Consider the following 82307-nt stretch of genomic DNA (forward strand, 5'->3'; position numbering starts at 1 on the left):
TTCCTCCCGCTGCCGCCCGACTTGCATGTGTTAGGCCTGCCGCCAGCGTTCAATCTGAGCCATGATCAAACTCTTCAATTAAAAGTTTGCTGCTCAAAGAATTAAACTGTCTGCTGTTAGTTCATAATGAATTAACTGTTCAGTCACTCTTCAAGACTTTAATCTTTTTTGCCTTGCGGCTTTTCGATAGTGTCCTGCGAGTGCCCACACAGATTGTCTGATTAACTTGTTAAAGAGCGGTGCAACCGAACATTCGTTCCGGGTTGCGAGGCTGCATATCTTACGCTTTCCTCTCAGAGTGTCAAGCCTTTATTTTCGCGGCTTTTAACTCCTGTCACGCTGATTCATTTGTGTGTTCATCGTGACAACGGAGGCGCATTATAGAGAATTTTGTGATACTGGCAATAGTTATTTTAAAAAAATAGCTCGACCGACTATTTATCACTCAAATCAAGCTGGTTAGATGTATTTTTGACCTATCAAATAAAAAAGAGGTGGTTTTTTCACCTCTTTTTTATCTTTGTAAGATTTTTTTATGTTGCTTAACAACATTACTACCCAATAATTGTCTATAAAAATAACTAAATATAGAACACCACAAAGTGAATTGAGTAAAAAATATTATTGTCTTGCAATAATATGGTCATTTTCCAGATCTAATGTGACCAATTTACCTGGCATCAATTTCCCTGAAAGGATCTGCTGAGCCAGCGGATTTTCAATCTCTTGTTGGATAGCCCGTTTTAATGGGCGAGCTCCATATACAGGATCAAAACCAGCGTCACTCAGTTTTTCCAAAGCTGATGGGGTCATTGTGACTTGATAGCCACGCTCTTCCAAACGTTTATACAAACGCTGCAATTGGATATTCACAATAGACTTCAAATGTTCTTTTCCTAGTGGATGGAACACAACAACTTCATCAATTCGGTTAATGAACTCAGGTCTGAAATGGCGACCAACTATCTCCATCACCATATCTTTCATTCCTATATAATCCAGTGCACCAAAATGCTCCTGAATCATGTCTGAACCTAAGTTAGAGGTCATAATTACAACGGTATTACGAAAATCTACTGTTCTGCCTTGACCATCAGTCAAGCGACCATCATCCAAGAGTTGTAGCAAGATATTGAAAACATCCGGATGAGCTTTTTCAACTTCATCTAATAAAATGACAGAGTAAGGGCGACGTCGCACCGCTTCTGTCAGATATCCCCCTTCTTCATACCCAACATATCCGGGAGGAGCACCTACCAGTCTTGAAACGGTGTGTTTTTCCATAAATTCAGACATGTCGATGCGTACCATTGCATCGTCACTATCAAACAGGAAATTAGCCAACTCCTTACACAGCTCAGTTTTACCAACCCCTGTTGGCCCTAAGAACATGAAGGAACCTATTGGACGATTTGGATCAGATAAACCAGCACGGCTACGGCGAATTGCATTCGACACAGCATCAACAGCCTCATTTTGCCCAATTACACGCTTATGTAATTCATGTTCCATACGTAATAATTTATCTTTTTCGCTTTCTAACATTCTGGATACAGGGATTCCTGTCCAGCGAGCAAGAATTTCAGCAATTTCAGCATCAGTAACTTTATTACGCAGCAGTCTCATTGGATGACTTTCTGCTGTTGTCGCAGCAGCAAGCTGTTTTTCCAATTCGGGTATTTTTCCATACTGAATTTCCGACATTTTTGCCAAGTCACCGCTACGACGGGCTTTTTCTAACTCAATACGTGCATTTTCTAACTCAGCCTTAATGTTTTGAGTGCCAGTAAGCTCGGCTTTTTCTGCTTTCCACTCTTCTTCCAGCTCATAATATTCCCGTTCTTTTTCCACCAGCTCTTCATTCAACATATTCAAACGCTTTTTACTGGCATCATCCGATTCTTTTTTTAAAGCCTGCTGCTCAAGTTTTAACTGAATAATTCGACGCTCCAGACGATCTAATGCCTCTGGCTTAGAATCCATCTGCATACGTAGACTGGCTCCAGCTTCATCAATTAAGTCAATCGCTTTGTCAGGTAACATTCGATCAGAAATATAACGATGGGATAATGTCGCCGCAGCAACAATTGCCGGATCAGTTATTTGAACATGGTGATGCAGCTCATAACGCTCTTTAAGGCCACGTAAAATAGCAATGGTGTCCTCAACAGTAGGCTCCGCAACATAAACTTTCTGAAAGCGGCGCTCTAAAGCTGCATCTTTTTCAATGTACTGACGATATTCATCTAATGTTGTCGCACCAACACAGTGCAATTCACCACGGGCCAGTGCGGGTTTCAGCATGTTGCCAGCGTCCATAGCGCCATCAGCTTTACCTGCACCTACCATCGTATGTAATTCATCGATGAACAGAATAACCGAACCTTCCTGTTTAGCGAGGTCATTCAAAACACCTTTCAGGCGTTCTTCAAATTCGCCACGGTATTTAGCCCCCGCCAACAATGCTCCCATATCAAGAGACAGCACACGTTTGTTTTTCAGTCCTTCAGGAACTTCACCATTAACAATACGTTGTGCCAGCCCTTCAACGATAGCTGTTTTCCCAACCCCAGGTTCACCGATCAGCACAGGGTTATTCTTGGTTCGACGTTGTAATACCTGAATTGTTCGACGAATCTCTTCGTCACGTCCAATCACGGGGTCTAATTTACCTTGTTCAGCCCGTTCAGTTAGATCAATTGTGTATTTTTTCAGTGCCTGACGTTGATCTTCGGCACCTTGATCATTTACTTTTTCACCACCACGCATCTTTTCTATGGCCTTAGTGATTTTATCTTTAGTTGCTCCCGCAGCTTTCAATATGTCACCTAATGTGCCACGTTCTTCCAGCGCTGCCAGAACAAAGAGTTCAGAAGAAATGAAATTATCACCTGCTTTTTGAGCAAGCTTGTCGCACAGGTTTAAATAACGCCCTAACTCATTGGATACCTGTACATCACCGCCACTACCCTCCACTTTCGGAAATCTATCCAAAGCCAGGTTAAGCCGATCATTCAAGTTACCCGTATCAATCCCTGCGGACATCAATAAAGGACGAATTGAGCCTCCCTCCTGATTAAGCAATGCGCTCATCAAGTGGACAGGTTCGATGAATTGATTATCACGCCCTAATGCGAGAGACTGGGCATCAGCGAGAGCAAGCTGGAATTTATTGGTAAGACGATCCAGACGCATAACACCTCCAATACTGGTCAGAATTTGCTACTGGAGATTAGATAAGGTCATTCCTTAAATATTCAAGGTATTCTGAAAAGTTAATTGGAGACTTTTTGCTATGCACCAAAGATCGTCCTGTGGGATAGGTTATCTCAACCAGATTAAAGTTGCCATACGTCCGGTGATACCATCACGACGATAGGAAAAAAAGTTCTTCTCCTCCGAAACCGTACAAACAGTGCCCCCAAAAACTTTATTTATCCCAATAGACTGCAACTTTAATCTAGCCAGTAAATAGATATTTGCCAAAAATTTAACACCATAAGGTGTAAAGGCTTGTTCCAGATTTGGATCGGTTGCTATAAAGGCGTCCATTACATCGCGCCCGACTTCAAATTTTTCAGGGCCAATAGCTGGCCCCATCCATGCACAGATCATGTCAGGTTTTGCACTGAATTGAGCTACTGTATTTTCCAGCACTCCGGCAAATAATCCACGCCAGCCTGCATGAGCTGCCGCAACCTCATCTCCATTACTGGAACAAAAAAGCACAGGCAAACAATCCGCTGTCATTACAGCACAAACCTGCCCAACTCTATTTGTATAAACAGCATCAGCCTGATTATCTTCCACTAATTGATCATTCAATCTGATGACACGCGTTCCGTGTACCTGCTCCAACCAAATAGGTTGCTGCGGCAGATGAGCATATTCAACCAAGAGTTCTCTGTTCTTCTCCACACATTCAGGGTCATCCCCAACGTGGCCACCTAAATTCAGACTATCATAAGGAGGCAGGCTGATACCTCCCGGCCGGGTTGTACTACATGCACCAACGCTTTCAGGTTGTGCCCAGTCAGGAAAAATTAGTGGTGTCATTACCTACCAATCCATCTCGTCTTTGAAAGTTTCAGCATCTGCCTTCATTACATCAATAAGTTTAACCATGTCATCCGGTAACGCTGCGTGCCATTCCATTTCAATACCTGTTATCGGATGATAAAGACGTAACATAGTGGCATGCAATGCTTGGCGATCAAAGTTGCGCATCACTTCGCGAAATTCTTCAGAAGCCCCTTTCAAAGGACGAGGCCGACCGCCATATAACGGATCACCAACCAGTGGATGTTTAATATGGGACATATGCACACGGATTTGGTGTGTTCTGCCTGTCTCCAGACGCAAACGCAAACGGGTATGTGCCCGGAAATGCTCCATGATTCGGTAGTGAGTCACTGCTGGTTTTCCCATTGGATGAACAGCCATATGCGTCCGTTTTGTTGGGTGACGGGATATCGGCTCCTCCACTGTTCCCCCCGCAGTCATATGTCCCAAAGCGATAGCTTCGTATTCACGGGTAATTTCACGCAGTTGCAGGGATTCCACCAAACGAGTCTGTGCTGGTACTGTTTTTGCGACAACCATCAGACCCGTAGTGTCTTTATCAAGACGATGCACGATGCCTGCACGGGGAACATCTGCAATTTCAGGATAACGATATAGCAGAGCATTCAATATCGTACCATCAGGATTCCCAGCACCAGGATGTACAACCAAGTCACGTGGTTTATTAATGACCAGAATATCGTCATCTTCATAAACAACATTCAATTCAATATCTTGTGGCTCCCAACGAGTATCCTCTTCAATAATAGCATCAATGGAAATTTCTTCGCCGCCCAGTACTTTTTCTTTTGGCTTATTAATCAATTTGCCGTTAACCTGAACTCTTTCATGCAAAATCCACTCTTTTATACGTGATCTTGAATAATCAGGGAACAATTCAGCCAGAGCTTGATCTAAACGTTGACCAAGCTGAGATTCAGCGACTGTTGCATTAAGTCGTATTTGTTGTGCCATATATAATTTCTATATTTTACGTTGAGTTTTGACGGCGAGGCCGTTTCATTTAAAATAGTATGCTATTGTAACTCTATCTTTTGCCGGGAGCTTCACGGGTATTCCTTTCACGGATAGTCTCCCAGAAAACAATCAGAGGGTAATCAACACGTGATGATTCGCATGAAATATCTGGTGGCATCGGCCACATTGAGCCTAATTTTATCTGGGTGCTCCAGCAACAAAGATGCTGTTCCTGATATCCCGCCATCTCAAATTTATTCAAATGGGCAGGAAAAACTACAAAACGGTAACTATAAATTGGCTATTAAGCAATTGGAATCTCTTGATAACCGCTATCCTTTCGGGCCGTATTCTCAACAGGCTCAGCTTGACTTGATCTATTCTTATTATAAATCAGCAGAATTTCCTCTTGCGCTTGCATCTGCTGAACGTTTCATGCGTCTGAATCCAACCCATCCTAATATAGACTACGTACTGTATATGCGGGCTTTGGTGTTACAAGCGATGGATGATAATCTCTTGCAGGATTTTTTAGGGATTGACCGTTCAGACCGTGATCCTGAAAATGCCCGGGCGGCTTTTCGCGATTTCAAACAGTTAGTGCGCTATTATCCTAACAGTCAATATTCTGCAGATGCTTATAAACGTTTAGTTTTCCTCAAAGAGCGTTTAGCCAAACATGAGCTTGCAGTTGTGCAATATTATACTAAACGCGGTGCTTATGTGGCAGTTGTCAATCGTGCAGAACAAATGTTACGTGATTATCCCGATACTCATTCAACCAGAGAATCTCTACCTTATATGGAGAAAGCATATAAGGCATTAGGGCTTAAAGCCGAAGCAGATAAAGTCGCAGCATTAATTGCAGCTAATCCGGTATAGAGTTTCAAAAAAGCATCAAACACAAAAACAGCAGTTGTATGTATGTCTGCTGTTTTTTGTTTTTTAGTATCATCACCCAATGAAACCAATTTAAATTTTGGAATTGTTAACTGAGTTGATAATACCATAACTGATCGATAATGACGCATAATGCCTCTCTTAGCAACAAGTATTACCCATATCTTCATTGTGAATCACAGTTTCACCAATCCACTTCTAAATCTCCTAATAAAAGTGATTTAGATCATTCTTTTTCCACAAAAGAGCGTTATGCTGAAACCATCGAAGACGGAGTAACATAAAGAGGTAACTATATGTTAGTAAACATTACCAGCAAACAAATGGAAATTACCCCCGCAATTCGTAGCCATGTAGAAGACCGTCTAAACAAGTTGAATAAATGGCAAGTTAATCTAATCAATCCACATATCGTACTTTCAAAAGAACCCCAAGGATTCTTGGTTGATGCCACAATCGGCACACCAAATGGTACATTAGTTGCCAGTGCTAAACATGAAGATATGTATAAAGCTATCAATGAGTTGCTGACAAAATTAGAACGTCAACTCAATAAAGTTCAGCATAAAGGAGAAGCTCGCCGAGCAGATCATAGTGTGAAAGAGTCGAATCTTAATTTAGAGATATAGCTACCACTTTTATTTTTTTAACGCGCTCAATGAGCGCGTTTTTACTGACTCTAACACCCTTCCATACCCAATAGATTTAAGATATGGCCAATGAAAGCTGCAACTTGAAAAACAACGGTTATGTTGACATACCTCACCAAATAGGTTAATTAAAGAACACTATTCACTCTGCAAAAATAAGATACAAACAGACGATATGATTGCTAACTTGTTTTTCTCCTTTTTCTTTTTTGCCTTCCCATGAGGAGGTTTTTCGTTTTAAAAATAAAAAGAAGACGAACAGAAAAACCTCCCTACCAATGGGAGGTTTTTTGTTTTATAGGCCACAGCTTATATACCTAATAGACTTAAAACTGTAATTTAAAAGATAAAAGTTATTTCTATAATAAAAATGTCAGGAATACACTATGGAACGAGATTTAATTAACCTTCGTCAAGAAATTAGCGATATTGATGCGGATTTACTGGATCTACTCGCAAAACGCCGACAATTGGCCGGTGACATTGCACAAACCAAACTTCTCGATCATCGCCCGATACGAGATAAAAACCGAGAACGGGAATTACTGGATGCGTTAATTAATAAAGGTAAATCTCGTGGGTTAGACGGGTTTTATATTACCCGCTTGTTCCAAATGATCATTGAAGATTCTGTATTGACACAACAAGCATTGTTACAACAGTATCTGAACCAAACACCTTATGATACCGCCCGGATTACCTTTCTTGGCCCCAAAGGCTCTTATTCTCACCTTGCCGCTCGCCAATTTTCAGCACGCCATTTCAATCAATTAATTGAATGTAGCTGTCACAAATTTGCAGATATCTTTTCATTAGTGGAACTTGGTCAAGCGGATTACGGTATCCTGCCTCTCGAAAATACCAGTTCCGGAGCAATCAATGATGTTTATGACCTATTACAGCACACCCCACTGTCTTTGGTCGGGGAGATCACTCTTCCTATCAACCACTGTTTACTGGTTGCCAAAAAAAGTGATACTTCAAAAATAAAGACGGTATACAGCCATTCCCAGCCTTTCCAACAATGCAGCCAATACCTCAATCAATTTCCACACTGGAATATTGTCTATTGTGAAAGTACAGCTGCTGCCATGCAGAAAGTAACCGAATTAGATTCTCCAGAAGTGGCAGCATTGGGAAGTGAAGCTGGAGGAGCGCTTTATGGGCTACAAGTTTTAAAAAATAATCTGGCAAACCAACAAAATAACAGCACTCGGTTTATTGTTGTCGCCCAAAAATCTATTGAAGTATCAGATCAGGTTCCCGCTAAAACAACTTTTATTATGTACACAGGGCAACAGGCAGGAGCTCTGGTCGATACACTCATTATCTTGAAAAAAAACGATATTATTATGAGTAAATTGGAGTCACGCCCAATAAACGGTAAGCCGTGGGAAGAGATGTTTTATATTGATGTTCAAGCCAATTTGCGCTCGATGAAAATGCAACAAGCACTAAAAGAACTATCTGAAATTACTCGCTTCTTGAAAGTATTGGGATGCTATCCTTCAGAAAATGTGATCCCAATCGATCCATACTAAGATAAAAAACCGGATGGCAACATCCGGTCTCTTTTCTCCATATTCAAGCTATTATACTCGGCTATCATTGGCTTGCCGTAAAAGCGTTCTACTTTCTTTCATAAATCGAATAGCCTCATCACCAAACCATTCACTCACCTGATTAAAACTCGCAATAAATGCTGTTTTGTCCTGATTTTCCAGTAATTCCAAGGCTTGTCCGAAGCTCTGGTGATAACGACGGATCACCTCAATATTTTCAGGACTGGACATAATAATGTCAGCATATAACTGCGGATCTTGTGCAAATAACCGTCCAACCATGGCAAGTTCCAACCGATAAATAGGTGAAGACAGTGATAACAATTGCTGCAAATCGATATTTTCTTGCGTAAGATGTCGGCCATAAGAAAACGTCGTGAAATGACGTAATGCCTGAATAAAACTCATATTTTTATCGTGCTGTTCCGCACTGATTTTATGTAATCGTGCACCCCACACCAACATTTGCTCCAAAAACCATTGATATGACTCCGGTTGGCTCCCATCACAATAAACAACAACCTGTTTAGCAAAACTTCCCACATCAGGCCCAAACATAGGGTGTAATCCCAAAACTGGCCCTTTATGTACGTCAAGCATAGCCTGAAGTGGCTTCTGCTTAATAGAAGACAAATCTACCAAGATGCATTGTTCTGGCAAAGGTGGTAAACGATGGATAATCGCTTCAGTTAAATGAATAGGTACGCTGACAATGACCATACCAGCATTAGCTAATATGTGTTCAGCCTGATCCCAATCATCTGCCTCAAGGATCCGGACTTCATAACCGGACAAGGTCAGTAAGCGATTAAATAACCTTCCCATCTTCCCAGAACCACCAACAATGACGATAGGCCCCATTTGAGGATTGAGCTTTTTAAACCCCTTATCATTCTCACTGGCATAGGATTCCCGCATAATACGGCGCAGAATATCTTCAATTAAGTCTGGAGAGATCCCTAATGTTTCTGCCTCTTGACGGCGAGAAGCCAACATACAGGCCTCCCGCTCAGGTACATAAATCGGTAAGCCAAGTTGACTCTTAATTTCCCCCACTTCCGCTACCAGAGCTATGCGCTTAGCTAGTAAGCTCAGTAGAGCCTTATCTACCTCATCAATTTGCTCCCGCAATTGCGATAATTCTGCTGCCATATCGATTATCCTGCCTGTTGCATCATTATGTTACGTTTTGACAAGTAAGGTTTGATTTGCCAATGTAATTTTCTTAATAGCTGTTCAGTCGTTTGCCAACTGATACAAGCATCAGTTACTGAAACTCCATATTGCATTTCAGAACGAGGTAATTCTGAAGACTGATTCCCTTCATTAATATGGCTTTCCAACATAATACCAATAATGGATTGATTTCCGGCTATAATCTGTTCAGCAACAGAATCCACTACGACGCTTTGGCGGCGAAAATCTTTATTAGAATTCCCATGACTACAATCAATCATCAGTGATGGCACCAAACCCGCCTGAATCATTTGATTTTCGCAGTCACACACATGTTCAGGGCTGTAATTAGGCTCTACCCCACCACGCAAGATTACATGACCATTCGGATTCCCCTGAGTTTGCAACAGACAAACTTGACCTGACTGATTTATTCCCATAAAGCGATGTGACATAGCAGCGGCTTTCATGGCATTAATGGCGGTATTTAAATTACCATCAGTGCCATTTTTAAAACCTACTGATACAGATAAGCCCGATGCCATCTCACGATGAGTCTGGGATTCTGTTGTTCTTGCTCCGATTGCTGACCAGCTGAAAAGATCGCCCAAATACTGAGGGTTATTAGGATCAAGCGCTTCATTTGCCAATGGCAATCCCATTTCTACTAAGTTCAATAATAAACGGCGGGCGATATGTAACCCGGCATCCATATCAAATGATCCATCCATATAAGGATCACTAATTAAACCTTTCCAACCAACTGTAGTGCGGGGTTTTTCAAAATAGACACGCATAACAATATACAGACAATCACTTAGTTCGGCAGAAAGTGATTTCAAGCGACGAGCATAATCAAAGGCAGCATCTACATCATGGATGGAACACGGGCCGCATACTACCAACAAACGAGGATCATTGTGATGAATGATATTAGCAATAGTATTACGCGCGTTTGTGACGGCATGCAGATCGCTGCTACTCAATGGATATTTTTGCTTCAGCTCTTCTGGTGTAATAAGAATCTGTTCATCAAGAATATGAATGTTATTAAGCGCATCTTTTTGCATGATCATTTTTCATACCTGTTTTGTTTGTCTGTTTAACGTTGTTTTTAGTGTCTGGCAGATAACATACCATGCTTCGTAAAGATTACAATCCAATTGTTTATATTTTATTACGATAATGTAAACTTATTTTTACACAATATTGATTTCGTGATTAAATTTAATAAATATATTAATAATTTCAATGTATTTTAATTTTCACAATAAATATATTAGACACTATTAATATTAACAATGAGAGCATGTAATTTTACAATACCACTCACAATAGAAATATTTTATTTACCATTCATGATTTATTTATAATAAAGATAAATTACTTTAAAAATAATGTGATAAAAATAAGATCTCAATCCTATTTTTATATTTGGATTTTCATAATATTAATATGTGTTTTTTGTGTTGGATTGAAACTATGAAACAACACTTATAAAGAATAGTTGAATAACACTGCTTAAAGCGGCTGAGTTATCAACTTTTATTTCTTACTCATTTATTAAGGACAGATATGATAACGCTGCAATTTGCCATAATAATTATATGCTTATTGATAGGTACGCGTTATGCGGGCATGGGATTGGGGCTGATCAGTGGTATCGGACTTTTTATACTGACATTTGTTTTTGGATTAGAACCAGGTAAGCCCCCAGTTGATGTAATGCTCACTATTCTTGCAGTTATCGGTTGTGCATCCGTGTTGCAAACTGCCGGCGGGCTAAACGTCATGATGCAATGCGCTGAACGCCTTCTACGCCGCCATCCTCAACATATTACTATCCTGGCTCCATTGACGACATGGATGTTAACTTTCCTCTGTGGTACTGGTCATGTAGTCTATACTATGTTCCCAATCATCGGTGATATCGCCTTAAAAAAAGGGATACGTCCTGAACGCCCAATGGCTGTTGCTTCTGTTGCCTCTCAGATGGCAATCACAGCTTCTCCCGTTTCTGTTGCCGTTGTTTCTTTAGTGTCAATTATTGCTGCCAGTCATGGTATTGGACGTGCTTACGGAATTTTAGAAATTCTGGCCGTTTCAATCCCTGCATCACTGGCAGGAGTAATACTTGCTGCATTATGGAGTTTGCATCGTGGCAAAAATTTGGATAACGATGAAGAATTCCAAGAGAAAATTAAAGATCCCAAGCAACGTGAGTCTATCTATGGCAGTTCAGAAACCTTATTAGATCAGGTATTTCCTAAACAAGCTTACAGAGCAACTTGGATCTTCTTCGCCGCAATTGCAGTGGTAGTATTGTTTGGCGCATTTACAGAATTACGCCCTTCTTTTGAAATCAAAGGAGAATTAAAACCGCTTTCCATGAATCTGGTTATCCAGATGATGATGCTAATTGCTGGTTCCATTATTTTGATGACATGTAAAGTCAAAACCAATGAAATCGCCAATAGTGCCGTGTTTAAAGCAGGAATGGTTGCGATCTTCTCAGTCTTTGGTGTGGCATGGATGAGTGATACGTTTTTCCACTCCCATTTAGGCGAACTGAAGCTGATATTAGAAGAAGTCGTACAAGCAAGACCCTGGACTTATGCGTTAGTATTGTTCCTGGTATCAAAGTTGGTTAACAGCCAAGCCGCAGCTTTAACTGCAATCGCGCCAATGGGATTACAACTTGGTGTTGATCCTAAACTTTTAATCGCATTCTTCCCGGCAGCCTATGGTTATTTTGTTTTACCTACCTACCCAAGTGATCTGGCATGTATTGGGTTTGACCGCACCGGGACAACAAAGATCGGAAAATTTATCATCAACCACAGTTTCCTTGTTCCGGGCCTGATTGGTGTCAGCAGTGCTTGTGCTGTAGGGTATATTTTAGTGAGTACCTTTATGTAAGCTGCTCTGTATGCTCATAACATAAAAAAGCTCGCTGATTGCAGGCTATTTATTTTTCTGCAAAAACCAGATAGTAAAAAGGCCGGAAAATTCCGGCCTTCAACGATAACTTTCGGATGTAGCAAAAGCGTATTATTTAGCGTTCAGACGCTCTTTAATACGAGCCGCCTTACCAGAACGCTCACGCAGGTAGTACAGTTTAGCTCTGCGAACAGCACCACGACGTTTAACGTTAATGCTGTCTACGACTGGGGAGTGAGTCTGGAATACACGCTCAACACCTTCGCCGTTAGAAATCTTACGAACAGTAAATGCAGAGTGCAGACCGCGGTTACGAATCGCGATAACCACGCCCTCGAATGTCTGCAGACGCTTTTTAGAACCTTCAACGACCCATACCTTAACTTCCACGGTGTCACCCGGACGGAATGAAGGTACGTCTTGCTTCAGCTGCTCTTGTTCAAGTTGTTTAATAATATTGCTCATAATAACTCTCTTACCCTAGGTAAACTGATATATCAAAGACATTCCTTCATAGGATATGTCTGGATTAATTCGTCGCCTGATCCTGATATTCCTGTTGGAATTCAGTCAGCAACATCCTTTGCTCGTCAGTCAGAGCTAGGCTTTCTAGAAGTTCGGGCCTTCTTAACCAAGTGCGGCCAAGCGATTGTTTCATACGCCAGCGATTAATTTCAGCATGGTTTCCTGATAGCAAAACAGGCGGAACTCCTATCCCATCCAACACTTCAGGGCGGGTATAATGCGGACAATCCAACAGCCCGTCAGCAAATGAGTCTTCCTCTGCCGATGACTGACGACCCAATACTCCGGGAATAAACCGGGATATAGAATCAATCATTGCCATAGCCGGGATTTCTCCCCCACTGAGAACGTAATCACCGATAGACCACTCTTCGTCAATTTCGGTTTGGATGACACGCTCATCAATACCTTCATAACGGCCGCAAACCAGAATTAATTTCTCGTTTGCCGCCAGTTCACAAACTCCCTGTTGATCAAGTTTGCGCCCTTGAGGTGATAGATAAATCACTTTTGCATCAACACCAGCCGCAGCTTTGGCTGCATGGATGGCTTCCCTTAATGGTTGCACCATCATCAGCATGCCTGGACCACCACCATAGGGGCGATCATCTACAGTACGATGCCTGTCGTAGGTAAAATCCCTAGGACTCCAACAATCGATACTAAGCAGGCCATTTTTCACTGCCCGACCAGTTACCCCGTAATCGGTTATTGCGCGGAACATTTCAGGAAACAGGCTAATCACCCCAATCCACATACAGCGTCCCACTCCTAAACCGTTTTACCGGAGATTAAAAACCAGGATCCCAATCTACTTCAATGGTTTTAGTAGCGAGATCGACTTTCTTGATAACCTGCCCATCAAGAAACGGAACTAACCGCTCCTTGATACCGAATGCATCTTTCAGGTTTGCCTTTATTACCATGACATCGTTAGACCCTGTTTCCATCATATCTTGGACGGTTCCAAGGTTATAACCTGCCGTATTGATTACCTGACATCCCATAAGGTCTTTCCAGTAATAATCACCGACTTCCAGTTCTGGTAATTTAGATGAATCCACCACTAATTCGCAGCTAGTGAGTAAATTCGCAGCATCCCGATCATCAATATCTTTGATTTTGATGATAATATCCTGATTGTGGTATTTCCACGTTTCCAGCTCAATGTGTTGCCATTGACCAGCACGCTGGATAAACCACGGTTGATATTCAAAAATGTCTTCGGCTTGTTCGGTGGAAGAAAAAACTCTGAGCCAACCACGTATGCCATACGCTGACCCCAGTTTCCCCAACACGATTGGATCAACAGGGTGCTCCAGGCCAGATTGTTTGCTCATTGTTACCACCGCGACAGATTAAGCTGCTTTTTTAGCGTTTTTGATCAGTGCAGCAACACGATCAGACACAGATGCACCCAGACCAATCCAGTGTTCGATACGGTCCAGATCTAAACGCAGAGCTTCAGCATTCCCTGATGCGATAGGGTTGAAGAAGCCAACGCGCTCAATAAAGCGACCATCACGCGCATTGCGGCTATCGGTCACTACTACTTGATAAAACGGACGCTTTTTAGCGCCGCCACGAGCTAAACGAATTGTTACCATAACATCCTCATTAGTTAGCAAAACAACCAGACGCCATCGAGGAATGGAGTCCGGCTGTCCATTAAAAAGCCCGAAAATTTTACTCACTTTGGCGCAAAAAGCAATCCAAAGAGCATTTTCTTTCGAAATTTTGTTGATTATCGCCCCATAAATCCAGGAGGCAACATACCTTTCATGCCACGCATCATTTTCGCCAGACCACCTTTCTTCATCTTTTTCATCATGCGCTGCATTTCATCAAACTGTTTCAGTAAACGGTTGACATCCTGTACCTGTGTACCAGAACCCATTGCGATACGACGTTTACGTGAACCTTTGATAATTTCTGGTTTTTCACGCTCTTTGCGGGTCATTGAGTTGATGATGGCTTCCATCTTAACCAGAATTTTGTCATCCATTTGGGATTTAACAGCATCAGGGATCTGGGACATGCCTGGCATTTTGCTCAACATGCTTGTCATACCACCCATATTGCGCATTTGCTTAAGCTGTTCGAGAAAATCGTTTAAATCAAAACCATCCCCTTTTTTCAGTTTTGATGCCAACTTTTCCGCTTGAGTGCGGTCAACCTTACTTTCAATCTCTTCAATCAGTGAAAGCACATCCCCCATTCCCAAGATCCGGGATGCGATACGATCGGGATGGAAAGGCTCCAAGGCATCAGTCTTTTCACCGACACCAAGGAATTTAATTGGCTTACCTGTGATATGTCGAATAGAAAGAGCGGCACCACCACGAGCGTCACCATCTACTTTGGTCAGAACAACCCCTGTTAGTGGCAGCGCTTCATTAAATGCTTTTGCCGTATTAGCAGCATCCTGCCCTGTCATTGCATCGACAACAAACAACGTTTCGATAGGATTAACCGCAGCGTGAACTTCTTTAATTTCATCCATCATAGCTTCATCGACATGCAGACGTCCTGCGGTATCGATCAAAAGCACATCGTAAAATTTCAGCTTAGCGTGTTGGATTGCTTTGTTGACAATATCAACCGGTTTTTCTTGTGGGTCTGATGGGAAAAAATCAATTCCAACGGTTTCAGATAACATTTCAAGCTGTTTGATCGCTGCCGGACGGTATACGTCAGCAGAAACCACCAGGACTTTTTTCTTATTTTTTTCTTTTAGCAGTTTACCCAATTTTGCAACGCTAGTTGTTTTACCAGCACCTTGCAAACCTGCCATCAGAACCACTGCGGGAGGTTGTACAGCAAGATTTAGCTCACTGTTTACCTCTCCCATCGCCTTCACCAGTTCATTTTGAACAATTTTGACGAATTCTTGTCCAGGAGTTAGACTTTTGTTAACTTCGTGCCCTACCGCGTTTTCTTTGACTCTTGAAATGAAATCACGCACTACAGGCAATGCAACATCTGCTTCAAGTAAAGCCATGCGAACTTCACGCAGCGTATCTTTAATATTATCCTCAGTCAGCCGTCCACGACCGCTGATATTGCGCAATGTGCGCGATAGTCTGTCAGTTAAATTATCAAACATTGTCTCAGCTCAGATATCTACAAGTGGGTCTACCTGTAAGGCAAATTTAGCGGATTATAACATGATGATGATGTAATCTCTGCAAAGAGATTCCCAAGTATGGCTAACAACGGTTGGAGGCTATCTCTGCTGACAGTATACTTGAATTTTGAGTTAACTTTAGCACTATTAACTCTAACACTTTTTTCTAACACTATTGCGAAAACGAAAAACTTTATGCAGGTATTTTCAATCATTGCCTTACTTGCTTATCTCATTAGCCTGACGCTTATCGTGCCGGGTTTATTGCGGCAACAAAACAGCTATCAAAAACTGGCTCTATTTTTCGCAGCTGTTGCACTGATCAACCATGCGATAACCTTAAAGTATCAGGTTTTTCATGTCAGCAGTGGCCAAAACCTGACTCTGTTAAATTTAGGCTCTATTGTCAGTTTGCTCGTCTGTATCATTATGACTATTGTTGCCTTTCGTGGTCATGCATGGTTTTTACTGCCCATTATTTACAGTTTTGCCATGATAAATTTGATTCTGACCAGTATGGTGCCCGGTGAATTCATTACACATCTTGAGAAGAGTATCGGGCTATTCATACATATTGGGCTGGCATTACTTGGGTATGCCACTTTACTTATTGCCGCACTTTATGCATTGCAAGTTGGCTGGCTGGATTATCGGCTGAAAAAGAAAAAACTTACTTTTTCTTCTGGCATGCCTCCATTAATGACCATTGAACGCAAAATGTTTCGCATTACCCAAGTTGGCGTAATCTTACTAACATTGACGTTATGTACAGGCATCATGTATATGGATGATATTTTCAATAAGGAAAATATCCATAAATCGGTTTTGTCTATCATTGCATGGTTTATCTACGTCATCCTACTCTGGGGGCATTATCATGAAGGATGGCGCGGCAAACGTGTCATTTGGTTCAATCTGATTGGTGCACTTATCCTGACGCTCTCTTTTTTCGGCAATCGGTTATTACAGGAATTTTTGATTTATTAAGCAGTAAACAATCGCTGTAGCCAGTTTATATAAACATTAGGAAGGAATTCTGCTTTGGAGCATGTCTCAACAGGCACATTAATTATTATTCTTGTCATCATGGTTATCATTTCTGCCTACTTTTCTGCCTCAGAAACTGGCATGATGACAATAAACCGTTATCGCTTACGCCATTTGGCAAAACAAGGTAGCAGTTCCGCGCAGAGAGTCGAATCACTACTCAACCATCCTGACAGGCTAATCAGCCTGATTCTGATCGGTAATAACCTTGTCAATATTTTGGCATCTTCATTGGCTACCATTGTTGGCATGCGCCTTTATGGTGACGCAGGAGTTGCGATTGCAACTGGTATACTGACCTTCGTGATTCTGGTTTTTGCTGAAGTTATGCCCAAGACGATTGCAGCTCTCTACCCGGAAAAAATTGCATTCCCAAGCAGCTTTCTGCTGCGACCTTTACAAAAGATCATGCTGCCTCTTGTTTGGGCATTTAACAAGATCACTTTGCTGTTTATACGTTGTCTGGGGATCAAAGTTTCCGACACTCGCAATGACGCGGTTAGTAAAGATGAGCTTCGGACGATTGTGAACGAATCAAACACCAATCTCTCACGCCGCAATCAGGATATGCTTATCTCAATACTGGATCTTGAAAAAGTCACCGTTGGCGACATCATGGTGCCCCGCAATGAGATTGTTGGTATTGATATTAACGGTGACTGGAAATCCGTTATACGACAGTTGACTCATTCACCACACGGCAGAATAGTGTTGTACCGGAATTTTCTGGATGATGCCATTGGTATGTTACGAGTGCGTGAAGCCTATCGTCTTATGATGGAGAAAAAGGAATTCACGAAAAAGAACCTGATAAGAGCAGCAGATAAAATTTACTTCATTCCCGTCAGTACGCCATTGAACACCCAGTTAGTTAACTTCCAACGTAATAAACAAAAAGCAGGCTTAATCGTTGATGAGTATGGAGATATTCAGGGATTAGTCACTGTAGAAGATATTCTGGAAGAAATTGTCGGAGAGTTTACCACTTCTATGTCTCCTACTCTGTCAGAAGAAGTCTTACCACAAAGTGATGGCACTGTTTTAGTTGATGGCACCGCCAATATCCGTGAGTTAAACAAAGCATTTGGCTGGACATTACCTGCTGACGGGCCAAGAACAATGAATGGTATGATCCTGGAAGAGTTAGGCGAAATCCCCGAGTTGAATGTTCAGGTACAAATTAATGAGTATAATTTTGAAATTCTTTCTGTGAATGACAATGTTATTAAAAAAGTACGTGTAATTCCGATGAAACAGGAAAAGAGAAAAGTATTAAAATCCAGTGAAAAATAACTCAAAATTGCAAATCTGGCCGTAAAAAAGATTTTTACGACCAGTATAGCGTATGCAATATCAGTTATAGTTTCTCAAAAAAATGCTTTTCAAAAAACAACATTACAACAAATTAGCACCATTTTACTACACTTGTAGCTCAACCAGTTTTTCTTCCGGCAAAGCCAGTTCATCGTTTTGGTTAATACGAACATCTGCATCAAGAATGTGGCGAGCAATATCCTGTGCTTCTTGCAGAGAGTGCATCTGATACGTACCACATTGATAAATGTTCAACTCCGGGATTTGCTTCTGATCTTGAACTTTCAGTACATCAGCCATAGCAGCTTTCCAAGCTTCCGCTACTCTTAGTTCAGCTGGCGCACCAATCAAGCTCATGTAAAAACCAGTACGGCATCCCATTGGAGAGATGTCAATAATTTCAACACTATCACCATTCAGATGGTTACGCATAAAACCGGCAAACAAATGTTCAAGTGTATGAATTCCTCTTTCCGGCATGACCTCTTTGTTAGGAATGCAAAAGCGTAAGTCAAATACCGTGATAGTATCACCATGGGGTGTTTTCATCGTCTTGGCAACTCTAACGGCAGGTGCAGACATACGGGTATGGTCAACTGTAAAACTGTCCAATAAAGGCATGATCCTACCTCCTCAGGCATCAGATTTTTTGCAAAAATTTTTTCAAATAGATGAAACCTTTTTATTTGCGGCTGGTCTTAATATATGAAGACGCGCAAAATTGTTATCATCCTTATTTTTCTAAGAGACTTTATTTAGTTTCGGCCACCAAATGGTGGCCATTTTTCTTTTTTAAAACTCGGCATGTAATTTTAGATAATCTTCAAAACTCATGCTGTCTTGTTGTTCCAGATCATGTTGCCGTTCTACCGAAACTTTACGTTCCGCAGAAAAACGCTCATCATTCAATATACTATACGGCTCTTTAACCAGTTCCAGAAAATACTTGTTCGCCAGTTCTAGTCCAAAGCCAACAATCCCTTGAGTTTTCATTCGATCTAATACACGGGCTGAAAACGTTAATGATGGATCCTCAAACATACCAACCAACTCTCTACAAACTGACTGATACTGCGTTCCAGAGCAGCTATCCAAAACCTCAGCGACACGCTCTAAATTTGCAAATAACTCTTGTCCAACTATCTTCAGTGGCTGCTGTTTCGCTCCACAGCCAATACCAATATCCAAGTTTGGTCTGCGTCCTTCCAAAATCACCTTATTCCAGTTTTTACGACAACAGTCCAATTCTTCATCGCTCATTTCAGGTGAATCCGCTACAGCACACCATATCAAGAATAGATCGAGAAAACGGAGCTGTGTTTCATCAACACCAATCGCTGTGAACGGGTTTATGTCTAGAGAACGAACTTCTATATATTCTACACCACCACGAAGTAAAGCATCGGAAGGTGATTCCCCTTCTCTAGTTACCCGTTTAGGACGTATCGGTGCATATAGTTCATTTTCTATTTGAAGAACATTGGTATTGAGCTGTAGGTATTTACCCTCTTTTTTAAGCCCCAGAGCTGCAAATTCTGCTGATGGCTTATGAATTGCTTTCTTCAAACCCGCAACATACGTATGAAGACTGTTGAAAGTAATATTCAGATCACTCTGTGATTTGTTGGTATACCCTAAATCACTCATCCTCAAAGAAGTCGCATAAGGTAAGTAACAAGTTCCTTTTTCGGTCTGTTCAAAGGATAGCGCAGTATCTCTTCCACGTAAAAATGAGGAGCAAATAGCCGGGGATGCACCAAACAAATAAGGGATTACCCAACCAAATCGGTAATAATTACGGATCAGTTTAAAATACCCGTCCGAAATTTGTTCTCTTCCACTTTCAGCATCTTTTACACCTAACCACGCCTGCCAGAAATTTATCGGCAATGAAAAATTATAGTGCACGCCAGAGATAGTTTGCATTAATGCACCATAACGATTTTTCAAGCCCTCCCTATACAGGGTTTTAAAGCGCCCTATATTGGACTTGCCATATTGCGCCAGAGTGATGTCTTCTTCCTTATCAATGAAGCATGGCATACTCAGAGGCCAGGTTTTCTCATTTATCAGATTTTTCGCAGTATATCGATGTAAATCTTTAAGAAAATCAATGGTTCTTTTTATATCACTATCAACAGGAGTAATAAACTCCAATAAAGATTCAGCAAAATCGGTTGTAATCCATTTATGTGTTAAAGAAGCACCAAGTGGTTCTGGATGCTTTGTCATAGCTAAATGACCATCTGGAGTAACACGCAAAGTTTCACGTTCAACACCGCGACAAATACCATCTAAAACGGTAGGGTTTGCCTCTAACCATGACAATGCTTTTGATACATCCGGGATCAATTTGACCTCCCGTGGAGTTTTAAGAAGATTATTACTGAGCGTTTACTTTATATCAAACAAGTCAAGTTGTCGCTGATTACATAGCCCTGATGATATGTTATTGAACAAACTATAAACGTTGAATGGTAAAAAAAATATAATGTATAACAGAGTAAAAATGAAAAACCCCTGTCTTATTAAGACAGGGGTTTACTTAAAGTGGCGCATCCGGGAGGATTCGAACCTCCGACCGCTCGGTTCGTAGCCGAGTACTCTATCCAGCTGAGCTACGGATGCGTTGTCGGTTTTCCATATTCTGTTCAGGCGCCATCGACTGCCTGACTTTTCAGAATTGAGATACCTAGTAAATCACGGTGTTTAAAGTGGCGCATCCGGGAGGATTCGAACCTCCGACCGCTCGGTTCGTAGCCGAGTACTCTATCCAGCTGAGCTACGGATGCGTTGTCGGTTTTCCATATTCTGTTCAGGCGCCATCGACTGCCTGACTTTTCAGAATTAAGATACCTAGTAAATCGCGGTGTTTAAAGTGGCGCATCCGGGAGGATTCGAACCTCCGACCGCTCGGTTCGTAGCCGAGTACTCTATCCAGCTGAGCTACGGATGCGTTGTCGGTTTTCTATGTTCTGTTCAGGCGCTATCGACTGCCTGATTTTTCAGAATTGAGATACCTAGTAAATCGCGGTGTTTAAAATGGCGCATCCGGGAGGATTCGAACCTCCGACCGCTCGGTTCGTAGCCGAGTACTCTATCCAGCTGAGCTACGGATGCGTAACAAAATGGCGGTGAGGGAGGGATTCGAACCCTCGATGCAGCTCTTAACCACATACTCCCTTAGCAGGGGAGCGCCTTCAGCCTCTCGGCCACCTCACCATACGCTTTAAAACTCTTGACTTAAGCTCTAGACCTGAAGCTTCCACCTCAGTACTTTTTGAACCTTTGCTTCTGGAACTTACTCAGAAGCTTTTCTTAAAGCTCGTCGTCGTTGCGATGGCGCACATATTACTTCCCCAGCCTGATAAGTCAAACAATTTTTCGCAACTTTTTTTCCGTTTGAATACTTTGCGCACATAACGACGAGTTTAACATCTAAAAGTCTGTTTTATCGACAGTGAAACTCCCTAAAATGTGTAAAAATTGATGGAAAAAATTATTCACTGTTATGACATCATGAATGATGTCTTTTCAACAGATAGAAAATAAAAAGATGTGAGAAAATAGAATTAAGGTAACAAAAAAGGATAAACCATGTGGTTCAAAAAAAGGGACGAAGTAGAGTAGCGCCCAAGTTTTAAAAAAAGCATGGACGCCATTCTTGAATTAAAAAGTTGTAGGCTGAGACTTCTCTGCCTGAATCCGTTGATAAATTTCTTCACGGTGAACAGAAACTTCCTTGGGTGCATTCACACCAATTCGAACTTGGTTGCCTTTAACCCCCAGTACTGTAACTGTTACCTCATCGCCTATCATGAGCGTTTCACCAACTCGACGAGTCAGAATAAGCATTCTTTGCTCCTTGAAAATTTAAAAGAGTCGGGTCTCTAGGTTTCCCCGCTATTATCCATCAAACACCGTGAAAACGTAAAGCTATGATATCTACTTAAAGTATAAGCAGTTTTGAACACATTTCCTATATCTATAGGATAGCTAAAATATAAGTATGTGCCCAACGTTTCAACAATTTCACAACAAAAAACATTTGGCACCATAAAAAGATAGTTTCATGGTGCCACTACTATCACGGCAATATTAACTACAACCGCAATGTTACCCACTCTTCTACACTAGCTAATGCGGAAGGAAGAGCTGCTACATCTGTCCCACCAGCCTGAGCCAGATCAGGACGTCCTCCTCCTTTACCTCCAACTTGCTGGGCAACAAAAGAGATTAAATCACCCGCTTTTATTCTAGCAGTCAAATCCTTTGTTATACCAACAATTAGGGAGACTTTATCACCAGTCACAGTAGAAAGCACAATAATTGCTGGTCCTAATTGATTTTTCAGATCATCAACCATCGTTCTGAGCATTTTGGGTTCAACATCACCCAACTGTGTCACCAGTAGGCGAATACCTTGGATATCTTTCGCTTGGTTAGCCAAAGCAGAACTTTCTTGAGCTGCCTGCTGAGATTTCAACTGTTGCAACTCTTTTTCCAATTGTTTCGTTCTATCCAGCGTCGTTTTCACCTTCTCACTCAGACTGCTAATATCCCCCTTCACCAAATGAGCTATATCTTGCAATAATTCAGTCTGTTGATATATAGAATTCAGTGCAGTTTGCCCTGTAACGGCTTCGATACGGCGGATACCGGCGGCTGTGCCTGATTCACTGATAATACGGAACAGCCCGATATCACCGGTACGACTTGCATGAGTTCCACCACACAACTCAGTAGAAAAATCTCCCATGCTCAATACACGCACTTGCTCATCATACTTTTCACCAAATAGTGCCATAGCACCCTTGGCTTTTGCTGCTTCCAAGTCCATTAATTCTGTAACAATTGGTAAATTTTTGCGAATTTCTCCATTTACCAGATTTTCTACTTGGCGAATTTGTTCTGGCTGCATAGCTTCAAAATGGGAGAAGTCAAAACGCAGATACTTATCATTTACCAAAGAACCTTTCTGAGAAACATGCTCTCCCAGAATTTGACGCAATGCTGCATGTAATAAGTGAGTAGCAGAGTGGTTCAAACGAATTGTATCTCTGCGCACTACATCAACTTCGGCATCAACTATACCATTAACGTTCAGACTACCATTTGTCAATTTACCAATATGACCAATTGCCTGACCATATTTTTGGGTATCAACAACTTCAAATGTGCTTTCACCGCAGGAGAGCTTACCTGTATCCCCGACTTGTCCGCCAGATTCAGCATAGAAAGCCGTCTTATCAAGTATGATGATCGCTTCTTCACCAGCATGAAGTTGCTCAATTGGCTCCCCATGGCGGTAAATCGCGTTTACAGCCGCTTTCTGAGAGTTATGTTCATAACCAGAAAAATCGCTGTGGCTATCAACTTTGATCATTTCATTGTAATCAGTACCAAAACCACTGGATTCACGAGCACGACGACGCTGACTATCCATTGCAATCTCAAAGCCCGCTTCATCAACCTTAATATTGCGTTCACGACAAACATCCGCAGTCAAGTCAAGAGGAAAGCCATAGGTGTCATATAAGCGGAAAACAGTTTCACCATCTAAGGTATCACCAGACAGTTGCGCCAGTTCTTCATCCAGTAATTGCAGGCCACGTTCCAAAGTACGGGCAAATTGCTCTTCTTCTGTTTTTAATACCTGCTCAACCAATGACTGTTGACGTTGCAGTTCTTCACCTGCTGCCCCCATAATTTTGATCAATGGAGCAACCAACTTGTAGAAGAACGTCTCTTTAGCTTCCAACATATTGCCATGACGAATAGCACGACGAATGATACGACGAAGCACATAAGCCCGGTTCTCATTTGATGGAATAACACCATCGCAAATCAGGAATGAACATGATCGGATATGGTCAGCAATAACACGTAGGGATTTGTTGGTGAGATCGGTTGCACCAGTCACTTCTGCTACAGCAGCGATCAAATCACGGAACGCATCAATTTCATAGTTGGAATTCACATGCTGCAATACCGCAGCCAGACGCTCCAAGCCCATGCCAGTATCAACGGAAGGTTTTGGCAGAGATTCCATTGTACCGTCTACATGACGGTTAAACTGCATGAAAACGATATTCCAGATTTCAATATATCTGTCACCGTCTTCTTCCGGGCTACCTGGAGGCCCACCCCAAATATGTTCACCGTGATCGTAAAAAATTTCTGTACAAGGACCACAAGGACCTGTATCCCCCATTTGCCAGAAGTTATCTGACGCATAAGGAGCACCTTTATTATCACCAATGCGAATAATCCTTTCTGCTGGAACACCGACTTCTTTGCTCCAGATATCGTAGGCTTCATCGTCTGTTTCATAAACAGTCACCCACAATTTCTCTTTTGGCAGATTGAACCACTCTGCTCCCGTCAGCAATTCCCAAGCATATTTAATCGCATCTTGTTTGAAGTAATCGCCAAAACTGAAATTACCCAACATTTCAAAGAAAGTGTGATGACGAGCGGTATAACCAACATTTTCTAAATCGTTGTGCTTTCCACCAGCACGAACACAGCGCTGAGCCGTTGTTGCTCGAGTATAAGGCCTTTTATCCAACCCAAGAAAAACATCTTTGAATTGGTTCATTCCCGCGTTGGTGAACAACAATGTTGGATCATTGGTTGGCACCAACGAACTACTTGGTACTATTTGGTGCCCTTTAGTGTGAAAAAAGTCAAGAAACGCTTGACGGATCTCAGCGGTGCTTTTGCTCATAATTGTCCCGAAATCAAGCTGAAAAAACAGAATTATGGATGGTTGAGGTGGTATATCTCATCACCATTTCAACTCACGAACATATTAAAATAGGGTTAAAATAGAGTGTCTTCCATAAGAAGTAAAATCCCATATAAATCCATTCGCTTTTCAGCATTGTAATTCGTCTGGGCATTTTCTGAAAGTCTGTTTGTCAGACCAGTTTCGATGCAATCGTTTCCAATCGTATTTATTCCTACATAAAAGCAAAAACCACACCCAAATTGGGTGTGGTTTTTGACGGAAACAATTTGTGATCACAAAGTGAAAAGTGATTAGAACTCTTCGTTATTCACTTCTTCGACGTTGTCTTCATAATCAGTAGTATAATCAGAAGCAGCGCTACTGAATCCACCTGCATTATTCAACAGCAATTCACGCAGTTTTTTATCCAGTTCAGACGCAACTTCTAGATGCTCTTTCAGGTAAATTGTGGCATTAGCTTTACCCTGACCAATTTTGTCGCCGTTATAGCTGTACCATGCACCCGCTTTTTCCACCATTTTGTGTTTAACACCCAGGTCGATAAGTTCACCATAAGTATTAATGCCTTCACCATACAGGATTTGGAATTCAGCTTGTTTAAAAGGCGCTGCAACTTTGTTCTTGACTACCTTCACACGAGTTTCGCTACCGACAACCTCATCGCTGTTTTTCACAGAGCCAGTACGACGGATGTCCAGACGAACAGATGCATAGAATTTGAGTGCGTTACCACCGGTTGTGGTTTCTGGATTACCAAACATCACACCAATTTTCATACGGATCTGGTTAATAAAGATCAACAATGTATTGGAGTTTTTCAGGTTTCCTGCCAGCTTACGCATAGCTTGGCTCATCATACGAGCCGCCAGCCCCATATGTGAATCACCGATTTCACCTTCGATTTCTGCTTTTGGTGTCAACGCAGCAACAGAGTCAACCACAATAACATCAACGGCACCAGAACGTGACAAAGCATCACAGATTTCTAACGCTTGTTCACCAGTATCAGGCTGAGAACACAGTAAGTTATCAATATCCACACCCAATTTTTTGGCATAAACCGGATCAAGGGCATGCTCGGCATCAATAAAAGCACATGTTCTGCCTTCACGCTGAGCTGCGGCAATAACCTGAAGGGTTAGCGTTGTTTTACCAGAAGATTCAGGCCCGTATATTTCAACAATACGCCCCATTGGCAAACCGCCTGCACCTAAAGCAATATCCAGTGACAGTGAACCAGTAGAAATGGTTTCAACATCCATTGAGCGATTTTCGCCCAAACGCATGATAGAACCTTTGCCAAATTGTTTTTCAATTTGACCCAGTGCCGCTGCTAGTGCTTTTTGTTTGTTTTCATCGTTAGCCATGTTTACTCCTTCGTAAGCAATGAAGTGTAGGGGCTGCCCCACTGCTGATAAACTGTTTCTGATACCACATTTATATAATCAAAGTGCTGAAACCAATTATACTGTATAATCATACAGCATCAAGTTAATTTTTTATGATTTCTTCCAGCAATGTTTTTAAAGAAAAAATAGCTGACTGGAGCCGTACAAAGTAACGATCACCAGTAAAAAGCCGACGATATGACTTCGTGTATATATTTTCACCATCACGGGTAGCAAACCCAAAATAAACTGTACCTATTGGTTTCTCTTCGCTGCCACCTTCTGGCCCTGCTATGCCACTGACTGAAATAGCAAAATCCGCTTTAGCGACTTCCAACGCTCCTGAAGCCATTTCTTTAACAACCTGCTCACTGACTGCGCCAAACTGAGTCAGCGACATCTGCGATACTCCCAGCATTTCATGCTTGGCATCATTACTATAAGTCACGAAACCACGATTAAAATAGGCTGAACTGCCAGCAATATCTGTGATCGTCTTAGTGATCCATCCCCCTGTGCAGGATTCTGCACAGGTTATGGATAACTGCTTCTGGCGTAACCTTTTCCCAAGTTCAATACTAAGCTGATTCAGGATTTTTTCACCCATAGTACGCCTTTAACGCTATAAGAAATTAATTTTTCCGAAGCAGATCCCAAATCCACAACCCACCGATTGCCAAAGAAAGTAAGATACCAAAACCAATACCTATAGCAATGACGGACATTCCTGACATGATGGAAATTAAGTACAGCCCTAGCATAATCAGCATTGCGCTGTTTTCGCCAAAATTCTGTACCGCAACAGCTTTACCGGCTCCCATCTCATGCTTCCCATGTTCCTGCAACAACGCATTCAATGGCACGACGAAAAGACCACCAAGCACCCCAAGCGTAATCAGGATTAAGTATGAATTCCATATCGATTGTTGAATGGCAAAAATGATAACAATAACACCGATCAGAATTCCGGCAGGCATACAGCGACGCACAGTTTTCAATGTAATAAACCTTGCAGCCAAACCTGCTCCCACAATAATACCAATTGCAACGACTGCATTCATCAAGGTTGGCGTTGTATTACCTTCAATTCCCAGAACGATAGGGACCCATGCAACCAACAAAAAGCGAAGAGTAACACCAGCCCCCCAGAACAGACTAGTTCCAACTAAAGAGAAACGGGTTTCTGGATTTCGCCAAAGGGCAGAAGTAACAGCGATAAAATCCACCAGCATTGCTTTGGGATCCCAACCTTTCCCCTGACGGGCTGCCGCCAAGCGAGGAATATAGAAATTGGCTACCACAGCCGCACCATACATAAAGGCGCATAGCCCTAATGCAAGAAACAGACTGAAATCAGAGAGAAAGCCACCTGCTACAGAACCAATCAGAATCGCTGCAATTGTTGATGCTTCCATCATGCCATTAGCTTTGACCAAACGCCCGCCATCAGTCAATTCGCCCAAGATCCCATATTTGGCAGGTGAATAAGCTGCTGCTCCAATTCCCACAAGGGTATATCCCCAAAAAGGGTTCATATCAATGCAGATACTGACAGCACCCAGTAATTTGATGCCATTGGAAAAGAGCATAACCCGGCCTTTCGGAAACCGATCAGCAATTTGCCCCACAAAGGGGGCAAGCACAATATAAGTCAACACGAAAACAATTTGTAGGGCTGGCAGACTCCATCCCGGATAAGACTCAGCCTTCAATTGAGCTAATATAGCGAAGAATAGTGCATTATCAGCAAAAGCAGACAGAAACTGGGATAATAAAACTGCCTTCATTCCTCGACTTAACAATGGTTGTGTCTCCATAGTCCCATTCATTTCCTTACTCCTGCTCTGCCATTTCTCTTAATGTGACAAAATCAGGTTTGCCACTAACAAATAAAGGTAATTGCTGCACATAGCGAATATCGCGTGGAACTGCCAGTTCAGGCATTCCAATTTCGCGTGCAACAACTAACATCGCATTTCTGTTCAGAACCGTATCTGTCGTGAACAGCACCAGAGCTTCACCTTTACTGTGATCACTTCTTGCCGTTGCTGCATGCAGAGCATCCGGTGAGATCCTTGAAGCAATTTGCTCCACAGCTTCAAGAGAAATCATTTCACCTGCCAATTTAGCAAAACGCTTCACTCGCCCTTTAATCGTACAAAAACTCTCTTCATCAATAGAGACAATATCACCTGTATCATACCAACCAAGCTGTAGATCCCCTTCAATATCTTCTGCGGCAGGTGGCTCAAGACGATCTGGAGCCTCAACCCGCAGATAACCTTTCATGATATTCGGGCCACGTAATTGCAAACGGCCGCCATATTCAATGCCCGGTACAGGCAGTAAGCGCGCTTCCATACCCGGCAAAATCCGTCCAACTGTACCTACTTTGGCAGCCATCGGGACATTAATTGACACAACGGGAGCGCATTCTGTCACGCCGTAACCTTCCAGAATACGGATACCAAATTTATCCTGCCAAACACGTTTGGTGTTTTCTGACAATTTTTCTGCACCTGCAACCACATAACGCAAGCGGGTAAAATCATAAGGGTGGGCAAAACGGGCATAGTTACCCAGAAAAGTTGAGGTTCCAAACAAGACAGTACAGTTTTGGTCATAGACTACTTCAGGAACAACACGATAATGCAGTGGATTTGGGTAAAGGAATACACGGCTTCCCGTCATCAAAGGGGTAAATAACCCGACTGTCAGCCCAAAGGCATGAAACAGGGGCAAAGATGACATGAAACGATCCTGTGGAGTAAAGTCTGCAATTGTTTTAATTTGCTCAACGTTAGCCAATAAACTGGCATGACTATGCACAACCCCTTTTGGCACACCTTCAGAACCTGAAGTAAACAGGATCAGCGCATCATCTTCTGGTTTCTGTGAAGGCAGAATAGCTTTAGTCGGGAAAATTAAATGCCAAAATATCCACAACTTATCGTCCCGTGTAATGGTATCTTTCAGATCTTCAATATAGACCCAATTCGCTTCTGTTACCTGCTCAGGCAAATAGGTTAACTGCCCTTTTTCCAGAAATTGGCGAGAAGTCACAATGGTTTTGATTGTCGCCGCTTGTATGGCATTTTTAATACCACTACTTCCCGCCGTATAGTTCAACAAGGCAGGAACCCGCCCTCTCAGCGATGCACCGTATATAACAGCCACCATAACAGTGACATTAGGCAGCAAAAATCCTATTCTTTCATTTTCCTGAGTAAAACGTTCTAAGATCCGACTGACTCCCAATATTTTTTTCAATAATGTGTGATAACTATCTTCTTTCAGTGCAGCATCTTCAATACAGGGTTTAAAACGACCAAAACGCTTTTGAGCTGTAAGATAAGCACTGAATAACGTCTCTTTCGGACGTGTCTGCATTCTCACATCCATCATGACAGCATGCAGTTTTTCTCCCGCCAAACGACGACGCGTTGACGAATCCGGTGCATCAGGCATCGGAAAATCCATGGCAGGTAAAATCTTGATGGTAATTTTAGGAAACCAATGAAGTTTCATAACGCCTTTCAGACGCCCGAAGATACTTTGTTCTGCACCATCAATACGGATAGGCACAATTTTGGCATCTGACTTGGCTGCAATGAACGCTGCACCATCATAAACTTTCATCAAAGAGCCCGTTACTGTGATCCGGCCTTCAGGGAAAATCACGATAGGCCGCCCATTATCGATCTCTTTAACTAGTGTCCTGATTGCCATTGAGTTCGTTGGATCCAGAGGCACAACATCCGCATAGGGTTTAATAAATTTGAGAAAGCTCCGTGTCGCAATATTAGAATAAATGGCAAATACGGGTTTCACTGGCAGAAAAAGCCCAACCAAAAGACCATCCAAAAAGGAAATATGATTGGGAGTAATAATACATTTGGGGTGTTTGAGATGCTTGTCATCACCTTCTACTGTAACTCTAAAGAGCACACGCACAAGTAATCGCAGAAACTTTAAGAGCATATCCATATCTCAATATAATTAAATAAAATTAAAGTGAGTAATAAATAGAGCGATACTATAAGAGGTATAAATGATCTGAGATATAGAATTTATTACTCATATAAAAAATAAACGTAAAAATAAAAAAATATATCAAATTATCTGTTTCTATTGCCTCAAAATATAACTTTTTATATCAAGAACGGTATTTTCTATTGATAGGGTAGCATCGACGATAAAATGTGCACATTCACGATATAATGGTTCTCTTTCTGCCAACACTCCGGCTATTTCTTCTGTTATAGACTTCCCGGTCAGACTGGGGCGCTGTGAATTTTCTGGATTATGAGACAACCGCTCTATCAGAACTTCTGCCGGGGCTTGCAGATAAATCACAATGCCATTTTGCCGCATATATTGCCGATTTTCGGCTGCCAATACCATTCCACCGCCTGTAGAAATGACCCGGTTTTTCTGGCTAACAGCTTTCAATGTTTGGCTTTCCAACTTCCTAAAATAGTCCCAACCACGTTGCTCAACGAGGTCAGCAATAGTCATCCCGCATGAAATCTGAATATTTTCATCGGTGTCAACAAATTTATACGCTAACACTTCAGCCAACAAATTACCTATTGTCGTCTTCCCTGCACCACGTGCACCTACGATAAATAGAGTTTGCTTCATTGTATTGTTTTTCCTGAAGGTCTGAGCCATTAAAGTTGAATACAAAGTATAGTAACCAAATATTTACACTGATGTAAAAAATATATTTTTACCGCACTATTTTTATCACACTAAAAGCCACACTTAATGGTAAGTGTGGCTTGTTCTGATTTAAAAATTACTAAAACAGAATATTGCCATTAACGACGGGTAAGGTAATCTCCGTAACCAATCCATTTATAAGTCGTCAATGCATCCAGTCCCATTGGACCTCTGGAGTGTAGTTTCTGGGTACTGACAGCAACCTCTGCCCCTAAACCAAACTGACCGCCATCAGTAAAACGTGTACTGGCATTTACATATACAGCCGAAGAGTCTACATGACGAATAAAATAGTCTGCATGCTGTAAAGATTCTGTCAAAATAGCATCCGAATGGGCTGTACCATGAGTACGGATATGTTCAATAGCTTTATCAATATCGCTGACAATTTCTACATTCATATCCAATGACAGCCATTCATCGCAATAGTCTTCTTCTGTCACTTCAACAACTTTTGCCGGGCCATCTTTCAGTAACGCCATAGCCGACGTCCCTGCATGCAGTGTTACTCCCTGCTCTTTCATTCTGACACTTAATGCCGGCAGAAAGTCAGCAGCTATCTTCTCATGCACCAGCAGAGTTTCCAAAGCATTACAGGCACTTGGGCGTTGAACTTTTGCATTGGTGATAACGCCCAATGCTTTTTCGAAATTCACATGTTCATCGACAAACGTGTGACAAACACCTATTCCTCCAGTGATAACCGGAATAGTGGATTGTTCTCGGCAAAGTTTATGCAACCCAGCACCACCTCGCGGGATCAGCATGTCAATATAGCGATCCATTTTCAATAATTCGGCAACCAGTTCACGATCAGGTTTATTAATCACCTGTACAGCAGTGGCAGTTAAACCACTTTGTTCCAATGCTTGTTGGATCACTTTAACCATTGCCTGATTGGTATGATGGGTTTCCTTACCACCACGTAGTATCACTGCATTCCCTGTTTTCAGGCATAATGATGCCACATCAATAGTGACATTGGGACGAGCTTCATAAATTACGCCAATTACGCCAAGAGGGACACGGCAGCGGCTCAGTTGCAACCCATTATCCAGCAGTTGTCCATCCATCACCTGCCCCACAGGATCAGCCAAGCGACAAACCTGACGCACATCATTAGCAATTGCTTTCAACCGTTCAGGAGTCAGCAATAACCGATCAAGTAATGCCTCATTCATACCCTGTTGACGGGCTTGTTCCATATCCTGCTGATTAGCAGCAAGGATCTCTTCTGTTTCCTGTTCAAGTAAATCAGCAATATGACTCAACGCCTGATTTTTCTGACTGGTGCTCAATTGAGCCAGTTGCCATGATGCTGATTTGGCTGCTTTTCCCATCTGCTCTAGCATGGTGGAATCCTTAACTTACGATCATATCATCACGGTGCACAGCAACTGCACCATATTCATAACCCAATATCTGGCAGATTTTCTGTGAATGGTGACCTGCAATCAGGCGTAAAGCGTCACTGTTGTAACGGCATACACCATGGGCTAACTTCTTGCCGGATAAGCTACAGATGCGGACAACTTCACCACGGGAAAAATCACCTGCAACACGTCTGATCCCTTTCGGCAGTAAAGAGCTGCCTTTCTCAAGAATGGCAGATTCTGCGCCATCATCAACGATGATTTCTCCCGCAGAAGGTGCACCGAAGATCCAGCGCTTACGATTTTCCATCGGACTGGTCAAGCCATGGAAACGTGTACCAACCGATTTGTCCTCAATCACATCAGCAACGACATTAGCTCTATTACCCGCAGCAATAATCACATCAATTCCGGCACGCCCTGCAACACCTGCGGCCTGAAGTTTTGTTGCCATACCACCGGTTCCAAGACCTGAAACGCTGTCCCCGGCCATCATTTTGAGTTCATCACTGATATCATGCACTTCACGAATGAGTTCCGCGTCAGGATTATTACGGGGATCGGCAGTATATAACCCTTCCATGTCTGTCAGAAGCAACAATTTATCCGCACTGCCCAGAATTGCCGCCAAAGCAGAAAGGTTATCATTATCACCCACTTTTATCTCTGCTGTTGCAACTGCATCATTCTCATTAATAATAGGGATAATCTGGTTATCAAGTAGTGCATGAAGTGTATCCCTTGCATTCAGGAAACGTTCACGATCTTCCAGATCTGCCCGTGTTAACAACATTTGGCCGACATGAATACCATAAATGGAGAAAAGCTGCTCCCATAATTGGATCAACCGGCTTTGCCCTACAGCAGCAAACAACTGTTTTGAAGCAATTGTCGCCGGCAGCTCCGGATAACCAAGATGTTCCCGACCCGCTGCAATTGCACCGGAAGTCACAATAATGATACGGTGACCTTTTTCATGTTGCTGCGCGCATTGCCGAACCAACTCCACCATATGAGCACGATTTAAACGACGGGAACCACCAGTCAGTACACTCGTCCCCAGTTTCACAACCAATGTTTGACTGTCATTCATCATATTCCTGCCATTACCATTCATTTGAAAAATAAATAAGACACAGTAAATTTAAAAAAACAGAGCTCAGTTTTAGCAGGAGAGAAGCGTCATGCCAACTGGCATAACGCAAAATTCAAAAAAAATTCATGCCAAAATTTAAACCTGAGGAGTGACAGTGTTGCCGGATGGGATCAGCGTCAGTTTGAAGGTATCAAGAGAATTGGACAGACGTTTGTGAAACGCCTGCAATGTTGATTCAAGATGCTTAAGATCAACTTCTTTTTTGATACTCATTGGTTGCCACTCACCATGTTTATCAAACAGACCTATCTGATAGTTATAAACAAACCCTTTTTCCTGTAATTCCAATTCTAACCACCATCCCCAAAACTCTCGTTTTTCTGGGGCTGCTTTTGCACTCACGCAAACAGCCAGACAATCAAAAAAGAAGTAGTGATTTTGGCATTTTAATTCGCGTAAGTAGGGCCCTAATGCAGAAAAACTCTTTAACAACTTATTTCTGGAATAACTTGCGGGTACAGTCATACAAAGGTCTCCTTTATAAACAGAAGCACATTTGTATCAAATGATTAAAAAATTTCAACTATTAAATTTAAGTTTAGTCAACTTTATCTTTCAACCATACACTTGATTCGTGTAATGCCCTACTGAAACCACTGTAGACAGGCGTTGACGGAATTGCCAATAAGGAGCCATCCATTGATGATCTAGCAATAAGTTTTGAGTCTTCTCTTGGGCTGAAAATATCATCTTTCCAATATACCGAAAACATTGGCACAGAACAGCGACGCCCCAGTAGTCCTTGATTTTTCAAAGAATAACAGCTCAGTTCTGAACGCAGAGCAGCCTCATCAACATGGTAAATGCCCAGACGACTGGCAATTACATCTTTGTACATTGACGGAATTTTCTGCTGCAACTTCTCACCATGCAGTAGTTCATGAACAACCGGGCTGACCACAGCCACTCCCTTAATAAGATGAGGTTCCAGATATGCAAGACGAACAGCAATATTGGCACCAAAACGAAAACCAAAAATACCCACTCTTGTATGGTCAATCCACGGAACAGTTTTTAATTGTTGCAATACTTGTTGATGAAGAGCGCAGGTATCCTGTGTCAATGTAAACTTGGCTGAATAACCTACAGAAGGCATATCTACCGTCAACATTGCAAAACCTAACGGTGAGAAATGTTCCCGAAACAATCGCCAACAATCACTTTGCAGACTATCAAGACTGGCACAAACGAGTATTGTCGGACACGGCCCCTGAACACCTGAAGGAATATGCAGTAAACCAGTAACAGTTTTACCTTCTTCTAACCGAAATTTCAGTTTTTTCAATTGATAATCGGAGAAATGTGCTGCATTTTCATAAGCTTTATTAGCTAGGGAAACAGCCTGATCTGCCAACTCGTCACCACGCAGATGGGGATAAGCGGCAATGCTGTATAACATTGAGGCTTTTAACCAACATTCACTGGTTTTGGATCCCTGTTCAGCATGCTGTGCTTTCTGCTGCCAGAACATTGCCTGTTGTGACCATTCAAATGCCCAATTCCCTTTACGATAGCCAACCACTGTGTCCAATAAATGGTCATGACTGCGTTCAGCATTTGTCACTGCAATCCTGCTGAGAACATCTTGAATTTCCAGCGGATTTATCCCCCTCCAGATCCAAGCGAGCCAATTAATCATGCGATACCAGCGTTCCTGGCGCTCTCCACTGAGCATTTTATTACTGATGTTAGTCGCTTGTGGACAAACGTATTTTACCAGTGTGGAAGTTTCCGGATGTTTAACCTGAGGTTTAAACAGCGATTCTGAGAGGTTCTGTTTAGTCATGGCAAAAGAAATTTATCACTGCTTATTATAAAAGTACCCAATAGATTTCGAATTGCATTGCAGTAGCAAGAGAAAAATCCCCAGATGCATAGACAACTATATGACTGGGGTAGCTATGAAGAGTAGCGCAACCAATTAAAGGGCAACTTGAAAGACGAGGGGTATAGTATAATTATTATTCACAAATAGGTGGAATAAACATCACGCCCATATCCCACGGCTGTTCAATCCATATGTTTTGAGGAACATCAACTACATAATCATCCACTAACGGACGGCCAGCAGGTTTAGCAAAAATCGTCACAAAGTGCGCTTTTGGATACATCTCACGGAGTACCTGAGCAGTGCCTCCGGTATCAACCAAATCATCAACGATGATAAAGCCTTCCCCATTCCCTTCAGCTTTTTTCAATACCTTTAACTCACACTGATTATCATGGTCATAGCTGGAAATACAAACTGTATCCACATGACGGATCCCCAGTTCACGAGCCAATAATGCTCCAGGTACAAGCCCGCCACGACTTACAGCAATAATGCCTTTCCACTGCTCTACGGGAAGTAAACGTTGTGCCAGTTTACGGGCATGTATTTGCAACATATCCCACGTTACGACATATTTTTCGCTCATAAAATTTGATCCTGGAAACTAAGAAAATCTCAGAAAAGAGTTTGTTGCGGAATAAAGGTTGCGCGAGATTATAGTGATTTAGGCGAGCAAAAACCAGCAAAAACAAGGGAACATCCTGATCCTGATTGCGCATTATTTACAAGAAAATGGTATTCTCAGGCAAGAGCATAGACACTGGGCAGCTCAAGATGATAAAAGCCCCCGATATGTCAAACATTATATACTTCCCATTTCATCAAGATGCAGTTATAGGAGATCTGACGTGTCCGAATTATCAACACTATCCCCTCAGCCATTATGGGATATTTTTGCTAAAATTTGCTCCATCCCACACCCATCCTATCATGAAGAAGAACTGGCCACTCACATCGTTGAATGGGCCAAAAACAGAAATTTCCATGTTGAGCGCGATGAAGTCGGTAATATCCTGATCAGAAAACCGGCCACAAAAGGCATGGAAAACCGCAAGACGGTTGTACTTCAAGCTCATCTTGATATGGTTCCTCAAAAAAATAATGATACACAACACAATTTTACGAAAGATCCTATCCGTCCTTACATTGACGGTGACTGGATAACGGCTGAAGGTACAACATTAGGGGCAGATAATGGTATTGGTATGGCTTCCGCCTTGGCAGTGCTAGCAGATGAATCTGTCAAACACGGCCCGCTGGAAGTTTTACTGACCATGACTGAAGAAGCAGGTATGGATGGTGCATTCGGCCTTCAACCCGGCTGGTTACAAGCTGATATTCTGATAAATACTGATTCAGAAGAAGAAGGCGAAATCTATATGGGTTGTGCGGGTGGTATTGATTTTGTCTCAACGATAACACTCTCCCGCGAGTCTCTGCCAGCAAACTATCAAACTCTGCAACTAACGCTGAAAGGCTTAAAAGGCGGTCATTCCGGTGGTGATATCCACTTAGGATTAGGTAACGCTAACAAATTACTGGCTCGTTTCCTCGCTACATATACAGAAGAACTTGACCTGAAATTGATTCATTTTCAGGGAGGGACACTGCGCAATGCTATTCCTCGTGAAGGCTCTACTATCATTGCCGTGCCAGTAGAACAGTGCCAAAAGCTACATCAGTTAAAAAATAATTATCTGGAAACATTGAAAAATGAATATGCGGTTGCTGAAGCGAATTTGACTCTCTTATTAGACGAAATTGAAACTTCATCACCAGCATTGACAGCAGATTGCCAGTCTCGTTTTATCTCTATGTTAAACACCATGCCTAACGGTGTTATCCGTATGAGCGATGTCGCTAAAGGTGTCGTAGAAACATCCCTGAACGTAGGTGTTGTTAATATGGAAGCAGACAAAGTGGAAATTATCTGTCTGATCCGTTCATTAATTGAAAGTGGTAAAGCTTATGTTGTCGGAATGCTGAATTCTCTGGCAAAACTGTCCGGCGCAGAAACAACAGCAAGTGGTGGTTATCCGGGCTGGCAGCCGGATGCTAATTCTCCGGTTATGCATTTAGTCCGCGAAACTTATCACCAACTGTTCGACAACACTCCGAATATTATGGTGATCCACGCAGGTCTGGAATGTGGGTTGTTTAAAAAACCATATCCAGATATGGATATGGTCTCCATTGGCCCAACCATTCGTGGCGCGCATTCACCTGATGAAAGAGTTCACATTAAGAGTGTTGGTCAGTATTGGCAATTGCTGACTGCCATTCTGAAATCAATTCCGGTAAAAGAGTAATATCGGCACATTCCCCTGCTCATAAGCAGGGGAATATTCTTTCTTACACGCTTTCCCCATAACAGACAACATTACCATTCCAACAATAACTGCCGTTCCAGTTGTGGATTCTGTAATGTCACATGCAGGCCAACTAACCGAACACCCCGGCCTTCTCTGCGAATTTCCCAAGCCTGTCTGGCTATCCGAAGCAGATCCTGTTTATCTAATAGAGGATGAACATATTCCTGTGTCGTCAGTTGAAAATCATCAAATTTTAATTTAATGCCCTGACGAGCAATACGGAGATCGGGCTTGACCTTTCCCAACCGCTTTTCCAGTTCAGGGTAAAGATATTCAACCAATTCGGCACAATCACGCCAATCATGAATATCCTGCGCCAGTGTTTTTTCTACACCAACAGACTTACGTAAGCGCTCAGGCTTGATTAAACGCTCATCAATACCATGACAACGCTGCCAAAGTGCCAAGCCAAATTTCCCCAATTTTTTTATTAACTCTAACTTGTCATAGCGTTGCACATCCACACAGGTTTCCAAACCCATATCTGATAATCGATTAGCAGTTACTTTCCCCACGCCAGGAATTTTGTGTAATGGTAAAGATTGTACAAACTCTTCAACTTGTTCAGGAGCAATCACATATTGACCATTGGGTTTATTAATATCTGATGCAATTTTGGCCAGAAATTTAACGGGTGCAACACCTGCCGAAGCAGTTAGTTGCAACTCCTTAAAAATTACCTGACGAATCTCTTTAGCAATTAACGTAGCGGAGCCATGACAATATTGGCAATCCGTTACATCCAGATAAGCCTCATCCAGAGAAAGTGGTTCAATCAGTTCGGTATAACGGGAAAAAATTTGGCGGATATGTTGAGAAACTTCTTTATAGAACACCATTCGTCCTGAAATCACTTTCAATTGAGGACAAAGTTTCAATGCCATTGAGGTAGACATAGCGCTGTGTACGCCGAAACGGCGGGCAGGATAATTGGCTGTACTGATAACACCTCGCCTGTCAGCGCTGCCACCAACAGCAATAGGAATATCGCGAAGTGATGGATTATCCCGCATTTCAATAGCAGCAAAAAAGCAGTCCATATCAATATGAATAATCTTGCGCATCTGATCTCTCCACGACAAAGAAACTGTATAAAAATACAGTTAAAAATCATAACGCGCTACTTTTTTTAACCATTTTTATCATACAGGCAAATATCAACCTGCATTTCACTCTTATTATCTCTCTTCCAGAGGTCTTTTATTCTAAAAATTAACTAATCAGGAATTAGATTATTTTTCCAACAAGGACGGTCTGCAATGACATATTACAGACCGTTTCCGGTTTATACCCCACTTGGGAAAATCAAAGTCTGTCCTGGAGCTTCACGGTTCAAATGAATAAAATTCAGATGTTTTTCATAGTGATCAAGAATATCGCTGATTATTTGTTCTTTTGTGTAGCCCATTAAATCATTACCCTGCGTACCTTCCATCAGAAAGGTTTCCAACCGGAAGTAATAAGACTTACCCAATCTCGCACGATAAGTAAATCCGGGCACGGAATAGCGTTGCGGCCATACCTGATAAATAAAATTCTGTTCTTCCCCCAAATCAACAATCAGTTCAAGCGGGCTAAGGCGCTTATCCTCCTCCGAAGGCAGTGTGCTAAATTGCACTTTCGCACCGCGTAATTCCAACTCTTTTGCAACTTCCTGCATCGCAGGACGACATACCATATCCAACATACGTTGGGTACTTTTCGTTCCCGGAAAATGCATCATACGACTCAGGCGCTGCTTCCAGTTCAAAGAACCATTGTCATGCACCAATGTTGGGGATGTATTCTGCAATGCACTGGCCTTACGGAAGTCTTCCACTCGCAATGATTTATACAATCCCGCCATAATAAAGAAGATCACAAAACTAAACGGTAATCCCATAATTACTGTGGTGTTTTGTAAAGCAGAGATACCATCCGTCATCAATATGCCCAATGTCAGTACACCAATTGCCACAGACCAGAATATCCGCAGCCAGTTTGGTGCGTCATTATTAATATCACTGAGGTTAGATGTGAAATTGCCTAAAACCAACGATCCCGAATCGGCCGATGTGACATAAAATAACAGCCCGGTGATAGTGGCAACGGAAGCACTAAAAGTAAAAGCCGGATAAAGTGCCAGAAGGTTATAAAAACCTTGCTCCGGATGGAGCAATACTGTTTCAGCTAATTGCCGATTACCGTGAAGAATTTCATATAACGCACTGTTACCAAAAATCGATAACCAAAGCAGCGTAAAAACAAATGGAATAACCAGGGTTCCCATTACAAACTGGCGGATCGTTCGGCCACGGGAAATACGCGCAAGGAATAATCCAACAAACGGTGACCAGGCAACCCACCATGCCCAGAAAAATAGTGTCCAGTTATTCATCCATTCGGTCGGACGTTCAAATGCGAAACTATTGAGTGTCATGCTCATAAAACGGCTGATGTAATCACCAACATTCTGCACCAGTCCATTAAGCAAAAATTCTGTATCCCCTACAAACAAGATAAATAGAATCAACCCTAATGCCAGTAACACATTCAATTCGGACAAAAATCGAATGCCTTTGTTCACACCAGAGGTGACAGATACCGTTGCTACTATCACCGACAGCAGTATTAATCCCCCCTGAACGCCCAAGCCCTGTGGCAGCCCGAAAAGCACTTTCAAACCGTAATTTAGCTGCACCACACCGATTCCCAATGTAGTTGCGATACCGAAAATCGTGCCTATTACCGCAGCGATATCCACGGTATGACCGATAGGCCCTTTGATACGATTGCCAAAAATAGGATAGAGCGCTGAACGGATAGTTAATGGCAAGTTGTAACGATAACTGAAATAGCCCAGAGCAATCCCCATCAGAGCATACATAGACCAGCCCGTCAGGCCATAGTGGAACAATGTCCACACCATCGCCTGACGAGCTGCTTCAATCGTTTCTCCTTCCCCCGTAGGTGGACGCATATATTGCGTAACCGGTTCAGCTACTGAGAAAAACATCAAATCAATACCTATCCCGGCAGCAAACAACATTGCCGCCCAACTGAGCAAACTGAACTCAGGCTTAGATTGTTCCGGCCCTAGTTTGATAGAACCAAAACGGGAAGATGCAACAAATATGACAAAGACAATATAAAGCGTTGCAGCCAGCAGGTAGTACCAGCCAAAAGTTTTAGATACCCAGTTCAGCGTACTTTTTATCCAGATACTCGTTGCATCCGTAAAGAAAAACGTGAAAAGAGAAAAGACAATAATTAACACTGCTGAGATAAAAAAAACGACAGAGTTCAGTGTATCCTTCTGAATGTTTTTTGGACTGTCTTGTGTGTTCATAGGCAGTTCCTGAAATTAATGAAAAGAAAAAACGAAAAAGAATAATGACAATAACCATATGAATAATAAATAAAAAATAAACTAACTCTCAATAGTTCCAATTCCATTTTGTAAAAATATTGTAATAAAACATATTTAATTTTGATTGAACATTCAATTAAAAAAAAGTTTAATAGCGCCGGATCATTGATTTTCTGAGCGTAAGGTCATGCCCAAAATTGGAATACAGTCGATAAGAAAACAACAACTCATTGATGCAACATTAGCGGTCATCAATGAAGTTGGAATGCAGGAAGCAAGTATTGCGCAGATAGCCAGAAAAGCCGGGGTTTCTAACGGTATTATCAGTCACTATTTCAAAGATAAGAACAGATTACTTGAAGCAGCTATGCGGCATCTATTGTATCAACTCAAAATGGCTGTAGCACGACGGTTAAGGCTACTCAACAATGCTACTCCGGCTCAAAGGCTAACAGCCATCGTTGAAGGAAATTTTGACGCCAGTCAAATCAATAATGCAGCCATGAAAACCTGGCTGGCTTTTTGGGCCAGCAGCATGCACCAGCCCAATTTGTACCGATTACAACAAGTGAACGAACGTCGCTTATATTCCAATATCTGTGTTGAATTCAGAAGGACTCTACCCAAAAGAGAAGCGCAACTGGCAGCACAAGGGCTGGCAGCTCTGATTGACGGTATCTGGCTGAGAAGTGCCTTGAGCAGCAAGCCCTTTGATATAGAAAGTGCCTTCACTATCACCATCGATTATATCGAGCAGAAACTCAGATAACCTGTGTACCCTGAATTCTGATCTAAGGAGACTCTATGACCCGTTTTGGTTTACAGAAGCTTTATATCCACGGTGCTTATGTTGATAGTGCCAACCCTGATAGAAACACTTTTGATGCAATCAATCCAGCCAATGGTGAAGTCATTGCTCAATTGCAGGCTGCAACTGAACAAGATGTTGAGCTGGCTGTGGAAAGTGCCCAAAAAGGACAAAAAATCTGGGCAGCAATGACTGCGGTAGAGCGTTCACGGATCTTACTTAAAGCAGCAGATATTCTCCGTGAGCGCAATGATGAATTGTCCGAACTGGAAACACTGGATACCGGCAAACCGCTCTCCGAAACTCAACTAATTGATATCCTTACCGGTGCCGACGTTATGGAATATTATGCCGGTCTGATCCCTGCGATTGAAGGCCAGCAAATTCCATTGCGTGAATCCTCTTTCATCTATACGCGTCGTGAACCACTAGGCGTCGTGGCAGGCATTGGGGCATGGAACTATCCAATCCAAATTGCCTTGTGGAAATCAGCACCAGCGCTGGCGGCTGGTAATGCCATGATTTTCAAACCCAGTGAAGTGACTTCCCTCACCGCCCTGAAGCTCGCTGAAATTTATACTGAAGCGGGTTTACCTGATGGCGTATTTAACGTCCTGACAGGCATGGGGCATGAAGTGGGCCATTATCTGGCTGTCCATCCGAAAATCGCCAAAATGTCTTTTACCGGCGGTATTGTCACCGGCAAGAAAGTGATGGCTAACGCATCCGGCTCAACATTGAAAGAAGTCACAATGGAACTGGGTGGTAAATCTCCGTTGATCATTTTCGATGATGCCAATCTGGATCGGGCTGCCGATATCGCCATGATGGCAAACTTTTTCAGTTCAGGTCAGGTCTGTACCAACGGTACACGCGTTTTTATCCCGAAGGCACTGGCTCCCCATTTTGAAAATAAAATCATGGAGCGTATCAAACGGATCCGCATTGGCTCACCGCTTGATCCGAATACCAATTTTGGCCCATTGGTAAGCTTCCAGCATATGGAATCTGTCTTACGCTACATAGAAAGCGGCAAAAATTCAGGTGCCCGTTTGCTATATGGTGGTAAACGCTTAATGGACGGTGATCTGGCGAAAGGGGCATTTATTGCACCAACCGTATTTACCGACTGTACCGATGACATGCTGATTACCCAGGAAGAAATTTTCGGCCCGGTAATGTGTATTCTGACCTACGAAACAGAAGATGAGGTCATTGCTCGCGCTAATAACACAGATTATGGCCTTGCCGCAGGAGTAGTGACGAAAGATTTATCCCGTGCTCACCGTGTTATCCACCAATTAGAAGCCGGGATTTGTTGGATCAACACATGGGGAGAATCACCGGCAGTTATGCCAGTCGGTGGCTACAAACATTCTGGTGTCGGACGCGAAAATGGGCTGGTTACTCTACAACACTATACACAGATTAAATCAATACAGGTTGAACTAGGAAATTTCGAATCCCTATTTTAACCCACGACTGAAACAGAGGAGATAACAATGGCATTTGACTACATTATTATCGGTGCTGGTTCAGCGGGTAATGTGCTTGCAACTCGTTTAACGGAAGATCCGAATGTTACTGTCCTGTTGCTGGAAGCAGGTGGGCCAGATTACCGATTCGACTTTCGTACTCAAATGCCAGCAGCGCTGGCATATCCCTTGCAGGGAACCCGTTACAACTGGGCGTATGAAACCGATCCCGAACCCTACATGAATAACCGTCGTATGGAATGTGGACGGGGTAAGGGAGTAGGGGGATCGTCATTGATCAATGGCATGTGCTATATCCGTGGCAATGCGATGGACTTTGATAATTGGGCAAAACAACCCGGTCTGGAAGATTGGGGGTATCTCGATTGCCTGCCTTATTTCCGTAAAGCAGAGTCACGGGATATTGGCCCGAATGACTACCATGGCGGCGATGGCCCTGTCAGTGTTACCACACCCAAGGCCGATAATAATGAGCTTTTTCATGCGATGGTAGAAGCCGGTATTCAGGCTGGCTATCCAAGTACTGACGACCTGAATGGCTACCAGCAAGAAGGCTTTGGCCCGATGGATCGTACTGTCACACCAAAAGGCCGTCGCTCCAGCACTGCTCGCGGTTATCTGGATCAAGCCAAATCTAGATCTAACCTAGCCATTATGACTCATGCACTAACAGACACCATCAAATTTAAGGGTAAAACTGCCGTTGGTGTCGATTTCTACCAAGGTAATAGTTCAACACTGACGCAGGCCAAAGCACGCAAAGAAGTTTTGCTCTGTGCCGGAGCCATCGCTTCCCCGCAGATTTTGCAGCGTTCAGGCATTGGCCCTGAAGATGTATTGCATGAATTTGGTATTCCTGCGATACATATTTTGCCCGGTGTAGGGCAAAATCTTCAGGATCATCTTGAAATGTACCTGCAATATGAGTGCCTCGAACCTGTTTCTCTCTATCCTTCTTTGAAATGGTATAACCAACCAATGATTGGGGCTGAATGGTTATTTAAAGGCACTGGTATTGGTGCCAGTAATCATTTTGAAGCCGGTGGTTTTATCCGCACCAGTGAAAAATTTGCCTGGCCCAATATTCAGTATCACTTCTTACCCGTTGCCATTAACTACAATGGTAGTAATGCAGTCAATAAACACGGCTTTCAGGCTCACGTCGGTTCGATGCGTTCCCCAAGTCGGGGGCGTGTGAAAATCAAGTCACGTGACCCACACCAGCATCCAAGCATTTTGTTCAACTATATGTCTACAGAACAGGACTGGCAGGAATTCCGCGATGCCATTCGCATTACACGGGAAATTATGGCACAACCCGCACTTGCTCCTTATTGTGGCCAGGAAATAAGCCCCGGATCTGGTATCCAGACAGATGAGCAGTTGGATGCCTTTATTCGGGAGCGTGCCGAAACAGCGTTTCATCCATCCTGTAGTTGTAAAATGGGATTTGATGAAATGGCTGTTGTTGATAGTCAAGGGCGAGTGCATGGTGTTGAAAACCTGCGTGTCATTGATGCGTCTATAATGCCGGAAATTATTACCGGTAATTTGAATGCCACCACTATCATGATGGCAGAGAAAATTGCCGATAAAATCCGGGGACATCCCCCTCTGCCCCGCAGTCAGGCAAAATATTATGTCGCCAATGGTGCCCCGGTACGCAAATCGCCAGTAAACACATCATCAGAGAGTTCCTGAAAAAAAGGGTGATCATGTTCAGATCACCCTTCCTATATGAATAAATTATCAGAATGATAAATTCTGATACGTTGAATTAACCTTCCTCTTTTTTGCTATTATCACCTTTAAGACTGTTGATTAAATCATCCGTCTTTTTATCGGCATCCGATTTTATTTCTTTCGTCTTCGACTTTACTGCATCTGCAAACTGATTAATTTTATCCGTGGCCTGTTGTTGTATCTCCCCCGCTTTGGCTGTCATCTTATCCGCTGCGTCATTTAGAGATTTTGTAACATCACCCGTATTGGAAGACTGCGTTTGACTTACCGCATCATGAGTGGAATGGTTCATATTACCCTGTTTTTCCTTGGATTTATCTACCGATTCACGCTCTCCACCCGCAGCATTGTCTTTCATGTCCTGTGATTTTTCTTTTTCATTGTCCGTCATTTCTGAGTTTTTCTGCTCAGTATCCGTTTTCATTTGAGATGCACTATCTTCGGTTTGATGGGTTGAATCCTCCGCTTTTTTGGAAGCATCATCACAGCCTGCAATAAATGCCACAATTCCTACCAAGAACAGCGTACTAAGAATCTTCTTCATTGACTAACCCCTTGCACTTACGGAAATGACCTTGCGAATGAGTGTTTTGGTTTTTATACCACAACATCCCATAAGCACTTTGCAGCAAACCATACCTATAAAAGCTATGTCTATAAAAAGCTATGCCGATAAAAAAACTGTACTGATAAAAAACTGTGCCGATAAAAAACATGCAGATAAAAATAATTCTCATTTTTATCTGCCCGACTTGCTTTCTTAGATGACTTATAACAATGCAATATTTCACACAAACACATTTTAGGAAATTTATGGCAAATAATAGTCAAAATTTAGAAAAACGCCCAATCACAACTTTTATTCGAAAAATCTTAAACGGAACATTTTCGGGAACACTGGTATTAGGTATTGTATTTTCCAATGCCGTTTTAGCGGCAGAAAATCCTGCTGAGAAGGGTGCCGAAAAGAAAAATAAGGTTATACAACTATCAACGCTTTCGGTAATAGGAAGTGTCCACAACAGCACCAGCGCAGGTAGTTCTTCGCTCAAAAAGGAAGATATCGACCGGACTCAGGCTGATAACGTTGCCCAATTACTCGAACAGCTTCCCGGTGTTTCTATGTCCGGCTCGCCGCGCTCCGGTGGGCAAACCTTAAATATCTGGGGAATGGGAGAATCAGAAGACATCAAAATCACACTGGATGATGCACCCAAAGGATTCGAGAAATATCGTCAGGGTTCCATTTTTATAGAACCAGAATTAATCAAACGTATTGATGTTGATAAAGGGCCACACAATTTATTGAATGGCAACGGTGGATTTGGCGGTTCTGTCAAAATTGTGACAAAAGATACCAGCGACTTGTTACGTCCGGATGAAGATTGGGGCGGCTTTATCAAACAAAGCTACCACACCAATGACAGGCAATGGATCAACAGTATTGCGTTATACGGCAGAGATCCTAATGGCTATGCTGATGGATTGCTGTATACCAACAAACGTGATGGTCATAATATCAAGCGCCCTGATGGTACACGTTTTGAATATTCACAAAACAACCAAACGTCTTATTTATTGAAAGCCAATTTCTACCCCAATGACACGCATACTATAAGTTTGTCCGCTATGCGCTCTGAATCAGATGGTTGGCAGCCGTGGGCAGCTAAACGGGATGGAATGGTAGTTCCATCTGATGCTGACATCAAAAGATATGGCTGGGATGGTGCCTGGAAAAGAAAATTGGTCTTCCGTGATCAAATCGATCAAAACTATTCTGCCAAATGGAGTATCGCACCGGAAGATAATCCATGGATAAATTTAACACTTACCTATGCCTATTCCAAAACCAAGCAAAACGATAGTCGCCCTGAGAATGCTGCATCTTCTTTCAGTGGGTTAATGGGTAATAAAAGCTGGGTTGATTACACTGACAATTTGGTTGATATCAATAATAACAGCGTGTTCTCAACAGGTATAATCGAACATGAATTAATAGCAGGCGCCCGTTGGCATAAGAACCAACGCAACGTTTTAATGTTCGATAAAGGCAATAAAAATAATGCTGAATATAATTACGGCTATTACCAGCCTCACTATATGCCAGCGGGCGATCAGCATACTTACAGCGTATATATGCAAGATTCTTTGAAACTAGGGAATATTACAATCACGCCAGGGATTCGCTATGACCATGTTAAAAACATTGGTGAAGAAAATAAGGCACCTCGCTTTAACAACAAATCACCTGAAATCAACCATGATTATAGCAGTGTGACTTATACTGGTTGGACACCTCATTTGGGAGTAGTGTGGAAAACCAACCAACATCTTTCACTATTTGCAGATATCAGCCGCACATGGAGAGCACCACTGGTAGATGAACAGTATGAAGTTCAGTCAGCAAAAACCAATCTTCCCGGCTCCAGCCGTAATCTTAAGGTTGAAAGAATGACAGGGATACGACTTGGTGCCATTCTCGATTTCGATGATCTGATGCTTGAAAATGACAGCTTGCAAATTCGTACAACCTTATTCCGTAACCGTGGTAAGGATGAAATCTTCAAAAGACGTGGAATTTATTGTACAGAACAAATTGAAAGTGGTTCGAGTAGCTCATGTGAAAAGCCATTAGCGAATTATCGCAACCTGCCGAGTTATACTATAGAAGGCTTGGAAATAGAGACCTTCTATGACAGCAGAACACTATTCGGAAAATTTTCTTTCTCTACCATTCGCGGCCAGCGTGATGCTTCGATGCGCGATCCGTGGATAGGACATAAGACCTGGATTGCTGAAATTCCGCCAAGATCTGCACATGCTATGCTTGGGTTCAAAATCCCACGCTGGCAGATGGCGATGGGCTGGAAAGGTGATTTTATCCGCAAACAAGATCGTTCATCTGTAGATGGCGATCCAGAAGCATGGCATTGGTCATTACCAAAAACCAGAGGCTATGCCCTGCATGGTCTGTTTGCAAGCTGGCGCCCGCCTCTTATGAAAGGCTTTGAAGCACGGATCACTGTAGATAACCTGTTCAACCGTGATTACTATCCATATTTAGGAGAAGCCGTTTCAGGTATTGGTCGTAATTACAAATTCAGTATTTCACAGCAATTCTAACTGACACTTAACCACTCAACTGATAATCCTTTTAATATCCTGTAAGAAGCCGATAAAAACCCGCTGTTTTGTCTCACAGCGGGCTATCCTTCCAACGTTATTTTTTTAACTGGTGATAGATTTTCTCACAAGAAAAACATCATCAAAGAATGCGGTTTTTCTCCAGTTGCGCATAACGAGCGGCTTCCCTTGCCATACGTTTTTTACGCGCATCACAAGGTTCAGGACAATCGCAGACTTTTTCAACACCTATACTTCCCAAGCCTCCACAACTTCCCTGAATACTTTTGCGCTTAAAGATATAGCCTAATGCCATCCCCACAAAAGCCAGCAGGAAAAAGATAAAGGCTGCGATAAAAACTTCCATAACCTTTCCCTCTTATTTTTTCTGTTGTAAATATTGCTTAAAGGCCGGGCTATAACGTTCTTCAAAACCATCTTTAGTTTTGACTATCATAAAAACCGGAATGTTCAGTTTTTCAGCTAATTCCATTCCCTTAACTGGCCCTAACACATCTATCCCGGTAGAAAAACCATCTGCGCTCATGCAGGTCGGTGCAATAACCGTAATCGAAACCAGATTATGTCTGATGGGGTTCCCTGTTTTGGGATCAATGGTGTGAGAATAACGCACGCCATTCTGTTCAAAATAGTTGCGGTAATCACCCGATGTCGCGACAGCCATCTCACCCGGTTCAATAATTTCCTGAGCACTTTGCGTCATTCCACTATCGGATGGCTTTTCAATCGCAATTCGCCATGGAGTACCCTTACCGTTGTTTCCTGATGTGCGAACTTCACCACCAATATCAACCATGTAATTCCTGATATTCTGAGAAGCCAGGTATTCCGCGACCACATCAACACCGTAGCCTTTAGCAATAGAGGAAAGATCAACATATAATTCAGGAATGGACTTAATCAGATTATTACCTTCAACAGATAATTTATCGATCCCAATCCACGCACGGCGTGTTGCCAATTCTTCATCTGTTGGCGCTTTAGTCACTCGTCCTTCCGGCCCAAATCCCCACAAATTCACTAATGGCCCAACAGTCACATCTAAAGCACCATCCGTCAATTGATTAATACGGGTAGCTTCCTTAACCACTTTCGCTGTAGCTGTGGATACCGGAAAGGGTTTATTCACTTCACGACTTTGATTAAAACGACTCAATTCAGAATTTGGCCGATAAGTGGACATCTGGTCGTTTACTTCTTCTAATAAACGATCAATCTCTTTTTGCAGTTTTTCCGGGGAAGGTCCTGATAAATCAGTGATATACTTGATGGAGTAATAAGTTCCCATCGTTTGCCCACTCAGGTTCTGTTGTTCTGGACCACCACATGCTGATAACAGCACGGCCATGAACATCAATACACCCCAGTTGATAATTTTTTTACTCAACATAACTTACTCTTTCTGAATCATCAGCGCCCACGAAATGTGGGCGCTTATCGTTAAATCAAAGTGTTATATACCCGGCGTTTTTCAATCTTAAAATCCATAGGGTATAGATCATGATCTGATTCAGATCATCAGCCACCGAAATCATCCAGCATGATGTTTTCATCTTCTACACCAAGGTCTTTCAGCATCTTAATGACCGCAGCATTCATGACCGGAGGCCCACACATGTAGAATTCACAATCTTCTGGTGCCGGATGGTCTTTCAGATAATTTTCATACAGGACGTTGTGAATAAAGCCTGTATAGCCATCCCAGTTATCTTCCGGCAAGGCATCAGACAGCGCAACATGCCAGGTAAAGTTTTCATTTTCTGCCGCCAGCTGATCGAAATCTTCGGTATAGAACATTTCACGCTTGGAACGGGCACCATACCAGAAAGAGATCTTACGATTGGAACTCAAACGATTGAGCTGATCGAAAATGTGAGAACGCATTGGTGCCATACCTGCACCACCGCCGATGAATACCATTTCAGCATCAGTATCCTTCGCGAAGAATTCACCGAATGGGCCGGAAATCGTCACTTTATCACCGGCTTTTAATGACCAGATGTAAGAAGACATGATACCCGGTGTCACATCAGGGTTTCTTGGCGGAGGTGTGGCAATACGCACGTTCAGCATAATGATGCCATGCTCTTCCGGATAGTTCGCCATTGAGTATGCACGAACTGTCGGCTCATTGACTTCAGAAACATAGCGGAACAAATTAAATTTATCCCAATCTTCGCGGTATTCCTGCGGTACATCAAAATCAACATAACGGGCAATATGTGGAGGACATTCAATCTGAATGTAACCACCTGCACGGAATGGTACGACTTCCCCATCAGGTACTTTCAGTTTCAATTCTTTAATGAAAGTTGCTTTGTTATCGTTAGAGATAACTTCACATTCCCATTTCTTAACGCCGAAGATCTCTTCCGGCAATTCAATTTTCAGGTCTTGCTTAACATTAACCTGACATGCCAGACGGCAGCCTTCTTTTGCTTCACGCTTGTTAATGTGAGACAGCTCTGTAGGCAGGATATCACCACCGCCTTCTCTGATCTTCACACGACACTGACCACAAGAGCCGCCACCACCACATGCTGAAGAAACGAAAATACCCTGATTGGCAAGCATACCCAACAACTTATCACCAGCGGGAGCAGTAAAACTTTTCTCCTCATCGCCGTTGACTTCAACTTTAATATCCCCGGTGTTCACTAACTTCGATTTTGCGAACAAAATCATTGCCGTCAGCGCCAACACAATCAGGGTAAACATTACTACGCCTAGAATGATTATATCCATGAATTCTTCTCTCCTTTAGAGCTGCACGCCGGAGAAGGACATAAAACCCAATGCCATCAATCCGGTGGTAATAAAGGTGATCCCCAATCCTTTCAAACCTGCCGGAACATCCGCATATTTCATTTTTTCACGAATAGCGGCCATCAGGACAATTGCCAGCATCCAGCCCATACCTGAACCAAAACCATATACGATGGATTCACCAAAGTTATAGTCACGCTGTGCCATGAAAGAAACACCACCGAAAATCGCACAGTTCACCGTAATCAACGGCAGGAAAATCCCCAACGCGTTGTAAAGTGCAGGAACGTAACGATCAAGGATCATTTCCAGAATCTGCACCAGTGCAGCGATCACACCGATAAAGGTAATGAAGTTCAGGAAACTCAGATCAACCCCATCAATCAAGGCTCCATCACGGAGTACCAGATTGTAAACAAGGTTATTGGCAGGAACAGAAATTCCCAAAACAACCGTTACGGCAACGCCCAGACCAAAAGCAGTTTTGACGTTTTTAGACACCGCCAGAAAAGTACACATACCGAGAAAGAAGGATAACGCCATATTCTCGATAAAGACGGCACGGACAAATAAACTGATATAATGTTCCATGTTGTCTGTTACTCCTTATCAACCTGCTCAGGTTTCAGAGTCCGCAGACCCCAAATCAGCATACCAATGATGAAAAATGCACTTGGTGCCAGCAGGAACAGACCGTTAGGCTGATACCAACCACCATTTTTGATGGATTCCATCACAGTAATACCCAACAGCTTTCCTGAGCCAAACAGTTCGCGCAAAAAGCCCACCAGTAACAAAATGACACCATAGCCTAAACCGTTACCGATACCATCCATGAAACTTTCTACTGGAGGAGATTTCATGGCATAGGCTTCTGCACGTCCCATTACGATACAGTTAGTGATGATAAGGCCAACAAACACAGATAGCTGTTTTGAGATTTCATAGGCATATGCCCGCAAAATCTGGTCTACCACAATAACCAACGAGGCAATAATTGCCATCTGCACAATGATTCGCACACTGCCCGGAATGTAATTACGAATCAACGAAATGAAAAAGTTAGAAAATGCTGTTACCAGTGTCACAGCAAGCGTCATCACCAATGCAGTTTCTAGTTTGGTTGTTACCGCTAATGCTGAACACACACCCAAAACCTGCAATGCAATTGGGTTATTATCAAACAGCGGCCCAAGAAGGACGCGTTTTATCTCTTTACTATCAGCCATCTTTCAAGACTCCCTCGCGTACTTTTTTCAGGAACGGGCCAAAACCATTATCACCCAACCAGAAATCAAACATATGCTGAACACCGTTGGAAGTCAGAGTCGCGCCAGACAAACCATCTACACCATAAGGATTATCACCCGCGCCACCACGAACGATTTTGAGCACCGGAGCACCTTCCGGGTTATAAAGTTTTTTGCCAACCCATTGCTTACGCCATTGTGGGTTATCAACTTCACCACCCAATCCCGGTGTTTCGCCGTGAGAGTAGTAAGTAATGCCGCGAGATGTTACGCCATCCACGTCAATGGAAATAAAGGCATACATCATTGACCACAGACCTGAACCATATATCGGCAATACCAGCTCAGTAGTTTTGCCGTGTTCATCTTTAACCAGATAGATTTCTGTCATATCAGCCCGACGACGGATTTTCGCCAGATCCTGTTCTGGGGATAAAGCTATGCTGGTTTCATCACGGCGCAGGGCATTATTCAGGTCAAAATTGCCATCACTTTTTTCGAGTATTGCTGTTTTCAAATCAAGCAATCTTGGCTGGATATGGCTGTCATAAGCTGCTTTGATTTCTGCTGTTGTCATGTCTGGTTTCAGCAAACCAGCAACATCCAGAATATTACGCTGTTTATCCAACAGTTTTTGTTCTTGTTGCTGTGCCCTCAAACCTACGGCTGAACCAGCAACGACAATCGAACATACAAGGCACAACACAAAAACAACAAGAAACGTTCTGCCGATGCTGTCATTATTTTTTGGTTTATCATTAGCCACGGGCTTTTCTCCGCTTAATATTGGCCTGTACGACCAAATAATCGAACAGTGGCGCGAACAGGTTAGCGAATAGAATCGCCAACATCATCCCTTCTGGGTAAGCTGGGTTTACAACACGGATCAGGATACACATCACCCCAATCAGAATGCCGTATGCCCATTTCCCTTTATCCGTAAATGCAGCAGATACGGGATCTGTTGCCATAAAGATCATACCGAAAGCAAAGCCCCCCAGAACCATGTGCCAATACCATGGCATGGTGAACATTGGGTTAGTGTCTGAACCAATCGCATTAAACAGATAGGACATTGCAATCATACCGATCATGACACCAGCAACAATGCGCCATGAAGCGATGCGGGCAAACAGAATGATGGCACCACCGATGAAAATCATCAGAGTGGAAACTTCACCAACTGAACCTGGGATGTTACCAAGGAAAGCATCCATCCATGTTACAGGCTGACCTGTGATGGTGTTCATCAAAGCATGCTGGCCCGCATTCGCCCATTGAGACAGTGGGGTTGCCCCGGAAAAACCGTCAGCCGCAGTCCAGACTAAATCACCTGAAATTTGGGCAGGATAAGCAAAAAACAAGAAAGCACGACCCGCCAGAGCCGGGTTAAGGAAGTTACGACCTGTACCACCAAAGATTTCTTTTGCAACTACGACACCAAAAGTAATCCCCAGTGCCGCCTGCCACAATGGCAGTGTTGGCGGAACAATCAGTGCGAACAGAATAGAACTGACAAAGAAGCCTTCGTTGATTTCATGTTTGCGGATAATGGCAAATAAGATTTCCCAAAAGCCACCAACCACAAAAACGACAGCATAAATTGGCAGGAAGTAGGTTGCCCCCAGCAGCATTTTGCTGCCCCACCCTGCATCTGGTGTCAGTGACGCACCAAGATACTGGGCCAATATATAATGCCAGTCAGAAGCCAGAACCTGCTGTAGTGCTTCTCCACTGTATAGATGGGTTAATGCAGGTATCGCCTGATTCCCTACATTATACATTCCCCAGAACATGGCCGGAAAAACAGACATCCATACCAGAATCATCATACGCTTGAGGTCGATGGCATCACGGACGTGGGCGGTTCCCTTTGTCACTGTTCCCGGAGTGTAAAAAACGGTGCTTACTGCCTCATAGAGAGGATAATATTTTTCCAGCTTGCCACCGGCCTCAAAATGGTGTTCTACTTTCTCAAATAAATTTTTCAGGCCCATGAATTACCCTTCCTGCTCAATCTTATTTAGCACTTCACGCAGTACCAGACCATACTCATATTTACCCGGGCAAACATAAGTACACAGTGCCAAATCTTCTTCATCCAACTCCAGACAACCCAGTGTCTGAGCGCTGTCAGTGTCTCCCGCCAGCAAGTCACGCAGCAGATGAGTAGCCATAATGTCCAACGGCATCACCCGCTCATAGTTACCAATTGGCACCATAGAGCGCTCTCCGCCATTTGTAGTGGTTGAGAAAGCAAAACGTTTCTTTTTCAGGAAGTGACCGATGGTAGTACGGGTAATGGAGAATTTATTAATTCCCGGAGCAATCCAGCCAAACAGCTCTTTTTCACGCCCTTCAGCCAGAACAGAGACCAAAGTGTGGAAACGTCCCAGATAATGATGAACTTCATCTGATTTCATACCACACAATACAGAACCGGAAATGATACGGTTCTCACCTGCTTTCAACTGACCTTGCGTCAACTCCAGCAAATCAACGCCCAGACGGGAACGAACTAAACGTGGTGATTTAACCTGCGGCCCTGCCAAAGAGATTATGCGATCAGTATACAGTTCACCGGTTGTGAATAACTTACCGATAGCGATAACATCCTGATATCCCAAGTGCCATACTGTTTTTTGGGCACTGACTGATTCAATGAAATGAATATGCGTTCCAACCAGCCCTGCCGGATGTGGACCGACAAATTGGTTGTACGTAATTTGAGAATTGTTCCCTGCATTTGGAATATTTCCAACGCCATGGCAGACGTGGATTTTTCCTACTGTCAGCTTTGACAGAATATTCAGACCATCAACAAAGGCCTCTTCCTGTGTCGCAATAACGACAGATGGATCAGCAGCCAGTGGCTGTGTATCTATTGCCGTGACAAAGATTGCCTTTGGTGTGGAACCGGGGACAGGTGAACGACTGAAAGGACGTGTACGCAACGCCGTCCACAGCCCTGATGCAAGCAGGTTTTTTTCTACCTGTTCACGAGTCAGACCAGCAAGCTCGGCACGATCATAACGATCAAATGTGATTTGTTCATCACCACTAACTTCAATCACAACAGATTGCAGTACACGACGTTCTCCGCGTCCAATGGTAACGACTTTCCCACTTGCGGGACTGGTAAAAACTACCCCTGGATTCTTTTTATCTTCAAAAAGAATTTGCCCTTTTTTAACATGCTCACCTTCCTTAACCAGCATAGAAGGACGCATTCCAACATATTCCTCGCCCAATAAGGCGACATAGCGAATTGTCGGACCATCTTCTATAACTTGGGCAGGCGCTCCTGCTATCGGGAGGTCGAGTCCTTTTTTAATTTTAATCATAAGATTTGCACAAGTTTATCAGTTAAATCATATGCTACAGATCATCCTGCGGAATTCCCCTGGGATAATGCAGCGACTTCAGTAATAAAAAACACGTTGAGTGGCATATGTCTCAAATTATTCATGCCGATAATCGTTACAATATTTTCTTAAGTTTCGCCGACAGCAATTCTAACATTTCCCCCAAACGCTGTCTGATTAATCAAGTGATTTAGCTCAAGCAAATAAAAATAATTTCTCTGCTGAACTGTAAACTACTCGATAAAGCCGAACCTAAGCCTCATTTTTCCCGACAAAGGAGTGCTTTTTGCGCAAGCGATTATTTTATGGGAACCAAATATTGCGGTTATATTTACTCAGCATATTGCCATGACCTGATAACCTTAAACTCAGTATTTCATTAATTTATTAACTTTTAGGTAGCAATGTTATGAAAGAAAAATTTATTTATTTCTCACTTATCTTACTTCTTACCAATATGCCAATTTTTACTCTGGCTAAAGGCGCATTATCAAGGAATAATTCATTAAGTGGACACTTACCATTAAAACAGCTCGGCTCTGAGATCTTCATTCAAATATTCAAAGAAGACAAAGTTCTTGAACTCTATACCAAAAGCAACACCGGACAATATCAATTAACCCAACGATATCCTGTTTGCAATTACTCCGGTGGTCTTGGCCCCAAGACATTGACCGGTGATTTCAAAAGCCCGGAAGGTTTTTACCTCGTCAACCTTAAACAGTTAAAGCCGGATAGCAGCTATTATCGGGCCATTAATTTGGGCTTTCCTAACAAATTTGATAAATACCGAGGTTATTCTGGTAAGAATTTAATGATCCATGGTGAATGTAAATCCATTGGCTGCTATGCCATGACTAATCGTTATATGGATGAGATATATCGATATGCGGAAAGTGCACTCCATCATGGGCAACGTGAAATCAAGATTAATATTTACCCTTTCAGGATGACGCCATCAAATATGAGACGTCATCACAATAACGCTAATTACTCATTTTGGGAACAGTTACAGCCTGCCTATGAATATTTTGTCAAAAACAGCACACCCGCTACAGTCAATATCATCAGAGGACAATATATTGTTAGCGTGGCACCTCCACCTGCTCGGCAAAATCAATCAGAATATGCGTTCACCAAGGTGAAATAAAACATAGCTCCCCGACTCAATTTTATTCCAGGTTTCGTTATGCGTTAAAGGCTGAGTTGCGATCACTGATACCACATCATCAGGGTGGGTATGTTGCTGAAAATCAATTTCAATATCCTGATCAAGTAATGTCGCCTTACCGAAAGGTGACCGACGGGTAATCCAATGCAATTGTGTCGAACAATAGGCCATCATAAATTTCCCGTCAGATAACAGCATATTGAACACCCCCTTTTCCCTGAGTGCATCTGCCAATGATGCAATAAAACGGAACACCGCAGACCAGTTAGCAGGTCGCTTAGGATATTTGATTGATAATTGGTGCAATATCCAACAAAATGCCCGCTCACTGTCAGTTTCACCAACCGGACGATAATTTCCCGTTTTCAGGTTACGGTATCCTTTCAATTGACCATTGTGAGCGTAAGTCCAGTGTCTGCCCCACAACTCACGTGTAAACGGATGGGTATTGACCAGAGATACATTGCCGCGGTTGGCCTGACGAATATGGGCAATAATGGCCTCTGATTTGATCGGATAACCCTGAATAAAGCGGGCAACAGGTGAATGACAACAGGGTTGATGATCTTTGAAAGTTCGGTAGCCCAACCCTTGATAGAAAGTAATTCCCCAACCGTCCCTATGAGGGCCGGTATTCCCGCCACGCTGGATCAGGCCACTCAAACTGAAAACAATATCCGTTGGTACATTGGCATTCATGCCAAGTAATTCACACATTGCCTACCTCTAACCTGCTCCTGACAATCTGTAATCAGACTCTTATCATTTCTTTCTCAATTAACTGAATCAAAATATGGATCACTTTGATGTGAATTTCCTGGATGCGATCTGCATAACCGAAATGCGGTACACGAATTTCAACATCTGCGGTTCCTGCCATTTTGCCGCCATCTTTACCAGTCAGCGTAATGACTTTCATCCCTTTTACGCGGGCAGCTTCAATTGCCTTAATAATATTACCGGAATTGCCTGAAGTCGAAATTCCGAGCAAAACGTCACCCTTCTGACCAACGGCCTCAATATAACGGGAAAACACATAATCATAGCCAAAATCATTGCTAACACAGGATAAATGACTGGGATCAGAAATAGCGATACCAGGATATCCCGGACGATTTTCGCGATAACGGCCTGTCAATTCTTCCGCAAAATGCATAGCATCACAATGTGAACCGCCATTACCGCACGAAAGCACTTTTCCTCCCGCCTTAAATGAATCAGCCAACAAAACGGCTGCTTTTTGAATGGCCTCAATATTTGTATTATCGTTGAGGAAATTAGCCAGCGTCTCTGCGGCTTCGGATAGCTCACTGCGGATCAGATCTTGATACATGGGACTCATACTCCTGAAAGGAAAGGTCTTCGGGATTAATAACAACAGTTACCCAGTGTAACGGATTCCCCCCCCTGAAAGAAGATACCATCACATCTCTAAAAAATTCCCCTACCAAAAACTTCAATGACTTTGTGAGCTAGATTGTAATTAAGATGTAAATGTATTGATAAATGTCTTTTCCTCAACTAAAAAAGAAGGACATCACAACAGGTCAGACCTCTGACGACTCAACCTGAGATTTACAGGAGTTTTACTATGACCCTCCTCAGCATTATTTTGTTTTTAGTCTTGATTGGTGGGCTTTGTTACCGCAAAGTCAGCCTGACTGTCAGCAGCTTACTGCTTATTGCCTATACATTCATCATGGGTGTTACGGGTCTTTGGAGCTACTGGTTGCTGTTACCACTCGCTATTATCCTGTTCCCTCTTGTCTTCACTCCAACTCGTATCTCTCTATTCTCTGCTCTTGGTTTGAAAGCATTCCGCAAAGTTATGCCAAGTATGTCCAGTACAGAGAAAGAAGCAATTGATGCTGGTACAACATGGTGGGAAGGTGATCTGTTCCGCGGTAACCCTGACTGGAATAAATTGCATAACTATCCAAAACCACAGTTAACCGCTGAAGAACAAGCATTCATTGATGGCCCTGTGGAAGAAGCCTGCCGTATGGCAAATGATTTCCAAATCAGCCATGAATTAGCTGATTTACCTCCAGAGCTTTGGGCCTATCTGAAAGAACACCGTTTCTTTGCCATGATCATCAAAAAAGAATACGGCGGTCTGGAATTCTCAGCTTATGCTCAATCACAAGTGCTGCAAAAACTGGCAGGTGTCTCCGGTATTCTGGCGATAACTGTTGGTGTGCCTAATTCATTGGGGCCTGGTGAATTGTTGCAACACTATGGTACAGATGAGCAGAAAAAACATTACCTTCCCGGCCTCGCCCGTGGTGAAGAGATCCCTTGTTTTGCTTTGACCAGCCCGGAAGCAGGCTCAGATGCAGGGGCAATTCCTGATACTGGTGTCGTCTGTATGGGCGAATGGCAAGGCGAACAAGTGCTCGGTATGCGCCTGAACTGGAACAAGCGTTATATTACCCTTGCTCCTATCGCAACTGTATTGGGCCTGGCATTCAAACTGTATGACCCGGATCACTTATTGGGTGAGACTGAATCATTGGGTATAACCTGTGCCCTGATCCCAACAAACACCCCTGGTGTTGAAATCGGTCATCGTCATTTCCCTCTGAATATTCCATTCCAGAATGGGCCAACCCGCGGTAAAGATATTTTCGTTCCTATCGATTACATCATTGGTGGGCCGAAAATGGCAGGACAAGGCTGGCGTATGCTGGTTGAATGTCTGTCTGTTGGTCGTGGTATTACCCTGCCATCCAATGCAACCGGCGGACTGAAAAGCGCAGCTATGGCTATCGGTGCTTACTCTTATATTCGCCGTCAATTCAAACTGCCTATCGGCAAAATGGAAGGTATTGAAGAGCCACTGGCCCGCATCGCAGGTAACTCTTACCTGATGGATGCTGCGGCAACAATGATCACAAGCGGCATTATGCTGGGCGAAAAACCTGCCGTTCTGTCTGCTATCGTGAAATATCACTGTACCCACAGAGGCCAGCGTTCCATTATTGATGCAATGGATATTGCTGGTGGTAAAGGTATCTGCCTCGGCCCATCCAACTTCCTGGCTCGTGGTTATCAGGGTGCACCTATCGCCATTACCGTAGAAGGTGCAAACATTCTGACCCGCAGCATGATTATCTTTGGTCAAGGTGCAATCCGCTGCCATCCTTATGTTCTGGCTGAAATAGCCGCAGCAGAAAACAATGATGTTAAAGCGTTTGATAAAGCATTGTTCGGTCACTTAGGACACGTTGCCAGCAATACATTGCGCAGCCTGTGGTTAGGTATTACCAATGGCAGAACCAGCAATACCCCAGTCAATGATGCAACGCGTCGTTACTATCAGCACATCAATCGACTGAGTGCAAACCTTGCCTTAATGTCTGATGTTGCCATGGGGGTATTGGGCGGGAGTTTGAAACGCCGTGAACGTATCTCTGCCCGTTTAGGAGATATTCTGAGTCAACTTTTCCTGGCAACAGCGACCTTAAAACGTTACGAAGATGAAGGTCGCCAAAAAGAAGATTTACCACTGGTTCAATGGGCTGTAGAAGATGCCTTGTATCAGGCAGAACAAGCCCTGAACGATTTGCTGCGTAACTTCCCAAATCGCCTGGTTGCCGGTTTAATGCGAGTTATCATCTTCCCGTTTGGTCGCTCACATACTGCACCATCCGATAAATTGGATCACAAACTGGCACAGATATTACAAACACCTTCCGCAACTCGTGACCGGGTTGGTCGTGGGCAATATCTGACACCAAGTGAGCATAATCCTCATGGATTACTGGAAGAAGCACTGCATGACATTATTGCCTCAGAGCCTATTCACACTCGCCTGAGCCGTGAAGCAGGTAAAAATCTGAGTTTCACACGTCTGGATCAGTTGGCTGAAAAAGCATTAGCGGATAATAAGATCACTAAGGAAGAAGCTGATATCCTGAAACGTGCAGAAGTCAGCAGACTGCGTTCAATCAATGTTGATGAATTTGAAGCAGATGCATTTGCTGTCCCCAATGCAACAAAAAAGTCTAAAAATCAGCAACAGACTAAAGCAGCCTGATGCTGGAATGGTACAGATAATAAATAAGTAATGAGAAAAATATGGGGGCTTTATGCCCCCGTATTTTTACATTTATTCCAATGACAACAATTCTTGTATTGTCTGCCGACGTCGAATTAAACGAGGTTCACCATCAACAAACAATACTTCAGGGATCAGAGGCCGACTATTATAATTTGAGGACATAGATGCACCGTAAGCACCTGTATCATGGAAAATCAGATAATCACCGACAGCAACATTAGGCAACATACGGGGAATAACCTCCCCTCCTTCCAACTGAGTAAAGACATCTCCCGATTCGCATAATGGCCCTGCCACCAACGTCTCCTGTAAGTTTGTCCTCTCGCTGCTCTTACCTTCACTATTTTGCCCATTTCCAGATAACTCATTTTCAGACAACACAGAAATATGGTGATAACTGCCATACATTGCTGGACGCATCAAATCATTGAAACCTGCATCTGCCAGCACATAATGGCGACTTCCCATCGACTTTACCGCCCGTACTTCTGCCATCAAAATCCCTGCTTCGGCGACCAAAAAACGGCCGGGTTCAATTTCCAGCTCAATATGATGCCCCAAATGCTGCTCAATACGTTGGCGTGCTTCATGCCATAAACTGTAATAATGGCCAGTATTTACAACTTCTTCACCGATTTTATAGGGGATGGATAACCCTCCTCCTGCTGAAATGGCCTGAATATCCACCTCGCACAATACAACCTGCTCCACCATAGCATTACAGACATTAGCGAGATGTTGATAATCAACTCCTGAACCAATATGCATATGCAAACCTATCAGGTTCAGTTTATATTGACGAACTTTCTCAAGTGCTAAAGGTAGATCCTGAAACCAGATCCCATGCTTACTATTTTCACCGCCGGTATTCGTTTTCTGGCTATGACCATGACCGAATCCCGGATTGATGCGCAGCCAAACCGAATGGCCTGACTGACGCTGACCAATCTGCTCCAGCATATCGATAGAGCCTGCATTAACGGGTATATCTAACTCAATTACACGATCCAACGTCTCTTCATTAATCAGATCAGCAGTGAATACGATTTCAGATTTATCACGTCCTGGCTGAAATCCGGCATGAAGCGCACGTTCAATTTCTCCTAATGACACCGAATCCACTTTGACGCCTTGCTTCCTCATCAAACGCAGAATATGGGTATTGGAACAGGCTTTTTGTGCAAAACGAATAACATCAAACTTATTTAATTGATTGATTTTATTGATAATGATAGCGCTGTCATAGATCCACAGTGGTGTTCCATAAACAGTGGACAAGCTAAGGAGGTTCTCTGGTGTAAAATTATTGCCGAAAGAAACGGTAAGAGTTGGTTTTGTCATTGGGGTTTTCTCATATCAGCAGATGCTTCATTATTGACACCAATAAGACAGGAATAAAAATATCCTTTTTACTATCACCTATTCATCTACGATATCGTTTTGCTTTCTTTTTAAACGCATTATTATATGGTATCCAATTTATATGACTCCCAATATAGATAATTACCTGACGTGAGACAGCAAACCAAATAAAAAGGGGGAAGATTATGCACGCCTGTTCATGGCGACATATAGAGATTTTTCATGCAGTCATGACCACCAAGAATCTGACTGATGCAGCGGTTTTATTGAAAACCTCACAACCAACGGTGAGCCGTGAACTAGCACGCTTTGAACAATTGCTGAAATTTAAGTTGTTTGATCGGATAAAAGGGCGTTTATTCCCAACGACACAAGGAATAAGACTATTTGAAGAGGTACAGCGCTCCTATTACGGACTGGAAAGAATACTCAATACGGCAGATTGTATCCGCCAGTTTGAATATGCCCAACTATCCATTACCTGTTTGCCAGTATTCTCCCAATCCTTATTGCCTAAAGCCTGTCATAGCTTTATCCAATCCTACCCTGATGCGCAACTAACAATCATTCCACAAGAATCTCCACTACTGGAAGAATGGCTTTCAGCACAACGCCACGATCTCGGTTTGACTGAACATATGCAGACACCCGCAGGAACTGAACGTGAAACTTTGATGACATTGAACGAAGTTTGTGTTTTGCCTGCCAACCATCCACTCACGCAAAAATCGCGACTAGAACCAGAAGATTTTCATGGACAGCCGTTTATCAGCCTTTCTATTACAGATAGCTACAGGCAACTGATTGATGCGATATTTAATAAGCATCAGGTTTCACGCAAGATGATTATGGAAACCCACAGTGCGGCATCAGTATGTGCCATGATCAGTGAAGGTATTGGTGTATCGATTATTAACCCGCTGACGGCACTGGATTATCTGGATAAAAATGCCGGGTTCTGCATACGACCATTCAGTATCGAAATTCCGTTCACAGTCAGCTTAATTAAACCTATTCACCGCCCATCTTCAGAACCCGTCGAAATATTCATTGCTCATCTAAAACAGCAGGCTGAGCTATTTCCACAAAAATTAGCATTTGCTTTTCAACATTAATTGTTGCCAGTCGGGAGAAGATGCAAACCACTCAACCAGAAAATCCAACAATGCCCGCAAAGTAGCGGGCATATTTTGACGACTAACATAAATACCGTAAATTCCCATTGCCTGAGGTTGGTAATCAGGTAATAGATCAATCAACTGGCCGGATTTTAAGTAAGATGAAACGGAATAATAAGGTTGCATAGTGATACCAGCTCCTTGCAATGTGGCTTCCATAAGTACCGTTGATTCATTGGCACTTAACGTACCACTGACAGGAACTGAATACTGCTGATGCTGTTTTTCGAACAGCCATAAGCTTTTACCAAAAAAGTTATATGTCAAACAATTATGTTCTGCCAGATCGGCGGGTTTTTGCGGGATTATTTTCCCATCTAAATAAGAAGGAGCGGCACAAACAACAGAATGGCAAGTCGATAGCGGGCGAGCAATCAAATTTGGCTCCAGATTATTGGTAATGCGGATTGCTAAATCAATACGTTCTTCGACTAGTTTAATGACTTTATTATTGATTTGCAGATTAACAGCGACATGAGGATACTTCCGCATAAATTCAGGAATCGCCACAGACAGAGCGCTGATTCCCAACGATTGAGAACAACCTACCCTTAATAATCCTTTCAGGGTATGAGCCTCTGCCGATTGCTGAGCCGGCATCGCTTCCGCTAACTTCATTAATTTAAGGCTACGCTGATAAGCCTGCTCTCCCGCTGAAGTCAGACTTATTTTGCGCGTTGTGCGATGCAGAAGACGAACTTCTGCCCAGCTTTCCATTTCAGATAGATAACGTGACACCATTGCCCGTGACATATCAAGTCGTTCTGCTGCTGCACTCAAACTGCCTTGTTCAACAATTGTGACAAAAACCTGTGCTGCGGTGATCCTGTCCATCTTGTCTCTGTATCTCCATGTTGATTAGCTCGATATATGCAACAAATAGTTGCCAGTTATGGGATTTTTAAATCGAAATATGCAATTTATGATACGAGTGATTCAAGCAAATAAGCATTTTTGTATATAGGAATTCGATTATGGCTCATAAAACAATACGAAATACCGTTCTGGCTGCAACACTCTCTCTGGGAATGGGGACATTCGCTCAAGCTGCCGATCTTAAGTTAGATGTCTACAATCCGGGCGAAGCCGGCATCTTCCCAGTCTCTTCTGAAATCATCAGTGGCAAACATGAAGTTGTACTGATCGATGCACAATTCAAAAAAAGCGACGCTCAAGAACTGGTCAAAATGATCCAACAGACCGGTAAAAAACTAACAACGATCTACATCAGCCAGTCTGATCCTGATTTTTATTTCGGCCTTGATGTGATCACTGAAGCTTTCCCTGATGCCAAAGTGATCGCCTCACCTGAAACGATTAAAGCTATCAAAGAAACCAAAGATGGTAAACTGGCCTATTGGGGTGGCATCTTACAAGATCAAGCACCCGAAAAAATTATTGTTCCTAAACCATTGAAAGAAAAAACCTTTACTGTAGATGGTGAAAAACTGATTGTTGAAGGTTTAAATGGCCCTGCCGCAGACCGCACTTTCGTATGGATCCCGAAATTAAAAGCAGTTGTTGGTGGTGTAACTGTTTCTGACAACATCCATGTATGGATTGCTGATACTCAGACTAAATTATCGCGCCAGCACTGGATGCAGACATTAGAGCGAATCAAAAGCTTAAAACCTGAAACTGTGGTTCCCGGTCATTATTTGGGGAATTCATCAATGACATTGGAATCAGTAAATTTTACCCAAAATTATCTGACAACACTGGAAAAAGAATTACCAAAAGCAAAAGATTCAGAAGCATTAATTTCAGCCATGAAAAAACATTACCCAAACCTTGCTGATGAATCCAGTCTTGAGTTAAGTGCCAAAGTATTGAAAGGCGAAATGAAATGGCCTCAATAAATTAAAAATATGGGTGTTACGAAAAGTAGCACCCATATTTTATTAGAACAGAAAGCCCTAAAATAAGTACTTTCATCCAACATAAAACTCAAAATATCTCACACTACAATTATAAAACTTAAAAGACTAACGAATAAAATAAACGCTCTCAACCATTCTGCCCAACCACTCTAACAAAAAATAAAGTATCAGAACAAATTAGTGATAACATTTATTTAAAAACTTCCTTTAATGCTTTATATTTATCACTATACAAAACTTAACAAGATAATAGGAAAAACAACAAAAAAACCTATTAGATGAACATAAAATAGCCTTAATTAATATGACATTTATCTCCCTTTTAAGTTCTAAAATAATTAATTAATTTAAGTTGTGATCAATAGGCCATAATTAAATAAATCCGCTTGAATAAAAATCTCACTTTTTTTAAATTTGGTGTCGGCGGAGAGATAAGCAAACAACCTAAGATAATTAGATGCTTTTAACATCTAGATTATGCAAAGTGACCTGCTTAAAGCCAACTAGATGCTTCTAACGTCTAGCGCATGCAAGATGAGCTGCCTACACCCACTAGATGCTTCCAACGTCTAGCGTATGCAGGATAGCTGCCCAAGCCTACTGGATGCTTTTAACATCCATTGTATGCAAAAAGCAGTTGAGTACATTAGATGCTTTTAACATCTACCATGTGCGTAATGTGTACACTAGGTTCAAATCTTGCTCTCTCCGCCACTTTTTATTTCCCCACAGCCTGTCATTGCCATCAATCAAGTTCAATAGGCTGTCCGGCAGAAATATTCTTTGCATTCGGCAACCATAACCTTCCCCACATACCACTACAGTGACAAGCATAAACATGTTGTATCTTTTCTTTTTTTGATGTACTCCCTGATGTTTAAAAGGGGAAGCATCATGTTTAGATTTGCTGTGATAATTATCTAAAATTACTAAAGCTAAATCACGTTAGCTCCATGAAAATTAAAAACCATCAAAAGTATGGCAGAAAAACAGAGATAAGGCCCAAAAGCGATAAATTCAGGGTAGCTTTTTCTTTTCAGCCAAATCATAACAAACCCTAATAGACCAGATAATGAAGCCAGCAACATCAACACGGGTATCATATCTACACCAATCCATGCACCAATTGCGGCAGTCAACTTTAAATCGCCGTAACCTATCCCCTCTTTCTTCAATGTATACCGACAAAGCCAATATAATATCCATAAAAATAAATACCCTGATATGGCGCCATATATCGCACTCTTTATTGGAACTACTTCATTATTACTATTAAGTACCAATCCAAGCCATAATAAAGGTTGAGTGAGCATATCTGGTAGCTGATAAGTTTTTATATCGATAACTGCTAATAAAAACAAAACGATGCAGAAAAATAAAATTATTATTTCATTCATACTGACTAAATTATTGGACCATTCATTTTTCTCATCCATGAAAATGTTCAATATAGTTTCCATAAAATAACATCCCTGTTATTCCCGACGTCTTTCAAGTTGCAGCTTTTTGACTACATCTTGAAATCCACAGGGCATACCGATATCCCTTATTTATTCTCTGATATTAATCAGAACACGGTGAATACTAAATTCCCGTTCAGCTCATTGGCAATAGGAAATCCATTAAAACAGTCATAATGAAATAAATATGCGAGCCAACTCGCAACTATACATCGGGTTTCTTTTAGTCTGAGAGATAGCTTGATCATGCAATCAGCGCTCATTTATCATGGCGATAAATCAACTTTATGATATAGCGTTAGGCTATATCTGAACTATCTGGAAAGGAACTATCCGGAAAAAAGAAGGAAAGAAAAAATATGCGAATTCCCCGCATCTATCATCCTGAGTCACTCATTGTAGGAACCGTAATCAACCTGAGTGATGATGCTACCAATCATGTTGGCCGTGTGCTCAGAATGAATAGTGGACAACAATTGCAACTCTTTGATGGTAGCAATCAGATTTTTGATACAGAAATTACTGAAGCCAGTAAAAAAGCAGTCAAAGTGCGCATCCTTGCAGGCAAATTGTCTAACTGCGAATCACCATTGGATCTGCATCTGGGGCAAGTCATGTCCCGTGGTGAAAAAATGGAATTCACAATTCAAAAATCCGTTGAATTAGGCGTTAATACTATTACGCCATTACTTTCTGAACGCTGTGGTGTGAAACTGGATGCAGAAAGGCTGGAAAAAAAATTACAGCAATGGAGAAAAATCGTAATTTCTGCCTGTGAGCAATGCGGACGCAATCAGATCCCTGAGATCCGTCCGGTTATGTCACTCGAAGCATGGTGTACAGAAAACGATAGCAGCCTAAAATTAAATTTACATCCCCGTGCCAGCCAAAGTATCAATACACTGCCATTACCAGTGAAAAAAGTTCGTCTGTTGATTGGCCCAGAAGGGGGATTATCCGCCGAAGAAATAGAAATGACGGCAAATCACCAATTTACTGATATCCTGTTAGGCCCTCGCGTCCTGCGGACAGAGACGACGGCACTCACTGCAATTACAGCATTACAAGTGCGTTTTGGTGATCTGGGTTAAGGAGAAAGAATGATCAAGCTCGGTATAGTGATGGATCCAATCTCATCCATCAAAATTAAGAAAGACACTAGTTTTGCCATGCTGCTGGAAGCACAGAAACGCGGATGGGAAATCCATTACATGGAGATGAATGACCTCTATCTGCATCAGGGAGAAGGTCGTGCACGAACCCGTTTACTTACAGTGGAGGAGAACCCTCAACAGTGGTATCAGTTTGGCAGCGAACAGGATATTGCCCTTGATACACTGCATGTTATCCTGATGCGCAAAGACCCTCCTTTTGATACTGAATATATTTACGCTACTTATATTCTGGAAAGAGCTGAAGCCAAAGGCAGCCTGATCGTCAACAAACCACAGAGCCTGCGTGACTGTAATGAAAAACTGTTTACCGCATGGTTCCCCGAATTGACACCAGATACTCTGGTAACACGCAACGCAAAAACTCTGCGTGAATTTCACCAAAAACATGGTGATGTTATCTTTAAACCACTAGATGGTATGGGCGGCGCTTCCATTTTCCGCCTGAAGCAAGATGATCCGAATATCGGTGTGATTATTGAAACCCTGACCGAACATGGTAGTCGCTTCTGTATGGCACAAAATTTTCTGCCAGCCATTAAGGATGGAGATAAACGTGTACTGGTTGTTGATGGCGAGCCAGTGCCTTACTGCTTGGCTCGTATCCCAGCCCAGGGTGAAACCCGTGGTAACCTTGCAGCAGGCGGGCGTGGAGAAGCTCGTCCACTGTCAGAAAGTGACTGGGCTATCGCACGCGCAGTCGCTCCTGTCTTAAAAGCGAAAGGTTTAATTTTCGTTGGGCTTGATATCATTGGTGACCGTTTAACTGAAATCAACGTTACCAGCCCAACTTGTGTACGTGAAATAGAAGCCGCTTTTCCTGAAATCTCCATTACAGGCATGTTAATGGATTCGATTGAAAAACGATTGGAAAAACAGACAGTATAATAGGTTAGACAGCTTCCATTGCCTGACAGCATTTGCCATTTATCATGTGAGCCCACATACTGTGTGGGCCAACCCATTCGTACATTGTAAAAATAACTATCAGAAAGCACATGAATCTACAGCATCATTTTCTCATCGCTATGCCTTCGCTCACAGATCCTTATTTCAATCGTTCTGTAGTTTATATCTGCGAACATGATCAAAACGGGGCAATGGGGTTAATTATTAATAAACCGATAGCTCAGATTTCTATTCAAGGGATCTTGAAGAAGTTGGGTATCGCCCCCGAAGACAGAGACGATAATATCAATCTGAATAAGCCTGTAATGGCTGGCGGCCCACTGTCTGAAGAGCATGGTTTTATTTTACACACACCACAACCCGGCTTCAGTTCCAGCATCCAAATCTCTAATGAAACGATGGTTACCACTTCCAAAGATATGTTGGAAGCACTAGGTACACCACGCCAACCGAAAAATGTTTTAATGACTCTTGGATACTCAAGTTGGGAAAAAGGCCAACTGGAAAAAGAAATTATGGAAAATAGCTGGCTTACCGTCAGTGCAGAAGCCTCCATTATTTTCAATACCCCTGTTACCGACCGCTGGCGTGAAGCCGCATCCTTATTGGGAATTAAGATCCACAATCTCGCATTACAAGCAGGACATGCCTGATGAAAAATCGCACAGTGATTGCATTCGATTTTGGTACTCGTAGTATTGGTGCAGCTATCGGGCAGGAAATAACCAGCACAGCCAGAGCATTAGATTCTTTCAAAGCAAAAGAAGGTTCTCCCAATTGGGATATGATTGAAAAGCTCCTCAAAGAGTGGCAACCCGATTTGGTCATTGTTGGCCTGCCACTCAATATGGATGGTACAGAGCAACTGGTTACAGCACAGGCACGCAAATTTGCTAACCGTTTACACGGTCGTTTTGGCATCCAGGTTGAGCTACACGATGAACGCCTAACCACGGTAGAAGCACGATCTCACCTGTTTGATCATGGTGGATATCGCGCTCTTGATAAAGGCAAAGTTGATTCCGCTTCTGCTGTCGTCATTCTGGAAAGCTGGTTTGAGCGACAGTATTCATAGCCAAAAACAGCGATCACTGTGAATTCTGGTCATGATGAATTTTCCATCATGCCATTATTCCACTAGCAACCCCGACGATTTGCGCTGTTGGCGGCTTTGCTCGTAAGTTTGCATACCGCAGGCAGATCCTGTCTGCATTAATGTTGCTATCTGGTGATTTTTTCCTTCCCTGATCAAATGGCTGACTGCCTGGTTGACGACTAGAACTTCATAAATAGCCACCCTGCCTCCGTTTTTAGCAGGAAGCAATTGTTGGGCAATGACCGCCTTTAAACTACCCGCCAGTTGACTGCATATCCATCCCTTTTCGTCAGCAGAAAAAACATCCACCAGACGATCTATGGCCTGAATTGCCCCACGAGTATGTAGTGTTGACAGAACCAAGTGTCCGGTTTCAGCGGCTGTCAATGCTAATCGGATCGTTTCCTTATCGCGCAATTCCCCTAGCAAGATCACATCAGGATCTTGCCGTAATGCCCCTTTTAATGCAGTTTGATAATCCGGCACATCTTTCCCGATTTGCCTTTGCTGTATTAAACAGTTTCGGCTGCGGTGTACAAATTCTATCGGATCTTCCAACGTGACAATGTGTTTTCTGACGTGATTGTTGAGAGCATTAATCATCGCTGACAATGTCGTCGATTTACCGCTTCCGGTTGCTCCTGTCACTAATATCAAGCCATTTTCTGTCAGATTGTTTTCTTCCTGTATAATAAGGCGTTGGATAACCTCTGGAGCATATAGTTGTTCCAACGTCGGGCACTTATCAGGAATTAACCGTAGCACCAATGAAATATGATCTTGTTGATAGAATAGATTTCCCCTTAGCCGCCGTTTATCCGACATTTCTAAGACAAGATCGACATGCCCGACTATCTGTAACTGTTGCTGCTGTTCTTCGGACAATACTGCTTTGCTCCATGCCATGATGAAGTTACCATCAATTTCTGATAGTTGTGTTTGTGGATACAACATATCATTGATGCGCAAAATTGGTACTTGCCCGACACAAAGATGCAGATCGGAAGCATTATGCTTTACACTAAGGGCCACTAATTTTTCCATATTCATTTTTTAATCTCCTGAGTTTCTTATGCACAATATCGAACAAAATCTTCACGATGTCAGGAACCACATCATCCTTGCGGCTCAAAAATGCGGACGCTCTCCAGAAGAAATTACGTTACTTGCAGTCAGTAAAACCAAACCTGTGGAAGCTATCGCAAAAGCTATAGCTACAGGCCAACGGGAATTTGGTGAGAATTACGTTCAGGAAGGTATTGAAAAAATTCAACAGCTTGCTAACCACGACGATTTAGTGTGGCACTTTATCGGCCCTTTGCAGTCTAATAAAAGCCGTCTGGTAGCCGAACATTTTGACTGGTGTCATACCATTGACCGTTTGAAAATCGCCCAGCGCTTGAGCGAACAACGACCTAAAAGCATGGCCCCACTGAATGTCCTGATCCAAATTAATATCAGTGGGGAAAGCAGTAAATCAGGTATTCTTTTGGAAGAACTGGAGGAACTGGCAGCAATTATCAACTCCCTGCCTAATCTGGTATTGCGTGGTTTGATGGCTATCCCTGCACCAGAAAGTGATTCTGAACGACAAACAGACGTTTTTCGCCAAATGGAACAAGCGTTTATTAAATTAAAGGCACAATATCCACAAATAGATACACTTTCTATGGGAATGACTGATGATATGGCAGCAGCTATAGCTTGTGGCTCAACTTTAGTACGCATTGGAACAGCAATTTTCGGTGCCCGCCAATATAGCTCTGCCAAATTAACTGAACAAAATTAACCAGATAATATTCGAGGCAATTTCTTCATGGAAAATAAAAAAATCACCTTTATCGGCGCTGGAAATATGGCTCATGCCATCATCGCCAGATTGGTCAAAAAAGGTTATCCTGCCGAACTTATCACTGTCTGCTCACCAAGTACGACTCGCCGTGATGTTTTGGTTGAAAAGTATGGCATTAACAGCCAAAGTGATAATATTCGCTATGCCCAAGAGGCAGATGTTATTGTGTTAGCAGTTAAGCCTCAAATGATGAAAGAAGTTTGTGGCCCCTTGCGTTCACAGGTAAATCTCGACCAAAAACTCGTTCTTTCCATTGCTGCCGGTATTCCTGTTTCCCGCTTTTACTCATTTCTGCAAGATAATCTCAATATTATCCGTATTATGCCAAATACCCCTGCTCTGATTGGACAAGGGATCAGCGGAATGTTCGCTCCTGAACAGGTCAGCGAGTCTGATCGCCAATTTGCTGAATCATTGATGAATAGTGTCGGTAAAGTCTGCTGGGTGGAGGATGAGGATCGTATCAACAGTATTATTGCGGTTGCAGGAAGTGCCCCGGCTTATTTCTTCCTGTTTATGGAATCGATGCAACAGGAAGCTGAACGTCTGGGCTTCGACAGCCAGACAGCCAGAGAACTTGTCCTGCAAACGGCCATTGGTTCAGCTAAACTTGCTGAATCACAAGCAGAACTTCCTTTTTCTCTCCTGCGCGAACAGGTAACATCTAAAGGGGGAACAACCGCCGAAGCATTACGTATTTTTTACGAAGGCGATCTGCCGGAAATTGTATCCCAAGCCATGCAGGGAGCAATCCGCCGGGCACAAAAAATGGAAAAATTATTTTAAATCAATCAAATATAATTTAATCAGGGCTGTTACATGCAATTCTTAAACTTTCTCCTTTTTACGGTTCTGGACTTATATATCGCAGTTTTACTGCTTCGGGTCTGGATGCAATGGGCGCGTTGCGATTTTTATAATCCATTCTCACAATTTATCGTCAAAATCACCCAATTTGTGGTACGCCCATTGCGTAGAGTCATCCCCGCTATTGGTCCCATTGATACAGCATCAGTTGTTTTAGCTTACTTGCTTGTCCTTATCAAAATGTTACTACCTTTCTGGTTAGCAGCAGGACAATTCTTACTGCCTTCTGCCATGATATTCCTGATCGGGCTAATCGAACTGCTTACCGCTGCCGGAAAATTGGTATTTTGGCTTGTCATCGTCCGTGCATTATTGAGTTGGATCAGCCAGGGACGTAATCCTGTTGATTATGTTCTGTTCCAACTGACAGAACCACTGATGGCGCCGATCCGTCGAATTATCCCTGCAATGGGAGGGATCGATTTCTCAGCCATGATTGTTATATTGATCCTGTATGCGCTAAATGCTCTCCGATATGATGTTTTGGCGTGGTTAGTTCCGACCTTAATTGGTTAATAAATAATAAGTTAATTGGATAATAACAATGCAGAAAGTTGTTCTCGCAACGGGAAATGCTGGCAAAGTACGTGAACTGGCCGATTTGCTGGCTGACTTTGGTTTAGCTATCGTAGCCCAAACTGAATTGGACGTGGACTCGGCGGATGAAACAGGTCTGACCTTTATTGAAAATGCTATCATCAAAGCTCGCCATGCCGCGGCTGTCACAGGTTTACCCGCTATTGCTGACGATTCAGGGCTATCAGTCAATGCGTTAGATGGTGCTCCGGGCATCTACTCGGCCCGTTATGCGGGAACAGATGCTTCCGATCAAGATAATCTGGAAAAATTGCTAGAAGCTATGCGCGATGTTCCTGATGAACAACGCCAAGCACAATTTAATTGTGTTCTGGTCTATTTACGTCATGCAGAAGATCCAACACCCCTGGTTTTCCACGGTCGCTGGTCTGGTGTTATCACCCAGGAGCCTGCTGGAAGTGGTGGTTTTGGTTATGATCCCATTTTTTATGTACCAGAATTTGGCTGTACAGCAGCAGAGCTGAGTCGTGAGCAAAAAAATGCTGTTTCACATCGTGGGCAAGCCTTAAAAATGCTGTTGGAAGCTATGCGTAATGCTTAAATTACCACCACTTAGTCTCTATATTCATATTCCCTGGTGTGTACAGAAGTGCCCTTATTGTGATTTCAATTCACATGCGTTAAAGGGGGATGTACCACATCAGGAATATGTCGAACATCTACTGGCTGATTTACGTAATGACCTGCCGATGGTTGATGGTCGTGAGATATCGACGATATTTATCGGCGGTGGTACACCCAGCTTACTAAGCGCTGTAGGGATGCAACGATTGCTTGATGGAGTCAGAGATTCACTGCCACTTTCCCCACAAGCAGAAATTACAATGGAAGCTAATCCGGGAACCGTTGAAGCTGATCGTTTCAGTGCCTATCAACAAGCGGGTATTAACCGGATTTCAATAGGGGTACAGAGCTTTGGCTCTGATAAACTGATCCGTTTAGGACGTATCCACGGCCCGGAAGAAGCTAAACGGGCGGCACGATTAGCGGATGGGCTTGGATTACGTAGTTTCAATCTGGACTTGATGCACGGTTTGCCTAACCAGACATTGGATGAAGCGCTGAACGATTTGTGCCAGGCCATTGAACTTTCTCCCCCCCATCTGTCCTGGTATCAGTTGACGATTGAACCCAATACCAGTTTCGGTTCCCGCCCACCAATTTTGCCAGATGATGATGCACTATGGGATATCTTCTCTCAAGGTCACCAATTATTAACATCGGCAGGCTATCAGCAGTATGAAACATCAGCATATGCCAAACCCGGCTATCAATGTCAGCATAATCTCAATTACTGGCGTTTTGGCGATTACTTGGGAATTGGCTGTGGTGCGCATGGAAAGATCTCGTTTGCTGATGGGCATATCTTGCGTACAGTGAAAACCAAACATCCGCGCGGCTATATGCAGGGGCGTTATTTGGATCAACAAAATCAGGTGGATAATGAAGATCGTCCATTTGAATTTTTCATGAACCGTTTTCGTCTGCTGGAAGCAATGCCACGGCAAGATTTCAGCCATTTTACTGGATTACCAGAAAACGCTATCCGTCCACAAATTGATAAGGCGCTGGCGAAAAGCTATATCACTGAAAGCGATACACACTGGCAAATTACTAAACACGGCAAATTATTCCTAAATTCACTGTTGGAATTGTTCCTGTAGAAAACTGTTCTTGCAGAAAACCATTCTGGTAAAAATAAGGCTGCACCTGAAACCAAAGGAGCAGCCTTATTTGATCATGTAAGAGAAAATAGATTAGTGTGTATAATTACAACGCATCAGCAACAGCATTAACCTGACGTGTCAAACTATCTAACCCACCACCAGACAGATACCATAAATCAGATTGCAGATAGACTATTTTGCTATTTTTATAAGCATTCGTTGATTTCACCTGTTCAGTTTCAAACTGAGATTTTGTCAGTTCCCCTGCCCCAATCGCTTTACTGCGATCGATAATAAAAATCACATCAGGATTTGCCTGCGCAATCATTTCTGGTGTAACAACTCGGCTCTTATCGTTATCTGATTTAGGCGGCAATTCTGCACGTTGTGTTTTTATCACATTGTAAACAATTGCTTGATTATTCGGATATAATTCACCAGCATTGTGCAATAAAACCAGTGCCTTACTATTTGACGATTTTGCTTTTTTCTGCGCTACCGCAATGGTTTTCTCCAAATCAGCCAAATGAGTTTTCACGGCATCCTGTTTATTAAATAATTCACCTAATAATTTAATGTTACTTTCCACGGATGGCAGGTAGTTTTTACTGTCCGTACTTAAATCTACAGTCGGTGCAATTTTTGATAAACGATCATAAAAAGATCTCTGACGCCCAGTTATAACAATCAAATCCGGTTTGATTTCAGCCATTCTTTCCAAATCCGGTGATTTCATTCCTCCGGCATCATACATATTTTCAGATATGCTACTGCGCACATACTCAGGCAAGCTTTCCTCAGGCAATGCAATAACACGTTCAGCTAACCCTAACTTTGCCATGGAATCGTAAGTACCAAAATCAAATAAGACCACTCTTTCAGGGCTTTTTTTGACCTTAGTTTCACCGGAAAGATGTTTTATTGTGACATACTCACCAGACTGAGCTATTACTGAATTTGGCGTAAATGTTTCGGATTGCTGGCTAAATGCGGAATGACTAGTGACAGAGAACAATGAGGCTAAAACAATTGGCAGGATCTTTTTCATTGTGGCACCTGAATTAATCATGTGAATAAAGAAGTGATTTGCATTCTAGGGGCCAAACATAGGATGTCAATCAAATAAGAATCAATTTCATATTGATTCTTATTTGATATAGAGCGTATTGTGATTTAGTTAATGTAATTCAAAAGGTTGGTACGTAACTGTTCCAGCTTATCAGCTTTATTACACACCTCTCCTCTAAAGCGTTTCAGCTCTTTTTCCTGTTTTTTCCATTCTGCGTCAAAGTCATTTTGTGCACCTCCCAATCCACCAAGGAGAGACATTAACATCTGTTTGCCGTCACCATTCTGATTACTCGTCTTACGGCTCATTTCATTAATACTGTCCTGCAAAATACCGCCTAAACTCTGTTGGATAAGGTTCTGCCCTTCCGTTTCTACCTGTTTGACTGCCTGATAATTAAAGGTAATACCATTGGGGCGGGTTTCCAGTACCTTATCAATTTGCTTATTCAGGCCAGATTCCAATTGGCTCAAGCGGACACGAATATTGCTATCCTTTCCCATTGTTTCAGCAACAACTTGATCCAGTGCCTGACGCGCGCCTGCCAAATGACTTAAAGCCGCCTTCTTCACCCAGGGTAAATCCTGACGGACAAGCTGCTGATACTGTTTCGCTTTGCTACGTTGATCAGCATTCAGCGACAATGCCTTATCATTGCGAAACACAGAGCCATCAGGCAGAATTTTCAGGTTGCCATTTTCACCAATCATCTGGACAGATTCTGGTGTAACAATAATGTCATCTTTAAGTGTTGTCCGGCATTCTGAACCCGCTTGTACCTGAGCAACAAATAACAGCGATGCAGCCATCACAATTTTTCGTAACATATATTCTCCTGGTATCCTCGGCTTTGCGATCCCTTACTCATCATCATGGGGCTTCCGCAATTATCTGCTAAGGTTTCAAATTAAAAAATAGAACGCCCGATACGTCCGGCTAATTTTTCCAGCGCTGCGCAACCTGCCAAAGAGTTGCCCGAACGATCCAGTTCAGGAGCCCACACCGTGACAGTGAATTCCCCCGGAACCACACAGACAATTCCTCCGCCAACACCCGATTTTCCGGGCATACCGATCCTGAAAGCAAATTCACCTGAACCATCATACATACCGCACGTCAACATAAGGGCATTAATCTGTCTAGTTTGTCGGAGACTTAAAATTTGCTGACCGGAATCTATCATTCGCCCTTGGTTAGCCAAGTAAATAAAACACTGAGATAACTCAACACAATTCATTTTCAGGGCGCAGTACTGAAAATAAGTTTTCAGAACAGTGAGCACATCATTTTCAAAATTACTGAATGACTTCATCAAGTAAGCAATTGCGGCATTACGGCTGGAGTGTTCCATCTCTGAGCGGGCAACAATATCATCATAGCCAATAACTTTTTGCCCTGTGAGGCTGCGTACAAACTCCAGCATTCTACGCTTAGGCGCACTCAAACGTGATTGCAGCATGTCACAGATAACTAATGCTCCTGCATTAATAAAAGGATTACGGGGAATACCTTTTTCCAATTCCAACTGCACTAATGAGTTAAATGGTTGTCCCGAAGGCTCTGTACCTACCCGTTGCCAGATGTCTTCTTCCTTATAACGTGTCATTGCCAATGTCAGACTTAACACCTTGGAAATGGATTGGATGGAGAAACGTTTTTCTGCATCTCCTGCTTTAAAAACCTGCCCATCAACCGTACAAATAGCCATCCCAAAATTATTTACCGGAACTTCTGCCAGAGCGGGAATGTAATCTGCTACTTTTCCTTGGCCAATCAAAGGGCGTACTTCATCTAAGATATCTGCCAATAACGAATTAGAGAACCTTACCTTCACCACTTTTTCTCCAGACAAAAAAGGGCTCACAAGGAGCCCCTGCATACAGCGTTGTTAATTGTGTAAAACGCGATTTTTAATGCAACAGCAAATCAATCCCACCACACATCAAATAGTTCTGATGTAACAACCCCTTCCATACCACAATCTTTCAACCAGTTAGCAACCAGCTGACGATGTTCTTCCGTACATTTACCGATTTTCTGCAAGCAGATCATTCCTTCCCACTGCAAATAACCGCTGGCATCCAGAGCAAGGCCATTTGGCTCGATTAGCTCTTCAATCAAAGCAGCAACTGTGCTATCTACAACCTCAACTGAGGTATTGGCTGGGAAGTTCCACTTTACTGAAAAACCCAATTCCTGAAACTCATCAATACGCAGTTTTTTACGCAGACGACGACTACGATTTTTAGCCATTATTTTACCCTCTCGAACATTAGATCCCATACACCATGCCCTAAACGATGACCACGCACCTCGAATTTAGTAACAGGGCGTGAATCAGGGCGTGGTACAAAATCACCACTTTCCGATATGTTGCGATACCCTTCAGCTTCGCTCATAACTTCTAACATATGTTCAGCATATGGCTGCCAGTCCGTCGTCATATGGAATACACCGCCAATTTTCAGTTTTCTTCTGATCAGTTGAGCAAAACCAGGCTGCACAATTCGACGTTTGTTATGACGGGCTTTATGCCATGGATCAGGGAAGAACAACTGAACCATTTCCAGACTTTGTTCCGGGATCATATTTTCCAGCACTTCAATAGCATCGTGACACATCACACGCAGATTGCTAAGATTTTCATCTTGTGCGGAAGCCAGACACGCACCGACTCCCGGAGCATGAACCTCGATCCCGAAAAAATTTTTCTCTGGGTTCTGATTTGCCATCATGACCAGAGAAGCCCCCATACCAAAACCAATTTCCAACACAATAGGGGCAGCACGACCAAACAGTTCTGCCATATCATGCAATTCTGGCTGATAATCTACTCCCATCTTCGGCCACACATTATCAAGTGCTTGCTGCTGACGACTCGTTAACCGTCCCTGCCGACGCACAAAACTGCGGACACGGCGCAAAGCCCTGCCATCTTCATCATATTCCGGTGAAATTACGTTATTTATCATGGTACTGTCTATTGGTACTTTCTATCAGTTTTAAAGGTATTTGCTCAGGCGTCTGAGGCGTTATGTACCGCAGGATTGCCCAAAGAGAGCGCAATTATGCAAAGATGGCTGAGTTTATCAAGTTCGATGCCTGTAAGCACAACTTTAATGTTAAATTGTGTGGCGCTTCGAAACAAAGTTCGGGTTTACACTGAGGTTACACTATGTTGCAATCCTGTTCACGAAACTATTATCAGATATAAAGACAATTATTCTAATGATGGAAGCAGAGCAATTTTCACAAGCAGTACTTGAATGGTATCACCGTTATGGTCGCAAGACATTACCGTGGCAGTTAGAAAAAACATCCTATCACGTCTGGCTCTCAGAAGTGATGCTGCAACAAACACAGGTCGCGACAGTTATACCCTATTTCCAGAAGTTTATTTCACGTTTCCCTGATGTGGCATCACTGGCAGCAGCACCATTGGATGAAGTTCTGCATTTATGGACTGGCTTGGGGTACTACGCACGAGCCCGTAATTTGCACAAAGCGGCTCAACAAATTGTTGAACGGCATCATGGAAAACTCCCGACTACTTTTGATGACGTCGTTGCTCTGCCCGGTGTCGGCCGCTCTACCGCAGGTGCCATCCTTTCGCTTTCTCAAGGAAAACACTTTCCTATCCTTGATGGCAATGTTAAGCGCGTTCTGGCTCGCTGCTATGCCGTTGATGGTTGGCCGGGAAAAAAAGAGGTGGAAAACCAATTATGGGATATCAGTACCCGCGTTACTCCCAACCTGAATGTTGAATATTTTAATCAGGCGATGATGGATTTGGGAGCGATGGTATGCACCCGTAGTAAACCCAAATGTGAAATTTGCCCTCTCAATGCAGGCTGCATCGCTTATGCCAACCACAGCTGGGCAAACTATCCGGGGAAAAAACCGAAACAGAGTATTCCTGAAAAAACAGCTTACTTTTTATTGATGCAGCATGGCGATACAGTTTGGTTAGAACAACGCCCACTATCCGGCATCTGGGGCGGACTATTTGCATTCCCGCAATTTACTGATGCAACTTCACTGGAACTGTGGCTGAAAGCATCGGGTATTTCTCATAACAAGCCTGAACAGTTAACAGCATTTCGCCACACATTCAGCCATTTTCATCTGGATATCGTCCCCATTAAAATTGATATTTTATCTTTTGATTCCTGCATGGATGAAAGTAAAGGACTTTGGTATAACTTACGCCAGCCAGCAACGATTGGATTAGCTGCACCCGTTGAGTACCTTTTGCAGCAGTTGGGCTAAACTTTGCCCCACTATTTTTTGCTCCATTCCATTATTTTGAGGATTAAGAGGATTTAGCATGAGCAGAACTATTTTTTGTACTTTTTTGCAACGAGAAGCAGAAAGCCAAGATTTTCAGTTATATCCAGGGGAACTGGGAAAACGTATTTTCAATGAAATTTCTAAAGAGGCATGGCAACAATGGATGAGCAAACAAACCATGCTGATTAATGAAAAGAAATTAAACACTATGAACCCAGAAGATCGCAAATTACTTGAACAAGAAATGGTGAAATTTCTGTTTGAAGGGAAAGATATTCAAATTGACGGTTACACTCCGCCAGAAAGATAATCTTTAACATCTATTATTTATTGGGTGAAACTAGGATCTAAAAATCACCCAATAAATGAGAATTTACCCTATATACCCAACGGCATCATAAAATGAAAAGACTGCTGGCACTACTTCTGCTCACCCCACTTCTAATTTCCTGTTCTAGTAAACAAGATATTGAATACAAAGAAGAGTATATAAAAGATACTAATGGCTTTGATATCTTAATGGGGCAATTCGCTCATGACATTGAAAATATCTGGGGATTACAAGAAGTTTTAATCGCTGGCCCTAAAGATTACGTAAAATATACAGATCAATATAAAACCCGCAGCCATATTAATTTTGAAGCGGGGACGATCACTATTGAAACAATATCTCCTATTGATCCTACTGAATATTTACGCAGGGCGATTGTAACAACATTGTTGATGGGGGATGATCCAGGTTCTATCGATCTTTATTCTGATTCTAATGATATCGAGATTAGCAAAGAACCATTTCTATATGGACAAGTTTTGGATAACACGGGTGAACCAATTCGTTGGGAATGGAGAGCAAACCATTTTGCCAATTACCTGCTCCAGAATAAATTACAGAAACGTCAATCAGGGCTACATGTAATTTGGTCTGTCACCATGCAGTTAGTTCCTAACCATCTGGACAAACGAGCTCATAAATATCTGTCAATGGTTCGCAAAGCATCTATTAAATATGGTGTTGATGAATCGCTAATCCTTGCCATTATGCAAACAGAATCCAGTTTTAACCCTTACGCCGTCAGCCATGCCGATGCACTGGGATTAATGCAGGTCGTTCAACATACTGCCGGAAAGGATGTATTCAAGATGCAGGGTAAATCTGGTCAACCAAGCCGCAATTATCTTTTTGATCCTGCAAATAACATTGATGCGGGCACCGCCTATCTGGCGATATTACAGAGTATCTATTTAGGTGAAATCCAAAATGCAACCTCTCGTCGCTATGCGGTTATCACAGCATATAACGGTGGTGCGGGCAGTGTATTAAGGGTATTTTCCAGTGATAAGAAGAAAGCTGCTCAAATAATCAACTCAATGGCTTCGGGCGATGTTTATGAGACACTGACAAATAAACATCCATCGGCTGAATCACGCCGTTATTTGATGAAAGTAAATAATGCACAGAAAAGCTATCGTCGATAATTAATCACCACAAACAAAGGGTGGAAAGGAATTTGTCTTTCCGCCCTTTGTTTATATTTATAACTAATTGAGCAAATTGGAAGCACTTAAATAAATTTATGCAGAAAGTCATTGACGAATTGGGCTTAATACGGTTTAATGCGTCCCCGTTAGCCCGGATAGCTCAGTCGGTAGAGCAGGGGATTGAAAATCCCCGTGTCGGTGGTTCGATTCCGCCTCCGGGCACCAAGATTTTAAAGCTAATTTGTTGAATCTTATCAGATAATTAACAAATAAGTTAAAATTTAGGGCTGTTAATTCAATGTTAAACAATTGATCGCACTAGTCTGCATACTCAATGTTAAAAAAGCCGTAAATAAAGAATACAGGGTGCCTGCATTTGCAAGCACTCTTTTCT

The 82307-nt window shown here is 42.6% G+C and carries 74 protein-coding genes, 6 tRNA genes and 1 other annotated feature; of the genes, 29 read left to right on the forward strand and 51 right to left on the reverse strand.

Annotated features, from left to right (window positions below):
- Positions 1-621: 621 nt before the first annotated feature.
- The 3 genes from clpB to rluD all read right to left on the reverse strand — a co-directional run bounded on the left by clpB (position 622) and on the right by rluD (position 5037).
- Positions 622-3195, reverse strand: coding sequence for an ATP-dependent chaperone ClpB (gene clpB / locus Xbud_RS01305; RefSeq protein WP_099134364.1), 2574 nt, complete (start codon positions 3193-3195; stop codon positions 622-624).
- A gap of 129 nt (positions 3196-3324) precedes the next feature.
- Positions 3325-4056: a purine nucleoside phosphorylase YfiH gene (gene yfiH, locus Xbud_RS01310; protein ID WP_099134365.1), complete on the reverse strand. Its 732-nt coding sequence runs from the start codon at positions 4054-4056 to the stop codon at positions 3325-3327.
- A 3-nt stretch (positions 4057-4059) separates the two neighbouring features.
- Entirely contained in the window at positions 4060-5037 is a 978-nt protein-coding gene (rluD, locus tag Xbud_RS01315; protein WP_099134366.1) for a 23S rRNA pseudouridine(1911/1915/1917) synthase RluD, read from the reverse strand.
- A gap of 162 nt (positions 5038-5199) precedes the next feature.
- On the opposite strand from rluD, the gene bamD reads away from it, so the two are divergent.
- The 3 genes from bamD to pheA all read left to right on the forward strand — a co-directional run bounded on the left by bamD (position 5200) and on the right by pheA (position 8131).
- Entirely contained in the window at positions 5200-5922 is a 723-nt protein-coding gene (gene bamD / locus Xbud_RS01320; protein WP_169923016.1) for an outer membrane protein assembly factor BamD, read from the forward strand.
- A 314-nt stretch (positions 5923-6236) separates the two neighbouring features.
- Complete coding sequence (gene raiA, locus Xbud_RS01325; protein ID WP_099134368.1) at positions 6237-6569, forward strand: ribosome-associated translation inhibitor RaiA; 333 nt, start codon at positions 6237-6239, stop codon at positions 6567-6569.
- Positions 6570-6764: 195 nt separating this feature from the next.
- Positions 6765-6886: a sequence feature (Phe leader region), on the forward strand.
- A 90-nt stretch (positions 6887-6976) separates the two neighbouring features.
- A complete protein-coding gene (pheA, locus tag Xbud_RS01330) occupies positions 6977-8131 on the forward strand; it encodes a bifunctional chorismate mutase/prephenate dehydratase (protein ID WP_099134369.1) in 1155 nt (384 codons plus the stop codon).
- A gap of 51 nt (positions 8132-8182) precedes the next feature.
- Here the strand turns inward: pheA and tyrA are convergent, their stop codons facing one another.
- Both tyrA and Xbud_RS01340 read right to left on the reverse strand, forming a co-directional pair.
- Positions 8183-9304 (reverse strand): bifunctional chorismate mutase/prephenate dehydrogenase, encoded by a 1122-nt coding sequence (gene tyrA, locus Xbud_RS01335; protein WP_099134370.1) that lies wholly within the window; start codon positions 9302-9304, stop codon positions 8183-8185.
- 5 nt (positions 9305-9309) lie between these two features.
- Positions 9310-10404 (reverse strand): 3-deoxy-7-phosphoheptulonate synthase, encoded by a 1095-nt coding sequence (locus Xbud_RS01340; RefSeq protein WP_099134371.1) that lies wholly within the window; start codon positions 10402-10404, stop codon positions 9310-9312.
- 499 nt (positions 10405-10903) lie between these two features.
- On the opposite strand from Xbud_RS01340, the gene Xbud_RS01345 reads away from it, so the two are divergent.
- Entirely contained in the window at positions 10904-12247 is a 1344-nt protein-coding gene (locus Xbud_RS01345; RefSeq protein ID WP_099134372.1) for an anaerobic C4-dicarboxylate transporter, read from the forward strand.
- A gap of 132 nt (positions 12248-12379) precedes the next feature.
- Here Xbud_RS01345 and rplS read toward each other — a convergent pair whose 3' ends face one another.
- The 5 genes from rplS to ffh form a co-directional block, all read right to left on the reverse strand.
- Positions 12380-12733, reverse strand: coding sequence for a 50S ribosomal protein L19 (gene rplS, locus Xbud_RS01350; RefSeq protein WP_099134373.1), 354 nt, complete (start codon positions 12731-12733; stop codon positions 12380-12382).
- A 64-nt stretch (positions 12734-12797) separates the two neighbouring features.
- A complete protein-coding gene (gene trmD / locus Xbud_RS01355) occupies positions 12798-13550 on the reverse strand; it encodes a tRNA (guanosine(37)-N1)-methyltransferase TrmD (protein ID WP_099134374.1) in 753 nt (250 codons plus the stop codon).
- A 34-nt stretch (positions 13551-13584) separates the two neighbouring features.
- The gene (gene rimM, locus Xbud_RS01360) at positions 13585-14133 is read right to left on the reverse strand and encodes a ribosome maturation factor RimM (protein WP_099134375.1); all 549 of its coding nucleotides are present in this window, start codon (positions 14131-14133) and stop codon (positions 13585-13587) included.
- Between the two features lie 18 nt (positions 14134-14151).
- A complete protein-coding gene (rpsP, locus tag Xbud_RS01365; protein WP_099134605.1) occupies positions 14152-14400 on the reverse strand; it encodes a 30S ribosomal protein S16 in 249 nt (82 codons plus the stop codon).
- 137 nt (positions 14401-14537) lie between these two features.
- On the reverse strand, positions 14538-15899 hold the full coding sequence (gene ffh, locus Xbud_RS01370; protein ID WP_099134376.1) for a signal recognition particle protein: 1362 nt from the start codon (positions 15897-15899) through the stop codon (positions 14538-14540).
- A 216-nt stretch (positions 15900-16115) separates the two neighbouring features.
- Here ffh and Xbud_RS01375 point away from each other — a divergent pair, with 216 nt between their 5' ends.
- Both Xbud_RS01375 and Xbud_RS01380 read left to right on the forward strand, forming a co-directional pair.
- A complete protein-coding gene (locus Xbud_RS01375) occupies positions 16116-16907 on the forward strand; it encodes a cytochrome C assembly family protein (protein ID WP_099134377.1) in 792 nt (263 codons plus the stop codon).
- A gap of 54 nt (positions 16908-16961) precedes the next feature.
- A complete protein-coding gene (locus Xbud_RS01380) occupies positions 16962-18260 on the forward strand; it encodes an HlyC/CorC family transporter (protein WP_099134378.1) in 1299 nt (432 codons plus the stop codon).
- A gap of 126 nt (positions 18261-18386) precedes the next feature.
- On the opposite strand, the gene luxS is transcribed toward Xbud_RS01380, so the two are convergent.
- The 19 genes from luxS to gpt form a co-directional block, all read right to left on the reverse strand.
- Positions 18387-18902 carry an S-ribosylhomocysteine lyase gene (luxS, locus tag Xbud_RS01385; RefSeq protein ID WP_099134379.1) on the reverse strand — a complete coding sequence of 172 codons (516 nt, stop codon included), beginning with the start codon at positions 18900-18902 and terminating at the stop codon, positions 18387-18389.
- Between the two features lie 171 nt (positions 18903-19073).
- Complete coding sequence (gshA, locus tag Xbud_RS01390; protein ID WP_099134380.1) at positions 19074-20633, reverse strand: glutamate--cysteine ligase; 1560 nt, start codon at positions 20631-20633, stop codon at positions 19074-19076.
- 199 nt (positions 20634-20832) lie between these two features.
- A tRNA-Arg gene (locus tag Xbud_RS01395) sits at positions 20833-20909 on the reverse strand.
- Positions 20910-20996: 87 nt separating this feature from the next.
- Positions 20997-21073 (reverse strand) — tRNA-Arg (locus tag Xbud_RS01400).
- Positions 21074-21160: 87 nt separating this feature from the next.
- Positions 21161-21237: transfer RNA gene (locus Xbud_RS01405), tRNA-Arg, on the reverse strand.
- 87 nt (positions 21238-21324) lie between these two features.
- Positions 21325-21401, reverse strand: a tRNA-Arg gene (locus Xbud_RS01410).
- A 9-nt stretch (positions 21402-21410) separates the two neighbouring features.
- A tRNA-Ser gene (locus tag Xbud_RS01415) sits at positions 21411-21503 on the reverse strand.
- Positions 21504-21950: 447 nt separating this feature from the next.
- A complete protein-coding gene (csrA, locus tag Xbud_RS01420; RefSeq protein ID WP_010845367.1) occupies positions 21951-22136 on the reverse strand; it encodes a carbon storage regulator CsrA in 186 nt (61 codons plus the stop codon).
- 247 nt (positions 22137-22383) lie between these two features.
- Entirely contained in the window at positions 22384-25011 is a 2628-nt protein-coding gene (alaS, locus tag Xbud_RS01425) for an alanine--tRNA ligase (RefSeq protein ID WP_099134381.1), read from the reverse strand.
- A 314-nt stretch (positions 25012-25325) separates the two neighbouring features.
- On the reverse strand, positions 25326-26402 hold the full coding sequence (gene recA / locus Xbud_RS01430; RefSeq protein WP_099134382.1) for a recombinase RecA: 1077 nt from the start codon (positions 26400-26402) through the stop codon (positions 25326-25328).
- A 124-nt stretch (positions 26403-26526) separates the two neighbouring features.
- Positions 26527-27030, reverse strand: coding sequence for a nicotinamide-nucleotide amidase (pncC, locus tag Xbud_RS01435; RefSeq protein ID WP_099134383.1), 504 nt, complete (start codon positions 27028-27030; stop codon positions 26527-26529).
- A gap of 25 nt (positions 27031-27055) precedes the next feature.
- The gene (gene lplT, locus Xbud_RS01440) at positions 27056-28252 is read right to left on the reverse strand and encodes a lysophospholipid transporter LplT (protein ID WP_099134384.1); all 1197 of its coding nucleotides are present in this window, start codon (positions 28250-28252) and stop codon (positions 27056-27058) included.
- Positions 28253-28256: 4 nt separating this feature from the next.
- Positions 28257-30404: a bifunctional acyl-ACP--phospholipid O-acyltransferase/long-chain-fatty-acid--ACP ligase gene (gene aas / locus Xbud_RS01445; RefSeq protein ID WP_099134385.1), complete on the reverse strand. Its 2148-nt coding sequence runs from the start codon at positions 30402-30404 to the stop codon at positions 28257-28259.
- Positions 30405-30551: 147 nt separating this feature from the next.
- Complete coding sequence (aroL, locus tag Xbud_RS01450; RefSeq protein ID WP_099134386.1) at positions 30552-31067, reverse strand: shikimate kinase AroL; 516 nt, start codon at positions 31065-31067, stop codon at positions 30552-30554.
- Positions 31068-31246: 179 nt separating this feature from the next.
- On the reverse strand, positions 31247-32500 hold the full coding sequence (proA, locus tag Xbud_RS01455) for a glutamate-5-semialdehyde dehydrogenase (RefSeq protein ID WP_099134387.1): 1254 nt from the start codon (positions 32498-32500) through the stop codon (positions 31247-31249).
- A gap of 10 nt (positions 32501-32510) precedes the next feature.
- Positions 32511-33614: a glutamate 5-kinase gene (gene proB, locus Xbud_RS01460; protein ID WP_099134388.1), complete on the reverse strand. Its 1104-nt coding sequence runs from the start codon at positions 33612-33614 to the stop codon at positions 32511-32513.
- Positions 33615-33752: 138 nt separating this feature from the next.
- Entirely contained in the window at positions 33753-34142 is a 390-nt protein-coding gene (crl, locus tag Xbud_RS01465) for a sigma factor-binding protein Crl (RefSeq protein WP_099134389.1), read from the reverse strand.
- A gap of 73 nt (positions 34143-34215) precedes the next feature.
- On the reverse strand, positions 34216-35463 hold the full coding sequence (gene frsA, locus Xbud_RS01470; RefSeq protein ID WP_099134390.1) for an esterase FrsA: 1248 nt from the start codon (positions 35461-35463) through the stop codon (positions 34216-34218).
- Positions 35464-35638: 175 nt separating this feature from the next.
- Entirely contained in the window at positions 35639-36094 is a 456-nt protein-coding gene (gpt, locus tag Xbud_RS01475; protein ID WP_099134391.1) for a xanthine phosphoribosyltransferase, read from the reverse strand.
- 262 nt (positions 36095-36356) lie between these two features.
- Between gpt and pepD the strand changes: the two genes are divergently transcribed.
- On the forward strand, positions 36357-37817 hold the full coding sequence (gene pepD, locus Xbud_RS01480) for a beta-Ala-His dipeptidase (RefSeq protein WP_099134392.1): 1461 nt from the start codon (positions 36357-36359) through the stop codon (positions 37815-37817).
- A gap of 71 nt (positions 37818-37888) precedes the next feature.
- Here pepD and dinB read toward each other — a convergent pair whose 3' ends face one another.
- Both dinB and Xbud_RS01490 read right to left on the reverse strand, forming a co-directional pair.
- Positions 37889-38944 carry a DNA polymerase IV gene (gene dinB / locus Xbud_RS01485; protein WP_099134393.1) on the reverse strand — a complete coding sequence of 352 codons (1056 nt, stop codon included), beginning with the start codon at positions 38942-38944 and terminating at the stop codon, positions 37889-37891.
- A 221-nt stretch (positions 38945-39165) separates the two neighbouring features.
- Positions 39166-41208, reverse strand: a complete 2043-nt coding sequence (locus Xbud_RS01490) for a choline transporter (protein WP_099134394.1) — start codon at positions 41206-41208, stop codon at positions 39166-39168.
- 208 nt (positions 41209-41416) lie between these two features.
- On the opposite strand from Xbud_RS01490, the gene betI reads away from it, so the two are divergent.
- Genes betI through betA form a run of 3 tightly spaced genes read left to right on the forward strand, consistent with a single transcriptional unit; the run spans position 41417 to position 45234 of the window.
- Complete coding sequence (betI, locus tag Xbud_RS01495) at positions 41417-41998, forward strand: transcriptional regulator BetI (protein WP_099134395.1); 582 nt, start codon at positions 41417-41419, stop codon at positions 41996-41998.
- Positions 41999-42033: 35 nt separating this feature from the next.
- A complete protein-coding gene (betB, locus tag Xbud_RS01500) occupies positions 42034-43512 on the forward strand; it encodes a betaine-aldehyde dehydrogenase (protein WP_099134396.1) in 1479 nt (492 codons plus the stop codon).
- Between the two features lie 27 nt (positions 43513-43539).
- Positions 43540-45234: a choline dehydrogenase gene (gene betA / locus Xbud_RS01505; protein ID WP_099134397.1), complete on the forward strand. Its 1695-nt coding sequence runs from the start codon at positions 43540-43542 to the stop codon at positions 45232-45234.
- 76 nt (positions 45235-45310) lie between these two features.
- Here the strand turns inward: betA and Xbud_RS01510 are convergent, their stop codons facing one another.
- Positions 45311-45820, reverse strand: a complete 510-nt coding sequence (locus tag Xbud_RS01510; RefSeq protein WP_099134398.1) for a hypothetical protein — start codon at positions 45818-45820, stop codon at positions 45311-45313.
- Between the two features lie 37 nt (positions 45821-45857).
- Here Xbud_RS01510 and Xbud_RS01515 point away from each other — a divergent pair, with 37 nt between their 5' ends.
- Positions 45858-46040 carry a hypothetical protein gene (locus tag Xbud_RS01515; protein ID WP_099134399.1) on the forward strand — a complete coding sequence of 61 codons (183 nt, stop codon included), beginning with the start codon at positions 45858-45860 and terminating at the stop codon, positions 46038-46040.
- A gap of 49 nt (positions 46041-46089) precedes the next feature.
- A complete protein-coding gene (locus Xbud_RS01520; RefSeq protein ID WP_244589831.1) occupies positions 46090-48399 on the forward strand; it encodes a TonB-dependent hemoglobin/transferrin/lactoferrin family receptor in 2310 nt (769 codons plus the stop codon).
- Between the two features lie 142 nt (positions 48400-48541).
- Here Xbud_RS01520 and nqrM read toward each other — a convergent pair whose 3' ends face one another.
- The 8 genes from nqrM to Xbud_RS01560 all read right to left on the reverse strand — a co-directional run bounded on the left by nqrM (position 48542) and on the right by Xbud_RS01560 (position 55780).
- The gene (gene nqrM / locus Xbud_RS01525) at positions 48542-48766 is read right to left on the reverse strand and encodes a (Na+)-NQR maturation NqrM (protein WP_099134401.1); all 225 of its coding nucleotides are present in this window, start codon (positions 48764-48766) and stop codon (positions 48542-48544) included.
- A gap of 12 nt (positions 48767-48778) precedes the next feature.
- Entirely contained in the window at positions 48779-49810 is a 1032-nt protein-coding gene (locus tag Xbud_RS01530) for an FAD:protein FMN transferase (RefSeq protein WP_099134402.1), read from the reverse strand.
- A gap of 128 nt (positions 49811-49938) precedes the next feature.
- Complete coding sequence (gene nqrF, locus Xbud_RS01535; RefSeq protein WP_099134403.1) at positions 49939-51165, reverse strand: NADH:ubiquinone reductase (Na(+)-transporting) subunit F; 1227 nt, start codon at positions 51163-51165, stop codon at positions 49939-49941.
- A gap of 15 nt (positions 51166-51180) precedes the next feature.
- Entirely contained in the window at positions 51181-51777 is a 597-nt protein-coding gene (nqrE, locus tag Xbud_RS01540) for an NADH:ubiquinone reductase (Na(+)-transporting) subunit E (RefSeq protein WP_038263259.1), read from the reverse strand.
- An 8-nt stretch (positions 51778-51785) separates the two neighbouring features.
- Positions 51786-52415 (reverse strand): NADH:ubiquinone reductase (Na(+)-transporting) subunit D, encoded by a 630-nt coding sequence (locus Xbud_RS01545; RefSeq protein ID WP_047685294.1) that lies wholly within the window; start codon positions 52413-52415, stop codon positions 51786-51788.
- Positions 52408-53202, reverse strand: a complete 795-nt coding sequence (locus Xbud_RS01550) for a Na(+)-translocating NADH-quinone reductase subunit C (RefSeq protein ID WP_099134404.1) — start codon at positions 53200-53202, stop codon at positions 52408-52410. The genes Xbud_RS01545 and Xbud_RS01550 overlap by 8 nt, the downstream gene beginning before the upstream one ends.
- A complete protein-coding gene (locus Xbud_RS01555) occupies positions 53195-54433 on the reverse strand; it encodes an NADH:ubiquinone reductase (Na(+)-transporting) subunit B (protein ID WP_099134405.1) in 1239 nt (412 codons plus the stop codon). The genes Xbud_RS01550 and Xbud_RS01555 overlap by 8 nt, the downstream gene beginning before the upstream one ends.
- 3 nt (positions 54434-54436) lie before the next feature.
- Positions 54437-55780, reverse strand: a complete 1344-nt coding sequence (locus Xbud_RS01560; protein ID WP_099134406.1) for a Na(+)-translocating NADH-quinone reductase subunit A — start codon at positions 55778-55780, stop codon at positions 54437-54439.
- Positions 55781-56210: 430 nt separating this feature from the next.
- Here Xbud_RS01560 and Xbud_RS01565 point away from each other — a divergent pair, with 430 nt between their 5' ends.
- Entirely contained in the window at positions 56211-56951 is a 741-nt protein-coding gene (locus Xbud_RS01565; protein ID WP_099134407.1) for a L,D-transpeptidase family protein, read from the forward strand.
- Here the strand turns inward: Xbud_RS01565 and Xbud_RS01570 are convergent.
- Both Xbud_RS01570 and lpcA read right to left on the reverse strand, forming a co-directional pair.
- Positions 56922-57689 (reverse strand): class II glutamine amidotransferase, encoded by a 768-nt coding sequence (locus tag Xbud_RS01570; RefSeq protein ID WP_099134408.1) that lies wholly within the window; start codon positions 57687-57689, stop codon positions 56922-56924. The genes Xbud_RS01565 and Xbud_RS01570 overlap by 30 nt on opposite strands.
- A gap of 34 nt (positions 57690-57723) precedes the next feature.
- Positions 57724-58305: a D-sedoheptulose 7-phosphate isomerase gene (gene lpcA / locus Xbud_RS01575; protein WP_099134409.1), complete on the reverse strand. Its 582-nt coding sequence runs from the start codon at positions 58303-58305 to the stop codon at positions 57724-57726.
- 258 nt (positions 58306-58563) lie between these two features.
- On the opposite strand from lpcA, the gene fadE reads away from it, so the two are divergent.
- The gene (fadE, locus tag Xbud_RS01580; RefSeq protein ID WP_099134410.1) at positions 58564-61011 is read left to right on the forward strand and encodes an acyl-CoA dehydrogenase FadE; all 2448 of its coding nucleotides are present in this window, start codon (positions 58564-58566) and stop codon (positions 61009-61011) included.
- 72 nt (positions 61012-61083) lie between these two features.
- On the opposite strand, the gene lysA is transcribed toward fadE, so the two are convergent.
- Positions 61084-62376 (reverse strand): diaminopimelate decarboxylase, encoded by a 1293-nt coding sequence (gene lysA, locus Xbud_RS01585; RefSeq protein ID WP_099134411.1) that lies wholly within the window; start codon positions 62374-62376, stop codon positions 61084-61086.
- Positions 62377-62582: 206 nt separating this feature from the next.
- Here lysA and Xbud_RS01590 point away from each other — a divergent pair, with 206 nt between their 5' ends.
- Positions 62583-63512: a LysR family transcriptional regulator gene (locus tag Xbud_RS01590; protein WP_099134412.1), complete on the forward strand. Its 930-nt coding sequence runs from the start codon at positions 62583-62585 to the stop codon at positions 63510-63512.
- Here Xbud_RS01590 and Xbud_RS01595 read toward each other — a convergent pair.
- Complete coding sequence (locus Xbud_RS01595) at positions 63489-64409, reverse strand: LysR family transcriptional regulator (protein ID WP_099134413.1); 921 nt, start codon at positions 64407-64409, stop codon at positions 63489-63491. The two genes, Xbud_RS01590 and Xbud_RS01595, sit on opposite strands and share 24 nt — an antisense overlap.
- A gap of 194 nt (positions 64410-64603) precedes the next feature.
- Between Xbud_RS01595 and Xbud_RS01600 the strand changes: the two genes are divergently transcribed.
- The gene (locus Xbud_RS01600; RefSeq protein ID WP_422645742.1) at positions 64604-65434 is read left to right on the forward strand and encodes an MBL fold metallo-hydrolase; all 831 of its coding nucleotides are present in this window, start codon (positions 64604-64606) and stop codon (positions 65432-65434) included.
- Between the two features lie 956 nt (positions 65435-66390).
- Here the strand turns inward: Xbud_RS01600 and Xbud_RS01605 are convergent.
- Positions 66391-66915: a prepilin peptidase gene (locus Xbud_RS01605; protein ID WP_244589832.1), complete on the reverse strand. Its 525-nt coding sequence runs from the start codon at positions 66913-66915 to the stop codon at positions 66391-66393.
- A 359-nt stretch (positions 66916-67274) separates the two neighbouring features.
- On the opposite strand from Xbud_RS01605, the gene rsmE reads away from it, so the two are divergent.
- The 4 genes from rsmE (at position 67275) to ruvX (ending at position 70071) form a co-directional block, all read left to right on the forward strand.
- The gene (gene rsmE / locus Xbud_RS01610) at positions 67275-68006 is read left to right on the forward strand and encodes a 16S rRNA (uracil(1498)-N(3))-methyltransferase (RefSeq protein WP_099134415.1); all 732 of its coding nucleotides are present in this window, start codon (positions 67275-67277) and stop codon (positions 68004-68006) included.
- A 9-nt stretch (positions 68007-68015) separates the two neighbouring features.
- Positions 68016-68975, forward strand: a complete 960-nt coding sequence (gshB, locus tag Xbud_RS01615) for a glutathione synthase (RefSeq protein WP_099134416.1) — start codon at positions 68016-68018, stop codon at positions 68973-68975.
- Positions 68976-69085: 110 nt separating this feature from the next.
- A complete protein-coding gene (locus Xbud_RS01620; protein ID WP_099134417.1) occupies positions 69086-69649 on the forward strand; it encodes a YqgE/AlgH family protein in 564 nt (187 codons plus the stop codon).
- A complete protein-coding gene (gene ruvX, locus Xbud_RS01625; protein ID WP_099134418.1) occupies positions 69649-70071 on the forward strand; it encodes a Holliday junction resolvase RuvX in 423 nt (140 codons plus the stop codon). The genes Xbud_RS01620 and ruvX overlap by 1 nt, the downstream gene beginning before the upstream one ends.
- Before the next feature lie 54 nt (positions 70072-70125).
- Here the strand turns inward: ruvX and Xbud_RS01630 are convergent, their stop codons facing one another.
- Positions 70126-71142 (reverse strand): type IV pilus twitching motility protein PilT, encoded by a 1017-nt coding sequence (locus tag Xbud_RS01630; RefSeq protein ID WP_099134419.1) that lies wholly within the window; start codon positions 71140-71142, stop codon positions 70126-70128.
- A gap of 22 nt (positions 71143-71164) precedes the next feature.
- On the opposite strand from Xbud_RS01630, the gene Xbud_RS01635 reads away from it, so the two are divergent.
- From Xbud_RS01635 to hemW, 5 genes are read left to right on the forward strand one after another with little or no spacing between them, the layout of a single operon-like run.
- A complete protein-coding gene (locus Xbud_RS01635) occupies positions 71165-71881 on the forward strand; it encodes a YggS family pyridoxal phosphate-dependent enzyme (RefSeq protein ID WP_099134420.1) in 717 nt (238 codons plus the stop codon).
- A 27-nt stretch (positions 71882-71908) separates the two neighbouring features.
- The gene (proC, locus tag Xbud_RS01640; RefSeq protein ID WP_099134421.1) at positions 71909-72730 is read left to right on the forward strand and encodes a pyrroline-5-carboxylate reductase; all 822 of its coding nucleotides are present in this window, start codon (positions 71909-71911) and stop codon (positions 72728-72730) included.
- A 33-nt stretch (positions 72731-72763) separates the two neighbouring features.
- Positions 72764-73327: a YggT family protein gene (locus Xbud_RS01645; protein WP_099134422.1), complete on the forward strand. Its 564-nt coding sequence runs from the start codon at positions 72764-72766 to the stop codon at positions 73325-73327.
- Positions 73328-73355: 28 nt separating this feature from the next.
- Positions 73356-73949 carry an XTP/dITP diphosphatase gene (locus Xbud_RS01650; protein ID WP_099134423.1) on the forward strand — a complete coding sequence of 198 codons (594 nt, stop codon included), beginning with the start codon at positions 73356-73358 and terminating at the stop codon, positions 73947-73949.
- On the forward strand, positions 73942-75072 hold the full coding sequence (gene hemW, locus Xbud_RS01655; RefSeq protein ID WP_099134424.1) for a radical SAM family heme chaperone HemW: 1131 nt from the start codon (positions 73942-73944) through the stop codon (positions 75070-75072). Before Xbud_RS01650 ends, hemW begins: the two co-directional genes overlap by 8 nt.
- A 106-nt stretch (positions 75073-75178) precedes the next feature.
- Here hemW and Xbud_RS01660 read toward each other — a convergent pair whose 3' ends face one another.
- The 5 genes from Xbud_RS01660 to trmB all read right to left on the reverse strand — a co-directional run bounded on the left by Xbud_RS01660 (position 75179) and on the right by trmB (position 79116).
- Positions 75179-76123 carry a siderophore ABC transporter substrate-binding protein gene (locus tag Xbud_RS01660; RefSeq protein ID WP_099134425.1) on the reverse strand — a complete coding sequence of 315 codons (945 nt, stop codon included), beginning with the start codon at positions 76121-76123 and terminating at the stop codon, positions 75179-75181.
- 125 nt (positions 76124-76248) lie between these two features.
- Positions 76249-76971 carry a DUF2884 family protein gene (locus tag Xbud_RS01665; protein ID WP_099134426.1) on the reverse strand — a complete coding sequence of 241 codons (723 nt, stop codon included), beginning with the start codon at positions 76969-76971 and terminating at the stop codon, positions 76249-76251.
- Positions 76972-77051: 80 nt separating this feature from the next.
- Positions 77052-78023, reverse strand: a complete 972-nt coding sequence (gene glsB / locus Xbud_RS01670) for a glutaminase B (RefSeq protein WP_099134427.1) — start codon at positions 78021-78023, stop codon at positions 77052-77054.
- Between the two features lie 47 nt (positions 78024-78070).
- On the reverse strand, positions 78071-78397 hold the full coding sequence (locus Xbud_RS01675) for a YggL family protein (protein ID WP_099134428.1): 327 nt from the start codon (positions 78395-78397) through the stop codon (positions 78071-78073).
- Positions 78397-79116 (reverse strand): tRNA (guanosine(46)-N7)-methyltransferase TrmB, encoded by a 720-nt coding sequence (gene trmB / locus Xbud_RS01680; RefSeq protein ID WP_099134429.1) that lies wholly within the window; start codon positions 79114-79116, stop codon positions 78397-78399. The genes Xbud_RS01675 and trmB overlap by 1 nt, the downstream gene beginning before the upstream one ends.
- Before the next feature lie 256 nt (positions 79117-79372).
- Between trmB and mutY the strand changes: the two genes are divergently transcribed.
- The 4 genes from mutY to Xbud_RS01700 all read left to right on the forward strand — a co-directional run bounded on the left by mutY (position 79373) and on the right by Xbud_RS01700 (position 82138).
- Positions 79373-80413, forward strand: coding sequence for an A/G-specific adenine glycosylase (mutY, locus tag Xbud_RS01685; RefSeq protein ID WP_099134430.1), 1041 nt, complete (start codon positions 79373-79375; stop codon positions 80411-80413).
- Between the two features lie 58 nt (positions 80414-80471).
- On the forward strand, positions 80472-80744 hold the full coding sequence (locus Xbud_RS01690) for an oxidative damage protection protein (protein ID WP_099134431.1): 273 nt from the start codon (positions 80472-80474) through the stop codon (positions 80742-80744).
- A 92-nt stretch (positions 80745-80836) separates the two neighbouring features.
- Positions 80837-81910 carry a membrane-bound lytic murein transglycosylase MltC gene (mltC, locus tag Xbud_RS01695; protein WP_099134432.1) on the forward strand — a complete coding sequence of 358 codons (1074 nt, stop codon included), beginning with the start codon at positions 80837-80839 and terminating at the stop codon, positions 81908-81910.
- 152 nt (positions 81911-82062) lie between these two features.
- Positions 82063-82138, forward strand: a tRNA-Phe gene (locus tag Xbud_RS01700).
- Positions 82139-82307 lie beyond the last annotated feature (169 nt).

Origin of the sequence: Xenorhabdus budapestensis (genome assembly GCF_002632465.1) — a bacterium.
GTDB lineage: Bacteria > Pseudomonadota > Gammaproteobacteria > Enterobacterales > Enterobacteriaceae > Xenorhabdus > Xenorhabdus budapestensis.

Bases quoted from the DNA above. Each gene is read 5' to 3' on its own strand.
- betA (WP_099134397.1), top strand. From the start codon at position 43,540: ATGGCATTTGACTACATTATTATCGGTGCTGGTTCAGCGGGTAATGTG.
- Xbud_RS01560 (WP_099134406.1), bottom strand. From the start codon at position 55,780: ATGATTAAAATTAAAAAAGGACTCGACCTCCCGATAGCAGGAGCGCCT.
- raiA (WP_099134368.1), top strand. From the start codon at position 6,237: ATGTTAGTAAACATTACCAGCAAACAAATGGAAATTACCCCCGCAATT.
- rluD (WP_099134366.1), bottom strand. From the start codon at position 5,037: ATGGCACAACAAATACGACTTAATGCAACAGTCGCTGAATCTCAGCTT.
- frsA (WP_099134390.1), bottom strand. From the start codon at position 35,463: ATGACTAAACAGAACCTCTCAGAATCGCTGTTTAAACCTCAGGTTAAA.
- pncC (WP_099134383.1), bottom strand. From the start codon at position 27,030: ATGGGTGAAAAAATCCTGAATCAGCTTAGTATTGAACTTGGGAAAAGG.
- Xbud_RS01545 (WP_047685294.1), bottom strand. From the start codon at position 52,415: ATGGCTGATAGTAAAGAGATAAAACGCGTCCTTCTTGGGCCGCTGTTT.
- Xbud_RS01570 (WP_099134408.1), bottom strand. From the start codon at position 57,689: ATGTGTGAATTACTTGGCATGAATGCCAATGTACCAACGGATATTGTT.
- Xbud_RS01600 (WP_422645742.1), top strand. From the start codon at position 64,604: ATGGGGACATTCGCTCAAGCTGCCGATCTTAAGTTAGATGTCTACAAT.
- fadE (WP_099134410.1), top strand. From the start codon at position 58,564: ATGACCCTCCTCAGCATTATTTTGTTTTTAGTCTTGATTGGTGGGCTT.
- Xbud_RS01660 (WP_099134425.1), bottom strand. From the start codon at position 76,123: ATGAAAAAGATCCTGCCAATTGTTTTAGCCTCATTGTTCTCTGTCACT.
- trmB (WP_099134429.1), bottom strand. From the start codon at position 79,116: ATGATAAATAACGTAATTTCACCGGAATATGATGAAGATGGCAGGGCT.
- Xbud_RS01650 (WP_099134423.1), top strand. From the start codon at position 73,356: ATGCAGAAAGTTGTTCTCGCAACGGGAAATGCTGGCAAAGTACGTGAA.
- csrA (WP_010845367.1), bottom strand. From the start codon at position 22,136: ATGCTTATTCTGACTCGTCGAGTTGGTGAAACGCTCATGATAGGCGAT.
- hemW (WP_099134424.1), top strand. From the start codon at position 73,942: ATGCTTAAATTACCACCACTTAGTCTCTATATTCATATTCCCTGGTGT.
- proC (WP_099134421.1), top strand. From the start codon at position 71,909: ATGGAAAATAAAAAAATCACCTTTATCGGCGCTGGAAATATGGCTCAT.
- mltC (WP_099134432.1), top strand. From the start codon at position 80,837: ATGAAAAGACTGCTGGCACTACTTCTGCTCACCCCACTTCTAATTTCC.
- Xbud_RS01490 (WP_099134394.1), bottom strand. From the start codon at position 41,208: ATGAACACACAAGACAGTCCAAAAAACATTCAGAAGGATACACTGAAC.
- ruvX (WP_099134418.1), top strand. From the start codon at position 69,649: ATGAAAAATCGCACAGTGATTGCATTCGATTTTGGTACTCGTAGTATT.
- Xbud_RS01555 (WP_099134405.1), bottom strand. From the start codon at position 54,433: ATGGGCCTGAAAAATTTATTTGAGAAAGTAGAACACCATTTTGAGGCC.
- Xbud_RS01635 (WP_099134420.1), top strand. From the start codon at position 71,165: ATGCACAATATCGAACAAAATCTTCACGATGTCAGGAACCACATCATC.
- Xbud_RS01520 (WP_244589831.1), top strand. From the start codon at position 46,090: ATGGCAAATAATAGTCAAAATTTAGAAAAACGCCCAATCACAACTTTT.
- Xbud_RS01675 (WP_099134428.1), bottom strand. From the start codon at position 78,397: ATGGCTAAAAATCGTAGTCGTCGTCTGCGTAAAAAACTGCGTATTGAT.
- bamD (WP_169923016.1), top strand. From the start codon at position 5,200: ATGAAATATCTGGTGGCATCGGCCACATTGAGCCTAATTTTATCTGGG.
- Xbud_RS01565 (WP_099134407.1), top strand. From the start codon at position 56,211: ATGAAAGAAAAATTTATTTATTTCTCACTTATCTTACTTCTTACCAAT.
- nqrE (WP_038263259.1), bottom strand. From the start codon at position 51,777: ATGGAACATTATATCAGTTTATTTGTCCGTGCCGTCTTTATCGAGAAT.
- Xbud_RS01665 (WP_099134426.1), bottom strand. From the start codon at position 76,971: ATGTTACGAAAAATTGTGATGGCTGCATCGCTGTTATTTGTTGCTCAG.
- trmD (WP_099134374.1), bottom strand. From the start codon at position 13,550: ATGTGGATTGGGGTGATTAGCCTGTTTCCTGAAATGTTCCGCGCAATA.
- Xbud_RS01645 (WP_099134422.1), top strand. From the start codon at position 72,764: ATGCAATTCTTAAACTTTCTCCTTTTTACGGTTCTGGACTTATATATC.
- recA (WP_099134382.1), bottom strand. From the start codon at position 26,402: ATGGCTAACGATGAAAACAAACAAAAAGCACTAGCAGCGGCACTGGGT.
- glsB (WP_099134427.1), bottom strand. From the start codon at position 78,023: ATGCAGGGGCTCCTTGTGAGCCCTTTTTTGTCTGGAGAAAAAGTGGTG.
- nqrF (WP_099134403.1), bottom strand. From the start codon at position 51,165: ATGGATATAATCATTCTAGGCGTAGTAATGTTTACCCTGATTGTGTTG.
- dinB (WP_099134393.1), bottom strand. From the start codon at position 38,944: ATGCGCAAGATTATTCATATTGATATGGACTGCTTTTTTGCTGCTATT.
- crl (WP_099134389.1), bottom strand. From the start codon at position 34,142: ATGACTGTACCCGCAAGTTATTCCAGAAATAAGTTGTTAAAGAGTTTT.
- Xbud_RS01605 (WP_244589832.1), bottom strand. From the start codon at position 66,915: ATGGAAACTATATTGAACATTTTCATGGATGAGAAAAATGAATGGTCC.
- lplT (WP_099134384.1), bottom strand. From the start codon at position 28,252: ATGAATGGGACTATGGAGACACAACCATTGTTAAGTCGAGGAATGAAG.
- yfiH (WP_099134365.1), bottom strand. From the start codon at position 4,056: ATGACACCACTAATTTTTCCTGACTGGGCACAACCTGAAAGCGTTGGT.
- proA (WP_099134387.1), bottom strand. From the start codon at position 32,500: ATGCTAGAGCAGATGGGAAAAGCAGCCAAATCAGCATCATGGCAACTG.
- Xbud_RS01590 (WP_099134412.1), top strand. From the start codon at position 62,583: ATGCACGCCTGTTCATGGCGACATATAGAGATTTTTCATGCAGTCATG.
- Xbud_RS01375 (WP_099134377.1), top strand. From the start codon at position 16,116: ATGCAGGTATTTTCAATCATTGCCTTACTTGCTTATCTCATTAGCCTG.
- mutY (WP_099134430.1), top strand. From the start codon at position 79,373: ATGATGGAAGCAGAGCAATTTTCACAAGCAGTACTTGAATGGTATCAC.
- betB (WP_099134396.1), top strand. From the start codon at position 42,034: ATGACCCGTTTTGGTTTACAGAAGCTTTATATCCACGGTGCTTATGTT.
- Xbud_RS01620 (WP_099134417.1), top strand. From the start codon at position 69,086: ATGAATCTACAGCATCATTTTCTCATCGCTATGCCTTCGCTCACAGAT.
- pheA (WP_099134369.1), top strand. From the start codon at position 6,977: ATGGAACGAGATTTAATTAACCTTCGTCAAGAAATTAGCGATATTGAT.
- ffh (WP_099134376.1), bottom strand. From the start codon at position 15,899: ATGTTTGATAATTTAACTGACAGACTATCGCGCACATTGCGCAATATC.
- betI (WP_099134395.1), top strand. From the start codon at position 41,417: ATGCCCAAAATTGGAATACAGTCGATAAGAAAACAACAACTCATTGAT.
- Xbud_RS01345 (WP_099134372.1), top strand. From the start codon at position 10,904: ATGATAACGCTGCAATTTGCCATAATAATTATATGCTTATTGATAGGT.
- lysA (WP_099134411.1), bottom strand. From the start codon at position 62,376: ATGACAAAACCAACTCTTACCGTTTCTTTCGGCAATAATTTTACACCA.
- luxS (WP_099134379.1), bottom strand. From the start codon at position 18,902: ATGCCTTTATTGGACAGTTTTACAGTTGACCATACCCGTATGTCTGCA.
- clpB (WP_099134364.1), bottom strand. From the start codon at position 3,195: ATGCGTCTGGATCGTCTTACCAATAAATTCCAGCTTGCTCTCGCTGAT.
- rpsP (WP_099134605.1), bottom strand. From the start codon at position 14,400: ATGGTAACAATTCGTTTAGCTCGTGGCGGCGCTAAAAAGCGTCCGTTT.
- Xbud_RS01630 (WP_099134419.1), bottom strand. From the start codon at position 71,142: ATGAATATGGAAAAATTAGTGGCCCTTAGTGTAAAGCATAATGCTTCC.
- Xbud_RS01595 (WP_099134413.1), bottom strand. From the start codon at position 64,409: ATGGACAGGATCACCGCAGCACAGGTTTTTGTCACAATTGTTGAACAA.
- gshB (WP_099134416.1), top strand. From the start codon at position 68,016: ATGATCAAGCTCGGTATAGTGATGGATCCAATCTCATCCATCAAAATT.
- proB (WP_099134388.1), bottom strand. From the start codon at position 33,614: ATGAATGACAGTCAAACATTGGTTGTGAAACTGGGGACGAGTGTACTG.
- tyrA (WP_099134370.1), bottom strand. From the start codon at position 9,304: ATGGCAGCAGAATTATCGCAATTGCGGGAGCAAATTGATGAGGTAGAT.
- gpt (WP_099134391.1), bottom strand. From the start codon at position 36,094: ATGAGCGAAAAATATGTCGTAACGTGGGATATGTTGCAAATACATGCC.
- Xbud_RS01510 (WP_099134398.1), bottom strand. From the start codon at position 45,820: ATGAAGAAGATTCTTAGTACGCTGTTCTTGGTAGGAATTGTGGCATTT.
- nqrM (WP_099134401.1), bottom strand. From the start codon at position 48,766: ATGGAAGTTTTTATCGCAGCCTTTATCTTTTTCCTGCTGGCTTTTGTG.
- alaS (WP_099134381.1), bottom strand. From the start codon at position 25,011: ATGAGCAAAAGCACCGCTGAGATCCGTCAAGCGTTTCTTGACTTTTTT.
- lpcA (WP_099134409.1), bottom strand. From the start codon at position 58,305: ATGTATCAAGATCTGATCCGCAGTGAGCTATCCGAAGCCGCAGAGACG.
- aroL (WP_099134386.1), bottom strand. From the start codon at position 31,067: ATGAAGCAAACTCTATTTATCGTAGGTGCACGTGGTGCAGGGAAGACG.
- Xbud_RS01530 (WP_099134402.1), bottom strand. From the start codon at position 49,810: ATGTTGAGTAAAAAAATTATCAACTGGGGTGTATTGATGTTCATGGCC.
- aas (WP_099134385.1), bottom strand. From the start codon at position 30,404: ATGCTCTTAAAGTTTCTGCGATTACTTGTGCGTGTGCTCTTTAGAGTT.
- rimM (WP_099134375.1), bottom strand. From the start codon at position 14,133: ATGAGCAAACAATCTGGCCTGGAGCACCCTGTTGATCCAATCGTGTTG.
- Xbud_RS01340 (WP_099134371.1), bottom strand. From the start codon at position 10,404: ATGATCATGCAAAAAGATGCGCTTAATAACATTCATATTCTTGATGAA.
- Xbud_RS01515 (WP_099134399.1), top strand. From the start codon at position 45,858: ATGAGTGTTTTGGTTTTTATACCACAACATCCCATAAGCACTTTGCAG.
- Xbud_RS01690 (WP_099134431.1), top strand. From the start codon at position 80,472: ATGAGCAGAACTATTTTTTGTACTTTTTTGCAACGAGAAGCAGAAAGC.
- rsmE (WP_099134415.1), top strand. From the start codon at position 67,275: ATGCGAATTCCCCGCATCTATCATCCTGAGTCACTCATTGTAGGAACC.
- rplS (WP_099134373.1), bottom strand. From the start codon at position 12,733: ATGAGCAATATTATTAAACAACTTGAACAAGAGCAGCTGAAGCAAGAC.